Source organism: Aquabacterium sp. (assembly GCF_029946005.1).
In the GTDB taxonomy this organism is placed as follows: domain Bacteria; phylum Pseudomonadota; class Gammaproteobacteria; order Burkholderiales; family Burkholderiaceae_C; genus Aquabacterium.
The window spans coordinates 285,824-397,371 of the sequence record NZ_JAQSDR010000002.1 but is presented as its reverse complement, the minus strand read 5'-3'; the positions used below and the strand labels follow the sequence as shown (position 1 = coordinate 397,371).

General features: G+C 64.5%; 107 protein-coding genes, 1 pseudogene and 1 riboswitch (2 of these 109 running past the window's edge). Of the genes and pseudogenes, 64 read left to right on the top strand and 44 right to left on the bottom strand.

The window, feature by feature from the left end; translation table 11 throughout:
• The 6 genes from PSV38_RS02115 to coq7 form a co-directional block, all read left to right on the top strand.
• Positions 1-218, top strand: partial view of a rod shape-determining protein gene (locus tag PSV38_RS02115; RefSeq protein WP_300544291.1) — the final stretch only. Its footprint begins 826 nt before the window's first position; the window shows 218 of its 1,044 coding nt (coding positions 827-1,044); the start codon falls outside the window, past its left edge; its stop codon occupies positions 216-218.
• Between the two features lie 67 nt (positions 219-285).
• A complete protein-coding gene (gene mreC / locus PSV38_RS02110) occupies positions 286-1,260 on the top strand; it encodes a rod shape-determining protein MreC (RefSeq protein WP_366526632.1) in 975 nt (324 codons plus the stop codon).
• Positions 1,257-1,772: a rod shape-determining protein MreD gene (gene mreD, locus PSV38_RS02105; protein WP_300544286.1), complete on the top strand. Its 516-nt coding sequence runs from the start codon at positions 1,257-1,259 to the stop codon at positions 1,770-1,772. The genes mreC and mreD overlap by 4 nt, the downstream gene beginning before the upstream one ends.
• A gap of 23 nt (positions 1,773-1,795) precedes the next feature.
• Entirely contained in the window at positions 1,796-3,829 is a 2,034-nt protein-coding gene (mrdA, locus tag PSV38_RS02100) for a penicillin-binding protein 2 (protein WP_300544283.1), read from the top strand.
• On the top strand, positions 3,826-4,986 hold the full coding sequence (gene rodA, locus PSV38_RS02095; RefSeq protein ID WP_300544280.1) for a rod shape-determining protein RodA: 1,161 nt from the start codon (positions 3,826-3,828) through the stop codon (positions 4,984-4,986). Before mrdA ends, rodA begins: the two co-directional genes overlap by 4 nt.
• Before the next feature lie 10 nt (positions 4,987-4,996).
• Complete coding sequence (gene coq7, locus PSV38_RS02090; protein ID WP_300544278.1) at positions 4,997-5,674, top strand: 2-polyprenyl-3-methyl-6-methoxy-1,4-benzoquinone monooxygenase; 678 nt, start codon at positions 4,997-4,999, stop codon at positions 5,672-5,674.
• Between the two features lie 12 nt (positions 5,675-5,686).
• Here the strand turns inward: coq7 and PSV38_RS02085 are convergent, their stop codons facing one another.
• Both PSV38_RS02085 and PSV38_RS02080 read right to left on the bottom strand, forming a co-directional pair.
• Entirely contained in the window at positions 5,687-6,109 is a 423-nt protein-coding gene (locus PSV38_RS02085) for an OsmC family protein (RefSeq protein WP_300544276.1), read from the bottom strand.
• Positions 6,110-6,374: 265 nt separating this feature from the next.
• Positions 6,375-8,459, bottom strand: coding sequence for a UvrD-helicase domain-containing protein (locus PSV38_RS02080; protein WP_300544273.1), 2,085 nt, complete (start codon positions 8,457-8,459; stop codon positions 6,375-6,377).
• A gap of 270 nt (positions 8,460-8,729) precedes the next feature.
• Here PSV38_RS02080 and PSV38_RS02075 point away from each other — a divergent pair, with 270 nt between their 5' ends.
• Positions 8,730-9,365 carry a PEP-CTERM sorting domain-containing protein gene (locus tag PSV38_RS02075; protein WP_300544271.1) on the top strand — a complete coding sequence of 212 codons (636 nt, stop codon included), beginning with the start codon at positions 8,730-8,732 and terminating at the stop codon, positions 9,363-9,365.
• Between the two features lie 89 nt (positions 9,366-9,454).
• On the opposite strand, the gene PSV38_RS02070 is transcribed toward PSV38_RS02075, so the two are convergent.
• Positions 9,455-10,714 carry an alpha/beta fold hydrolase gene (locus PSV38_RS02070; RefSeq protein ID WP_300544269.1) on the bottom strand — a complete coding sequence of 420 codons (1,260 nt, stop codon included), beginning with the start codon at positions 10,712-10,714 and terminating at the stop codon, positions 9,455-9,457.
• Between the two features lie 142 nt (positions 10,715-10,856).
• Between PSV38_RS02070 and PSV38_RS02065 the strand changes: the two genes are divergently transcribed.
• Both PSV38_RS02065 and PSV38_RS02060 read left to right on the top strand, forming a co-directional pair.
• The gene (locus tag PSV38_RS02065; protein WP_300544268.1) at positions 10,857-11,834 is read left to right on the top strand and encodes a septal ring lytic transglycosylase RlpA family protein; all 978 of its coding nucleotides are present in this window, start codon (positions 10,857-10,859) and stop codon (positions 11,832-11,834) included.
• Positions 11,834-12,703 carry a DMT family transporter gene (locus PSV38_RS02060; RefSeq protein ID WP_300544267.1) on the top strand — a complete coding sequence of 290 codons (870 nt, stop codon included), beginning with the start codon at positions 11,834-11,836 and terminating at the stop codon, positions 12,701-12,703. The genes PSV38_RS02065 and PSV38_RS02060 overlap by 1 nt, the downstream gene beginning before the upstream one ends.
• 5 nt (positions 12,704-12,708) lie before the next feature.
• Here PSV38_RS02060 and hemE read toward each other — a convergent pair whose 3' ends face one another.
• Entirely contained in the window at positions 12,709-13,815 is a 1,107-nt protein-coding gene (gene hemE / locus PSV38_RS02055) for a uroporphyrinogen decarboxylase (RefSeq protein WP_300544266.1), read from the bottom strand.
• A 119-nt stretch (positions 13,816-13,934) separates the two neighbouring features.
• On the opposite strand from hemE, the gene PSV38_RS02050 reads away from it, so the two are divergent.
• Both PSV38_RS02050 and PSV38_RS02045 read left to right on the top strand, forming a co-directional pair.
• Positions 13,935-15,380 carry a hypothetical protein gene (locus tag PSV38_RS02050; RefSeq protein ID WP_300544265.1) on the top strand — a complete coding sequence of 482 codons (1,446 nt, stop codon included), beginning with the start codon at positions 13,935-13,937 and terminating at the stop codon, positions 15,378-15,380.
• A 68-nt stretch (positions 15,381-15,448) separates the two neighbouring features.
• Positions 15,449-16,810 carry a hypothetical protein gene (locus PSV38_RS02045; protein ID WP_300544263.1) on the top strand — a complete coding sequence of 454 codons (1,362 nt, stop codon included), beginning with the start codon at positions 15,449-15,451 and terminating at the stop codon, positions 16,808-16,810.
• Between the two features lie 22 nt (positions 16,811-16,832).
• Here the strand turns inward: PSV38_RS02045 and PSV38_RS02040 are convergent, their stop codons facing one another.
• From PSV38_RS02040 to PSV38_RS02030, 3 genes are read right to left on the bottom strand one after another with little or no spacing between them, the layout of a single operon-like run.
• Complete coding sequence (locus PSV38_RS02040) at positions 16,833-17,930, bottom strand: hypothetical protein (protein WP_300544261.1); 1,098 nt, start codon at positions 17,928-17,930, stop codon at positions 16,833-16,835.
• Positions 17,931-17,981: 51 nt separating this feature from the next.
• A complete protein-coding gene (locus PSV38_RS02035) occupies positions 17,982-19,616 on the bottom strand; it encodes a GH3 auxin-responsive promoter family protein (protein ID WP_300544259.1) in 1,635 nt (544 codons plus the stop codon).
• 1 nt (position 19,617) lies between these two features.
• Positions 19,618-20,493 (bottom strand): hypothetical protein, encoded by an 876-nt coding sequence (locus PSV38_RS02030; RefSeq protein WP_300544257.1) that lies wholly within the window; start codon positions 20,491-20,493, stop codon positions 19,618-19,620.
• A gap of 208 nt (positions 20,494-20,701) precedes the next feature.
• Here PSV38_RS02030 and PSV38_RS02025 point away from each other — a divergent pair, with 208 nt between their 5' ends.
• From PSV38_RS02025 to PSV38_RS01980, 10 genes are all read left to right on the top strand, one after another.
• Positions 20,702-21,217, top strand: coding sequence for a GNAT family N-acetyltransferase (locus PSV38_RS02025; protein ID WP_300544255.1), 516 nt, complete (start codon positions 20,702-20,704; stop codon positions 21,215-21,217).
• Positions 21,218-21,333: 116 nt separating this feature from the next.
• On the top strand, positions 21,334-21,855 hold the full coding sequence (locus PSV38_RS02020) for an ATP synthase subunit I (RefSeq protein WP_300544253.1): 522 nt from the start codon (positions 21,334-21,336) through the stop codon (positions 21,853-21,855).
• A 12-nt stretch (positions 21,856-21,867) separates the two neighbouring features.
• The gene (gene atpB / locus PSV38_RS02015) at positions 21,868-22,758 is read left to right on the top strand and encodes a F0F1 ATP synthase subunit A (RefSeq protein ID WP_300544251.1); all 891 of its coding nucleotides are present in this window, start codon (positions 21,868-21,870) and stop codon (positions 22,756-22,758) included.
• 67 nt (positions 22,759-22,825) lie between these two features.
• Positions 22,826-23,074: a F0F1 ATP synthase subunit C gene (gene atpE / locus PSV38_RS02010; RefSeq protein WP_290661119.1), complete on the top strand. Its 249-nt coding sequence runs from the start codon at positions 22,826-22,828 to the stop codon at positions 23,072-23,074.
• A 37-nt stretch (positions 23,075-23,111) separates the two neighbouring features.
• Positions 23,112-23,582, top strand: a complete 471-nt coding sequence (locus tag PSV38_RS02005) for a F0F1 ATP synthase subunit B (RefSeq protein WP_300544249.1) — start codon at positions 23,112-23,114, stop codon at positions 23,580-23,582.
• 2 nt (positions 23,583-23,584) lie between these two features.
• Complete coding sequence (locus PSV38_RS02000) at positions 23,585-24,118, top strand: F0F1 ATP synthase subunit delta (protein WP_300544247.1); 534 nt, start codon at positions 23,585-23,587, stop codon at positions 24,116-24,118.
• Positions 24,119-24,226: 108 nt separating this feature from the next.
• Entirely contained in the window at positions 24,227-25,780 is a 1,554-nt protein-coding gene (gene atpA, locus PSV38_RS01995) for a F0F1 ATP synthase subunit alpha (protein WP_300544245.1), read from the top strand.
• A 107-nt stretch (positions 25,781-25,887) separates the two neighbouring features.
• The gene (atpG, locus tag PSV38_RS01990) at positions 25,888-26,754 is read left to right on the top strand and encodes a F0F1 ATP synthase subunit gamma (RefSeq protein WP_300544243.1); all 867 of its coding nucleotides are present in this window, start codon (positions 25,888-25,890) and stop codon (positions 26,752-26,754) included.
• Positions 26,755-26,783: 29 nt separating this feature from the next.
• The gene (atpD, locus tag PSV38_RS01985; RefSeq protein WP_300544241.1) at positions 26,784-28,196 is read left to right on the top strand and encodes a F0F1 ATP synthase subunit beta; all 1,413 of its coding nucleotides are present in this window, start codon (positions 26,784-26,786) and stop codon (positions 28,194-28,196) included.
• A 74-nt stretch (positions 28,197-28,270) separates the two neighbouring features.
• Positions 28,271-28,690 (top strand): F0F1 ATP synthase subunit epsilon, encoded by a 420-nt coding sequence (locus tag PSV38_RS01980; RefSeq protein WP_300544238.1) that lies wholly within the window; start codon positions 28,271-28,273, stop codon positions 28,688-28,690.
• Between the two features lie 53 nt (positions 28,691-28,743).
• Here PSV38_RS01980 and PSV38_RS01975 read toward each other — a convergent pair whose 3' ends face one another.
• The gene (locus PSV38_RS01975; RefSeq protein ID WP_300544236.1) at positions 28,744-29,844 is read right to left on the bottom strand and encodes an AraC family transcriptional regulator; all 1,101 of its coding nucleotides are present in this window, start codon (positions 29,842-29,844) and stop codon (positions 28,744-28,746) included.
• A gap of 127 nt (positions 29,845-29,971) precedes the next feature.
• Here PSV38_RS01975 and PSV38_RS01970 point away from each other — a divergent pair, with 127 nt between their 5' ends.
• Both PSV38_RS01970 and ilvA read left to right on the top strand, forming a co-directional pair.
• Positions 29,972-31,213 carry an oxygenase MpaB family protein gene (locus PSV38_RS01970; protein ID WP_300544233.1) on the top strand — a complete coding sequence of 414 codons (1,242 nt, stop codon included), beginning with the start codon at positions 29,972-29,974 and terminating at the stop codon, positions 31,211-31,213.
• A gap of 23 nt (positions 31,214-31,236) precedes the next feature.
• On the top strand, positions 31,237-32,832 hold the full coding sequence (gene ilvA / locus PSV38_RS01965) for a threonine ammonia-lyase, biosynthetic (protein WP_300544231.1): 1,596 nt from the start codon (positions 31,237-31,239) through the stop codon (positions 32,830-32,832).
• 4 nt (positions 32,833-32,836) lie between these two features.
• Here ilvA and PSV38_RS01960 read toward each other — a convergent pair whose 3' ends face one another.
• The gene (locus PSV38_RS01960; protein WP_300544229.1) at positions 32,837-33,436 is read right to left on the bottom strand and encodes a hypothetical protein; all 600 of its coding nucleotides are present in this window, start codon (positions 33,434-33,436) and stop codon (positions 32,837-32,839) included.
• Between the two features lie 189 nt (positions 33,437-33,625).
• On the opposite strand from PSV38_RS01960, the gene gspG reads away from it, so the two are divergent.
• The 13 genes from gspG to PSV38_RS01895 all read left to right on the top strand — a co-directional run bounded on the left by gspG (position 33,626) and on the right by PSV38_RS01895 (position 46,533).
• Positions 33,626-34,081 carry a type II secretion system major pseudopilin GspG gene (gene gspG, locus PSV38_RS01955; RefSeq protein ID WP_300544337.1) on the top strand — a complete coding sequence of 152 codons (456 nt, stop codon included), beginning with the start codon at positions 33,626-33,628 and terminating at the stop codon, positions 34,079-34,081.
• Complete coding sequence (locus tag PSV38_RS01950; protein ID WP_300544226.1) at positions 34,056-34,592, top strand: prepilin-type N-terminal cleavage/methylation domain-containing protein; 537 nt, start codon at positions 34,056-34,058, stop codon at positions 34,590-34,592. Before gspG ends, PSV38_RS01950 begins: the two co-directional genes overlap by 26 nt.
• 13 nt (positions 34,593-34,605) lie before the next feature.
• Entirely contained in the window at positions 34,606-34,959 is a 354-nt protein-coding gene (gspI, locus tag PSV38_RS01945; protein ID WP_300544224.1) for a type II secretion system minor pseudopilin GspI, read from the top strand.
• Positions 34,956-35,585: a prepilin-type N-terminal cleavage/methylation domain-containing protein gene (locus PSV38_RS01940; RefSeq protein WP_300544222.1), complete on the top strand. Its 630-nt coding sequence runs from the start codon at positions 34,956-34,958 to the stop codon at positions 35,583-35,585. The genes gspI and PSV38_RS01940 overlap by 4 nt, the downstream gene beginning before the upstream one ends.
• A 9-nt stretch (positions 35,586-35,594) precedes the next feature.
• Positions 35,595-36,659 carry a type II secretion system minor pseudopilin GspK gene (gene gspK, locus PSV38_RS01935; RefSeq protein WP_300544220.1) on the top strand — a complete coding sequence of 355 codons (1,065 nt, stop codon included), beginning with the start codon at positions 35,595-35,597 and terminating at the stop codon, positions 36,657-36,659.
• A 106-nt stretch (positions 36,660-36,765) separates the two neighbouring features.
• Complete coding sequence (gene gspL, locus PSV38_RS01930; RefSeq protein WP_300544218.1) at positions 36,766-38,031, top strand: type II secretion system protein GspL; 1,266 nt, start codon at positions 36,766-36,768, stop codon at positions 38,029-38,031.
• A gap of 24 nt (positions 38,032-38,055) precedes the next feature.
• Positions 38,056-38,580, top strand: coding sequence for a type II secretion system protein GspM (gene gspM / locus PSV38_RS01925; RefSeq protein ID WP_300544216.1), 525 nt, complete (start codon positions 38,056-38,058; stop codon positions 38,578-38,580).
• 17 nt (positions 38,581-38,597) lie between these two features.
• Complete coding sequence (gene gspN / locus PSV38_RS01920; protein ID WP_300544214.1) at positions 38,598-39,518, top strand: type II secretion system protein N; 921 nt, start codon at positions 38,598-38,600, stop codon at positions 39,516-39,518.
• A 3-nt stretch (positions 39,519-39,521) separates the two neighbouring features.
• Positions 39,522-41,765 carry a type II secretion system secretin GspD gene (gspD, locus tag PSV38_RS01915; protein ID WP_300544211.1) on the top strand — a complete coding sequence of 748 codons (2,244 nt, stop codon included), beginning with the start codon at positions 39,522-39,524 and terminating at the stop codon, positions 41,763-41,765.
• A 3-nt stretch (positions 41,766-41,768) separates the two neighbouring features.
• Positions 41,769-43,193: a type II secretion system ATPase GspE gene (gspE, locus tag PSV38_RS01910; protein ID WP_300544208.1), complete on the top strand. Its 1,425-nt coding sequence runs from the start codon at positions 41,769-41,771 to the stop codon at positions 43,191-43,193.
• A 13-nt stretch (positions 43,194-43,206) separates the two neighbouring features.
• On the top strand, positions 43,207-44,424 hold the full coding sequence (gene gspF, locus PSV38_RS01905) for a type II secretion system inner membrane protein GspF (protein WP_300544206.1): 1,218 nt from the start codon (positions 43,207-43,209) through the stop codon (positions 44,422-44,424).
• A 97-nt stretch (positions 44,425-44,521) separates the two neighbouring features.
• On the top strand, positions 44,522-45,529 hold the full coding sequence (locus PSV38_RS01900; RefSeq protein WP_300544204.1) for an AAA family ATPase: 1,008 nt from the start codon (positions 44,522-44,524) through the stop codon (positions 45,527-45,529).
• Between the two features lie 71 nt (positions 45,530-45,600).
• Complete coding sequence (locus PSV38_RS01895; protein ID WP_300544202.1) at positions 45,601-46,533, top strand: 5'-nucleotidase; 933 nt, start codon at positions 45,601-45,603, stop codon at positions 46,531-46,533.
• A gap of 24 nt (positions 46,534-46,557) precedes the next feature.
• On the opposite strand, the gene PSV38_RS01890 is transcribed toward PSV38_RS01895, so the two are convergent.
• The 4 genes from PSV38_RS01890 to PSV38_RS01875 are packed head-to-tail and all read right to left on the bottom strand — an operon-like array spanning position 46,558 to position 49,861.
• Complete coding sequence (locus tag PSV38_RS01890) at positions 46,558-47,163, bottom strand: MOSC domain-containing protein (RefSeq protein ID WP_300544200.1); 606 nt, start codon at positions 47,161-47,163, stop codon at positions 46,558-46,560.
• A gap of 52 nt (positions 47,164-47,215) precedes the next feature.
• The gene (locus PSV38_RS01885) at positions 47,216-48,373 is read right to left on the bottom strand and encodes an ATP-binding cassette domain-containing protein (protein ID WP_300544197.1); all 1,158 of its coding nucleotides are present in this window, start codon (positions 48,371-48,373) and stop codon (positions 47,216-47,218) included.
• Positions 48,370-49,077: an ABC transporter permease subunit gene (locus PSV38_RS01880; RefSeq protein WP_300544195.1), complete on the bottom strand. Its 708-nt coding sequence runs from the start codon at positions 49,075-49,077 to the stop codon at positions 48,370-48,372. The genes PSV38_RS01885 and PSV38_RS01880 overlap by 4 nt, the downstream gene beginning before the upstream one ends.
• Before the next feature lie 4 nt (positions 49,078-49,081).
• Positions 49,082-49,861: a substrate-binding domain-containing protein gene (locus tag PSV38_RS01875; protein ID WP_300544193.1), complete on the bottom strand. Its 780-nt coding sequence runs from the start codon at positions 49,859-49,861 to the stop codon at positions 49,082-49,084.
• Between the two features lie 300 nt (positions 49,862-50,161).
• Between PSV38_RS01875 and PSV38_RS01870 the strand changes: the two genes are divergently transcribed.
• Both PSV38_RS01870 and PSV38_RS01865 read left to right on the top strand, forming a co-directional pair.
• Entirely contained in the window at positions 50,162-52,030 is a 1,869-nt protein-coding gene (locus PSV38_RS01870) for a phosphoenolpyruvate carboxykinase (GTP) (RefSeq protein WP_300544191.1), read from the top strand.
• A gap of 225 nt (positions 52,031-52,255) precedes the next feature.
• Entirely contained in the window at positions 52,256-52,735 is a 480-nt protein-coding gene (locus PSV38_RS01865; RefSeq protein WP_300544189.1) for an FxDxF family PEP-CTERM protein, read from the top strand.
• A gap of 95 nt (positions 52,736-52,830) precedes the next feature.
• Here PSV38_RS01865 and PSV38_RS01860 read toward each other — a convergent pair whose 3' ends face one another.
• From PSV38_RS01860 to PSV38_RS01845, 4 genes are all read right to left on the bottom strand, one after another.
• The gene (locus PSV38_RS01860; protein ID WP_300544187.1) at positions 52,831-54,093 is read right to left on the bottom strand and encodes a pectin acetylesterase-family hydrolase; all 1,263 of its coding nucleotides are present in this window, start codon (positions 54,091-54,093) and stop codon (positions 52,831-52,833) included.
• A gap of 186 nt (positions 54,094-54,279) precedes the next feature.
• The gene (locus PSV38_RS01855; RefSeq protein ID WP_300544184.1) at positions 54,280-55,191 is read right to left on the bottom strand and encodes a LysR family transcriptional regulator; all 912 of its coding nucleotides are present in this window, start codon (positions 55,189-55,191) and stop codon (positions 54,280-54,282) included.
• 36 nt (positions 55,192-55,227) lie between these two features.
• The gene (locus PSV38_RS01850; protein WP_300544181.1) at positions 55,228-56,277 is read right to left on the bottom strand and encodes an RNA methyltransferase; all 1,050 of its coding nucleotides are present in this window, start codon (positions 56,275-56,277) and stop codon (positions 55,228-55,230) included.
• Positions 56,267-57,334 (bottom strand): AraC family transcriptional regulator, encoded by a 1,068-nt coding sequence (locus tag PSV38_RS01845; protein WP_300544178.1) that lies wholly within the window; start codon positions 57,332-57,334, stop codon positions 56,267-56,269. Before PSV38_RS01845 ends, PSV38_RS01850 begins: the two co-directional genes overlap by 11 nt.
• A gap of 101 nt (positions 57,335-57,435) precedes the next feature.
• On the opposite strand from PSV38_RS01845, the gene PSV38_RS01840 reads away from it, so the two are divergent.
• The 5 genes from PSV38_RS01840 (at position 57,436) to PSV38_RS01820 (ending at position 63,883) form a co-directional block, all read left to right on the top strand.
• Complete coding sequence (locus PSV38_RS01840) at positions 57,436-58,746, top strand: acyl-CoA dehydrogenase family protein (RefSeq protein WP_300544175.1); 1,311 nt, start codon at positions 57,436-57,438, stop codon at positions 58,744-58,746.
• 113 nt (positions 58,747-58,859) lie between these two features.
• Entirely contained in the window at positions 58,860-60,074 is a 1,215-nt protein-coding gene (locus tag PSV38_RS01835) for an acyl-CoA dehydrogenase family protein (RefSeq protein ID WP_300544172.1), read from the top strand.
• Between the two features lie 341 nt (positions 60,075-60,415).
• A complete protein-coding gene (locus PSV38_RS01830) occupies positions 60,416-62,542 on the top strand; it encodes a hypothetical protein (RefSeq protein WP_300544169.1) in 2,127 nt (708 codons plus the stop codon).
• A 127-nt stretch (positions 62,543-62,669) separates the two neighbouring features.
• Positions 62,670-63,500, top strand: coding sequence for a hypothetical protein (locus tag PSV38_RS01825; protein WP_300544167.1), 831 nt, complete (start codon positions 62,670-62,672; stop codon positions 63,498-63,500).
• A 14-nt stretch (positions 63,501-63,514) separates the two neighbouring features.
• Positions 63,515-63,883 (top strand): hypothetical protein, encoded by a 369-nt coding sequence (locus tag PSV38_RS01820; RefSeq protein WP_300544165.1) that lies wholly within the window; start codon positions 63,515-63,517, stop codon positions 63,881-63,883.
• Between the two features lie 28 nt (positions 63,884-63,911).
• On the opposite strand, the gene PSV38_RS01815 is transcribed toward PSV38_RS01820, so the two are convergent.
• Positions 63,912-64,580, bottom strand: coding sequence for a hypothetical protein (locus PSV38_RS01815; RefSeq protein ID WP_300544163.1), 669 nt, complete (start codon positions 64,578-64,580; stop codon positions 63,912-63,914).
• 215 nt (positions 64,581-64,795) lie between these two features.
• On the opposite strand from PSV38_RS01815, the gene PSV38_RS01810 reads away from it, so the two are divergent.
• The 5 genes from PSV38_RS01810 to PSV38_RS01790 all read left to right on the top strand — a co-directional run bounded on the left by PSV38_RS01810 (position 64,796) and on the right by PSV38_RS01790 (position 72,291).
• Positions 64,796-65,065: a DUF1488 family protein gene (locus PSV38_RS01810; protein ID WP_300544161.1), complete on the top strand. Its 270-nt coding sequence runs from the start codon at positions 64,796-64,798 to the stop codon at positions 65,063-65,065.
• Positions 65,066-65,117: 52 nt separating this feature from the next.
• Positions 65,118-68,432: a carboxyl transferase domain-containing protein gene (locus tag PSV38_RS01805; protein WP_300544157.1), complete on the top strand. Its 3,315-nt coding sequence runs from the start codon at positions 65,118-65,120 to the stop codon at positions 68,430-68,432.
• Positions 68,433-68,538: 106 nt separating this feature from the next.
• On the top strand, positions 68,539-70,344 hold the full coding sequence (locus PSV38_RS01800) for a DUF1800 domain-containing protein (protein WP_300544154.1): 1,806 nt from the start codon (positions 68,539-68,541) through the stop codon (positions 70,342-70,344).
• Positions 70,345-70,355: 11 nt separating this feature from the next.
• The gene (locus tag PSV38_RS01795; RefSeq protein ID WP_300544152.1) at positions 70,356-71,738 is read left to right on the top strand and encodes a DUF1501 domain-containing protein; all 1,383 of its coding nucleotides are present in this window, start codon (positions 70,356-70,358) and stop codon (positions 71,736-71,738) included.
• Positions 71,739-71,790: 52 nt separating this feature from the next.
• Positions 71,791-72,291 carry a DUF4442 domain-containing protein gene (locus tag PSV38_RS01790; RefSeq protein ID WP_300544149.1) on the top strand — a complete coding sequence of 167 codons (501 nt, stop codon included), beginning with the start codon at positions 71,791-71,793 and terminating at the stop codon, positions 72,289-72,291.
• A 598-nt stretch (positions 72,292-72,889) separates the two neighbouring features.
• Here the strand turns inward: PSV38_RS01790 and PSV38_RS01785 are convergent.
• Positions 72,890-75,637: a PAS domain S-box protein gene (locus tag PSV38_RS01785; protein ID WP_300544147.1), complete on the bottom strand. Its 2,748-nt coding sequence runs from the start codon at positions 75,635-75,637 to the stop codon at positions 72,890-72,892.
• Positions 75,638-75,925: 288 nt separating this feature from the next.
• On the bottom strand, positions 75,926-77,017 hold the full coding sequence (gene bioB / locus PSV38_RS01780; RefSeq protein ID WP_366526631.1) for a biotin synthase BioB: 1,092 nt from the start codon (positions 77,015-77,017) through the stop codon (positions 75,926-75,928).
• Positions 77,018-77,210: 193 nt separating this feature from the next.
• Here bioB and PSV38_RS01775 point away from each other — a divergent pair, with 193 nt between their 5' ends.
• Together PSV38_RS01775 and pcaF are read left to right on the top strand one after the other, a co-directional pair.
• Positions 77,211-77,681 (top strand): AtaL-like protein, encoded by a 471-nt coding sequence (locus tag PSV38_RS01775; RefSeq protein ID WP_300544145.1) that lies wholly within the window; start codon positions 77,211-77,213, stop codon positions 77,679-77,681.
• Between the two features lie 11 nt (positions 77,682-77,692).
• A complete protein-coding gene (gene pcaF / locus PSV38_RS01770; protein ID WP_300544142.1) occupies positions 77,693-78,898 on the top strand; it encodes a 3-oxoadipyl-CoA thiolase in 1,206 nt (401 codons plus the stop codon).
• 4 nt (positions 78,899-78,902) lie between these two features.
• Here pcaF and PSV38_RS01765 read toward each other — a convergent pair whose 3' ends face one another.
• From PSV38_RS01765 to PSV38_RS01710, 12 genes are all read right to left on the bottom strand, one after another.
• Complete coding sequence (locus PSV38_RS01765; RefSeq protein ID WP_300544140.1) at positions 78,903-80,555, bottom strand: bifunctional hydroxymethylpyrimidine kinase/phosphomethylpyrimidine kinase; 1,653 nt, start codon at positions 80,553-80,555, stop codon at positions 78,903-78,905.
• Entirely contained in the window at positions 80,555-81,352 is a 798-nt protein-coding gene (locus PSV38_RS01760; protein WP_300544138.1) for a thiazole synthase, read from the bottom strand. The genes PSV38_RS01765 and PSV38_RS01760 overlap by 1 nt, the downstream gene beginning before the upstream one ends.
• A gap of 2 nt (positions 81,353-81,354) precedes the next feature.
• Positions 81,355-81,576, bottom strand: coding sequence for a sulfur carrier protein ThiS (gene thiS, locus PSV38_RS01755; protein WP_300544136.1), 222 nt, complete (start codon positions 81,574-81,576; stop codon positions 81,355-81,357).
• Complete coding sequence (locus PSV38_RS01750; RefSeq protein ID WP_300544134.1) at positions 81,573-82,625, bottom strand: FAD-dependent oxidoreductase; 1,053 nt, start codon at positions 82,623-82,625, stop codon at positions 81,573-81,575. The genes thiS and PSV38_RS01750 overlap by 4 nt, the downstream gene beginning before the upstream one ends.
• A 24-nt stretch (positions 82,626-82,649) precedes the next feature.
• The gene (gene thiC / locus PSV38_RS01745) at positions 82,650-84,551 is read right to left on the bottom strand and encodes a phosphomethylpyrimidine synthase ThiC (RefSeq protein WP_300544132.1); all 1,902 of its coding nucleotides are present in this window, start codon (positions 84,549-84,551) and stop codon (positions 82,650-82,652) included.
• 105 nt (positions 84,552-84,656) lie between these two features.
• A riboswitch (TPP riboswitch) is annotated at positions 84,657-84,782 on the bottom strand.
• Positions 84,783-84,802: 20 nt separating this feature from the next.
• On the bottom strand, positions 84,803-84,997 hold the full coding sequence (locus PSV38_RS01740) for a hypothetical protein (protein WP_300544129.1): 195 nt from the start codon (positions 84,995-84,997) through the stop codon (positions 84,803-84,805).
• A gap of 125 nt (positions 84,998-85,122) precedes the next feature.
• Positions 85,123-85,359 carry a hypothetical protein gene (locus tag PSV38_RS01735; protein ID WP_300544127.1) on the bottom strand — a complete coding sequence of 79 codons (237 nt, stop codon included), beginning with the start codon at positions 85,357-85,359 and terminating at the stop codon, positions 85,123-85,125.
• Positions 85,360-85,361: 2 nt separating this feature from the next.
• Positions 85,362-87,266, bottom strand: a complete 1,905-nt coding sequence (locus tag PSV38_RS01730) for a ferrous iron transporter B (RefSeq protein WP_300544124.1) — start codon at positions 87,264-87,266, stop codon at positions 85,362-85,364.
• A gap of 23 nt (positions 87,267-87,289) precedes the next feature.
• The gene (locus PSV38_RS01725) at positions 87,290-87,565 is read right to left on the bottom strand and encodes a FeoA family protein (RefSeq protein ID WP_300544122.1); all 276 of its coding nucleotides are present in this window, start codon (positions 87,563-87,565) and stop codon (positions 87,290-87,292) included.
• 401 nt (positions 87,566-87,966) lie between these two features.
• Positions 87,967-88,287, bottom strand: a complete 321-nt coding sequence (locus PSV38_RS01720; protein WP_300544119.1) for a BON domain-containing protein — start codon at positions 88,285-88,287, stop codon at positions 87,967-87,969.
• Positions 88,288-88,333: 46 nt separating this feature from the next.
• Complete coding sequence (locus PSV38_RS01715) at positions 88,334-88,510, bottom strand: DUF1328 family protein (protein WP_300544117.1); 177 nt, start codon at positions 88,508-88,510, stop codon at positions 88,334-88,336.
• Positions 88,511-88,677: 167 nt separating this feature from the next.
• On the bottom strand, positions 88,678-90,024 hold the full coding sequence (locus PSV38_RS01710) for a CHASE3 domain-containing protein (RefSeq protein WP_300544114.1): 1,347 nt from the start codon (positions 90,022-90,024) through the stop codon (positions 88,678-88,680).
• Positions 90,025-90,081: 57 nt separating this feature from the next.
• Between PSV38_RS01710 and PSV38_RS01705 the strand changes: the two genes are divergently transcribed.
• Complete coding sequence (locus tag PSV38_RS01705) at positions 90,082-90,714, top strand: response regulator transcription factor (RefSeq protein WP_290663328.1); 633 nt, start codon at positions 90,082-90,084, stop codon at positions 90,712-90,714.
• Here PSV38_RS01705 and PSV38_RS01700 read toward each other — a convergent pair.
• Positions 90,692-91,081 (bottom strand): response regulator, encoded by a 390-nt coding sequence (locus PSV38_RS01700; RefSeq protein WP_300544109.1) that lies wholly within the window; start codon positions 91,079-91,081, stop codon positions 90,692-90,694. The genes PSV38_RS01705 and PSV38_RS01700 overlap by 23 nt on opposite strands.
• Positions 91,082-91,347: 266 nt before the next feature.
• Here PSV38_RS01700 and PSV38_RS01695 point away from each other — a divergent pair, with 266 nt between their 5' ends.
• Positions 91,348-91,899 (top strand): hypothetical protein, encoded by a 552-nt coding sequence (locus PSV38_RS01695; protein WP_300544107.1) that lies wholly within the window; start codon positions 91,348-91,350, stop codon positions 91,897-91,899.
• A 96-nt stretch (positions 91,900-91,995) separates the two neighbouring features.
• Here PSV38_RS01695 and PSV38_RS01690 read toward each other — a convergent pair whose 3' ends face one another.
• From PSV38_RS01690 to PSV38_RS01670, 5 genes are read right to left on the bottom strand one after another with little or no spacing between them, the layout of a single operon-like run.
• On the bottom strand, positions 91,996-92,496 hold the full coding sequence (locus PSV38_RS01690; RefSeq protein ID WP_300544105.1) for a hypothetical protein: 501 nt from the start codon (positions 92,494-92,496) through the stop codon (positions 91,996-91,998).
• The gene (locus tag PSV38_RS01685) at positions 92,493-92,885 is read right to left on the bottom strand and encodes a hypothetical protein (protein ID WP_300544103.1); all 393 of its coding nucleotides are present in this window, start codon (positions 92,883-92,885) and stop codon (positions 92,493-92,495) included. The genes PSV38_RS01690 and PSV38_RS01685 overlap by 4 nt, the downstream gene beginning before the upstream one ends.
• Before the next feature lie 30 nt (positions 92,886-92,915).
• On the bottom strand, positions 92,916-93,299 hold the full coding sequence (locus PSV38_RS01680; RefSeq protein ID WP_300544101.1) for a hypothetical protein: 384 nt from the start codon (positions 93,297-93,299) through the stop codon (positions 92,916-92,918).
• Positions 93,300-93,351: 52 nt separating this feature from the next.
• Positions 93,352-93,516 (bottom strand): DUF1328 family protein, encoded by a 165-nt coding sequence (locus PSV38_RS01675; RefSeq protein ID WP_230180303.1) that lies wholly within the window; start codon positions 93,514-93,516, stop codon positions 93,352-93,354.
• A 47-nt stretch (positions 93,517-93,563) separates the two neighbouring features.
• Positions 93,564-93,983 carry a BON domain-containing protein gene (locus PSV38_RS01670; protein WP_300544098.1) on the bottom strand — a complete coding sequence of 140 codons (420 nt, stop codon included), beginning with the start codon at positions 93,981-93,983 and terminating at the stop codon, positions 93,564-93,566.
• A gap of 203 nt (positions 93,984-94,186) precedes the next feature.
• On the opposite strand from PSV38_RS01670, the pseudogene PSV38_RS01665 reads away from it, so the two are divergent.
• The 3 genes and pseudogenes from PSV38_RS01665 (at position 94,187) to PSV38_RS01655 (ending at position 96,617) form a co-directional block, all read left to right on the top strand.
• Positions 94,187-94,707 (top strand): annotated as a pseudogene (locus PSV38_RS01665) (SDR family NAD(P)-dependent oxidoreductase).
• A 164-nt stretch (positions 94,708-94,871) separates the two neighbouring features.
• Positions 94,872-95,612, top strand: a complete 741-nt coding sequence (locus tag PSV38_RS01660; RefSeq protein ID WP_300544096.1) for an OmpA family protein — start codon at positions 94,872-94,874, stop codon at positions 95,610-95,612.
• Positions 95,613-95,735: 123 nt separating this feature from the next.
• Positions 95,736-96,617, top strand: coding sequence for a pirin family protein (locus tag PSV38_RS01655; RefSeq protein WP_300544094.1), 882 nt, complete (start codon positions 95,736-95,738; stop codon positions 96,615-96,617).
• Positions 96,618-96,630: 13 nt separating this feature from the next.
• Here PSV38_RS01655 and PSV38_RS01650 read toward each other — a convergent pair whose 3' ends face one another.
• Together PSV38_RS01650 and PSV38_RS01645 are read right to left on the bottom strand one after the other, a co-directional pair.
• Complete coding sequence (locus tag PSV38_RS01650) at positions 96,631-97,449, bottom strand: M90 family metallopeptidase (protein WP_300544093.1); 819 nt, start codon at positions 97,447-97,449, stop codon at positions 96,631-96,633.
• Positions 97,450-97,513: 64 nt separating this feature from the next.
• Complete coding sequence (locus tag PSV38_RS01645; protein WP_300544090.1) at positions 97,514-98,455, bottom strand: cation diffusion facilitator family transporter; 942 nt, start codon at positions 98,453-98,455, stop codon at positions 97,514-97,516.
• A gap of 151 nt (positions 98,456-98,606) precedes the next feature.
• Between PSV38_RS01645 and PSV38_RS01640 the strand changes: the two genes are divergently transcribed.
• The 8 genes from PSV38_RS01640 to PSV38_RS01605 all read left to right on the top strand — a co-directional run bounded on the left by PSV38_RS01640 (position 98,607) and on the right by PSV38_RS01605 (position 104,459).
• The gene (locus PSV38_RS01640) at positions 98,607-98,954 is read left to right on the top strand and encodes a DUF1924 domain-containing protein (RefSeq protein ID WP_300544333.1); all 348 of its coding nucleotides are present in this window, start codon (positions 98,607-98,609) and stop codon (positions 98,952-98,954) included.
• A gap of 93 nt (positions 98,955-99,047) precedes the next feature.
• Positions 99,048-99,437 carry a diheme cytochrome c gene (locus tag PSV38_RS01635; RefSeq protein WP_300544331.1) on the top strand — a complete coding sequence of 130 codons (390 nt, stop codon included), beginning with the start codon at positions 99,048-99,050 and terminating at the stop codon, positions 99,435-99,437.
• 7 nt (positions 99,438-99,444) lie between these two features.
• Positions 99,445-100,155: a cytochrome b/b6 domain-containing protein gene (locus PSV38_RS01630; RefSeq protein ID WP_300544087.1), complete on the top strand. Its 711-nt coding sequence runs from the start codon at positions 99,445-99,447 to the stop codon at positions 100,153-100,155.
• Positions 100,156-100,169: 14 nt separating this feature from the next.
• Entirely contained in the window at positions 100,170-100,844 is a 675-nt protein-coding gene (locus tag PSV38_RS01625; RefSeq protein ID WP_300544085.1) for a winged helix-turn-helix domain-containing protein, read from the top strand.
• Positions 100,841-102,199 (top strand): ATP-binding protein, encoded by a 1,359-nt coding sequence (locus tag PSV38_RS01620; protein ID WP_300544083.1) that lies wholly within the window; start codon positions 100,841-100,843, stop codon positions 102,197-102,199. Before PSV38_RS01625 ends, PSV38_RS01620 begins: the two co-directional genes overlap by 4 nt.
• A 33-nt stretch (positions 102,200-102,232) precedes the next feature.
• Positions 102,233-102,802 (top strand): TetR/AcrR family transcriptional regulator, encoded by a 570-nt coding sequence (locus PSV38_RS01615; RefSeq protein WP_300544081.1) that lies wholly within the window; start codon positions 102,233-102,235, stop codon positions 102,800-102,802.
• Positions 102,803-102,858: 56 nt separating this feature from the next.
• Positions 102,859-103,992 carry a thiolase family protein gene (locus tag PSV38_RS01610; protein ID WP_300544079.1) on the top strand — a complete coding sequence of 378 codons (1,134 nt, stop codon included), beginning with the start codon at positions 102,859-102,861 and terminating at the stop codon, positions 103,990-103,992.
• A 17-nt stretch (positions 103,993-104,009) separates the two neighbouring features.
• Positions 104,010-104,459: a MaoC family dehydratase gene (locus PSV38_RS01605; RefSeq protein ID WP_300544077.1), complete on the top strand. Its 450-nt coding sequence runs from the start codon at positions 104,010-104,012 to the stop codon at positions 104,457-104,459.
• Here PSV38_RS01605 and PSV38_RS01600 read toward each other — a convergent pair.
• The 4 genes from PSV38_RS01600 to PSV38_RS01585 form a co-directional block, all read right to left on the bottom strand.
• A complete protein-coding gene (locus PSV38_RS01600) occupies positions 104,428-105,345 on the bottom strand; it encodes an alpha/beta hydrolase (protein ID WP_300544075.1) in 918 nt (305 codons plus the stop codon). The two genes, PSV38_RS01605 and PSV38_RS01600, sit on opposite strands and share 32 nt — an antisense overlap.
• 118 nt (positions 105,346-105,463) lie before the next feature.
• Positions 105,464-106,963 carry a UdgX family uracil-DNA binding protein gene (locus tag PSV38_RS01595; protein ID WP_300544073.1) on the bottom strand — a complete coding sequence of 500 codons (1,500 nt, stop codon included), beginning with the start codon at positions 106,961-106,963 and terminating at the stop codon, positions 105,464-105,466.
• Complete coding sequence (locus tag PSV38_RS01590) at positions 106,957-108,234, bottom strand: putative DNA modification/repair radical SAM protein (RefSeq protein ID WP_300544071.1); 1,278 nt, start codon at positions 108,232-108,234, stop codon at positions 106,957-106,959. Before PSV38_RS01590 ends, PSV38_RS01595 begins: the two co-directional genes overlap by 7 nt.
• Positions 108,235-108,293: 59 nt before the next feature.
• Positions 108,294-110,681 (bottom strand): transglycosylase domain-containing protein, encoded by a 2,388-nt coding sequence (locus PSV38_RS01585; RefSeq protein ID WP_300544069.1) that lies wholly within the window; start codon positions 110,679-110,681, stop codon positions 108,294-108,296.
• Between the two features lie 194 nt (positions 110,682-110,875).
• Between PSV38_RS01585 and PSV38_RS01580 the strand changes: the two genes are divergently transcribed.
• Positions 110,876-111,548, top strand: the beginning of a protein-coding gene (locus PSV38_RS01580) for an ATP-binding protein (RefSeq protein WP_300544067.1). Its footprint extends 1,547 nt past the window's final position; the window shows 673 of its 2,220 coding nt (coding positions 1-673); the start codon lies at positions 110,876-110,878; its stop codon lies beyond the right edge, outside the window.

Here is a 111,548-nt window from a genome sequence, read left to right as displayed (position 1 = left end):
TGGAGCAAACGCCTCCCGAACTGGGCGCCGACATTGCCGAGCGCGGCATGATGCTGACCGGCGGCGGCGCCCTGCTGCGCGACCTGGACCGCCTGCTGGCCGAAGAAACCGGCCTGCCGGTGCTGGTGGCCGAAGACCCGCTGACCTGCGTGGTGCGCGGTTGCGGCATGGCCCTGGAGCGCATGGACCGCCTGGGCAGCATCTTCACCTCGGAATAAGCTGGTGACACGGTGAGCACCGCGGGCTAGCGGTGCCTGCCTTTTTGCGCGGGAACGCTGCATGCCCATGGTCACACTGGATCGTTCGCCACCGCCCTTCTTCAAGCAAGGGCCGTCGGCGTTCACCCGGCTGATGTTTTTCTCTGCCCTGGCCATTTTCCTGATGGTGGCCGACACGCGCTGGAAGGTAACGCAACCTCTGCGCGCCGTGGTGGCCACGATGTTGCAGCCGGTGCAAAGCGTGCTGTTGGCCCCGCAGGCCTGGTGGGCTGATGCCGGGCACTACATGTCGGGCCTGGAAGCCGCCCGGCTTGACCAGCACCAATCCCAGAAGAAAGCCGCCGCCCAGGCTGAGCGCGTCATGCGCGTCGATCAACTTGAGCGTGAGAACGCGCGCCTGCGCGAGTTGCTGGCCTTGCGCCCCCGCGTCAATGTCCAGTCCCAGGCCGCCGAAGTCTTGTACGACGCGCCCGATCCTTTCACCCGCAAGGTCGTCATCGACCAGGGCAGTCGCCATGGTGTGATCCTGGGCTCGCCCGTGATCGACGATGCGGGCGTGCTGGGCCAGGTCACGCGCTTGTATCCCTTGACGTCCGAGGTGACGCTGGTCACCGACAAGGATGCCGCCGTGCCGGTGGTCAACAGCCGCACCCGCCAGCGTGGTGTGGCCTACGGCACGCCTCAAGTGTTGGGCATGGAGTTGCGCTTCATGGCGGGCAATGCCGATGTGCAGGTGGGCGACGAACTGCAAACTTCCGGCCTGGATGGGGTCTACCCGGCGGGCTTGCCAGTGGCCAAAGTGGCGCGCGTGGACCGCCGCGCTGATTCGGCTTTTGCGCGCATCGTGCTGACGCCCAAGTCTCAACCCGACAACTCACGCCACGTGCTCTTGCTGCACCCCTTGGCCGACCAGTTGCCCGATCGTCCCTCCGAGGCAGAAACCATCGCGGCGTCTGCTGCGGCGCCCGCTTCTGCCGCCAGCGTGCACCATGCCAAGGCCGCATCCACCGCTCACCCTGCGGCTTCGGGAGCCAAGCCATGATGCCGCGTGGCAGTCCACTGCTGATGCCGGTCAACCCGGTGTTCATCTGGGTGAGCCTGTTGCTGGCGTTCGCCTTCAACCTAGTCCCCATGGGGCGCTCCGGGGCCGTGCCCGACCTGCTGGCCGTGGCGCTGGTGTTCTGGAACGTGCACCAGCCGCGCCGCGTGGGCGTGGGCGTGGCCTTCGCCTTTGGCGTGTTCATGGATGTGCACCAGGGCGCCTTGCTGGGCCAGCACGCCCTGGCTTACACGCTGCTGAGCTACTCGGCCATCGCGGTGCACCGGCGTCTGCTGTGGTTCACGGTGGGTTCGCAAGCTGTGCAGATCCTGCCCTTGTTCATCGCCGCGCACATGGTGTCGCTGATGGTGCGCTTGATCGCGGGCGCGGGCTTTCCGGGCTGGACCTTGATGGTGGCGCCTTTGCTGGAGTCCGCCTTGTGGCCGGTGGTGACCTTCCTGTTGCTGGCGCCGCAGCGGCGCGCCCCCGACCGCGACAAGAACCGGCCGCTGTGAGCCCGGCCTGACCTGACGCCTCAATGACTGAAATCAAGAACCTCGAACAAGAGCTGGGCCGCTTTCGCGCTCGCTTGTGGGCGGCGGTGGGGTTCGTCTTGTTCTGCTTCGGCCTGCTGGCCTCGCGCCTGGTGGTCTTGCAGGTCAACCGCCACGAAGAGCTGTCCACCCAGGCCGAGAACAACCGCATCGCGGTCGTGCCCATCGTGCCCAACCGCGGCTTGATCGTGGACCGCAATGGCGTGGTGCTGGCCAACAACTACTCGGCCTACACGCTGGAGATCACACCCTCCAAGGTCGAAAACGTCGAGGCTACCATCGAGGCCCTGGCCAGGATTGTCGAGGTGGCCCCTCGCGACCGCCGCCGCTTCAAGCGCCTGCGCGAAGAATCCAAAAGTTTCGAGTCCATCCCCATCCGAACCCGCTTGACCGACACCGAGGTGGCCCGCTTCACCGCGCAGCGATTTCGCTTTCCCGGGGTCGACATCCAGGCGCGCCTGTTCCGCCACTATCCTTACGGCGAGCTGGCCAGCCACGTGCTGGGCTACATCGGCCGCATCAACCAGAAAGAAAAAGAAGCCATCGAGGACTGGCCCGATGAAGAGCAGGCCAACTACCGGGGCACCGACTACATCGGCAAGCTGGGCATCGAGCAGAACTACGAGCGCGAGCTGCATGGCCTGACGGGGGTCGAGGAAGTCGAGACCAGCGCGGGGGGGCGGGCGGTGCGCCGCCTGCGCTCCAAGCCGCCCACACCGGGCAACACGGTGCACATGTCCATCGACATCAAGCTGCAGGCCCTGATCGAGCGCTTGTATGGCAGCCGCCGTGGCGCCCTGGTGGCGATTGATCCGCGCAATGGCGAGGTGCTGGCCTTCGTCAGCAAGCCCACCTTCGACCCCAACCTGTTCGTGGACGGCATCGACAGCGAGAACTGGAAAGAGTTGAACGAATCGCCCGACAAGCCCTTGCTCAATCGTGCTTTGCGCGGCACCTACCCACCCGGCTCCACCTACAAGCCCTTCATGGCCCTGGCCGCACTGAACACCGGCAAGCGCAGCGCCACCATGAGCATGTACGACAGCGGCGTCTTCATGTTTGGCGGCCACAAGTTCCGCAGCCCGGAGAACGAGCAGACCGGCATGGTGGACATGCGCCGAGCCATCGTCAAATCCAGCAATGTCTACTTCTACTCCCTGGCCAATGAGCTGGGCGTGGACGTGATCCACAGCCAGATGAGCCCCCTGGGGTTGGGTCGGCTGACGGGCATTGACCTCAAGGGCGAGGTGACCGGCCTGCTGCCCTCGACCGATTGGAAACGCCGCGCCTACAAAAAACCGGAGCAACGCCGCTGGTACGCGGGCGAGACCATTTCGCTGGGCATCGGCCAGGGCTACAACAGCTTCACCATGCTGCAGATGGCCTCGGCTTTGTCCACCATGGTGTCCGATGGGCGGCGTTACGAGCCGCGCCTGGTGCGCGAGATCGAAGACGTGCTCACGCGCGAAAAGCGCGTGGTCTCCAGCCAAGCCCTGGCGCCGCTGGCCTTCAAGCCCGAGCACACCGCCTTCATCCGCGAAGCCATGCACGGCGTGACGCAGGAGGGTACCTCGACCCGCGTGTTCCTGGGCGCGACCTATGCCAGCGGCGGCAAGACCGGCACGGCCCAGGCCGTGGGCCTGAAGAAGAATGAGAAATACGTGGCCTCGCGCATGGACGAATACCAGCGCGACCACTCCTTGTATGAGGCCTTCGCGCCGGTGGACCAACCCCGCATTGCCTTGACCGTGATCGTGGAGAACGCCGGCTTTGGCGCCGAGGCCGCAGCGCCCATCGCCCGCCGCGTGCTGGATTACTTGCTGTTGGGCCAATACCCCAGCGAAGAAGACATCGAGGCCGTGCGCCAGGGCAAGGGTGGGCCGCCCATTGGCGTGCCGCGCAAGGTGGGCGAAGTGTCCATGCCCCACGGCCAGGATGCCTTTGGCGGCGACGTGCCCCTGCCCACGTCGGCGTCCGCCCCGGCAGCCGCTTCTTCTTCACCTGCGAGCGCGCCATGAACGGATCGTTTGGTCAGCCCTCGCTGTGGCAACGCGCCAAGCCCATCTTCGGGGGCTTTGATCTGCCCTTGTTGCTCGCGATCCTATGCCTGTGTGGCCTGGGCTTGTTCACGATGTACTCGGTGGGCTACGACCATGGCACACGTTTCATCGACCAATCGCGCAACATGGCGCTGGCTTTTGTGGTCATGTTCCTGGCCGCTCAAGTGCCGCCACAGCGCCTGATGGCGCTGGCCGTGCCGCTGTACGTGGCTGGCGTCATCCTCTTGCTCATCACCGCCTTGCCGCACGTGGGCATCACCAAGAAGGGCGCCACGCGCTGGCTCAACGTGGGCATGGTCATCCAGCCCAGCGAGATCCTCAAGATCGCGATGCCGCTGATGCTGGCCTGGTGGTTCCAGCGGCGTGAGGGGCAGCTGCGGGGGCTGGACTTCGCGGTGGCCGGCCTGCTGCTGGCCATTCCCGTGGGCCTGGTCATGAAGCAGCCCGACCTGGGCACCTCCTTGCTGGTGCTGTCCGGGGGGATCTACGTGATCTTCTTCGCGGGGTTGAACTGGAAGCTGATCCTGCCAGTGGTGTTGTTGGCCGCGGCGGGCATCACCACCCTGGTGCTGTCCGAGGACAAGATCTGCCAGCCCGGCGTCGACTGGGTGCTGCTGCATGACTACCAGAAGAACCGCGTCTGCACCTTGCTCGATCCCACGACCGATCCGCTGGGCAAGGGCTTTCACATCATCCAGGGCATGATCGCCATCGGCTCGGGCGGCATCACAGGCAAGGGCTTCATGAAGGGCACCCAGACCCACCTGGAGTTCATCCCCGAGCGCACCACCGACTTCATCTTCGCGGCCTTTGCAGAAGAGCAAGGCCTGGTGGGGTGCCTGCTGTTGATGGCCGCTTTCCTGGCGCTCATTTTCCGGGGTTTGATGATCGCGGCTCAGGCGCCCACGCTGTTCTCGCGTTTGCTGGCGGGGAGCCTATCGCTCAGCTTTTTCACCTACGCGTTTGTCAACATGGGCATGGTCAGCGGCATCCTGCCGGTGGTGGGCGTTCCATTGCCTTTCATCAGCTATGGCGGCACGGCCATGGTCACCTTGGGCCTGGCCTTGGGCATGCTCATGTCCATTGCCAAGAGTCGTGGATTGATGCAGCGCTAACATGACCAACATGAACTCATCTTCAACCTCAGCTTCGTCGGCCACCGTGGGCCGTGACCACTCTCCGGTCGATCGCGTCCTGATCGCGCTTGACTCGGCGTTGCGCACCGTGTTTGCCGACCACAGTGCCTCGCGCCCTTGCCCGCAACCCCAGGTGGTGGACACCACGCCTTTGACCGAGGCCGAGAAGCGGCACGCCGCCGCCCTCATGCGGGTCAACCACGTGGGTGAGGTGTGCGCGCAGGCCCTGTACGCCTCGCAGGCCCTGGGCACCCGAGACCACGCTTTGAAGGCCCAGTTCGACGCCGCCGCGCGTGAGGAAACCGACCACCTGGCCTGGACCGAGCAGCGCCTGCGCGAGCTGGGCGGGCGCACCAGTGTGCTCAACCCCTTGTGGTACGTCGGCTCCTTTGGCTTGGGGCTCCTGGCTGCGCGCGCGGGCGACAAGACCAGCCTGGGTTTTGTGGTTGAGACCGAACGCCAGGTCGAACAACACCTGGATGGTCACTTGACGTCTTTGCCCGCGGGCGATCACCCGTCGCGCGCCATCGTGGCGCAAATGCGTGATGACGAGGCCGAGCATGCCCGGGCCGCGCTCAACGCTGGTGCGGTGGAGTTGCCCGCCCCGGTTCGGGGCCTCATGCGCCTGGCCGCCAAGGTCATGACGACCACGGCGCACTACCTCTGAGCCTGGGCCAGGTCAGGCCGCCACGATCTCGAAACTGGTCGTGATCTCGGCCGTCTTGCCCAGCATGATGCTGGCCGAACAGTATTTCTCGTGCGACATCTGAATCGCACGCTGGACCGTGGCCTCGGTCAGGTTCACCCCCGTCACCACAAAGTGCATGTGGATCTTGGTGAAAACCTTGGGATCGGTGTCGGCCCGTTCGCTGGTGAGCTTGAGCTGGCAGCCGCGCACATCATGGCGCCCGCGCTTGAGGATCAAGACCACGTCATAAGCGGTGCAGCCGCCAGTGCCCGCCAGCACGGTTTCCATGGGGCGCGGCGCCAAATTGCGCCCACCTCCGTCGGGCGCGCCATCCATCGTGAGCACATGGCCGCTGCCAGTTTCTGCCAGAAAAGCCATGCCTGCCGAGGGCTGCCAGTGAATCGTGCATTCCATGTGTTTGCTTCCAGAGGTCTCTAAAGGGTTGAATCTTGCACAAAGAAACAATTTTCCGGGAAACCCCTTGTGTCAGATTTTGGTAAAGAATACAATTTGATGTGTGGGTGTGGAACTTTTTACCGGTTCCCTGGTCAGACACCCAGCTTGTTTCATTTGTCTCCTCCACTCCTCCATTTTTTGGCGGATTTCAAAGCCCGGAATCTTTCGATTTCGGGTTTTTTTTCGTCTGAACACATGGGCGCTCAATCAGCGTGCCTGCCATTCAGGGCTCGATGGGCTTGGCGCTGGCCGATTTGGCCGCCAGTTCTTCCCGCTGACGTCGCAGTTTCTCGCGCGGGTTCTCCACCGGCCCGCCTTCGCCCAGCTTCATCTCGGCGATGAAGCGGCTGGGGATGGCCACGATCAACTCTCGCCCCTTCTTGCGGCGCTTGAGGGTGCTGACCGCCAGGCTCAGCCTGGCTCGGGTGATGCCCACGTACATCAGTCGGCGCTCTTCTTCCAGTCGATCGGGCGTGATCTCGTTTTCTTCGTTGTTGAAGGGCAGCGAGCCTTCGTTCACACCTGCCAGCACCACGTGCGGCCATTCCAGACCCTTTGAGGCGTGCAGGGTCGACAAGGTCACCACATTGGGGTCGCCACCCCGGTCGGCCAGGCTGGTGATCAGGGAAATGGTCTGGGCCACCTCGATCACGTTTTTCTTCTCCGTCTCGACCGTCATGCCGCCATCGTTCTCGATCTCGCCGCCGCAGCGCTTGGCGATCCAGTCAATGAAGTCCAGAACATTGGCCCAGCGGCTGGCAGCGATTTTTTCACTTTCGGCTTCGTCGTACAGGTGCTGCTCGTAGCCGATGTCCTTGAGCCATTCCATCAGCAGCACTTTGGCGTCTTCGCTGCCTGAGGTGGTGCGCGCGCGGTGGTCGAGCTCGTTCACGAAGCGGCCGAACTCGTGCAGCGAGTCGATGGCGCGCGCATTCAAGCTGGCCGACAGCGATTCGGCGAAGAGCGCCTCGTACAGGCTGACCTTCCATTTGCCCGCGAACTCGCCCAGCGAGCCCAGCGTTTGGTGGCCAATGCCGCGCTTGGGCGTGGTCACGGCGCGCAAGAAAGCCGGGTCGTCGTCGTTGTTGACCAAGAGGCGCAGCCAGGCGCACAGATCCTTGATCTCGGCACGGTCGAAAAAGCTCTGTCCGCCCGACACTTTGTAGGGCACGTTGGCCTTGCGCAGCGCCTTCTCAAAGGCCTTGGCCTGGAAGTTGGCGCGGTAGAGGATGGCGAAATCGCTCCAGGGCGCGGCCACGGTCGAGCCCGTCGCCCCGGCGTGCAGCGCCAGGATGCGCCCCACGGCGCGCTCCGCCTCGTGCTCCTCGTTGTCGCACTCGACCACTTTGACCGGCTCGCCTTCGCCCAGGTCGCTCCACAAGGTCTTTTGATAAAGCTTGGGGTTCAGCGCGATGACGTGGTTGGCCGCGCGCAGGATGGCGCTGGTAGAGCGGTAGTTCTGCTCCAGCGGGATCACCTTGAGCTGCGGGAAATCCTGCGGCAGGCGCTTGAGGTTGTCCAGAGTGGCGCCGCGCCAGCCGTAGATGGATTGGTCGTCGTCGCCCACGGCGGTGAAGATGCCGCGCTCGCCCACCAGCAGCTTGAGCAGGTCGTACTGGGTGGCGTTGGTGTCCTGGTATTCGTCGACCAGCACATGGCGCAGGTTGCGTTGCCACTTGGCGCGCACGTGCTCGTGGTCCGCCAGCAGCTTCATCGACAGGCCGATCAGGTCGTCGAAATCGACCGCCTGGTAGGCCATCAGGCGCTCTTCATACAGGCGCATGACGCGGGCGCAGATGCGTTCGTCGTCGTTCTCGGCAGCGCCCTCGGCCTGGGCACTGTTCAGCCCCTGGTTTTTCCAGCTGCTGATGGTCCACTGCCACTGGCGGGCCTGCTTGGGATCGGTGGTGCCGCCCGCGTCGCGGATGATGCCCAGCACGTCGTCGCTGTCCATGATGGAGAACTTGGGTTTCAGGCCCAGGGCCTCGCCATCCTCGCGCAGCAGGCGCACGCCCAGCGAGTGGAAGGTGCAGACCAGCAGCTTGCTGGCGGCCTTGCCCCCGATCAGCGCCTTGGCGCGCTCGCGCATTTCAAGCGCAGCCTTGTTGGTGAAGGTGATGGCCGCGATCTGCGAAGGCGCCAGATCGGCGCCGTGCCCGGGCTGCAGCAACCGGGCGATCTTCTGGGTGATGACGCGGGTTTTGCCCGAACCCGCCCCGGCCAGAACGAGGCAAGGGCCATCAAGGTGCAGCACGGCGGCCATCTGGGCCGGATTGAGGGTGGAGGCAGGGCTGGGAGAGGCGGACACAGAAACACTGATTCTCGGGGGGCACAGGCCACACAGCATAGTGCACAGTTGATTCGGCGATTCAGACCTTGGTTTTCGCCTTCGCTCCCCTTGAACAGGGGGTCGGCAAAACCCTCTTGGTTGTCGGGCGTTGCACAGCTAATATTTACACAGTCGGGGCTATATCACGAATCGATTCCAGTCACCGCTTCCGACATCTTCCGCGAGGAGAGGAGCTTTTTTATGATACAAAATCTGCGAAAAATAGCAGTGGCGACGGGGTTGGCGGCGATGGCAATTGCCTCTTCGGCAAATGCTGCTGTAGCACAAGCGTCCAGCTACACCTACGATTTCAAGACGTTCTATGACACGTCGACGATCTCCAATCCATTCGACACCAAGACGCTGAGCTACTCAGTGGCCTCAATGTCCATCAAGGACATCACGGGCGGCGTTGAAATCTCGTTGAAGCAAAACAGCACGCTGTTCCCTGCCAAGACCACCTCCGGCACATTCCTGGACGGCCTGTGGCTGAACGGCGACTGGGGCACTGTTGCGGCCAAGTCTGGCACGGCTGCATCCGGTGGCGCCACGTTCCTGAGCCTGCCCACCATCTACAAGGATGGCGGCTACGTCTACAACGGAAGCATCGGCTTTGCTGGCAACGGCATCACCGAAGGCAGCACCTCGGTCTTCACGATCAAGGCCAGTGGCGTGTCTGCCTACGACTTTGCCAAGTCGAGCAACGTGCCGATGATCATGCTGACGAACGTTGGTGGCATCTACAACACCTTCCTGTCGGGTGGCAAAGTGAACTTCGTGGGCACCATTGCACCGCAAATTCCTGAGCCAAGCACTTACGCGCTGATGGGACTGGGTTTGGTGGGTGTGGCTTTTGTCAGCCGCCGCGCTCGCCGCGCTGCCTAAACTTGGGTCCGGCGGGGTTCCCCGCTCGGCAAAAGCCCCGCTTCGGCGGGGCTTTTTTCATGGTGCCACCCACGCGTTCAAGCGAGCCTTCAAAGGCTGGCCACAAACTCGCCCACCAAGTCAGAGAATGCCGAAGGGTCTTCGGCCGCGCTGAGGTGCGCGCAACCGCTCAGGGTCACCAATTGCGATCGAGCAATGCCCCGGGCTAGCACCGAGGCCATGTCAAGGGGTGTGCTCTCATCCCTCTCCCCCGCGATGACCAAGGTGGGCACCCGGATCTGATTAAGCCGCGCAGTGGTGTCGATTTCGCAAATGGCGACCGCGCAGGCGATGTAGCCCTCAGGGTCAGTGGCCTCCAGCAGGCGCTGGTGACGCGCCACGGTGGCGGCCTGGGTTTGCCGGAATGACTCGCTGAAAAACCGCGCCATGGTGCTGGTGCTGACCGCCCCCAGACCATGCGATTCAACCGTGGCAATGCGCTGCCCAATCGCTGAGCGCCCGGATTCGGGGTAGGCGCTGGTGGTGTTGGACAGCACCAGGGCTTTGACCTTGTCGGGGTGGCGAATGGCGAGTTCCTGGCCAATCATGCCGCCCATCGACAGGCCGACCCAGATCACCGGTTCATGCGCCACTTCGTCGATCAGGCGGGCGGCGTCGGCGGCCAATTCGGCCAGGCTCAGGGGATCATTCGGGATTTGCGAACGGCCATGCCCGCGGGTGTCCGGGCAAATCACGCGGCAGGTGGCCGCCAGGTCGTTGGCCACGGCGTCCCACATGCTGCTGTCTTGGCCAAGCGCATGGCTGAGGACCACGGTTTGGGCTTCCTCGTCGCCGTTGCGTGCCTCGCGCACAGTGGCGTGCAGCTTGGGGCGGGTGCTGGTGAAAACCGACCTGCCCACGCCCGGGTGCCAAGCCTCGGTGGCGGGGTGGGGCAAGGGCTCGATGCCCAACTCTTTCATGATGCCCAGGGCCCGCGCAAAACCCGTGTTGGCGGCGGGCACGCCGGCGTAAATTGAGATCTGAATCAGGGCCTCGCGCACTTCTTCCACGCTCAGGGTGTGCGAGTTGCCAGGCGTCAGGGCGCCCCGCAGGTGAATTTCGAACTCATCCCAGCGGCCCAGCGCGCTGGTCACGGCCAGCACGATGATGCGGCGGGTTTTCCAGTCCAGGCCTGGGCGGCCCCAGACGCCATGCCAGGCGTAATCGGTGATGAAGTGCTGGAACTCAGCATTGAACGTGTTGGCCTTGGCCACCGACTTGTCCACCCAGGCGTCGCCGAGGGCGGCTCGGCGGTTGCGCATGCCCCTCTCGAAAGGATGGTCGAAGGGGTGTTCGAGGTCGGAGGACATGGCGGCGCATTTCAAAGTTCGGTGCGTGAATTGTGCCGCGCTTGGGGCGGATTTCGCGCCTGATGAAAACCCCTCTGGTGCATTTGCCATGCCAGCGCAGCCTGCCAGCAGGTGGTGCGGCAAGTCGTGTATGGTGCGGGCCATGTCTGTTTTTGCCCTGCGCTCATCCTTTGGTCTTCCGGTCAGCCTCCTGATCGTGTCGATCCTGGCCGGTTGCGCCTCCGGGCCCGCTCCCACGACGGCCCGTTCACCGGGGGGTGGTCGGGATGGCCCGCCGGCCGTGACCCCGGCGGACCTGGCCAGGGTGCCTGATCCCGAACCCCGGGTCGAGCCCATCCGCCAAGGGGGCCCCAACAAGCCTTATTCGGTCATGGGCCAGAGCTACGCGCCGATGGCCACGGATGTGCCCTGGAAGCAGCGCGGGCTGGCCTCCTGGTATGGGCAGAAATTCCATGGGCGGCGCACGGCCAGTGGCGAACTCTTCAGCCTTTATGGCCTGACCGCGGCTCACCGCACTTTGCCCATTCCCAGTTATGTGCGAGTGCGCCACATCGCGTCAGGCAAGGAAGTGATCGTGCGGGTCAATGACCGGGGGCCGTTTCACTCGGCCCGGGTGCTGGACTTGAGCTACGCGGCCGCCCTGAAACTAGGCATTGTGGCCATGGGCAGTGCCGAGGTGGCGTTGGAGCGTCTGACGTTTGACGACATTCGCACAGGGGCATGGCGGCGCGGCGCGCCTGCCACGACCCCTGAGTCGGACCCTGTCGACCCCATCGAGACTTTGGCGCTGGCGCCAAAGTCGCAGGACGCGGTGGCCGCGCCGGACAGTGGCTGGGCTTTGCCACCCGTGGCTGAAGCCTCTGGTCGTGCCTACACCCAGGCCGCCCGTGGTTTTTGGGTGCAATTGGCCGCGCTGGGCAAGCGCGACGGGGTCGACAAACTGCAGGAGCGGGTCACGACTGAGCTGTCTTCCCTGACGCCGCTGATGGCGGTGTTCAAGGAGGCGGCCTTGTTCCGCCTGCAGGTGGGCCCTTATGAAAGCCGCGAGCAGGCGCAAGGCGTGGCGCAGTCCGTGCGCCAGATCCTTGCCTTGAACCCCATGGTGATCGAGCGACGTTGATGCCTTACCTGGCGCTGGTGTGCAACGCGATGATCTGGGGGCTGTCGTGGTGGCCATTGCGGCAGCTGCAGGCCATGGGCTTGCACCCCTTGTGGGCCACCTCGATTTTCTTCGTGCTGGGCACGGGGCTGATCCTGGCTTGGCGGCCGTCGGCCCTGGCCGTGCTGTTTCGCTCGCCCGCGTTGTGGTGCCTGGCCCTGGCGGCGGGCACCACCAACGCTGCCTTCAATTGGGGTGTGAGCGTTGGCGAGGTGGTTCGCGTGGTGCTGCTGTTTTACCTGATGCCGGTGTGGGCGGCGTTGCTGGCCTGGCTGACGCTGGGTGAGCGGCCGACCCCGGCGGCGGCCTTTAGGGTGGCGTTGGCGCTGATGGGCGCCCTGCTGGTGCTCAAACCGGCTGATGCACCTTGGCCGGTGTTCGCGGGGCTGCCCGATGTGCTGGGGCTGTTGGGCGGATTCGGTTTCGCGGCCAACAACGTGATCCTTCGGCAGCAGGTGCACCAACACACGGCCGCGCGCGCCTTGGCGATGTTCATGGGCGGCATCCTTCTGCCGGGTGGCCTGGCGGTGGTTTTGACCAGCCAGGGCTTCATCCCCCCCTTGCCGGCGTTTGACGCACGCTGGTTGTTCGGCGCCTTGGCCTTGGGCCTGGCCATGTTCTGCGGCAACATGGCGCTACAGTACGGCGCCTCTCGCGTGCCGGTCAACATCAGCTCGGTGGTGATGTTGACCGAGATCGTATTCGCGGCCGGCTCCGCCGTGTGGTGGGGCGGCGAGGTGTTCACCCCCATCGTGATGGCGGGCGGCGGCTTGATCCTGCTGGCCGCCGTGCTGGCCGCTCGCGAAGGCACGGCGGCCCACGCTCCTTAAGCTTCTCAGCCGCGCTGGCGGCGCGAGTGCTCGTGCACCGTGTCCACCAGCACTGACACGTGCTCGGGCGGTGTGAACTGGCTGATGCCGTGTCCCAGGTTGAAGATGTGGCCATGGCCTGCGCTCGGCACACCAAAGCTGTCCAGCGTCTTGATGACCTCGGCCTGGATCTGATCCGGCTTGGCGAACAGCACGTTGGGGTCGAGGTTGCCTTGCAAGGCCACGCGGTCGCCGACGCGGGCTCTGGCCTTGGCCAGGTTCACGGTCCAGTCCAGGCCGATGACATCACTGCCAGCATCGGCGATCTCGTCGATCCACAGGCCACCGCCTTTGGTGAACACGATGTGCGGGATGCGGAAACCATCGTGCTCTTTTTTCAGTTGTGACAGCACGCGCTTCGTGTAGGCCAGGCTGAACTCCTGGAAGGCCCCATCGGCCAGCACGCCGCCCCAGGAGTCGAACACCATCACGGCTTGCGCACCGGCTTCGATCTGGGTGTTCAGGTACAGGGCCACGGCGTCGGCGTTGATGGCCAGGATGCGGTGCATCAGGTCGGGGCGCTGGTACATCAGGGTCTTGACCAGGCGGTAGTCGTCCGAGCCGCCGCCTTCGACCATGTAGCAGGCCAGCGTCCAGGGGCTGCCTGAAAAGCCGATCAAGGGCACGCGGCCCACGCCGTTCGAATCAGCCAGGGCCTTGCGGATGGTGCGCACGGCGTCGAACACGTAGCGCAGCTTGTCCATGTCAGGCACGGCCAGTTTGGCCACGGCGGCTTCGTCGCGCACCACGTTGGCGAACTTGGGGCCTTCTCCGGCGGCAAAGGTCAGGCCCAGGCCCATGGCGTCGGGCACGGTCAGGATGTCGCTGAAGAGGATGGCGGCGTCGAGGTCGTAACGCGCCAGGGGTTGCAAGGTCACCTCGCAGGCGGCCTCGGGGTTGGTGGCCAGGCCCATGAAGCTGCCGGCTTTGTCTCTGGTGGCTCGGTATTCGGGCAAATAGCGCCCCGCCTGGCGCATCAGCCACACGGGCGTGGCGTCGGTGGGCAGGCGCAGGCATGCTCGCAGGAAGCGGTCATTGGCCAGGGATGGGAGCTTGGGCGTGGCGGATGTCATCCCGGCATTGTAGGCAGGTGCACCACTCAGAGTGGACATCACGCATGCGCGGTAAATGTGCGTGGACCTCCGCACAAGTCATAAGGTGCGGCGGGCCTGGCTTCTGGCAGGATTCCGACATGGTCCAAGCAGTTGAAGACACCACCCATCCCCTGAACCGCACGGAGCACGGCTATGCCGCCGTTGATGGCGCCGCCGGTACCATGGTTCAGCCCTACATGATCCGCCTGAACGCGCCGGTGGCAGAGGCGCTTGTGCGCCGCAGCATGCGCTCGCTGGTCACGCATCACCCCCGTTTGCGTGGCGTGGTGTCGCCGGGGCTGCATTTTTGCCGATTGCGCATCCTGCCCGACGACGAACTGGTGGATCAGTTGTTCAACGTCGCCTACCGCGTCGAGGCCCACATCGACGCGCAGGACAGCGCCGCGCTGGAGGCCTACCAAACTCAAATGCTCAACGAGGTGATGCCGCTGGAGCGTGGCTTGTCGGTGCACATGCGCTTCATTCCCCACGCCTCGCAGCCCGTGGTGTTTCTGTGTTTGCACCACCTGTTCGGTGATGGGCGCACCTGCATGCAACTGGTGGGCGATCTCCTCAAGCTGCTCAATGGCCAGGCGATTGAGATGCAGCCTGTCGAAACCCCATCGATGATCGGTGCGGTGGCGCCGGCCCATTGGTGGCAATGGCCCCGGCACATCTGGCGCTCACGCCAGCACAAGGTGAACGAAGCCCGGCGACAAGCCGACTTGCACATCCAGCAGTTGCCGATGCGGGCCACCACGCATTTCTCGGTCAATGCCATGCGGCAGCACCGGGTCAGCGTCGGGTCGGCCGAACTGCGGCAGGCCGCCCGCAAGCTGGGCGTTTCGCTCAACACCTTCATGGTGTCGGCCGTGGCGCAAAGCTTCCTGGACATGGCCCCTGACGATCCCCAGGCTGCTGCCGTCATCCGCATCTCGGTGGACCTGCGCCGTCACTATCCTGAGTCCCGCCACTTCGGCCCGCTGTGGGGCAACCACGTGGGGGCCTTCCTGGTCACCGAAGACGATCCGCGCAAGTCCCTGCCGGAGCGCGTCCGGTCGGTGGGCGCACACGTCAAGGAAGGGCTGGACCGTTTTGCCCGCCGCGAGATGTTCTGGACGTATCTGCTGGAAGAGGCCATGCCTTTGATGGGACGCACTCTGCTCGGGCATGTCGTCCACCAGCTCAAGCGCCAGAACAAGCTTCCCAAGATCAGCTGCCATTGCACCAGCCTGGGTGATGTCAGCCACATCAATCCACCAGGTGCCACGATCAAGGCCATTGAGTTCCAACCCATCGTGACCAGCGTGGCGCTGCTGATGGTGATGGTTGAGCTGGACGGCGTGTTCTACCTGCCCACTTCCTGGCAGCGCAGCGACAACACGGTGGAAGAGATCGATGCCTGCCTGGCCCGCCTGGACCTGACCTTCGAGAGGTTGGTACGCGAGGCCGGCGGTGACCGGGGCCTCCACACCGCCAGATGCGTGGCCCCGCAGGTGGTCAAAGAATTGAATGTCGATATCCGTGTTTCGTTGAGCGATTAACCACCTGTTTGAGGGGTTGATGGCCAAAGGGCGGCTGCACCCGCCCGATGTCGGGCAGGATGCAATTCATGGCCGCCATCACCCACGACATTGTTCCCTTCAACCGCACTGAACATGCCTATGCCGCCATTGAAGGTTTGGCGGGCACGATGATCCAGCCCTACCTGTTGAGGCTGAGCGCGCCAGTGGACACTTTGCTGGTCAAGCGCGTGTTGCGCGATTTGGTGACCCTTTACCCCAAGCTACGCGCCGTCATCGAGCCGGGACTGCACCGATACCACTTTCGAATCCTGCCGGATGACCTTGTGGTTGATCAGTTGTTTGAGCTTGCCTTCGAAGTGCAGCCGCACATCAACGTGGATGACCCTGCCGCGTTGCTGGCCTGGCAGCGCCGATGTCTGCACCACGTGGTGCCTCTGGAGAAGGGCATTGGGCTGCGCGTCTGGTACGTGCCCCACGCCCAGCGCCCTGTGCTGATGTTCGCTGTGCCGCACATCTTTGCCGATGGCATGACGATGCTTCACCTGGTCAAACAATGCCTCCAAGGGATCAACGGCATGCCGATGGAGGCCATGCCCATCGAGGCGCCTTCCATGGTCGGGGCCATTGCCCCCGCGAAGTGGTGGCAATGGCCCGGCAAGGTGTGGCGCTCGCGGCAGCACAAGGTGGCTGAGCGCCAGCTGCTGGCCAAGCTCAATGTGCAGCAACTGCCTCGGCAGCCGCACCCCAACTACGGCACTTCCGGCCTGAGCCTGGGCGGTTTGCCTGTGCCTGTGGCGGACCTGCGCAAAGCGGCTCGCCAGTTGGGCGTGACCCTCAACACCTTCCTGACCGCGGCGATTGCCCAGACCTTCTTGGAGCAGGCGCCCGATGACCCCAAGGCCGCGGCCGTGATCCGCACCTCGGTGGACATGCGGCGCTATTACCCCAAGTCTGCGGGGCACGGCCCCTTGTGGGGCAACCACGTGGGGGCCTTCCTGGTGATCGAGCAAGGTCCCGGCAAGTCCCTTCAGGAGCGCGTCAAATCCGTCGATGCCAGCATCAAGGAAGGGCAGTCGCGCTTTGCCCGCCGCGAGATGGCCTGGACGTATTTGTTTGAAGAGCTCATGCCGCTGATGGGCCGCACCCTGATCGGGCATGTGGGCGTGGCATTGCGCCGGGCGGACCGCTTTCCTCAGATCAGCGCCCACGCCACCAGCCTGGGCGACGTCTGCGGCTACTTCAACCCCAAAGGCGCGGCCATCCAGGTCGAGCAGTTTTGGGCAGCGGTCAACACCATCTCGCCGATCATGGGCTTGATGGAGGCCAACAACGAATTGCTCTGCTCCATGATCTGGCAGGAGTCAGAGACGTCGGCGGATGACGTGGCAGCGTTTCGCCAACGCCTGGGTGTCACGCTTCAGCGCATGGTCCAGGAAGCGGGCGGCTGACACCAGCGGCCACCAGAGCCGATCAAAGGCGGCCCAGCTCCACGTACAAGGGGCGGTTGTCGATGCCGGGGCGCGGATCTTCGCCATAGCTCAGCCAGAAGTGACTTGAGAACAGCTTCTGGCGTTTGTAGCCACGAGGCACGTTTTCCAGCGGGTCGCCGTTGGTGATGGCAATCGCCAAGGCGTCGTACTTCTGGCCCTGGTGGGCCATGATCCAGTCGATCAGGCCTTGCAGCACCGCCGGATCGTCTTTGGCGACCAGGATGTTGTACAGCGAGAGGTAGTTCAACGCGCCCCCGATGGCGGGCAGCTTGAAGCCACCAGTCAGGCCCACGTACAGGTTGTACAGCGGGCGCAGCACCTTGACGATGGGCTTGAAGCCCACGATGCGCGTTTGTTTGTAGGCCTTTTGGTTCCAGCCAGCCAGGAAGCCGATGATCTCGCCGTTGCGCGTGGCCAGGGCAAAGTCGCCGATCGACAAACCCGCGTAGTAGGGATCACCGGCTTGCAGCTTGGTGAAGTCGTAGACCGGGTAGCCGTTGCGGCGCGGCGCTTCGCAGTCGAAGAACACTTGCATGGCCGACACGTCGGCGGCGGTGGCTGCGCGGATCTGAACGCCAGCGGGGATGCGCGGCGTGATCTTGCGCGTGAAGATGAAGCTCGTCTCGATCGCGTGGCTGATCCAGTAGCGGAACAGCACGCCATCGGCCGACTTGGCGGCGGCGTCCAGCGGGGCGGTGTTCTCTTTCAACACAATGCCTTGCAGCAGGTCCTCGTTGGAGCGGAACTTCTTCTGCTCCACGAACAGGTTCGAGGCGATGCCGCGTCGGCGGTAGAACGGGTCCACTCGCGTGTCGCCTGAGTAGTACACGCGGCGCTTTTGCCCACTGATGAACAACTCGCGGCCCGAGATCACGGTCAAGCCTGCCAGCACATCGGGGCGTTCATCGTCGTCGGCCACCGTCAGCACGAACTCGTCACCAATCACCTTGGCCCCGACGAAGAAGTCCGGGTCGCGCTGGAAGCACATCTGCGCCACGCCCGGCATCGTGATCTTGGTGATCAGGTCTTGCATCTTGGCGTTGTCGGCGGGTGTGCCCAGTCTTACAGTGATGGCCATGGTCGGTGAAAGTGGTTGTTCGGGTGAAGGCGATTCTGAAGCAAGCGAGGGTCAGGCGGCGACGGCGTCCAGCACATCGCGCAGCACGGCCGGTACTTCCCCACGCCAATGGCGCAAAGGTTCGATCTTGATGTTGCCTTCGATCATGCCGCGCAGGCGGCATTGGTCCAGGTAGATCTCGCGCATTTGGGGCAGGGCGATGCAGGCGGCTGGCTGCAATTGACCCAACTCGCGGGCCAGCTTGTAGTGGAAGTTGCCCAACAAGGCCTTTTCCAGCTGGGCCGACAGTGCCTGCTGCAAAGCCGTGCGGTTCGCCTCGGGGGCGCATTCCACCAGCAACACATAGCCTGGTGATTGATGGGTGCTGTGGTCCAGCGCCAGCAGGGTCACGGGCAGCGCGTTGTCCAGCGGCAGGCTGTCTTGCACCTGCTGTGCGGTGGTCGCGCTGATCTTCTCGCCCACCAGGTCCACGCCGTCATTGCGGCCCAGGAAGGTGAAGCACGGCACCTGGCCCAGGTGGCCATCCACGCGGATCACATCGCTCATCTTGTAGCGAGCAAAGCCGCTGCCGGTGGTCATGATCGGGATCACGTCCTGGCCTTCGCGCAATTGCCATGGGGCCAGCACCCGGCCGTCCTGCGCATCCTGGAACTCGTAGAAGTGGCTCAGGTAGGACAGCGGATAACGGCCTTGAAACGGGAAGGTCACCACGCCTTCGGTGGCCCACAAACCCTTGCCCTGGAAGTTGGCGTGCGGCAGCAGCGACTTGAGCTTCTGCGCCCAGGGTGCGGCGGCAGCCGTGTCCCACGCGCTCAGCACCGCCAACTGCGGCCACAGTTTCGCAAAGAACTCGGCGTTCATCACGCCATTCCAATCGCGCAGCAACTGCGCGGCACGGGGCGATTGAGGGCAGGGCAGGCCCGCCATGCGCGAGGTGCGCTTGCCCCAGTGGCCGCGCGACAAGGCCTCTGCCAACTCTTCGCGCCAACGGCCCATCTGCTCCAGCAAGCCCAGGCCAAAGGTGGGGCTCCACACTGAGATGAAACCCAAGGCCTCATCGGACACCAGGTAAGCCAGGGTGGCGAACAGCGAGTCGTCAGAGGTCTCGGCCAGGGCGATCTCTTGCGGCGCCGCCTGCGTCAAATAGGCCAGCAGACGCTTGCCCCAGGACAACATCTTCATGTCGTCGTTGATGTCACCGGCCGTCTGGCCGCGCATGTCGGTGGGGATCCACGACAGCGACCAATAGTGCGTGCCATTGGCCTGCCCGGGGAACTGGCGGTACAGATCGCCCACCCACGCCGTGATCACCTGGTCCAGCTCGTCCAGGAACATCTTGGTGTACGGGATCCACTTCACCGCCGAGGTCGAGCCGCTGGTGGGCTGGTAGCGCATCACTGGCGAATCGATCAGCAGGTTCTGCTTGCGCTCGCGCTGTTGCAGCAGCAGCTCCGCATAGTCGCTGTAGGTGGTGACGGGTTGCTGGCGGGCGAACTCTTCCCACGACCAATCCGCGCGGATGCCACGGCGTTGTCCTTCGGGTGAGTTTGAGGCAGCAGACAACCAACGCGACAGCCTGGCGCGCTGGATCGATTCCAGTTCGCCAAGATGCCGTTCAAAACGGCGCCGGCCCGGGGCGACCAGCAGTTTGAGAAGGTGGTGTCCTAGGGTATGACTGGCCCCCATGTCAGGAGGCCTTGGTCCGTTCGATCGCCTCGTCGGCGTCCACGTCCAGCCATGCCTGCTTGTGCTTGTCACCGCTCGACGTCGCTTGACGCTTGGCCAGCTCCAGGCCTTCCGGGCGGTGGGTGCCCAGGATGTGCTTCTTGATCCACTTCCAGGGCACGTCCACGATCGAGCGCACCAGGCTCTCGTAGTCGCAGGCGGCCAGGCAAGGCACCTCGGTGCCACGGCGCCAGCTGGGGTTCACCTTCTCGAAGAAGGCGATGTGCGGGTTGGCCGAGACCAGCTCGGGCGTGATGGTGGCCACGTCGCCCTTCAGGCGCACATAGCTTTCGCCGAAGTCCAGCAACATCTTCTCGCGGTCGAACGCATCGGGGAACAACTGCTGGCAATACGCCTCGGTGACGCGGCGGTACTGGTCGTCCTTGCCGTTCACGTTCGGGTAGTAGTTGTAGAAATTGTTGGTCATCAAGAGATACGTCTTGTACCCCTTGGAGATCAGGAACCAATAGAAGGGCACGAAGGGGCGCTTCAGGCGCTCAATGATCAGGCGACGGTAGAAGGTGTTGGCCAAGGCATTGTTGCCCCAGTAAGCCTGCTCAATGATGGTGTCGCCGCTGAAGATGCCGCGCACGCGCTTGCCGTCGACCTTCAAGTCGAAAAACGTCTGGGTCGAGAAGCCCACGATCTGGTCGTCCACGGCGCGCGTCACCAGGATCACGCCCGATTTCTTCGACAAGTCGGTCAGGAAGATGTCCAGCGACGTGTTCTCGTAGTACTTGGCGTACAGGTCATACATCTGCTTGATGTTGGTGACCGTTACTGAGCTGATGGGGCGGAAGAAGGTGCTCACCTTCTCTTTTTTGACAGTTGCAGACATAAAAATACTCCACCGGGGCGCCCAAGGCCTGGACAACAAACCCCGGCAACCTCCGAACGGGGAGCGTTGAATGGGTTGGCTGAAAAACAAAATGTTGCAATTACTTGCCTGTTGATCAGGATGCCGGTCTTGTCCAAAATCCAGCATGGGGCTTGCCCGAGGAGACCCCTCAATCAGGGGGTGTCTCGATATACACTGACCATCAAATATGGACGCCAACATCCCTTCGATTTCTCTGTGCGCGGCGCAGGGGCCGCAAGACTGGGCGCAGGCCATGGCCATCCTGGCCGAGTACGGTGATTCATTGGGGGTGGACCTGTCCTTCCAGTCCTTCGAGCAAGAGCTGGCCGATCCGGCTGGTAGCTATGTCGGGGCCGCAGAGGTTTTTTTGCTGGCCACGGTCGATGATGCGGTCGCCGGGTGTTGTGCCCTGCGTTCGCTGCTGGATGCCAGCGAGGCCAATGCCTGTGAAATGAAGCGCTTGTACGTGCGTCCCGCCTTCCGTGGCTTTGGTCTGGGGCGCATGCTGGTCGAGACCTTGATGCAGCGCGCTCGTGAATCAGGCTTCGGCACCATGTTCGTGGACACCCTGAGCGATATGGAGGCTGCTCGCGAGCTGTACACCAGCCTGGGCTTTGAGCCGACCGAGCCCTACTACTTCAATCCACTGCCCGGTGCGCATTACTTTCGGGCGGATCTGGATGGCGCCATCAGCCGCTACTGAGCCGACGATGTCCCGTGGCGTTGTGACCCGCGCTTGAGGGGTTCTTGTCTTGTGTATGACCTAAGACTGGATTCATGCCCCGTAAGCGCGTATAATCTTTAGGTTTTGTCGACACCATGAAGCCGTCAGCATTGGATGACACCCGGAAAATCGAGCGAGTCCTTGATGACTCCATTGAGAATCCGGAGCCTCCAGTCAGGCAGTGGAGCCGCGACGAAGTCGAAGCCCTGAGGCTTCGGCAGCCGGTGGTGTCCTTGTGGCGTGTGGTGGCCATTCAGGCTCTGGTTGGCATGTTGCTCGCTTTAGGGTCCTGGCTTCTGGCTGGGTACCGCAGCAATGTGATGTGGTCGGCGCTTTATGGTGCAGCCTGCGTGGTGGTGCCTGGTGCGCTGTTCGCCTACGGGATGAGTCGGCAGGTGTCTGCCATCAATGCCGGTGTGGCCGTTTTCGGCTTCATGCTGTGGGAATTTGTGAAGATTGGGGTGGCGGTCATCATGTTGGTGGCTGCTGTCAAAGTGGTGCCGCAATTGAGCTGGCCTGCCTTTCTGGTGGCGCTGATTGTGTGCATCAAGCTGAATTGGCTGACCTTGTTCATGCAAGGTCGGGTGAAGAAAAACGTCGCGAGCGACAAGCGCTAACTGAGATCAACGATGGCAGCTGAAGGACACGAAGAGCAGGCCCTGACCGCCAGTGGTTACATCACGCACCACTTGCAGCACTTGCAGAAGAACTTCGCCTGGGAAAGCACCAAGCAGACGTCGATTGTGGACTTCAGTGTCTTCAACGTCGATTCGCTGTTCTGGTCCTTGATCATTGGTGTGATCGGATCTTTTGTGTTGTGGTCGGTCGCGCGTCGCGCCACATCGGGCGTGCCTGGGCGCATGCAGGCCGCCATCGAGTTGATGTACGAAATGGTCGATAACCAGGCCAAGGGCATCATCAAAAATGCCAACAGCCGCAAGGTGGTGGCACCGTTGGCCCTGACCGTGTTTGTCTGGATCTTCCTGATGAACTTCATGGACATGCTGCCGGTCGATCTGCTGCCGCAAGTCTGGCATCACGCCGGTCCCGCGCTGGGCTACCACGAGTACATGCGTGTCGTGCCCACGGCCGACCTGTCCACCACATTGGGTCTGTCTACCAGCGTGCTGTTGATCTGCCTGTTCTACAACATCAAGATCAAGGGTCTGGGCGGTTGGTCGCACGAACTTGTGGCGGCGCCTTTTGGCGACCACTTCCTGCTCTACCCCATCAATTTCCTGATGCAGCTGATTGAGTTCACCGCCAAAACCGTCTCGCACGGCATGCGGTTGTTCGGCAACATGTTCGCTGGTGAGCTGGTGTTCATGCTGATCGCCTTGATGGGCGGCGTCTGGTCCTGGCAGTTCAACCCCGCTGAAGGTTATTTCTGGTTGGGCATCGGTCACATCGCGGCCGGCACCATCTGGACCTTGTTCCACATCCTCGTGATCACGCTGCAAGCCTTCATCTTCATGATGCTGACGCTGATCTACGTGGGTCAGGCACACGATCACCATTGAGTTGTCGTAAGTTTTCGGTTTTCCTTTTCCCTTTCGTTCTCTTTCATTTTTCTACTTAGGAGTCATCATGGAACATGTTCTCGGTCTCGTGGCACTGGCCTGCGGCATCATCGTTGGTCTGGGCGCTATCGGCGCTTCGATCGGTATCGCTTTGATGGGCGGCAAGTTCCTGGAGGCGTCGGCTCGTCAACCTGAGCTGATCAACGAACTGCAAACCAAGATGTTCATCTTGGCTGGTCTGATCGACGCGGCCTTCCTGATCGGCGTGGCCATTGCCCTGCTGTTTGCTTTCGCCAACCCGTTCGTGCTGGCTTGAGTCACCCCGAACCTTTCACGACTGAAAGGCTCGCGCCGTGAATATCAACGCAACACTGTTCCTCCAGGCTGTCGTTTTCGCCATCCTGGTGTGGTTTACCACGCGCTTCATCTGGCCGCCTTTGACCAAGGCCCTGGACGAACGTGCTCGCAAGATCGCTGACGGTCTGGCTGCGGCTGACAAAGCCAAATCCGAACTGGCAGTGACCAATAAGCGTGTCGAAGAGCAACTCGCTCAGACCCGCGAAGAGAGCACCAAGCGCATTGCTGACGCTGAAAAGCGTGCCCAGGCCATCGTCGAAGACGCCAAGAAGCGTGCTGAAGACGAAGGCGCCAAGATCATCGCTGCTGCCAAGGCTGAGGCCGACCAGCAAGTGATCCGGGCCCGTGAATCTCTGCGTGAGCAAGTGGCCACACTGGCTGTCAAGGGTGCCGAGCAGATCCTGCAAAGAGAAGTCAACGCCGGCGTTCACGCCGAGTTGTTGAACCGTCTCCAAACGGAGCTCTGAGCATGGCTGAGCTGGCAACCATCGCGCGCCCCTATGCCGAAGCCCTCTTCAAGGTCGCCCAACAAGGCGACGTGAAGAGTTGGTCTGGGCAGGTGGAGGCGCTGGCCAACGTCGCGGCTGATCGTCAGCTGCGCGCGTTTGCCGACAACCCCAAGACCCTGCCCGCGCAGGTGTTCGATGTGTTGACGGCCGCTGCCAACCAGCCGCTCGATCCTGGCATGCAGAATTTTCTGCGTGTCGTGATCGACAACGGCCGACTGGCGGCGTTACCTGAAATCATCGGGCAGTTTCACGCCTTGGTGAACGCCAGTTCCGGTGTGTCCGATGCCAAGATCTTCAGCGCTTACCCGCTGGATCAGGCTCAGCTCACTAACGTGGTCAGTGCGCTCGAAAAGCGCTTTGGCCGCAAACTGGTCGCCACCGTGGAAGTCGAGCCCGCCCTGATCGGTGGCATCCGTGTGGTCGTCGGTGACGAAGCCCTGGACACCTCGGTCAAAGCCCGACTGGAACGCATGAAGGCCGCCTTGATCGCCTGATTGCGCTTGATTGACGACTGCACCGCATCGACACAACTGGATCGACCTTATCCGTCGGGTTGTCTCAGGTGTGCACTTGAGACAGATTGACCCAACTGGGAGCTAAGCATGCAATTGAATCCCGCCGAAATTTCTGAACTGATCAAAAGCCGCATCGAGGGCTTGAGCACCTCGACGGACCTCAGCAACCAAGGCACCGTTCTGTCGGTGACCGACGGTATCGTCCGCGTCCATGGCTTGTCCAACGCGATGCAGGGCGAAATGCTGGAGTTTCCCTCCACCGCCAACGGCACCCCGACCTTCGGTCTGGCCCTGAACCTCGAGCGCGACTCTGTCGGCGCCGTGATCCTGGGCGAGTACGAGCACATCTCCGAAGGCGACACCGTGAAGTGCACGGGCCGCATCCTGGAAGTGCCCGTGGGCCCCGAGCTGGTGGGCCGCGTGGTCAATGCCCTCGGTCAGCCGATCGACGGCAAGGGCCCGATCAACGCCAAGATGAGTTCGCCCATCGAGAAGATCGCTCCTGGTGTGATCGCCCGTGAATCGGTGTCGCAGCCTTTGCAAACCGGTTTGAAGTCCATCGACTCGATGGTGCCCGTGGGCCGTGGCCAGCGCGAGCTGATCATTGGTGACCGCCAGACCGGCAAGACGGCCGTCGCGATCGACGCCATCATCAGCCAGAAGGGCCAAGGCGTCACCTGCATCTATGTCGCGATCGGCCAGAAGGCCTCGTCGATCAAGAACGTGGTGCGCTCGCTGGAAAACGCTGGCGCGATGGACTACACCATCGTGGTGGCCGCCTCGGCCTCCGAATCGGCCGCCATGCAGTTCGTGTCACCCTACTCGGGTTGCGCGATGGGCGAATACTTCCGCGACCGTGGCGAAGACGCCCTGATCGTGTACGACGACCTGTCCAAGCAAGCCGTGGCTTACCGCCAAGTTTCGCTGCTGCTGCGCCGTCCTCCTGGCCGCGAAGCCTATCCTGGCGACGTGTTCTACATTCACTCGCGCCTGTTAGAGCGTGCAGCCCGCGTGAACGCCGCCTATGTCGAAGCCTTCACCAACGGTGAAGTCAAGGGCAAGACGGGTTCGCTGACGGCACTGCCCATCATCGAAACGCAAGCCGGTGACGTGTCGGCCTTCGTGCCCACCAACGTGATCTCGATCACCGACGGCCAGATCTTCCTGGAAACCAGCCTGTTCAACGCAGGCATCCGCCCCGCCATCAACGCCGGTATCTCGGTGTCGCGCGTGGGTGGTGCTGCCCAGACCAAGCTGATCAAGAACCTGTCTGGCGGTATCCGCACCGACTTGGCCCAGTACCGCGAGCTGGCTGCGTTCGCGCAGTTCGCCTCGGACCTGGACGACGCCACCCGCAAGCAGCTGGACCGCGGTGCCCGCGTGACCGAACTGCTCAAGCAGGCTCAGTACTCGCCGCTGCCGATCTCGCTGATGGGTGCCACCTTGTTCGCTGTGAACAAGGGCTACATGGACAACGTCGACGTCAAGAAAATCCTGGCTTTTGAATCTGGTCTGCACCAGTTCCTCAAGACCAGCCACGCTGCCCTGTTGGCAAAACTCGAACAGACCAAGGCGCTCGACAAGGACGCTGAAGCCGAGCTTCAGTCGGCCATCGTGGCGTTCAAGAAGTCGTTCGCCTAAGTCATGACGGCCCCCACGCTCACGTCGTTCGCTGCCCCCCGAGGGGGCGCCCGCCCTGCTTGGGGCGGCCCGGCGCTGGCCGTGGACTCGCCAAACAGGAGATATTGATGGCGGCAGGTAAGGAAATACGCGGCAAGATCAAGAGCGTAGAGAACACCAAGAAGATCACCAAGGCCATGGAAATGGTCGCGGCTTCGAAGATGCGCAAGGCGCAGGAACGCATGCGTTCCGCCCGCCCTTACGCTGAAAAGGTGCGCAACATCGCGGCGCACTTGTCCAAGGCCAACCCCGAGTACATCCACCCCTTCCAGATCGCCAATGCGGGCGCCAAGAAGGTTGGATTGATCGTGGTGACCACGGACAAGGGCCTGTGCGGTGGCCTCAACACCAACGTGCTGCGTGGTGTGACGACGACTTTGAAAGAGCTCGACGCGCAAGGCAAGTCTGCCGAAATCGTGGCGATCGGCAACAAGGGCTTCGGCTTTGCCAACCGCATCGGTGCCAAGGTGGTGGCCCACGTGACCCAATTGGGTGACACGCCTCACCTTGAAAAACTGATCGGCCCCGTCAAGGTGCTGCTCGACGCTTACGCGGCGGGTGAGTTGGCCTCGGTGCAGATCTGCTACACCCGCTTCATCAACACGATGAAGCAGGAAGCGCTGGTCGAGCAACTGCTGCCCTTGAAGGCGGCAACGCTGGCTTCCGAGCCTGCCCATCAGTGGGACTACATCTATGAACCCGACGCCAAGTCGGTGATTGATGACCTGCTGGTGCGCTACGTCGAAGCACTGATCTATCAGGCTGTGGCCGAGAACATGGCGTCCGAGCAATCGGCGCGCATGGTGGCCATGAAGTCCGCAACCGACAACGCTGGTTCTGTGATCGCTGAGCTCAAGCTCATCTACAACAAGACCCGCCAAGCGGCGATCACCAAAGAATTGTCCGAAATCGTGGCCGGTGCGGCTGCGGTCTGACCCAGATTTAATTGATTGAAGGAACCAAAATGGCTGACACTCAAGCTGTAGGTAAGGTCGTTCAGTGCATTGGCGCCGTGGTGGACGTGGAATTCCCCCGTGACCAGATGCCCAAGGTGTACGACGCCTTGAAGATGGACGGCTCTGCCCTGACGTTGGAAGTCCAGCAACTGCTGGGCGACGGCATCGTGCGCACCATCGCGCTGGGATCTTCTGACGGCCTGCGTCGCGGCATCATGGTGTACAACACCAAAGCGGCGATCACCGTGCCAGTGGGCCCTGCCACGCTGGGCCGGATCATGGACGTGCTCGGCGCGCCCATCGACGAACGTGGTCCTGTGGATCAAACCCATACCGCCTCCATCCACCGCAAGGCCCCTGCGTACGACGAACTGTCGCCTTCGCAAGAGCTGCTGGAAACCGGCATCAAGGTGATCGACCTGGTCTGCCCGTTCGCCAAGGGCGGCAAGGTGGGTCTGTTCGGTGGCGCCGGCGTCGGCAAGACCGTGAACATGATGGAACTCATCAACAACATCGCCAAGGCCCACAGCGGTCTGTCGGTGTTCGCTGGTGTGGGTGAGCGTACCCGTGAGGGCAACGACTTCTATCACGAAATGGCCGATTCGGGCGTCGTGAACCTGGAGAACCTGGGCGAGTCCAAGGTCGCCATGGTCTACGGTCAGATGAACGAACCCCCGGGCAACCGTCTGCGCGTGGCACTGACCGGCCTGACGATCGCTGAATCGTTCCGTGACGAAGGCAAGGACGTGCTGTTCTTCGTGGACAACATCTACCGCTACACCCTGGCCGGCACCGAAGTGTCCGCACTGCTGGGCCGCATGCCTTCTGCCGTGGGTTACCAACCTACCCTGGCCGAAGAAATGGGCCGCCTGCAAGAGCGCATCACCTCGACCAAGGTCGGTTCGATCACCTCCATCCAGGCCGTTTACGTCCCTGCGGATGACTTGACCGACCCGTCGCCTGCCACGACCTTCGCCCACTTGGACTCCACCGTGGTGCTGTCGCGTGACATCGCTTCGCTGGGCATCTACCCCGCCGTGGACCCGCTGGACTCGACTTCGCGTCAGCTGTCCCCGAACGTGGTGGGTGAAGAGCACTACAACGTGGCCCGCGCCGTGCAAGGCACGCTGCAGCGCTACAAGGAACTGCGCGACATCATCGCCATTCTGGGCATGGACGAGCTGGCCCCTGAAGACAAGCTGATCGTCTCGCGTGCTCGCAAGATCCAGCGCTTCCTGTCGCAGCCTTTCCACGTTGCTGAAGTGTTCACGGGTTCGCCCGGCAAGTACGTGCCCCTGTCTGAAACCATCCGTGGTTTCAAGGGCATCGTGGCTGGCGAATACGACAGCCTGCCGGAACAAGCGTTCTACATGGTTGGCACCATCGACGAAGCCGTTGAAAAGGCCAAGGGCATGCAATAAGTCGGTGAGGGGGCAACCCCTTGTCCGCTTGTTGACGATCCCCGAACCGATTCACCCTTTCGAGAAAGCCCGTTATGTCCAACACCATTCACGTTGACGTTGTTTCGGCAGAAGAGTCCATCTTCTCCGGCGAAGCCACGTTGGTGTCGCTGCCCGGTGAGTCCGGCGAGCTTGGCATCCTGCCCCGTCACACGCCCTTGATCACCCGCATCAAGGCCGGCGCCGTGCGCATCCAGCGCGCCGACAACAACGAAGAAGAATTCGTCTTCGTGGCTGGCGGCATCCTGGAAGTGCAGCCTGGCACCGTGACGGTGCTGGCCGATACCGCCATCCGCGGTAAGGACCTCGACGAATCCAAGGCCAACGAAGCCAAGCGCCTGGCGCAAGAAGCCGTTTCGAATGCCAAGGGCGACCTGGATCTGGCCAAGGCCCAGAGCGAACTGCAGATCATGATTGCCCAGTTGGCCGCCCTGCAGCGCCTGCGCAAGAAGTGATCTGAACTGAGAACAGCGTCCTGCCCAAAAGCCCGCCACTGAGCGGGCTTTTTTCATGGCGGCGTGGTGGTGGTGGGCTTGTCACCCGCTTCGCGCACGGCCATGGGGGTCATGCCCGTCCAGCGGCGAACGGCGCGGTGGAAAGAGCTGGTCTCGGCATAACCGGCTTCGGCCGCGATCTGGGCCAGCGGCAGGTCGGTCAGGCGAAGTTGCATCAAGGCGCGTTCCTGGCGGGCTTGCTCGACCAGGCCCTTGAAGTTCAATCCCTGGGCCGACAGCTGGCGCTGAACGTGCCGAGCAGGGCCTGGGCTCACGCCGATCTCGGTCAATTCGTCGCAGATGCGGCTCAGGGTGGGGGTGTCGCCCCGGTCCAGTGCCTGGCGGATGGCTTGCGCGATCCAGGTCCGCAAGGCGTCCTTGTCATCGATCCGGGTCTGCCATTGGCGCCGCGCCATGGCGCTCATCAGGTCGTGGATGGGCGGATCGGCATTGGGGTTGGTCCAGCTCAACCAGTCGGCGGGCATCAATTCCCGGCATTCGGCCGCGCGAAAGTGCACTGGGCCTTTGATGAAATCCAGGAAGGGTTGAATGTGCTTCGGTGGATCGCAGGGCAGGTCGACGCGTGCGGGCACCAAGTCGCGGCCCGACACCCACCGCGCAAATCCCAGGCGGGAGGCGGTGAAGAATGACCAGAAATGGTAGTCGTCGGGCAGCGGGCCCAAAGCCTCGTGGCGTGCTTCCAAGTGGGGCCCAACCACGCTGAAATGGCCGCGCAGTTCGGTGCACAGCAGGCTTTGCAACTGGTTGAACAAGGCCAGGCCATCGCCACCCACGGTGCAGCTCATCAGGGCATAGCCCAGCGAGCCCAGGTGAGCTGGTCGAACCAGGCTGGCCACGTGCAGGCCGATGTGTTCGTCGTCCATCAACTGAGACGCATGTGCCAAGGCCAGGCTCAAACGGGCAGCGGGCACCCGCAGTCCATCGTCCAGCGTGGGCGAGGCCGACAGGCCCAGCAGGTCGAGGATGGGCTGCGCGTTGCGGTCTTGCGCCTGCACGTAGTCGGCCACCACGCGCACGAAGGAGGCGCTGAAGCCCTGGCTGCTTGAGCTTGAATGACCGGGCGGCGAGAAGAGGGGGGGTGCTGCGGCATTCATGGGTCACCGATGTTAGCGGTGTCGTGCTGGCTTGTGCGGTCACTCGGGTGGTATCTGCCGTCAATGACGCATGGGCTTGGTCGGCGCAGCATCCTGGATCAGTGCCATTGCCTGAAAGACTGCTTCGATGTCCTCTGCCCAAGTGCTCCCCACCTCGTCCGCGTCTTCGCCGCTCGCGCCGCCCCGTCGTCATGGTGCTGACCTGCAGGTCAGTCGGCAAATGGCAGCGCGCTTGAAGCTCTTGATTTCGGGGCCGTGCGAACCTGATCACGCCACGTGGGCGAGGATGGGTTCCGCGCTTTGGCAGGGCGACCCACTGGCCGACGAGGTGGGGCAATGGTTGCACCAGGCGGGGATGAGTGCGGCGCGCGGTCGGTTGCAGCAGGCCATTGAGCATGGGGTGGTCGATGGTGATGACGCGCCGCCTGCCCTGCGCCGCCTGATCGAGCATGTGCAGACCCTGCCGGATTGGGTGAACCCCGAGCTGATGGCCCAAGGTGCGCGCGTCATGCAGAGCACTGGATTGCATGGCATGCGGGTATTGCGCGATGCGGGCCTGATGGCTGGCTACCAGGCTTCGGCGATCAACCAGACCTTGGTGCAAACCGGCGCTTTGAACCGGGGTGCGCAGCGCCGGGTGGCCGAAACCACCTCCTGGTGGTTGGACTGCACGGCCGATGGGGGCATGCTGCCTCACGCCCCAGGCTGGAAAGCCACCCTGCACGTGCGCGTGATGCACGCCCTGGTACGGCAGAGTGTGCGCCAGCGTCCCACCTGGGACGCCGCCACCTTTGGGCTGCCCATCAACCAGATCGACATGCAGGCCACTTACCTGGCCTTCAGCGTCGTGCAATTGCTGGCCTTGCGCACCACGGGTTTCTTGGTGACAGCGTCGGACGCGCGCGCCGTGATGCACCTTTGGCGCTACATCGGCTGGCTGATGGGGGTGGATGAAGCCTGGCTGTGCGATGACGAGATGCAGGGGCGCATCAGCCTCTACCGCAACCTCATCAGCCAAGCGCCACCCGATGAGACGAGCGTGGCTTTGGGGCGGGCGTTGATGGATGAGCCGCTGCACCGCCACTACGCATGGGGCGCGGCTTGGCGTGGCCGATTTGACAAAGCGCGCCACCTGAGTCTGGTCCACTGGTTCGTGGGCCGAAAGGGCATGCGGCACTTGGGCTTGCCTGCGACCCTCCCGTGGTACCCGCTGCTGACTTGGCTGCCTTTGCTGATCGGATCAAGCTTGCCGCGCCTGTTGCCGGGTGCGGTGAGCAGGCGGGCGATTCATGGCCGCACGGTTCAAAACGCTTACTGGCGTCAGGAGATGGGGGGTGGCGAGGTCCGTGGGCATTGCCCTAGACTCTAGGGCTATCCCACGGAGACCCCACGATGTCCACCGCGCGCCCCGCCGCCACCAAGCCCGCCGTCAAGAAGACTGCCCCGAAGAAAGCTGCCGCGCCTTTGAGCGTTCAGGACTACCTGCAAAAAATCCTGACCAGCCGGGTGTACGACGTGGCCATTGAAAGCCCGCTGGACGAGGCGCGTGGCCTTTCTCTGCGCCTGGGGCACCACGTTTTCCTCAAGCGCGAGGACAAGCAACCGGTGTTCAGTTTCAAGCTGCGGGGGGCCTACAACAAGATGGCCAAGCTTGACCCCAAGGCCTTGGCCAAGGGGGTGATCTGTGCCTCGGCCGGGAATCACGCGCAAGGCGTGGCGATGGGCGCGCGGCGCCTCGGTTGCCAAGCCATCATCGTGATGCCGGTGACCACGCCGCAGGTCAAGATCGACGCAGTGGCCCGCTTTGGCGGCGACAACGTCCAGATCGTGTTGCACGGCGAAAGCTACTCCGACGCGGCCCTGCATGCCAAGGCGCTGGAGCAGAAAAAAGGCCTGACCTTTGTTCACCCCTTCGACGACCCCGACGTGATCGCGGGCCAAGGTACCGTGGCCATGGAGATCCTGCGCCAACACTCCGGCCCCATCGACGCGGTGTTCGTGGCCATTGGCGGTGGTGGTTTGATCAGCGGCGTGGCCGCCTACATCAAGGCGGTGCGCCCCGAGATCAAGGTCATTGGCGTGCAGACCAACGACTCCGACGCCATGGCCCGCTCGGTCAAGGCGGGCAAGCGCATCACCTTGGCCGACGTGGGCCTGTTCGCCGATGGCACGGCGGTCAAGCTGGTGGGTGAAGAAACCCTCCGCCTGGCCCGCGAGCTGGTCGATGAATTCGTGGTGGTGACCACCGACGAGGTCTGCGCCGCCATCAAGGACATCTACCAAGACACCCGCTCGATCGTGGAGCCTTCTGGCGCGATGGGGGTGGCGGGCCTCAAGCAATACGCCGCACGCCACGGCGGCCAGGGGCGCACCTATGTGGCCATCAACTGTGGCGCCAACATGAACTTCGACCGCTTGCGCTTTGTCGCTGAGCGCGCCGAAGTGGGCGAGCAACGCGAAGCCTTGCTGGCCGTCACCATCCCTGAAGAGCGCGGTTCGTTCAAACGCTTTTGCGAGCTGATCGGCCCACGCAGCGTCACCGAGTTCAACTACCGCATCTCGGACGAGCGTGAGGCGCACGTCTTTTTGGGCGTCAGCGTCAAAGGCAAGGGCGAATCAAGCCGCCTGGCGCAGGAGTTCGAGTCGCAAGGTTTTGCCGCGGTGGACCTGACCCAAGACGAGCTGGCCAAGACGCACATCCGCCACATGGTGGGCGGGCGCTCAAGTCTGGCCGAAGGCGAGCGCCTGTTCCGCTTCGAGTTTCCGGAGCGGCCGGGTGCCTTGATGAAGTTCCTGACCAGCTTGCCGCCGGGTTGGAACATCAGCCTGTTCCATTACCGCAACCAGGGCGCTGATTTTGGGCGGATCCTGGTGGGTTTGCAGGTGCCCAAGCAGGACACCAAGGCGATCAAGCCTTTGCTGGATGCGTTGGGCTATGTCTACGCGGACGAGACGCGCAACCCGGTCTACCGTTTGTTCCTGCGCTGAGCGATCAGAGCGGGCGGTTGCCGCCCGGACGAACAGGCAGGGGCATGCCTTCGGGTGCGCCGGACATGCCCGAGTTGATGTCAGGCACGGCGCCGGGCATCTGCTGCGGTGGTGGCGGCTCGGCGCTGAATCCCATGGGGGGTGGCAAAGAGCCGGTGGCAGCAGCAGGCAGCAAGGGCAGGTCCAGCCTGACGGTGGCTGGGCCAGCGGCAGGGCCGATCTCCGCACCGCGTTGGTTGACGGTCAGCAAGACCAGGTCGCCATCGACCGAGGCGCCTGCGCGGACGGCGCGGGCGGGTTTGCCGTCAATCGACAGCAAAGCCAGGCCGCCTTTGTCGCCTTCGTGACGCGGGGCCACCACACCCAGCAACTTGATGCGTTCGGCCAACATGGAGGCGGTGGTGGGGTCGGGTTGTCCGGGGGGGGCGGCTGCGGCGGGCCCGGTCAGCAGTTTGCGCATGTCGCCACGGGCCGCGTTGTCGAGGGACACTGCGGTGGCGTTGGCCGGGACGGCCGTGGGCTGTGCCAGCCAGCGAAGGCCCCAATAGGCCAAGCTGGCCGCGACGGCGGCCCAAATGAGGAGGGCGAGGATGCGAGATGCCATATTCCGGCCATTATCATCCCTGTTGATCGCTCAGAAGCGTGAAAACAAGCCGCAAGACCTCGGGTTGATCCCGCATAGGATGAACCTCAAGCTCGGGCATGCTTGCGACCTCGTCCGCGTTGGGGAACCTCTCCGGCGTTCTGGGCTCTTATCTCTCAGTCAAGTCACCACACGGATCTCCGCATGAAGATGTTTGCCCGACCCACTCAGCACCACCTCCGGGGCGCGGCCCGGGCCCTGTCACGGGGCTTCACCCTGATTGAACTGATGGTCGTGCTGGTGATCATTGGCTTGCTGGCCGCCTTGATCGTGCCCAATGTGCTGGAGCGTGCCGACGATGCCCGCGTCACGGCCGCTAAGACCGACGTGAGCAACCTGATGCAGGCCCTCAAGCTGTACCGCCTGGACAACCAGCGCTACCCCACCGGCGAGCAAGGCCTGCAGGCTCTGGTGAGCAGGCCCACCGCCGCGCCCGTTCCGGCCAACTGGAAGCCTTACCTCGAGAAGCTGCCCAATGACCCATGGGGCGCCAATTATCAATATGTCAACCCGGGCGTGAAAGGCACGGTCGATGTTTTCAGTTTTGGCGCCGACGGCCAAAGCGGTGGTGAAGGCAAGGATGCCGACATCGGATCCTGGCAGTAAGTTGCCCTCCCGGCCCCCATCGGCGCGCGGCTTCACGCTGCTCGAACTCATGGTCGTGGTCGCGTTGATCGCGATCACCACGGCCGTCGTCTCTTTCGCCGTCCCCGATCCCTCGTCCACCCGCCTGGAGCGCGAGGCTGCCCGCTTGACCGCCATTCTGGAGTCGGCGCGGGTGCAGGCGCGTGCCGGGGCCATGACCATCCGCTGGGTGCCTGAGCCCAATGGCAAGGGCGACGACTACCAGTTCATCGGTTTGCCCGAGGCCTTCATGCCCCCGCTGAAATGGGAGGCGCGTGAGATCAAGGCCGAAGTGGTGAACGGCGGCATTGGCATTGGCATGAAGAAAAGCATCGTCCTGGGCCCCGAGCCCGTGATTGGCGCTCAAAGCATCATCTTGCGTCTGGAGGATCGGCAGATCATCATTGGCACCGATGGGCTCAATCCTTTTGACGTGATCACCGGGGCGCCAGACGAAGCCGACCAGGATGGGGGTGTTCGTGCGCCAGCTTGATGAGCAAGGGTCCATGGTTGGCATGACGCTGATCGAAGTCCTGGTGGCGCTGGCCATTGTGGCGATCACCTTGTCGGCGGGCATCAAGGCCGCCGGGGGCTTGACCTTGAACGCTCAACGCGTGGCCGACCTGACCGTGGGCCAGTGGTGCATTGAAAACCAGTTGTTCGCATTGAAGGCCGCGGCCACCTTCCCGGATGTGGGCGACAGCGAATTCAAGTGCCAGCAACTGGGCCGTGCATTCACAGGCAAACAGTCGGTGCGGCCCACCGTCAATGCCAACAACTTCAGGCGCATCGAGGTGCAGGTGCTGGACGAGGAGCGGCAGTCGGTGGTCAAAGTGATCACCGTACTGCCCAGGCCATGACGCGCCCGCGTTCGGCCGTGGGTTTCACGCTCATCGAGGTCCTGGTGGCCTTGGTGATCCTGTCCGTCATGGCGGCCACCGCTTTCAAGGGCATGGACAGCATCAGCAAAGCCCGCGAGGTGGCCGAGGGCAATCTCAAGCGCACCCTGCGTTTGCAATCGGTGATGACGCAGTGGGATGCCGACATGGCCTCGGTGATCGACATCCCGACCTTGAAAACCGGTGCCATCCAGGGGCAAAGGTCGTTTTTGTTCAATGGCAGTTACCTGCGTTTTGCCCGGCAGGCGCCGGGGGGCGTGCAGGTGGTGGCCTGGAGCTTGCGCGACGGGCGCTGGGAACGTTGGGCCGGTCCGCCGGTCGCCACGGTAGGTGAGTTGGAAGCCCAGTGGACGCAGGCCGACCAGTTGAAGGGCACCGAGCCGGGCACCTTGACCATGCTCAAAGGCGCCCTGCAATGGCAGGTCTACTACTACATTGGGGTGAGCGGTGGCAGCCTCACCCCCTCCAACCCACAGTCCGTGGGCAACAACCTGCTGCCCGTGGCGGTGCGTTCAGTCCTGACCTTGGGGCCTGCCAGCGGCTTCGAGGGCGTGGCCATGCGCGACACCTTCCTGGCCGCGCACTGAGGCGTTGACATGAGGCGCTCACAACCTTCCAACCCGCCGGCGCGGCAACGCGGCGCGGCCTTGTTGATGGCCATGGTCATCGTGACCGTGGTGGCCACCATTGCATCGTCGATGGTGTGGCAGCAGTGGCGGGCCGTTCAGGTGGAGTCGGCGGAACGCGGTCGCCAGCAATCGGAGTGGCTGCTGGTGGGGGCCCTTGACTTTGCGCGACTGGTGTTGAAAGACGATGGGGGACGCATGACGACGGCGGGGCAGCCCGAACCGACCCACCTGGCGCAGCAGTGGGCGCAGGACCTGAAGGAAATGCGCCTGTCCACCTTCCTGGCCGTGGACAAGGACAACACCGACGACGCGCCAGATGCGTTCCTGTCGGGCAAGGTGCTGGACATCAACGCGCGCTACAACCTGCGCAATCTGCTCGAAATCAGCACCAGCCCCGGGCTGGTCGGCATCGATCAAGCGCAGTTGAGCGTGTTGCGGGCCTTGTTCACCAACATCAACCTGCCGCCTGATTTGGCAACCCAGATTGCCGAAGCCCTGAAAAAGGCCACCTTGGCGGCCATGGACACGACGCAGTCCTTTGCCGCCTTGGGGGGGCCCTCTGGCAGGGCTGCCGCGCCGCTGATGCCCCAGCGGCTGGATCAATTGACTTGGCTGCTGCCCAAGTTGGGCGCGGACACGGTGGAGCGCATGCGCCCCTATGTGGCCTTGTTGCCATATCCCAACGTGCCGCAGGGCGGTATCACACACATCAATGTCAACACCGCGCCCAAGGAAGTCATCGCGGCGGTGTGGGGCATTGACACGGCCACGGCCGAGCGCATTGTGCGGGCTCGGCAAAGCCACTATTTTGAAGATGATGAGGGTGCCAAAAAGCAAGTGCCCGCCACCGTACCTTTTCCTGCGGATGCGATCAAAGTAACCTCGGAGTATTTCGAGGTGACCAGCATCCTGCGGCTTGAAAACCAGATCATGAAAAACCGGCACCTGGTCAAGCGTTCGGGCCAAGGAAGGCAGATTGACGTGATTGTGATGAATCAGGAGCGCTTTTCAGGCGTTGATCCTGGCAACTGACAAGACAGTATCTATCCTTAAACGTGCCTTATTTCGCGCCTCCTACAATGCCAAGGCATCTACCCTTGATGTGTGCTTCCCTTTTCGACCCCTTTGACTGCTGGGCATGAGCATCCTCATCCTTCAACTACCTGCGCGTTCGCGCCTGAATGCCGACTTGGCCGTGGCGGAGCCGACCTCGTCGGCGGCCCAGGCGACCAAGGAGTACGCGTACGTGCTCAGCGCCGATGGGCAGACCGTGACCCGGCAGGGGCGTTGTGCCTTGTCCATGGTGCCGCGCGCCGACACGGTGGTTGCGGTGCTGGCGCCGACCGACATCAGCTGGCACCGCCTGACCGTGCCCAAGGCCCCCGCCGCGCGCCTGCGCGCCGCCCTGGCCAGCATGCTCGAAGACGCCATGCTGACCGACCCGGAAGACATGCACCTGGCCCTGGCCCCTGCGGCCAAAGCCGGTCAGCCCGCCTGGATCGCGGCCTGTGACCTGACCTGGTTGACCGGCCAGTTGATGCTGCTTGAAAAAGCCAAGCTGCGCGTGGACCGCGTGGCCCCGGCGGTGTGGCCCGATGAGCCCGCCACCGGTTATTTCCATGAAGTTCACGAAGCCGGCAGTGGCGCGGCCCCCGACCGGGGCCTGGAAATCGTCCTGACCTGGTCCACCCTGGAGGGCGTGGCCAGTTGGCCCTTGACGGGCGGCTTGTCACGCGCCCTGGTGCCCGAAGCCTTGCCGCCGCAAACGCGCTTTTTTGCCACGCCACAGGTGGCCTCCCCGGCCGAGCGCTGGCTGGGCCAGGCCGTGACGGTGCAAACCCAGTCCGAGCATTTGCTGCAGGCCAACCGTTCGCTGTGGAACCTGTTGCAATTTGACCTCACCCCCAACAGCAAAGGCTTCAACGCGGTATCAGACCGTTGGCGCCAGTTCCTGAGCCCGCAATGGCGCCCAGTTCGAGCGGGTGTGGCGGCCCTCGTGGTGGCTCAAGTCCTCGGTTTGAACCTGTGGACCTGGCAGCAGGAACGTCAGCTCAAGCTCAAAAAGGCTGAGATGACCACGATTCTGAAGCAGGCCCATCCCCAGGTTCAGGTGATCCTGGACCCGGCGGTGCAGATGCAGCGCGAGACCGAAGCCTTGCGCGCGGTCGCGGGTCAGCCCGGAGACAACGACCTGGAAGGGTTGATGTCCCTGGTGGCCAGCGCCTGGCCCAACGAGATGCCTTCCTCCAACCTGCAATACGACGGCACGAGCCTGACCCTGGCGCCGCCACCGGCCTGGGGCCCTTCGGACATCGACCAGTTCCGCAGCAAGCTGTCAGCCACCGGCGCCCAGGTGGAGGTGGCCGAAGGGCGCCTGACCGTGCGCCGCGGCCCCCGCAGCTGAGCCGATCGCCATTGACACTGACCTATGAGCACTGAATCAGAAGCCACCTCCTTCAACGTCCTGCGTCAGCAGTGGCTGGCGCGCTGGACCGCGATGGCCCCGCGTGAGCGCCAGATGGCGCAGGTGGCCGTGGCCGTGGTGCTGTTGGCCGTGCTGGTGTTGGTCTTCATCCGCCCTGCCTTGAAAAGCATGCAGCAAACGCCCGCTCAATTGCGCGAGATGAGCACCCAGGTGGGCCGCATGCGCGCCATGGCCGACGAGGCCCAGGTTCTGCGCCAGCAGCCACCGGTGCCGCCCGTCCAGGCTGAAGCCGCCTTGAAGGCGGCGACGGAACGGCTGGGCCCCGCCGCGAGGATGAGCATCCAGGGTGACCGGGCCACGGTCGAGTTCACCAAAGTGCTGGGTGCATCGTTGGCCGATTGGCTGGCCGAGGTTCGCGTGGCCGCTCGTGCTCGTCCATTGGAAGCCAATCTGGCGCAGTCGGAGCCTGGGCACTATTCGGGCACCGTGGTGCTGGGCCTGGCCCCTGGGCAGGCAGCGCCGCGCTGAGCAGGAACACACCGGGCATGTCGATCCTCTCCAACCTGAAATCCCCCGCCGACTGGTGGTCTGGCGGCATGGCCGCGACCACCCGCTGGATGGAGTCCACGCTGGAGGTGGCGCGCTGGGAGAACATGCGCAAGGCCGGGCGCCGCTGGGGTTGGTGGGGCGCCGTCTTGGGCGCCTTGCTGGGCTTCATTTTGTACGCCCCGGCCAGTTGGCTGGCCCAAGGGGTGGTGGTCATGAGCGACGGCCGCTTGTTGTTGGCCGAATCTCAGGGTACCGTGTGGAATGGTGATGCCGTGGTGGTGCTGACCGGCGGGCCTGGCAGCCGTGACGCACGGGCTTTGCCAGGGCGTTTGAACTGGAAGCTGCGTCCGCGCTGGACCGGTTTGAGCCTGACCTTGCAGCAAGACTGTTGCGTGCCCACGCCAGTGGTGATCCAGGTGCAACCCGGTTTTGGGCGCGCGAGGGTGGCGGTGTTCACCCAGTCCAGTCCTGAGGCGCCTTTGTCGCCCACGGGGCCGATCGGTCATTGGCCAGCGGCCTGGTTGACCGGTTTGGGAACGCCGTGGAACACCTTGCAACTGGGCGGGGTGGTTAGCTTGAACAGCAACGCACTGGTGGTGGAATGGGTTCAGGGCCGCATCCGTTTCGAGGGTCAGGCGCAGTTCGATTTCACGGACGTGTCTTCCAGTGTCACCACCCTGGACCGGCTGGGATCCTACCGGGTTGATTTGCTGGGCGATCCGCAAGGCCGTGTGAATTTGTCGCTCATGACCTTGGATGGGGCTTTGCAGCTGTCTGGTCAGGGGCAAGTGGGTTTGAATGGTTTGCGCTTCCGGGGTGAAGCGCGGGCCAACGAAAGCGAGCGCGGCGCGCTCGACAGTTTTTTGAACATCATCGGTCGTCGCATGGGCGACCGTTCCGTAATTTCGATCGGATAAGTCATGACGACCCATCCTCTGTTGTCTCGTCCCCGCGCGGTTGCGCTGGCCACGGCTTTGGCCTTCACCTTCGGTCCGGCTTGCCTGATGCCTTCCGCCATGGCGGGAGCAGCCCACGCGGCCCCGGTCAAAAAGGGCGGGCCCACCGTCACGCTCAACTTCGTCAATGCCGAGATTGAAGGCGTGGCGCGGGCCATGGCGGCCATCGTGGACCAGCAGATCTTGGTCGATCCGCGCGTCAAGGGCACCATCACTCTTTACAGCGAGCAACCGCTCACGCCGCGTGAGGCTTACCTGAACTTCCTGGCAGCCTTGCGCGGTCAGGGCTTTGCGATGGTGGAAGTGGCCGGCCTGCTCAAGGTGGTGCCAGAAGCCGACGCCAAGCTGCAAACCGGCACGGTGGAAGTGGGCAGCACGGTCAAGCGCTCAGGCGACCAGATCCTGACGCAGATCTTTCGCCTGCAGTATGAAAACGTCAACAGCCTGGTGACGGTGCTGCGGCCGCTGATCAGTCCCAACAACACGATCAATGCCAACCCGGGCACCAACACCCTGGTGATCACGGACTACGCGGACAACCTCAAGCGCATTGGCCAGATGATCGCAGCGATGGACGTGCCGTCTTCGACGGACATGGAGGCCATGCCCTTGCAGTACGCGATCGCGGCTGACCTGGCGCCCATGGTCCAGCGCATGGCCGATGGCGGTGGCGGCACCGCCATCCCGGGCGTGGGCGGCGGTCAATCCACCCTGATCATGGCCGACCCGCGCACCAACACCTTGATGGTCCGTGCACCCAACCCCGCGCGGCTGGCCTTGGTCCGCAACCTGATCCAGCGCCTTGACCGACCCGGCACGGCCGGGCTGGGCGGCAGTGGCATCCACGTCATCTACCTGAAGAACGCCGATGCCGTGAAGCTGGCGCAGGTGCTGCGGGCTTCCTTTCCGGGCGCTGGCGGTTCGTCGGGCGGTGGTTCTTCTTCAGCCAGCAGTGGCAGTTCGGCCAGTGCTTCGCCCATTCCGGCAGCGACCAACAACCAAAGCAGCTCCAGCGGAGCGGCCTCCACCCAGTCCACCACGCCGGTGGGCGGTTCGGCCCAGCCCTCCACGGGGGGATTCATCCAGGCTGATCCCAGCACCAACTCGCTCATCATCACGGCAACGGATGCGTTGTACAAGCAGCTGCGCGCGGTCATCGATCAGTTGGATGGGCGCCGTGCTCAGATTTACATCGAGTCGATGATCGTCAAGGTCGATGCGGAGAAAGCGGCGCAGCTGGGTGTCCAGTGGGCGAGTGCCGGGAACTCGGGGTCGGGTGGCCGCAATTTGGTGGTGGGTGGCGTCAATGCGGCGCAAACCAGCCTGGCCAGCATCATTGAGAGCAAGACACTGCCCACGGGCTTGAGCCTTGGCATTGGCCACAAGCTGGTGGATGGCACGTTCAGCATGGCGGCCCTGGCCACCTTCCTGGAAACCCAAGGCGGCGCCAATGTGCTGTCCACGCCAAACATGGTGGCGCTTGACAATGAAGAGGCCAAGATTGTGATCGGCTCGAACGTGCCGTTCGTGACAGGCTCTTACTCCAACACAGGATCGAGCAGCAGCACGGGCACCGTCAATCCCTTTCAGACCATTGACCGCAAGGACGTGGGCTTGACCCTGCGCGTTCGGCCTCAGGTCGGCGAAGGGGGCACCGTGCGCATGACGGTGTTCCAGGAGAACTCCAACGTCACGTCCACGAACTCCGTCACCGGGCCCACGACCGAGAAAAGCTCCATTGAAACCACGGTGGTGGTAGACGATGGCCAGGTGCTGGTGCTGGGCGGCCTGATCAAGGATGACTACACCGATAACGTGAGCAAGGTGCCCCTGCTGGGCGACATTCCCTACTTGGGCAATCTGTTCAAGGGCCAGTCACGCTCCCGTAAAAAAACCAACCTGATGGTGTTCTTGCGGCCCATCGTCATGCGTACCCAAGAGTCGAGCAATGCCATCACCCTGGACCGCTACGACTACATGCGCAACCTTCAAGAGGGCAGCAGGCCTGAGGCCAGCACAATCATGCGCGTGAATGAGGTGCCGGTGCTCGACCCGCTCAAGCTGTCCAACAACCTGAGCATGCCTTCGGTGAGGCAGCCACTGGACGACCCCAATGCCGCCGTGCCCACGGTGGTGATGCCGGCCGACTCCGGCTTTGCGCCCAAGCTGACACCGGTCAAGCCTGCCGCCAGCAGCGTGGGGAACTGAGCCATGGCCGTTCGCCATCCTTTGCCCTACGCTTTCGCCAAGGCCCACAGCCTGCTGCTGGAAAGCGATGGCGACCGTGCGACCTTGTGGGCCAGCGAGCAGGTGTCGCGCTCGGCCTTGTCCGAGGTGATGCGCCTGTTCGTGATCGACACGCTGGAGCGTGAGCCCGCCGAGTCGTTGGGCCAGCGCATTGCCGCGGCTTACGCGGGTGGCGAGGGCAGTGCTGCCGCCGTGGTGGGCGAGGTGGAAAACGCCGTCGACCTGTCGCGCATGATGCAGGACTTGCCTGCGGTCGAGGACTTGCTGGAAGCCTCGAACGACGCGCCCATCATCCGCATGCTCAACGCGCTGTTGACGCAAGCGGCCAAGGACGGTGCCTCTGACATCCACATCGAACCCTACGAGCGTTCATCGGCCGTGCGCTTCCGCGTGGACGGCACGCTGCGCGAAGTGGTGCAGCCCAACAAGGCCCTGCACGCCGCGCTGATCTCGCGCTTGAAGATCATGGCCGAGCTGGACATCTCTGAGAAGCGCATGCCGCAAGACGGCCGCATCTCGCTGCGCATCGGTGGTCGCGCGGTCGACGTGCGGGTTTCGACGCTGCCTTCGGCCCATGGCGAGCGCGCCGTGCTGCGTCTGCTGGACAAGGGCGATGCCAACAAGTTCACGCTGGAGTCGCTGGGCATGAGCGGCGAGTCGTTGGACCGCTTCAAACGCCTGCTGCGCCAGCCGCACGGCATCGTGCTGGTCACGGGCCCCACCGGCTCCGGTAAAACGACCACGCTGTACGCGGGCTTGAGCACGCTGGACGCCACCACCACCAATGTGTTGACGGTGGAAGACCCGGTTGAATACGAGCTGCATGGCATTGGGCAGACGCAGGTCAATGCCCGGATCGATCTGACCTTTGCGAAGGCCCTGCGCGCCATCTTGCGGCAAGACCCGGACGTCATCATGATCGGTGAAATCCGCGACTTCGAAACCGCTCAGATCGCCGTTCAGGCTTCGCTGACGGGTCACTTGGTGCTGGCCACCTTGCACACCAATGACGCGGCCAGTGCCGTCACGCGTTTGACCGACATGGGCATCGAGCCCTTCCTGCTCAGTTCCAGCTTGTTGGGCGTGATGGCGCAGCGCCTGGTGCGCAAGCTGTGCGTGCACTGCAAGCGCGAAGACGAATACCACCGCTGGCACCCCGTGGGTTGCGCCGCTTGCGGCATGACCGGCTACAAGGGCCGAACCGGTGTGTATGAACTGCTGGTGGCTGACGACAACATCCGCGCCTTGATCCACGCCCAGTCTTCCGAAGCCCAGTTGTTCGAGGCCGCGGCCAAGAACGGCATGAAGGTCATGCGCGAAGACGGCGACCGCCTGGTGGCCGAAGGCGTCACCTCGCTGGAAGAAGTGTTGCGCGTCACGCGCGAATAAAGCTCAAGACACCATGCCCGCCTTTCGTTTTGAAGCCCTGGAGACCAGTGGCAAAACCGTCACCGGTCTGGTCGACTCCGACAATCCCAAGACCGCGCGGGCGCAGTTGCGCTCGCAGCAATTGGTGCCGCTGAAGATCGAGCCGGTGCAGGTCACCGAAGCGCAAGGCCAGTCGCAAAGCATGTTCACGCGGCGGGCTTTCAATTCGACCTCGCTGGCGATCTGGACGCGCCAGCTGTCGGGCCTGGTGTCGGCGGGCTTGCCGCTGGAGCGGGCGCTCACGGCCTTGGCCGACGAGGCCGAAGACCCCCAGCAACGCGAGCTGGTGGCGCATTTGCGTTCCGAGGTCAACGCGGGATCACCGTTCGCACGGGCCTTGTCCGGCTCGCCCAAGGAGTTTGACGAGGTCTACCGTGGTGTGGTGGCGGCGGGCGAGCAAAGTGGCCAGTTGGGCACCGTGCTTGAGAAACTCGCCGATGACCTGGAAGAGCAGGGCGCCCTCAAATCCAAGTTGATCGGTGCCACGCTGTACCCGGCGGTGGTGTCGGTGTTCGCCATCGTGGTGGTGGTGGCCTTGCTGGTCTTCGTGGTGCCCCAGGTGGCCCAGGTGTTCAGCAGCAGCAAGCGGGCTTTGCCCATCCTCACCCGCATCATGCTGGGCCTGAGCGCCTTCATGCGCGAATGGGGCTGGCTGATGATCTTGCTGATGATCGGCGGCTTCACATCCCTGGTGTTCGCCTTGCGCGGCGAGGCATTCCGCCGAAAGTTCGACAGCTTCACCTTGGGTGTGCCGGTGATCGGGCGATTGATCCGGGGCTACAACGCCGCCCGTTTTGCCGGCACCCTGGCCATGCTGGCCGGATCCGGTGTGCCCATTTTGAAAGCCTTGCAGGCGGCAGCCGAAACCTTGTCCAATCGCGCCATGCGGGCCGATGCCATGGAGGCCCTGGTGCAGGTGCGCGAGGGTGCGCCGCTGGCCTCGGCCCTGGCCGCCAAGAAGCGATTCCCTGGCTTGCTGTCGATGTTCGCCCGCCTGGGCGAGCAGACCGGGCAACTGCCGGTGATGCTGCAACGCGCGGCCAAACAACTCAGCACCGAGGTCCAGCGTAAAGCGCTGGCCATTGCCACGGTGCTGGAGCCCTTGCTGATTGTTTTCATGGGCCTGATGGTGATGCTCATCGTCATGTCCGTGATGATGCCGATCATGCAGATGAACACCTGGGTGAAGTAAGCACGATATAGGCGGAGTGAATCCCCTTGATCCGGGGCTCGCGACCGGGTGCGTTTGTTGCATGATGTCTCAGCGTCTTCGTTGTCGGAGGTTGAGCATGAACACTGGTTGTGAACTGGTCACGGTGCAAAAAGAGGGCGCTCGCCCGCGCATCCCCATCGCGCACATGCGGCATGTCTATCGGCTTGAAGAGGTCGAGAAAAAACTCGGCAAGCTGCCGCCCCGCGAACACGAATCCTTGCGCGCCACCTACGAGCGCATGCTGGAGATGGGCCCCGACCGCTTCCAGGTCAAGCCCTCCGGGCTGCCGGCCATGGATTACCTCTACGACGATCTGCCCAATTTCCATGAAGCGCTGGATGATCTGCGGCGCCAGTTGGCCCTGTGCGCCGACAGCCGCGATGCGCTGGAGATCACGCCCATGCTGTTGCTGGGCCCACCGGGGGTGGGCAAGACCCACTTTGCGCGTGAGGTGTCGCAGTTGCTGGGCACCGGCATGGGCTTCGTGTCCATGAGTTCGCTGACCGCCGGTTGGGTGCTGTCGGGTTCGTCCAGCCAGTGGAAGGGCGCGCGGCCTGGCAAGGTGTTTGAAACGCTGGTGGAAGGCCAATACGCCAACCCGGTCATGGTGATCGACGAGATCGACAAGACAGGCGGCGAACACGCCTACGACCCGCTGGGCTCGCTGTACAGCCTGCTGGAGCACGACACCGCGGGCAACTTCACCGACGAGTTCGCCGAGGTGCCCATCGATGCCAGCCAGGTGATCTGGGTGGCGACGGCCAACGAGGCGCGCGGCATCCCCGATCCCATCCTGAACCGCATGAACGTGTTCGAGATCGAGATGCCCAGCGAAGAGGCCGGGCGCAAGATCGCCTCCAAGCTGTACCGCAGCATCCGCGCCGACCACGATTGGGGCCAGCGCTTTGATCCCGACCTGAATGAGTCAGTGCTGGCCAGCCTGAGCCACCTGGCGCCGCGCGACATGCGCCGTGCCTTGATGACCGCGTTTGGCAATGCCAAGCTGGATGGGCGTCACAGCCTGGAGGCGCGTGACCTGCCCGATGCCCAGGGCCGCCGCACGCCGATGGGGTTCACGCAATGATGGTGCACTGACAGCACGCGCCTCGGCGATACTGGCCCCTTCAATTCGATTGATTGCAAGGGTGCATCCAGATGGCCGTCAGTTTGTCAGGGCAGTTGGTGGTGGCGATTTCATCGCGGGCGCTGTTCGACTTCGAGCAAGAGAACCTGCTGTTCGACCAGGCTGCGGGTGACCGCGCCTACATGAAGCACCAGCTCAAGCGCCTGGACGAACCCGCCAAGCCGGGCGTGGCGTTTTCGCTGGTGCGCAAGCTGTTGGCCTTTAACTCGCCCGAGCAACCCCGCGTTGAAGTGGTCATCTTGTCGCGCAACGACCCGGTGTCTGGCATGCGCGTGTTCCGCTCGGCGCGCCACTATGGCTTGCCGATTCAGCGGGGGGTGTTCACACGGGGCGAATCGCCTTACCGGTATTTGCGGCCTTTGCGGGCGCACCTGTTCCTGTCGGCCAACGAAGCCGATGTGCGCTCGGCCCTGCTCGAAGGCGTGCCCGCTGCGCGCGTGCTGCCCCATTCAGCCCATGCCGGCGAAGCCCACCCGCGCGAAGTGCGCATTGCCTTTGACGGTGACGCGGTGCTGTTCTCGGACGAGGCCGAGCAAGTCTTCCAAAGCTCGGGGCTGGATGCCTTTCAACTGCACGAACAGGAGCGCGCTGCCAAGCCTTTGCCGGCCGGGCCCTTCAAGCCACTTTTGCAGGCCTTGCATGATCTGCAGCAACGCGGTCAGGCTTTGGGAGAAGAGGGCGGCATGCGCATCCGCACCGCCCTGGTCACCGCGCGCAGCGCCCCGGCGCACGAACGCGCCATCCGCACGCTGATGGACTGGGACATCGAAGTGGACGAGGCCATGTTTTTGGGCGGCCTGCCCAAAGGCGAGTTCCTGCGCGAGTTTGAGCCTGATTTCTTCTTCGATGACCAGACCGGTCATGTCGATGGCGCGGCGCACCATGTGCCCGCAGGGCACGTGATGAGTGGCGTGTCCAACGCCATCATCGAAACGCTGGGCTGATCAGGTGGGCTGTCAGGCGGGCGATCAGGATTTGCGCCGCATGTCGGACTTGAACAGCTCGGCGATGCTGACCTGGCGCTGGCCGGGGATCAGTTCGTAGCTTTCACCCGCCGCGATGGTGCCGGGCACCCGCACCGCCAGGTAGAAGCCGCAGTAGCCCGATTGCGCCATCATCTTGACCGCCTGCTTGAAGCCCATCACGGCCGCGAACTTGAAGCAGGGATGGCGCGGCTCGCTGATGGCCAACGTGCAGTCCGGGAACTTCAATACATCGCCAATGTAGGCATCGCTCTCCAGCAAACCGGTGATGGTCAGGTTCTCGCCCAGCATGCCGTGCGGCAGGGCCTCGTCCCAGGCCTGCGATTGGGCTTGCGAGCGCACGGTTTGCCAGAAGGGGTAGTGCTCGTGGGGGTAGGCGTAGACCGCCTTGGACAGGCCGCCGTGCACGGTGGGATCGGCCTGTTCGTCCAAATGCAGGCCCATGGGCTTGACCTCGATGCGCGCGGGCGAGGCCAGTGAACTGACCGCTCGCTTGCCGATGGCCGTGAGCACAGGCTTGTGGTCGATCACGAGGGTTTGGGCCAGTGCCGTGTTGACGGACAACACGCGGCGATCAACAACAGCAGACATGGGCACTCCTGAATGGCGGCAAGGTGATGGAAGCCGCTCAAGCATATCAACTTCAACGCCAGGAAGAGACCGCCAAGGACATGGCCTTGAAGCTGGCCACGCAAGGCTGACCAGGCGCCAGGTCCATCTCCTGGATGGCGCGCCGGGTGAGCAGGGCCCAGATCTGCACGCCGGGCTGGATGGAGAAATCACCGGTTTCTCGCACGTGATCTAGCTCGACGCCCACGGCGCCATAAGAGCCGTTCTCGCCCGCCAGCATGATCTGCGTGATGCGGCCGCGCAGCTGGTTGCTGGCGCTGCTGCCCTCCAGCAGATCGCGGTGCAGGCTGATGTCGCGGGCGCGGATTTTCAAGCGCACCTTGCGGCCGACCGCGTGCAGCACGGCGGGGGCGGTCACGCGTTGACCAGCCACGTCGATCTCGCTGAGCAGCCATTGGATGTCGTGGCGCTTGACCTCGCCCTCGATCACGCTGCCCGCGTTCACGCCCTCCAGGAAGGTGGACAAGGACACGTCCGACAGGATCTGGGGGACGGGGCCGCCACTGGTCATGCGCCCCTCGTGCAGCACGATCACGTCATCCGCCATGCGGATCACCTCGTTCATGCGCGGGCTGATCAGCACCACCGGCAATTTGGACCGCGTGGGAACCTGGGCCAGCAAGTCGAGCAGGGGGGGCTGATCGTGCTCGGCCACGCCGCTCAAGGGGTCGTCCAGCAAGATGGCCCTGGGGGCGGACAGCAAGGCGCGGCCCAGGGCCACTTTGAAGCGCTGCGACGGTGTGAGGCGCGCAGGCCGGGCTTTGAACAGCGAGCGCAGGTCCAGCCATTGGGTCACGGCGTCGAAGTTGGGGCCGTTCACGGGTTTGGGCGCGCGTGCCAGGCCATATTCCAGGTTGCCCTGCACACTCAAGTGCGGAAACAGGTGCGCGTGGCCGTCCAGCCAAGCCAGTCGGCGTTGTTGGGGGGGCAGGTTCACGCCCGCCGTCGAGTCATAGATGGCTTGGTTGCCCAGGGCAACGCGCCCACCCAACGAAGGGTGAAGCCCGGCCGTGGCTTTGAGCAGGGCCGACTTGCCCGCACCCGAGCGCCCCACGATGGCGCACACGCGCCCCGGCAGTACGCGGAACTGGGCCTGGATGTCCAACCCGGGTTGCTGCAGTCGCAACTCCACGCTCAAGGCCAATGGCAGGACTTTGGGCAGTTTGTTCATTTGGCGGCCGCCCACCGGCCCTGCCAATGGCGGCGTCCGGCTTCGCTCAGCAAGACCGCCACGAACGCGACGCCGACCGATACCAGTGCCAGGCGAGTCGCGGCCCCCAGGTTGTCGGGCGAGCGCAGGGCCTGCACCAGGGCAAGGGGCACGCTGTGCTCGGGGTGCCCGACGCGGGGGCTGGGCTGCAAGGCCGAGGCGAGCACCAAGGTGGCGCCCGTCTCGCCCCAGGCCGCTGCCAAGCCCAGCGCCATGGCCGACAGCACGGCGGGCGCAGCCAGCGGCAAGGTGATGCTCCACCAGGCGCCCCACGGGGAGGCGCCCAGCGTCTGGGCCAAGGGCGCCATCATCGGGTCGACGGCTTCGAAAGCGGGGCGCAGCACGCGCACCATCAGCGGCAGGGTGACCAGGCTGGCGGCCAGCACCGCGCCGCTGGGAAAGAAGCTCAGCGTCCAGCCCGTCAGGTTGCCAATCCAGTGGCCGAGCTGGCCGTCATCGCTCAGGCCCGCGAGCAAGGCGAAGCCCACCACGGCAGGCGGCAGGGCCATGGGCAGCAGCACCACCGTGTTCAACAGCCAGTGGCCGTGCCAACGTGCTTTGGCCATCACCGAGGCCAGCACCACCGCTGGCGGGGTGCTGATCAGCAGCGTGAGCAATGCAATTTGCCCGCTCAGCCAGATGGCGTCGAGTTCCCAGGTGCTCATGGCCTCAGCCCGGCGCTTTTTGCCACGCCGAACCTGGCGCCGTGACGGCCTGTCTCCCCAGGGGGCCTTGCAACCACTTCACCAGAAGCTTGCCCGCGGGGTGGGGTGTCTTGAACGAGCGGGCCACCTGACAGTTCAGCCACAGGCGGGGATCCTGATCGACCAAGACTTTGCGGGCAAGGCGCTCAGCGCGGGCCATTTTTTGCCAATCGGCCATGGTCAACCATTGATAGGGTGGCAACGAAGCGCCTGCCGACGCACTGCTGGCGGTCCGGGCGGGCAAATGCTGGGCGCCCAGGGTGCTGGTCAATGTGTCGCTCAGGCCCGCCAGTGCCGAATCCTTGGGCGCTGGTAGCCAACGGCACGCGCCTGCGGCCTGGCCGGCCAATATCTGATGCAAGGCTCGGACCACGTCGCGCTCACCGCGCACGCCCGCGGGGTCGGCCGATGGCCCCACCAGCAAGACCTGGGTGCGGGCCAGCGTGTGGCGGTCGTGGATCAGGCCTTGTTGCTCCAGGCGGTCGGCCAGGGGGTGGCTCAGGAACAAGCCGATGGGCAGCTCGCCCGACTCAAGCTGCCGCAAGATGGTGCCCGAGGGTTCGCGCACCCAAGTGGCCGCCAGTCCCAGGTCGCGGCCCATCCCCGCTTTCCAGCGCCCGGCCAGGCCCGTGTCCTGCAACAGGCCATCAACTCCCAGGCGCACGGGGTCCGTGCTTTGTGCCCATGCCCACCCAGGCAGGCTCAGCCAGCCAGTGGTCCATCCGATCCAGTCCCGTCGATTCATCGTTCCACCTTATCAAGGGCACGGGCCATTGTCGCGTAGTGGAATCCAGGGCTTGCCGACAAGTTGGCGCGGTGTTTGCTGTGTGACAGAGTTGGCACCCTGGCGGAAACCCCTCGGAAAGGGGGGGAACTCAAACCGGAAGGGGTGAACTAAACTACGAGGTTTCGCTGTTTGGCATTTTGCCCGGCGATGCCGTTGCCGTTCTCCGCCGGGAATGTCAACCGGCAGGGTGTCGAGAGCGCAGCCCCAAGCTGTTGCCGCGCTGTCGAGACCCTGTTTTTTACTTTTGGAGCCATTGTCATGAACCAAACCGTCTCGCAGGGGGTGCCTTTGAACGCCCCCGCTTACGTCAAGAATGCCAAGCTGATCGCCTGGGTGGCCGACATCGCCGCCCTGACGCAAGCCAAGGACGTCTATTGGTGCGATGGCACTGAAGAAGAATACAACCGCTTCTGCGGCCAACTGGTGGCGGCTGGCAGCTTCAAGAAGCTGAACCCCGAACTGCGCCCCAACAGCTACCTGGCCGTGACCGACCCGTCGGACGTGGCCCGCGTGGAAGACCGCACCTTCATCTGCTCAGACCGCAAGGAAGACGCCGGTCCCACCAACAACTGGTGTGAGCCCGCTGAAATGCGCGCCAAGCTGCAAACCGGCGAAGGTGCCCTGTTCAAGGGCTGCATGAAGGGCCGCACGATGTACGTGGTGCCTTTCAGCATGGGCCCCTTGGGTTCGCCCATTGCCCACATCGGCGTCGAGCTGTCCGACAGTGCCTACGTGGCCGTCAACATGAAGCTCATGACCCGCATGGGCAAGGGTGTGATCGACGTGCTGGGTGCCGATGGCGAGTTCGTGCCTTGCGTGCACACCGTGGGCGCCCCGCTTGAAGCGGGCCAAAAGGACAGCGTCTGGCCTTGCAACCCTACCGTCAAGTATATCGTTCACTACCCTTCCACCCGCGAAATCTGGTCCTACGGCTCCGGCTACGGTGGCAACGCGTTGCTGGGCAAGAAGTGCTTTGCGCTGCGCATCGCCTCCACCATGGGCCGCGACCAAGGCTGGCTGGCCGAGCACATGCTGCTCTTGGGCGTGACCGATCCACAAGGCAAGAAGTCGCACATCGCGGCGGCCTTCCCCAGCGCCTGCGGCAAGACCAATTTCTCGATGCTGATCCCGCCCGAGGGCTACAACGGCTGGAAGGTCACCACCATCGGTGACGACATTGCCTGGATCAAGCCCGGAGCCGATGGCCGCCTTTACGCGATCAACCCCGAAGCCGGGTATTTTGGCGTGGCTCCAGGCACCAACGACCTCACCAACCACAACTGCATGCAGTCGGTGTTGCGCGACACCATCTTCACCAACGTCGCCCTGACTGACGATGGCGACATCTGGTGGGAAGGCATGACCGACACGCCCCCGGCCCACCTGGTCGACTGGCAAGGCAAGGACTGGACGCCCCAGATCGCCAAGGAAACCGGCGCCAAGGCCGCCCACCCCAACGCCCGCTTCACCGTGGCCGCGACCAACAACCCTGCGCTCGACCCTGAGTGGGACAACCCCGCCGGCGTGGCCATTGATGCCTTCATCTTCGGCGGCCGCCGTTCCACCACGGTGCCGCTGGTGACCGAAGCCCGCGACTGGACCGAAGGCGTCTACATGGCCGCGACCATGGGTTCCGAAACCACCGCCGCCGCCTTTGGCGCGCAAGGCGTGGTTCGCCGCGATCCCTTCGCCATGCTGCCTTTCATGGGCTACAACATGAGCGACTACTTCCAGCACTGGCTGGACGTGGGTGCCAAGCTGCAAAAGGCCGGTCACCAGACGCCTCCGGTGTACTGCGTGAACTGGTTCCGCAAGGGCGCCGACGGCAAGTTCGTGTGGCCCGGCTACGGCGAGAACATGCGCGTCCTGGAATGGATCCTGGGACGCATCGCGGGCACCGCCAAGGGCGTGGACAACGCTTTCGGCCTGAGCCCGACCTACGAAGAAATCAACTGGAACGGCCTGAACTTCACCAAGGAGCAGTTCCAATCGGTGATCGGCATCGACACCGCAGCGTGGACGCAAGAACTGAAGTTGCACGACGAGTTGTTCCAGCAACTGTCGTATCACCTGCCGACCGAGATGCCCGCCACCAAAGCCAAGATCGAGCAGCGTTTGGCGGCTTGATGTTGTTCACATGATGGGAAAAGGTCCTTCGGGGCCTTTTTTGCGTTTCCGTGTCATGAAATATGAATCGTTTACCTCATTTGTAACCTCGGCAACTTAGGGTTGTTACCTTTACCCCCTGAAACAGGGGGTATGCCCTGGCGGCGCCTGGACATATAAAAGGGCGGTCGCGGTCCTGAAGCTTTTTGGGTCAGCGATCCGTTGGATAACTATTGGAGGTTACTTATGAAATTGAAAATGTTGGTAGCTGCTGCTTCCCTCGTGGTGGCAGGTTCGGCAATGGCTGGTGCGCCAGCTTTGCCAGGTGGCGATCTGGGTGCTCTGACGCCCACGCCTGCCTTGTTCTTGGGCACTGGTGCATTCGCCACCGGCGGCACGATCGCTGATTCGTACACCTTCTCGGTGGGCGGTAACAGCGATTTGATCGGTTCGATTGGTGGCTACGGCGCCACCTTCAGTTCCGTGCTGATCGATGGTGTGTCCACCTCGTTGACGTCGACCACGACGGGCTACGGGTTCAGCTTCACCGGTTTGACGGCTGGTTCGCACACCCTGAAGGTGGAAGGCGCTTTCCCAAGCATCTACACCTACGTCGGCAGTGTGTATTCCACGCCTTCAGCCGTGCCTGAGCCAGAGTCCCTGGCGCTGATCTTCGCAGGTCTGGGTGTGGTTGGCCTGGTGGCTCGTCGCCGTCAAGCCGTCTGATTTTCATATCAGACTGATGTGAAAAAAGCGGACTGGCAACAGTCCGCTTTTTTCATGGTCTGCCAAGCGCCCCGAGGGGCGCTTTTTCACTGGCGTCAAGGGATCAAAGGCGCCAGCCAGTCGGCGAACATGTCGCTCAGCAAGACGCGCTGCGTGGTCGGCTTGGTTTCATAGGCGCGCATGACCGGGCCCTTGCCGTCCAGCAAGTTGTCCACGAACACGCCCACCGAGTTCAGCTTCTTTTCAACGATGCTGGTGCCGCCGAAGGTGACGATGGTGGTGCAGTGCGAACCATTGATGTCACGCTTGTTGGGGACGTAGTAGCCCACGTTGGTGGGGGTCATTTGGGCAATCCAAGGTTCGATTTCCTGGCGCCACTTCACGTTCAGCAGTTTCAGGCGTTCGGCGTCGGTGGCAGCGTTGGCGATCTCGGGGTAGAACTTCTGGTACGAGAAGGCCGAGAAGTTGGTGTCCTCCTGGAACATCGTGTAGCCAATGCGGTCATTGGGGAAGATCTTGCCCAGGCCAGCGGTGATGGAGCCCATGTTGTTCAAGTCGCCTGCACCCGGGTACTTGGTGATCAGCTGGGTGACCAGGCCGTCAGGACCATCCAGGCCCCAGACTTCGCGGATCTTGTTGTGCAGCAGCACGGACGGTGCTTGCTCGGGGGTGGCAGTGCGGGGCACGTTGAACAGCGGGCCGGAGTCGGCGGCCAGGGCCATCTTCTTGGGCTTGAGCGTGGTGCGGAAGGCCGCGTAGTTGGCCGTGGAGCCCACGCCACCGGCCGAGAAACCGGTCAGCAGCAGGTGGTCGGGCTGGGGCAGGTTCTTGGCCATCCAGTTCGCCACCGCCTGCGCGTTGATGGCGCCACGGTGGAAGTAGGTCATGGGGTTGGCCGGGTCGGTGTTGTTGTACACATTGACCTTGTTGCCGGTGTGCACGTCGCCAGTGCAATAGGTCAGGTAGACGATGTTCCAGCTTTGGGTCTGCACGGCTTGCAGGGGGTGGACGCGGGCAGTGAAGGGGGTCACCAGGCCAAGGTGGGCCTGGCGGTTCCAGTCACTCATGTAGTTCTCGGGGATGCCATCGGGGTTGACGGCGTTGAGCAGCGAGCCGCCCTTGCACGCGGCTTGGTCCCAGCACGCACCGCCACCTTCGAACATGACGACAGCCTTGCTGTTGAAAGGCGTGCGGTTGACGAAGAAGCGATAGGGCGTGCCGTTGCCGCAAGTGGCGCCACTGGAGGCGGGCAACTCAACCATTTCCCACTTGAAGTAGGCGGCGTGGGCGGCCAGGCTGGTCAGCAGGGTGACGCCAACGGCCTTTGCCGTGGCCACCATCAGTGATTTCAAATTCATGTCAACGCTCCGTGGATGAAAGGTGTCTTCCAATGAAACGTAGTTTGAAACACGGTGTTTTTTCCGGGCCCTGGGCATTCCCCGTGGGTGGGTTGGCACCCCCTGAAATCAGGGGGCGCCAACTGTCAGTCGCTTGACGGTTTGCGCGTTTAACGACACGGGTTGACCCTTGAGCACTTCATTCCGTCAGGCCAGCCATTCGATGCCGGGCAGCTTGGCACACTGCTGGCGCATGATCAGGGCCATGTCCTGCATGTAGGGCTGCGTGGCCAGGGCCTTGGGGCAGATGGCGTGCAGCTCGCTCCACAGGCCCTTGGGGCCGATGGGCACGGCCTTGACGTAGTCATGCTCCAGGTAGCTTTGCAGGCCCCAACTGGGCAGGGCGGCGATGCCGCGGCGGCTGGCCACCAGTTGCACGATGGCCACGGTGAGTTCGGCGGTGCGGCGCGCGGGCTCCACCCCGGCGGGCTTGAGGACCTCGCGGATCAGGTCGATGCGCTGCTCGGGCACGGGGTAGGTGATGAGGGTTTCGCCCTCGAAGTCTTGCGCCGTGAGGTGGCGCTTGTGGCGCAGCTTGTGTTCGTTGGCCACCACGGCCAGGATTTCGAAGCGGAACAGCGGTTCGACTGACCAGGGGCGCTGAGCCTTGGGCCTGGAGCCGATGACCAGGTCGGCGCGGCCTTCTTTCAGCAGGGCCAGCGGGTCGGCGTGGAAGCCGGCCACCAGGTCGACCTCGACTTCGGGCCAGCGCTGGCGGAACTCGTGCATCACGGGCATCAGCCAGTCGAAGCAGGTGTGGCACTCGAGCACGATGCGCAGCTCGCCGCCAGCGCCGCCTTTGAGGCGCTGCAGGTCGCGCTCGGCGGCGCCGATGTCGGCCAACACGGTGCGAGCCAGTGCCAGCAGGCGGTCGCCCGCCGGGGTGAAGCGCAGGCCTTGGCGGGTGCGCTCGAACAGGGCCTGGCCATGGTGTTCTTCCAAAGCGCGGATTTGGTGGGACAAGGCGGATTGGCTGAGGTGCACGCGCTCGGCGGCGGTGGCCAGCTTGCCGGTGTCGGCGATGGCGACCAGGGACTTGAGGTGGCGGACTTCGATCATCGTGGCCGGTGTGGTCTGGTGCGGGCTTGCAGGCGCCTATGCGCGGGCGCCCGGCCGCACGATGCGCACGGGCTGGGGCTTGACCACGGGTGCCGCATCGCGGGCGCGCAACTGGCCGCAACCGGCGTCCACGTCCTGGCCGGCCGATTGGCGAAGTTTGGTCAGGATGCCGCGCCGGTGCAGGCTGCGGGCGATCTCGGCGGCGCGCTCCCACGATGGGCGCTTGAAGTCGAGCTCGTCGACGGTGTTGTAGGGGATCATGTTCATCAGCGCGTACTTGCCCTTGAGCAGGCGCACGATGCCGTCCATCTCTTCCTCGTTGTCGTTGACGCCGTCGATCAAGGTCCACTGGTACTGGATGGGGTAGCCGGTGGCGCGGGCGTAGCGCTCGCCCTGCTCGACCAGGTCCGCCGGGTCGATGCGGGGCGCGCGGGGCAGCAATTGCGCGCGCAGTTCGGGCTTGGTGGAATGCAGCGACAGGGCCAAGGCGGGTTTGACGATGCCCAGCGGCAGGCGCTCGAAAGCGCGTGGATCGCCCACGGTCGAGAAGACGAGGTTCTTGTGGCCGATGCCGCCGCAGGTGCCCAGCAGCTCGATGGCTTCGAGCACGTTGTCCAGGTTGTGCGAGGGCTCGCCCATGCCCATGAAGACGACCTTGGTGACGCGGCGGCGGGCCCTGGCCAACGCGACCTGGGCAACGATTTCGGCGCTGCCCACTTGGCGCAGCAGGCCGTCCTTGCCGGTCATGCAGAACACGCAGCCGACGGCGCAACCCACTTGGGATGACACGCACAGGCCATCGCGGGGCAGCAGCACGCTTTCGATGGTCTGGCCATCTTGCAGGCCGATCAGCAGGCGGGCCGAGCCGTCTTCGCCGGGGTGCTCGGAGCGCACGCGGGCCAGGGCGTTCAGATCATGAAGCAAGGCGGGCAGGGCGTTGCGCACCGCCAGCGGCAGGAAGTCTTCCGGGCGGCGCTTGCCACTGTCCAGGGGCAGCGCTTGCGACCACAGCCGCAAAATCTTGTCCTCATGGCAGGCTTTGGCGCCGTGGGCGCGCAAACGCTGGCGGATGTCGTCAATGCGCATGGGGTGGCGGTGTGAGTGCGCCCTGGCGCCAGGTGCTGGGCGAAGTGCCGGTCCAGCGGCGGAAGGCGCGGGTGAAGGCGCTGACCTCGGAGAAGCCCAGTAGGAATGAGATTTCGCCGACCGAATACCGCGCGGCGGCCAAGTGGTCCAACGCGAGCTGATGGCGGGTTTGGTTGAGCACGTCGCGGTAACTGGTGTCCAACTCGGCCAGGCGGCGTTGCAAGGTGCGCAGGGTCATGGCCAGGCGCGGGGCGACGTCGTCCTGGCGAGGCTCGCCGCTGGGCAGCATCTCTTTCAACACGGCGGCCAGTTGCTGGGGCAGGCCCCGGTCAGGCCAGTGCGAGCGGTAGCGGTCCATGGCCTCTTCGCTGGCCTTGACGACCTCCAGGTTGGCGAAGGACAGGGGCTTGTGCAAGGTGGCGTGGTCCACCAGCAAGGCGTTTTCCTTGCAACCGTAGAGGGGCGTGCAGCGGAAAACTTTTTCGAACCTTGCATGGTCCTTGGGGCGCTGGCGTTGCAGGCGCAATTCGAGCGGGACGAAGTCGCGGCCGTAGAGCATGCGCGAGCCGCGCACCAGGGTGAGCATGGCGTAGTCAAAAATGCTCCAGACCGTGGCGGCATCGGCGGTGCCCAGCAGGGCCTGATCACCCGTGATGGTGAGTCGGCCGACGCCCTCGTCCAGGTGAAAGCGCACGTCGGCGGCATCGGTGACGACGTGGGCGTAGCGGGCCAGGCGCAGGTACATCTGGGCCAGGTTTTCGGAGGCCATCAAGGCGTAGCCCAGGGCGGTGAAGTTCAGGGGCAGGAACTGCAGCGCCAAGTCCACGCCGAGCAGCTCTTCGCCGGTGGCCCGCAGGGCCTTTTGCCAGAAGGCCAGACCCAGGTGCGCCGGGTAGCGCGCCATGGGGTCGCTCAGGGTCGACAGGTCCAGGCCCACCTCGCGCAGCAGGGCATCGGCGTCCACACCGCGTTGCTCGACCGCGCGCTTGGCGGCCAGCAGCCAGCTGCGCAGGGCAGAGGCGTCGGACGCGGGCGGGGGAGGCGGCTGGGGGCTCATGCGGGACAGGCGGTTCGGGTCAAGTTGATTGGCGCAAAGGGGCAAGTATCGGCGAGAGCGGGGGCGCAAGATGAGGGGATCCTTCATTTCACGGTTTCCACATGACTTCGCTCACACGAATTGGATTGCGCACCCTCAGCCGCATGGCGGGCTCGACCAAGCTGGATGCGCTGGGCCTGCGCAAGCCGACCGAGCAGGTGCTTTACCACGGCACCAAGGCGGGTTTCAAGGCCGTGACGGCCGCCAACCGGGTGTTTAAGTCAGTGAAGAACCTGGGCTCGCCACAGCGCTTGTCCAAGCGCGGTGCGGGCGACCTGTTCGATCTGGCGCCCAGCGAAGACCAGCAGATGCTGCGCGAAGCGGCGCGAACCTTTGCCATGGAGCAGTTGCGCGAGGCCGCCGGCAAGGCCGACATGGCCTACGCCGCGCCGGTTGAGTTGCTGGCGCAGTGCGCTGAACTGGGCATCACCTCGTTGGGAATCCCTGAATCGTTGGGCGGCATGGGCACCGAGCGTTCGGCCGTGACCAATGTGCTGATCGCCGAAGCCATGGCCGAAGGCGACATGGGCCTGGCCTTTGCGGCGCTGGCGCCCTCGGCCGTGAGCACGGCGCTGGTGCTGTGGGGCAATGCCGAGCAGCAGGCCGACTACCTGGGTGATTTCACGGGCGAAAACGTGCCCGCCGCGGCCCTGGCGATCCAGGAGCCCACGCCTTTGTTCGATCCATTTGAATTGAAGACCCGCGCCGTGGCGCAAAGTGGCGGGGGCCATGTGATCACTGGCCTGAAGTCGATGGTGCCGCTGGCCGCAAGCGCCGAGCTGTTCATCGTGGCCGCCCACATCGAGGGCCAGGGCCCAGCGCTGTTTTTGATCGAGTCGTCCACCAAGGGTCTGTCGATCGAGGAGGACCGCGCCATGGGTCTGCGTGCCGCCGGCACCGCGCGCTTGAGGCTGGAGGCCGTGTCGGTGCCCGCCAAGGCCTTGCTGGCCGAAGGCGCTGCGGAGGTCTACCGCGAATGCATCCAGTTGTCCCGCCTGGCCTGGTGTGCCTTGGCCACGGGTTGCGCGCAAGGCGTGCTCGATTTCATCGTGCCCTATGTGAATGAGCGGCAGGCCTTTGGCGAACCGATCAGCCACCGCCAGTCAGTCGCGTTTGCCGTGTCCAACATGTCGATCGAGCTGAACGCGATGCGCTTGCTGACGTGGCGCGCTGCCAGCCTGGTCGATGCCGATGCGGACTTTTTCGAGGCCGCCGCTTTGGCGCGCCGCCTGTGTGCCGACAAGGGCATGCAGATCGGCAGCGATGGCGTGCAATTGCTGGGCGGCCATGGTTTCGTCACCGAGTACCCGGTGGAGCGTTGGTACCGCGACCTGCGCGCGGTGGGTGTGATGGAGGGTGGCTTGTTGATTTGACCCACCCCCTACGCGCTTCGCGCGCCCCCTCAAGGGGGCAACACCAGTGGCCCGGCAAAGCCGGATCCACGGTGTTCGCTGGATGAGACTGGCTTACTGATGAGATTCACGCAATGATCAACCTCGAAATCCCCCGCAAGTTCAAGCCCCTGGTGCGCCAGGCCCACGAGACCGCCGCCGAAGTGCTGCGCCCCATCTCGCGCAAGTACGACCGCGCCGAGCACAGCCGCCCGGTTGAACTCGACATGATGGCCGCCGTGATCGACGGCATGAACGAAGGCAACAGCGATGTCGGCGGCACGGGCGCCACCGGCGTGCGCCGTGATGCCGCCGATGCCTCGCAGGGCAACCGCAACGGCACCAACATCTCCACCTGCCTGTCCATCATGGAACTGTGCTGGGGCGATGTCGGCATGCTGCTGTCGATGCCGCGCCAGGGTTTGGGCAATGCCGCGATCGCCTCGGTGGCGAACGACGAGCAGCTCAAGCGCTTCAAGGGCCGCTGGGCCGCGATGGCCATCACCGAACCGGGCTGCGGCTCCGACTCGGCCGCCATCAAGACCAGCGCCAAGCTCGATGGCGACCACTATGTGCTCAATGGCGAAAAGATCTACGTGACCGCGGGCGACCGTGCCGACCTGGTGGTGGTGTGGGCCACGCTGGACAAGAGCCTGGGCCGCGCCGCCATCAAATCCTTTGTGGTCGAAAAAGGCACGCCGGGCTTCGAGCTGGTGCGCCTGGAGCACAAGCTGGGCATCCGCGCCTCTGATACCGCGCATTTCATGATCACCAATTGCCGTGTGCCCAAGGAGAACCTGCTGGGCGACCCGGAGGTGAACCCCGAGAAGAGCTTTGCCGGTGTGATGCAGACCTTCGACAACACGCGCCCGCTGGTCGCCTCGATGGCCGTGGGCCTGACGCGCGCCTGCATCGAAGAGATGGGCCAGATCCTGAAGGACTGCGGATTGGCCGTGGACTACAGCCGCCCCCTGCACCGCCAGCCTTCGGCCGTGGCCGACTTCGTGCGCATGCAGGCCGACTACGAGGCCGCGCGCCTGCTGACCTTGCAGGCCGCCTGGATGGCCGACAACGGGCGGCCCAATTCGCTGGAAGCCTCGCTGGCCAAGGCCAAGGCGGGGCGCACCTGCGTGGACGTGGCTTTGAAATGCGTGGAACTGGCGGGCTCGATTGGGTATACCGAGACTTCGTTGCTGGAGAAGTGGTCACGCGATGCCAAGATCCTCGACATCTTCGAAGGCACGCAGCAGATTCAGTTGCTGATCATTGCGCGAAGGTTGTTGGGCAAGAGTTCGGCGGAGTTGAAGTAGCAGGGACTTGACAATTAGGGGGGCGTTCTTTGACTCACCCCTAGTTCCAAGGGTAGATCCTGTTTCACAACTAGTGAACATTCGCTTCTGGGCATCTCAGCTCACAAGTCGCTATTGCAAACCTACCCTTTGGAGTCTCACGCCATGAGCCGACACGATGCTCCTTGCGACAGCCTCGCTTGGTGTGCGCTAGCAAGCCAACGAACAGCATCCCGCAGCCGTGACATTCGCCACCGCTGCCGGGCGAATGAGCATCAGCGCGGAAGCACCCGCCTGGCCGCTAGTCGCGATTGGCGAGTGAACCTTGATTTCTCAATTCCAATTTTCAATGGAGGCCTGTCATGGACCAGACACGTGTGACCAGTGGGTACGACGTCGAGGTGGCGATGGGCGAAAGGTATCTGCAGTATTTACTGCTGACCGCTGTCGAGACGGGGCTGATCCGGATCGGCGAGACATTCACGCCCAGCGGCGGGGGCGATCCGATCCAAGTTCAGGTGCTGATCCCGCCCACCCTCGATCGGGCCTATGCCGTCGATGCCAATGCCCCCCAGCCACTCGAGGTGGCCGTCGACGAGGCGTTTGCTGTCCAGATTCTGCCAACGCACCCCATGGGCGCGGATCTGCAAGTGAGCGTCTGGCTCAACTTGGCGCGCGGTATGCAATCGGTCTTTGCGTTCATTGATTTGTACATCGGCATTAGCCTGAACACCACGCCGGACACCGACGGAATCGGTCTGGGCGCGATGACGCTGAAGCTTGAACTGCTCGAAATTGGCGGGCCGATCGCGACCCTTGCCGCTAGCAACGGCCTGCCGCAGGCGGAGTTGCTAGAGAGGCTCCAGCCGCTGATCAACCAAGACATCTCGATGACCAACCTCGGGTCCGGCGGCCGGATTGGCGAGATCCACATGAAGAAGCTGGCCGGCGATGTGGAGCGCGAAGCGGCACTGGGGCTCTACATCAACCTGGTATTGCGTTCAGGCCCTCAGGAGGACAACGTGCTCGGGCCGCGCGGCGACCTCACACTGGCGCAGAACATCCTCGAGCCCCGCGCCGACATCACCGTCGCGACTAGAGCAAGCATCTACGGCGACTTTGCCGACGATGCCTACCACCGCATGGCACGACGGTCCGGGTCCGGATACCACCACCCGGTCATGAAGAAGGAAGAAAAGCTGTTCGACGTGGTCGAGATCGATGCCCGGTCCGTGCTGCCCGACAACCAGCTCAAAGTCTCAGTGGAGGGCGAGTACGAAATCATTGGCCCGATCGATCCCAACTTCAAGGTGCACATTTACATCTACGAGGCGCTCGACGCCGAAGGGATCATGTCGTGGACTTCGGGCGCGGACGTTCAGGCCAGCATCCTGGCCGACATCATCCTCGGGGTGCTCGCGCTGGCCACCGTGCCGCTCCTGGGCCCCTATTCAGTTTTGGTCTTCGCCGCACTTGAGGCCGGGAGGTACATCACGCAGAAGGCGATCGCCGAGTGGGTCGTCGAGGAGAAGACTGACAAGAAGGTCGACGCCGCCCTGCTGGACGTCGTTCCGAACCGGTTCACCATGGTTCGCCGCCGATGGGATCCGTTCTTCACCACCAGCCACCAGCTAGGCCTCCGGCCGGGCGCCACACTGGTCAGTCCGCAGGGGCTGGCCTTGTGGGGCACAGCAGCGCTCGCGCGCGCCACTGAGCCCGCTAAATCAGTCCTCATCCGGGAGGCGGTGCGCGACACCGCAGGCAACGCGACCCAACTCATTTACCGAGTCGATGGCCTCGAGAATGCCGAGTACCTCGACGCAAGCGCGCCAGGCATGCACCGCAGCCGATTCACGCAGCCCAACGCGGACACCGAGCCGCAGCTGTTCCAGCTCGAAGTAGGCGATGCCATTGCGCGGATCGCCGCCCGCGAGCTGGACGGCGGCGAGACCTACGAGGTGCAGGCCATTGAGTTCAAGGGAGGCAAGGTCGTCAACCTCCTCGTCATCAGCAGCCGTGAGATCGAGGAGCAGCGCAACCGGTTGGTCGGTGAGGTCGCAGCGACGGCTGAAGCGGCAGCGCAAGCGGAGGACTCGATCATCCGGACCGAGGTCCGCGACGAATTCGACGAGCAGGGGATCATCCCGACCGACGAGCAGGTCGAGACGGAGGTCGCGGCGCGGAAGCAGGCGATCGTCGCCACGGCCGTTGCCGCGTACGAGGGGAGCTCGTTGGCCAACGATCTGGCGGCGGCAATCTCCCCGCTGCTGCGGTTCGAGCTCTCACCCGACCAGTTCGGGCGGCTGCAGGCGGCCGGGCTTCTCCGGATTGCGAAGTATGAGCTCGTCGAGATCGGGGCGGCGGAGCGGTATTTCTACCGCGATCGGTACGTCAGAGCGGAGGAGCCGACAGCCGCAGCGCGGCTGGCCGACAATCTGCACAGTCAACCCAGATACCGGAACACGCCGACCGGACGCGTGTTCGTGTGAGCGGGGCATCGTCATTCCGGGAGCGCGCCCCGCGCCCAACCACCCAATCGTCCCAGCGCGCTGATCTCGCTAGACCACCACCACTTAAAATGGCCCCCCCTCGCCCCCCAAACAACACCCCGTCCCCATGAACATCACGGTCAAAGAAGAACTGCGCGCCTACATCGACCCCCTGACCCCTGACGAACACGACGCCCTGGAGCGCAGCATCCTGGCCGAGGGCTGCCGCGATGCGCTCGTGCTGTGGGGTGATGTGCTGGTTGACGGCCACAACCGCCACGGCATCTGCAGCAAGCACAGCATCCCCTTCAACACCGTGCAGAACGCCAGCTTCAAGTCGATGGACGACGTGCACCTGTGGATGATCGACCAGCATCTGGGCCGCCGCAGCGTGTCCGACTTCCAGCGCGGCGTGCTGGCCTTGCGCAAGAAGGACATCATGAGTGCGCGTGTGCAGGCCAGCAAGGCGGCTGCACCAGCGTCGCAGGCATCGGCTGCGGACGCATCAACCAGTGACGCTGCGCCATCCGCCTCGACCCCGCCCTGGGACGTTGACCCCTTGCCCACCCGCGAATCCATCGCCAAGGCCGCGCGCATCAGCAGCACCACGGTCAGCCAGATCGAGAAAATCCAGAAGGAAGCCACGCCTGAACTGGTCGCGGCCGTGAAGGCGGGCGACATCTCCATCAACGCGGCGGCGGCGGTGTCGTCTCTGTCGGTGGACGAACAGGTGGCGGCGGTGGCTGGCGGCAAGAAAGAGCTGCGCCAGGCCGCGCGGCAAGTGCGCGAAGCCAAGGCGCAAGCGCGGGCGGCGAATGCGCCTGCCGAAGCGCTTGCTGACGAGGGTAGCGAGCCGGAGTCGGCCGACGCCGTGATCGCCCGTTTGAAGAAAACTGTGGCCGAACTCAGCACCGAAAACGCCATGCTCAAGGCCCGGATTGCCGAGCTGATGGCCTGAGCGGACCACCGGCCATGGCTCTGGACTATCTGATCTTCGACCACAGCGAAGACACCGAAGGCATCGGCACCTTCGACGCCATGGCCTCGGTCGGGCCGCAGCGGGTGCCCGCCGTTCATGCCGAAATCGTGCAGGTGCTGACTTGGGCTTTCGAGCATTTCCCCGACAACCACGGCCCCTTGAGCGAAGGCTTCGGGTGGGACCACGACCTGCAAGGCCAGCAGGAGCATTCGGCCAGCGAGTCCATCGTGTTCGATGAGCGCCGCCGTCTGCTGGTGGTGATGCCCGATCCGCCGGGCATCCCTCGCCACACCATCACCTTGTCCATCAGTGGCAGGCCTGATTTTTGCCTGGCGTTCAGGCAACGTTTTGAGCTGGGTTGAGCCAGCTCAAAACGTCATCCAGGTTCGGTCAGTAAGTCGCTGCCGGGACCTTGCAGGCGCTTGGGGAGGTTGAGACATTTTTCAGCGGCTGGCCGTTGTCGTACGTGTAACCATTGATGCGCAAGGACGCTCCACGGCCCGTGTAGAAGGTGACCTCGTCGTTCAGAACTTGCCATGGGGCAGTGGCTGTCAGGCGGCCAGCACCGCCTGAGCCAGTCAGGCGGTCAGGGCCATCCATGCCGATGGCGAACTTGTTCAGGCCCAGCACCGACACCCAGTACTTGCCCGCTTTGAGGCTGCCGCCCAGGTTGACCGCGGCGGCATGGAAAGTGTCCGTGGCGTCGCCCGCCGTCAAGGTGCCGGTGGTGCGGGCCAACAGCACTTGCTCGGCGATCAGCTTGTCGGGGCCAGCGCCCGCGTCGCTGTACACGCACAACGTGAAGAGCCGCTTGCTGGCAGAGTTCAAGCCGGTCCATTCGATCTTGCTGAGCAAGGTGGCTTGGTTGACCTGGATGAGCGAGCTCACCTGACCTGCCGTGGAAGGCGTCATGGCCGACTCGGTCCAGAAGCCACTCCAGCCGCCCAGCTCGGGCGGATTGCGAAGGGACAAGGTGTCAATGATCGTGGCGGCCTGGGCGGCGACGCAGACCATTGAAACAGCCGACAACAACAAAGTACGTGCGCAAATATTGAGCATGGTTCCATCCCTGATTGGTGATTGATTGAGTGGTGCCATGACGGCCTCCACGCAACCATGTTATTCAGTCCGCCATCACGCCCGATCTGGGGCAAACCCCCGGCATGGCATTGAACCAAATCTTACAAAGATGGTGGCATTTCGCATTGACACGCGGGCTCATGGTCACAGGTGCCAGTTGGGCGGATACTCGGACTTCACCCTTTGGAGTCCCCATGTCGCAGATCCCTTTTTTCCACGAAGCGACCGGGGCCGTCAGGTTCTGGGTCCAGGTGAGCGATGCCCTGGTGGGGGCCAGCGTCAGCCGCGAAGCCTTGCATTACCGCTTCCGCCCTGATGGCCGCGGTGAAGACCCTCTGGAAACCTACAAAAGCCACGCGGCGGAGATTGACGAGGTGGTGCGGCGCCGGGTTGCGCAAGGCTCCATCGAGCCGGTCATGCTGCGCGAGTTCGACCTGCGGCCGGTGGTGGCGCCCAAGGTGTAGCCGCTAGGATGCTGGACTGGCCGCATCTCCGGCTGCTTCATCCTCCAGCACCATGCCTTCAACCGCCCAGCCGGTCCTCCTGATCGCCAACCGTGGCGAGATTGCCATCCGCATCGCCCGCGCCGCGCATGAACTGGGCTGGCGCACCGTGGGCCTGGTGGCCGAAGACGACCAGTCCGCCCAGCATGCTTTTCATGTGGATGCGCTGCAGGTCTTGCCCGGCAAAGGCGTGCCGGCCTACCTGAACATCGACCATGTGGTCGCGGCCGCGCAAGCCGAAGGCTGCACCCATGTTCATCCTGGCTACGGCCTGCTCAGCGAAAACGCCGACTTTGCCCGTGCCTGCGCGGCGGTCGGTCTGGTCTTCGTGGGCCCCGCGCCCGAGGTGCTCGACCTGCTGGGCGACAAGGCGCAAGCCCGTGCCTTGGCACGACGCTGTGGCGTGCCGGTGACCGAAGGCATCGACCGGGCCGTCACGGTGCACGAGGCCCAAAACTTTTTCGCGCGGCTGGGCCAGGGCGGCGCCATGATGATCAAGGCGCTGGCCGGTGGCGGCGGCCGTGGCATGCGCGTGGTCGAGGCCGCGCCAGACATCGCCACCAGCCACGAGCGTTGCCAGTCCGAAGCCCTCGCCGCCTTTGGCCGTGGCGATGTCTACGTGGAGCAGTTGGTGCGCCGCGCACGCCACATCGAGGTGCAGGTGTTGGGCGATGGCAGCGGCGCCGTCAGCCATGCCTGGGAGCGCGACTGCACCGTGCAGCGCAACCACCAGAAGCTGGTCGAGATCGCCCCCGCGCCTGATCTGGACCCGGCCTTGCGCCAGCAACTGCTGGACGATGCCGTCAAGCTGGCGCAGGCCGTGAAGCTGCGTGGCCTGTGCACCTTCGAGTTCCTGGTGGACCTGGACCGGCCCGGCCGACACTGCTTCATGGAAGCCAACCCGCGTCTGCAGGTCGAGCACACGGTGACCGAGGCCGTGACCGGTCTGGACCTGGTGCAACTGCAACTGCGCTTATCGCAAGGTGCGAGCCTGGCCGAGCTGCAAGCCACGCAGGCTGACATCACTGCGCCACGCGGCACGGCCATCCAGGTGCGCGTGAACGTCGAGCGCATGGGGCCGGATGGCCGCGCCTTGCCCGCAGGCGGCACCGTGCGGGCGTACGAACCACCCAGCGGCCCGGGCCTCCGCGTGGATGGCCATGGCCACCTTGGCATGCAGCCACACCCCGGCTTTGACACGCTACTGGCCAAGGTAATCGTGCACCACCCGGCCGGGTTTCACGCGGCCCTGCGGCGCACGCGGCGTGCCCTGGCCGAGTTCAGGCTGGAGGGGGTCGACAGCAACATCGCCTTCCTGCAAGCCTTGTTGGCCCATCCCGACCTGGCGAGCTACCAGGTCAGCACACGCTGGCTTCAGTGGCACGTGGCCGCTTTGCTGGCGGCCGCGCCCCAGCAACCCAGGCCGCGCGAGCTGGCACATGCCGCTCAGCAGCACGCTCAGCACGCTGCGTCGGCCCTCAAGCTGAGCGGCTTGGCCGAAGGTTGCATCCCCCTGGCCGCCACGGTGCCGGGGTCATTGGTGAGCCTGCACGTTCACCCCGGCGACACCGTGCGCGCGGGTCAGCGCGTGGCCGTGATCGAAGCCATGAAGATGGAGTTCGAGATCACCGCCACGCAAGGTGGTCGGGTCGAGGCCGTGCTGGCCGAGGTGGGCCACGTGGTCAGCGAAGGCCAGGCCCTGATCGCGCTGGATCCCACCGGCGACGATGGCCAGACCCACGCCACCACCGACCAGGCGCACGACCTGGACCACCTCCGCTCCGACCTGGCCGAGGTGATCGAACGCCACGCTGTGACGCTTGATGCGCGACGTCCCGACGCCGTGGCCAAGCGCCATGCCAAGGGTCACCGCACCGCCCGCGAGAACGTGGACGACTTCCTCGATGCCGACAGCTTCCTGGAATACGGCGCCCTGGCGCTGGCCTCGCAGCGCATCCGCTTGAAAGAGCCCGAGCTGATCGCGCGCAGCCCGGCCGATGGCCTGATCGCGGGCCTGGGCACCGTCAACGCCGCGCAGTTCGGCGAGCAGGCCGCGCGTTGCATGGTGCTGGCCTACGACTACACCGTGTTCGCCGGCACGCAAGGCATCATCAACCACAAGAAGACCGACCGCATGCTGCACCTGGCCTTGCAGCGTGAGCTGCCCCTGGTGCTGTGGGCCGAAGGCGGTGGTGGCCGGCCCAACGACGAATACCCCGGCGTCAGCCTGCTGGACAACATGACCTTCCTGGGCTTGGCGCGCCTGAGCGGCCTGGTGCCTTTGGTGGCCATCGTCAACGGCCGCTGCTTCGCGGGCAATGCCTCACTGGCCGGTTGCTGTGACGTCATCATCGCCACCAAGGACACCAGCATCGGCATGGCCGGCCCCGCCATGATCGAAGGCGGCGGCTTGGGCAAGTTCACGCCCGAAGAGGTCGGGCCCGTCAGCATGCAGGCGCCCAATGGTGTCATCGACGTGGTGGTGGACGACGAGGCCCACGCCGTGCGCGTGGCCCAGCAGTATCTGTCGTACTTTCAAGGCACGACCACCGGCTGGCAATGCGCCGACCAGCGCCTGCTGCGCCACGTGGTCCCTGAAAAGCGCACCCGCGTCTACGACATGCGCGCGGCCGTCCACACCTTGTTCGACACCGATTCGGTGCTGGAGCTTCGCCGCGATTTCGCGCCCGGCATGATCACAGCGCTGGTGCGCGTGGAAGGCCGACCGATGGGCGTGATCGCCAACGACCCGCGCCACCTGGGCGGCGCCATCGATGCCAACGGGGCCGACAAGGCCGCGCGCTTCATGCAGTTGTGCGACGCCTTCGACGTGCCGCTGGTCTCGCTGTGTGATACCCCTGGCTTCATGGTCGGCCCCGATGCCGAGCAGACCGCCACGGTACGCCATTTCTCGCGCATGTTCATCACGGCGGCCAGCATCACGGTGCCTTACTTCACCATCGTGCTGCGCAAGGGTTATGGCCTGGGCGCACAGGCCATGACGGCGGGCAGCCTGCTGGCCCCTGACTTCACGATCTCATGGCCGACGGGCGAATTTGGCCCGATGGGCATTGAAGGTGCCGTGCACCTGGGCTTTGGCAAGCAACTTGCGAGCATCGAAGACGCGGGGCAGCGTCAGCAGGCTTTCGATCAATTGGTGGCCGCCGCTTACCAGCGTGGCAAAGGCTTGAACATGGCCAGCCACCTGGAGTTGGACGACGTGATCGATCCGTTTGATACGCGCCGTTGGTTGGTGCGTGGGCTTCTGGCCATGCCCCCGGTACAGCACCGCAGTGGACGAAAGCGCCCATTTGTGGACGCTTGGTGAATTATTTAAAGCCGCAAGTGGTGTCATTGATTGCCAGAGGTAACGCTGGTTGAGTCCTGGGCCCGGCTCCCGATACAGTGACCAGTGCATTTGATCAAAGACAACGATGGCCGATTCAGACAACGACATGGCGTGGGAGGCGACGGCGACAGCCGAGGCCGGCCAGGGCCACCACCCACACCTCAAGCATTCAGTCCTGGGCGGTTTGGTCCTGTCAACGCTCAGTGCTTGCGGCGGCGGAGGTGGCGACACCGAGAAACCCGCGCTTCGTGATCCCGCCGCCCTGCCTGCCGCCTGTTTGAGCGCCGGGGTGGCTGTGGCCCTGTCGGCCTGCGGTGGCGGCGTCCAGCCCTTCGAGCCCATGACCGAAGCGCGCGCGGCCCGACTGCTCAACCAAGGGGGGCTGGGGTCCACGCCAGCGCAAGTGACCGCGCTGGTGCGCGATGGCGCCGATGCCTGGTTCAGCGCTCAAATGGCCATGCCCTTGTCACCCTCGGTGTGGGATTGGGCGCGCGCGCAAGGCTACGACAACCGCCTGTATGCGCGTGGTGATTACGGCCTGGACCCTGCCTTGTGGTGGCGCCTGTGCACGGCTCAGGACGTGTTGCGCCAGCGTGTGGTCCTGGCCGTCAGCGAGCTCTTTGTGGTCTCGCCCTTGAACATGGTGGCCTATTGGAAGCAGTTCGCCTGCCTGGCCTGGTGGGAACTGCTCGAGCAGCATTGCTTTGGCAACTTCCGCGATCTGCTCACGCACATCACCTTGTCGCCCGCCATGGGCGTGTACCTGAGCATGCGCGGCAGCAGCAAGGAAGATGGCAGCGGTCGCCACCCTGACGAGAACTACGCGCGCGAGTTGCTGCAGTTGTTCACCATCGGCCTGAACACTTTGAATCCAGATGGCTCGCCCACCTCCCCGCCGAGAGATACCTACGACGGGCGGGCCGTTTCGCAACTGGCCAAGGTTTTCACCGGCTGGGATGTCGATGGCTTCAATCCCTTGGACCCTGAAGGTCCCTTCGACTACCTGCGCGTGCCCATGGAATTTCACGCCGATCGCCATGCCAACACCGACAAGAGCGTGCTCGGCGTCAACATCCCGGGTCAAACGCCAGGCCCGGAATCGATGCGTCTGGCACTGGATGCCGTTTTCAACCACCCCAATGTGGGCTTCTTCATCGCGCGCCAGCTCATCCAGCGCCTGGTGACCAGCAACCCCAGCAAGGACTACGTGTGGCGCGTGGCCATGGCCTTCAACAGCAATGGCGCACCCGTGCCCGTGCGTGGCGACATGGGAGCGGTGGTGCGGGCCGTGCTGGCCGACCCCGAGGCCCGCCCCGAAATCACCTTGCCACCGGCCAGCCAACCAGCCCCGGCCCAGCCCACCCTGACCGATGGCAAGTTGCGCGAGCCCGTGCTTCGGCTGCTGCAATGGCTGCGCCTGGTGAACGTCAGCTCCACCGATGGGCAATGGCGCTTCCCGGACCTGTCAGGCAGCGACCAGTTGGGCCAGGCGCCCTTGCGCTCGCCGTCGGTCTTCAACTTCTTCAGGCCGGGCTATGTGCCGCCCAACACGGCCATGGCCACCAAGGGCTTGGTCGCGCCGGAGTTCCAGATCACCAACGAGTCCAGCGTGATGGGCTATGCCAATTTTCTACTGAGCATCATGCCCTTCGGGGCCAACGGCATCCTGCCTAACTACGACACCTGGCTGGCCATGGCCGACCAACCCGCGCGCCTGGTGGACCAGCTCAACCTGCACCTGACCGGGCGTGTGCTGTCGCCGATCACGGTGGACACCGTGGTGGTGGGTGTGAACTCGATCCTCGGCACCTCGCCCAACGAACGCCGCAACCGCGTGGTGGCGGCCTTTTTCCTCATCATGTGCTGCCCCGAATACCTCGTGCAGCGCTGAACGGTGTGACCATGACTTCCGATTCCCTCAGCCGCCGCACCTTCCTGCAACGTGGCGCCGCCTTGTCCCTGGCCGGTGCTGCCACGCCTTTCGCCATCAATCTGGCCACCATGGCCGAAGCGGCCGCGCAGTCGTCCGCCAGCACCGACTACAAGGCCCTGGTCTGCGTCTTCCTGCAAGGTGGCAACGACCATGGCAACACGCTGATCCCTTTCGACGAGGGCAGCTACGCAGCCTACGCCGCCGCGCGTGGCGGCATCGCCTTGGGACGCGACAGCCTGGCCGCCACGGCCTTGTCCAACAGCCTGGGTGGGCGACAGGTGGCCATGGCGCCCAGCCTGGCACCGCTCAAGCCTTTGTACGACGCGGGGCGCCTGGCTTGGCTGCTCAACATCGGCCCCCTGGTTCAGCCGACAACGCTGGCCCAGTACCAGGCCCGTTCTGTGCCCTTGCCCGCCAAGCTCTTCTCGCACAACGACCAACAATCGGCCTGGCAGTCTTATGGGCCGGAAGGCACGCTGGCGGGCTGGGGCGGCAGGTCGGCCGATGCGGTGCTGTCCGGCAATGGCCGGGCCTCGCTGACCTGCATCAACACGTCGGGCAACGCGGTCTACCTGTCGGGTCGCACGGCGGTGCCCTACATGGTCAACCCGGCGGGCGTGCCTTCGCTGTACGCGCTCAATGGCGGCCTGTTCGGTTCGGCCACGTGCGAGGCCGCATTCCGGCAATTGGTCACGCAGACCTCGCAAGCCCATGTGCTGGCCAGTGAGCACGCCCGCGTCATGGCTCGCGCCATTGATGTCAATGCCCAACTGCAAACGGCCATGGGGGCCACACCCGCGCTGGCCACGGCTTTTGACGGCGCCAATCCGTTGGCCAACCAGCTGCGGATGGTGGCGCAACTGATCGCGGCGCGCGACCGCCTGGGCATGCGTCGGCAAGTCTTTTTCGTGTCGCTGCCCGGCTTTGACCTGCACGACAACCTGCTCAGCCGCCATGCCGTGCTGCTGGGCCAGCTGGCCTCAGGCCTGGTGAGCTTTCAGGCTGCGCTCGACGAGCTGAACGTGGCCCCCAACGTGACCACCTTCACCGCCAGTGACTTTGGCCGCACGCTGAGCAGCAACGGCGATGGCTCGGACCATGGTTGGGGTGGCCACCACCTGGTGATGGGCGGCGCGGTGCGTGGCGCCAATTTGTATGGCCAGTTGCCCAATGCGGGCCTGGGGGGCGAGAGCGACACCGGCCAGGGGCGCTTGCTGCCCACGATGGGAGTGCAGCAGTTGGCGGGCTCCCTCGGACGCTGGATGGGCGTGCCGTCGGGTGACCTCAGCGCGATCAATCCGGGTTTGGCATCCTTCAACGCTGGCACCTTGTCCAGCCTGCTCACCACGTGATCCGGGCCGCTGGTGCGGCTACCATGCGGCCTCGTGTCCACCTGGAGTCCGCATGAGCAGCAGCACCAAGCCCAATCAACTCAGCCGCACCATCGCCCGTTTTCAGGGCTTGCCATCTGGTTTGAGCCCTTGGCTGACCAGTTTCGTTCTTGGCAATGTGGTGCCCATGGTGGGTTCGGCCAGCCTGCGGTTTGAGGAGATCTCGAACGAGCGCGTGGTGGTCACCATCCGCAATCGGCGCAAGGTGCAGAACCACATCAAGGGGGTGCACGCTGCGGCCATGGCCTTGCTGGCTGAAACGGCCACCGGGTTTTGCGTGGGCATGAACGTGCCGGATGACAAGCTGCCCCTGATCAAGACCATGAAGGTGGATTACCTCAAGCGGGCGCAGGGCGACATGAAGGCGGTGGCCCAGTTGCGGCCTGATCAGATTCACCAGATTCGGACGCAGGAGAAGGGTGAGGTCACTGTGCCGGTCAGCATCACGGACGAATCGGGTGGGGAGCCTGTCCAGTGCGAGATGGTTTGGGCTTGGGTGCCTAAGAAGCGGTGATCGTTTCAGGCGTGCTGAGGGGGCTCTTTTTTTGACAGCGCGGGGTGGGGGTGCGGCGCAGGCGGGCGGGGCTCCTGCGGGGTCGGTCCACCGCGTTGCGGCGGACTGCTCTCGGTGCTCGCCCAGGGCGGGGATCGTCCGAAACTCGCCCTTGCAGGGCTCAGACAGCGGACGATCCTTTTTCCGCCCTGGGCTGCGCGCCTCGACGCCCCCGAAGTCGCCCCGCCCGCCTGCGCCTCATCCCTGATCCACCCCGCTGGTGGCGCAGCACGACTGCAACCGTGGCACGCCACCAGCGGGGCGGCAAAAGGGCTGGGCGGTCTCCGGCAGGGCGCCTGGCTTGGTGCTGAGAAGCGGAGTGCCGAGGTGGGCACGCGGCAGCGTGCATCGTCATCTGACCGGCCGTGGTTGTCTGAACGAAGCGGATGCAATCCGCGCAGTGAGTTCCACGGCCCCACCTCGGCATGAGCATCGCAAGGCAGTCCCGCTTCAGCGGGACCACCAAGCCGAAGCCCTGACGGAGACCGCCCCAGCCCTCGCCCCGCGCTCACCCGAAGAAGCACCCTCACGATGGCCCCGCCGCCGACATCACCAGGGATCAAACCCCCATGCGGTTCACTTTGGCATGGCCGCTCACCGTCCGCACCAGGTCTTCCAGGTTGATGGGCTTGACCACCAGGTCCACCATGCCCGCCGCCAGGCATTTGGTGCGCTCTTCCGCCATCGCGTGCGCTGTCTGGCCGATCACAGGCAGGCTGGGGGCCATCACCTTGATGCGGCGCGTGGTCTCGTAGCCATCCATGCCTGGCATCTGGATGTCCATCAACACCACGTCAAAAGCCTGTGCGCCATTCAGCGTCAGGCAGGCCAAAGCCTCCTGGCCGCTGTCCACCATCGTGACCAGGGCGCCCTCAATCTGCAGCAACTCTTTCAGCACCCACTGGTTCACCTGGTTGTCCTCGGCCGCCAGCACGCGCAAACCCCCCAGGCGTTGACCGGCCTGAGGCGCAGGCGCCTCGCTGTTGACAGGCTCGGCATCGCCCGTCGGCGCCCTGAGCGGCAGCGCGGGCTGAAGCGTGCTGACCAGCGGAAGCACCACCTCAAACCGCGTGCCTTGCCCCAGTTCGCTGTGCGCATGGACCTCGCCACCCAGCATCTCCGCCAAGCGCTTCGTGATCGTGAGGCCCAGGCCGGTGCCGCCATACTGGCGGGTGGTCGAACCATCGGCTTGCTCGAAGGGGCGGAACAACTCGCTCAACTGAGCGGCACTCATGCCGATGCCGGTGTCGGCCACGGTCAGCACCAGTTGCCCATCCCGCGCTGCCGCCGACACGCTCACCTCGCCACGTGCCGTGAACTTGACCGCGTTGGACAGCAAGTTCAACAGGATCTGCTCCAGCCTCAAGGGGTCGCTGTTGCACAGCACCGGCAGCTCGGGGCTCAAGTGCGTGTGCAAGCCAATGCCCTTGGCCTGCGCGCGCTCGCTGAACTGCGCGGTGGCACGGGCCAGCAACTCTTGCAGATTGACCGGCAGCGTCTCGATGTTCAGCTTGCCCGCCTCAATCTTCGAGAAATCGAGGATGTCGTTGATGATGCCCAGCAACAATCGGCCCGAGTCGATGATTTGCGCGAAGATCTGATGCGCGGCCCCCCCATGGTCACGGTGGCCGATCTGCGCCAGGCCCAGCACGCCATTGAGCGGCGTGCGGATCTCGTGGCTCATGTTGGCCAGGAACTCGGTCTTGATCTGGCTCAGGCGCTCGGCCTCCTGGCGGGCGGTGTCCAACTCCACGGTGCGCTGCCGCACGGTTTGCTCCAGCTGTTCCTGGTGGGCCTGCAAGGCCAATCGGGCCTGTTGGATTTCGCTGATGTCCTGGATGGCGCCCTCGATGCGCACCACCTTGCCGTCCTGCCAGATGGGCTCGCCCTGGGTGCGAATCCATTTGCGCACGCCTTGTTCGCTGATCAGCTCCAGCTCCATGGCATAGGACTCGCCCTGGTCAATGGCGCGGCGCAAGGTCTCAGAAATCTTGCTGCGTTCGCTGCCCTGGAAATAGCGCAGGCCATCCGTGATGGACATCGACTCTGGCAAGCTGGGGTCCAGGTCGAGGATGCGCGCCGCACCATCGGTACGGGTACCCCGCATCGTGGCGACGTCGATGCTCCACCCGCCCACCTTGGCGAGCGTGCTCATGCGGTCCAGCAAGGCCTGCTTGTCGCGCAAGGCTTCCTGGACGACCACGTTGGCCGTGATGTCGCGGGCCATGCCAAACATGCCGGCCATCTGGCCCTGCGCGTCAAACACTGGGCCCTTGGTGACCAGGAAAGTCATCCGCCTGCCGTCGCGCAGGGTGAGGTGGTCTTCGGTGGTCACGGTGCGCCCGTTTTGCCTGAGCGCCTCGTCACCGGCCATGATGAGCGCGGCAGACTCGGGTGAGAACAGGTCTTGGTCAATGTGGCCAATGATCTGGTCGAAGGGGCGGCCCAGGAAGTTCGCGGCGGACTGGTTGACCATGATGTAGCGGCCGTGCTGGTCTTTGACGAAGATAGCATCGGTGGTGCCGTCGATCACCGCACGCAACAGTTGCTCGCTGCGCAACAAGGCTGCTTCGGTGCGGTGCCTTTCGCTCACGTCCAGCGCCAGTCCGATGATCACCGTGCCGTTGCTGGTGGACACGCTGCGGCCGTGAACCTCCAGCTGCACCACGCTGCCATCACGGCGGCGCCCGGAAAAGGCATGGCGCATCTCCTGGTCGAGGCCATCCAGGCGCCTTTGCATTTGCTCGATCACGCTGGCCTGATCCTGCGGCATCACCAGATCGCGCCAAGGCACTTTGTGAATCAGTTGTTCGGGGCGGTCGTAGCCCATCATCCGCGCGAACTCCGGGTTGGCATAGCGCAGGTGCTCACCCTGGACGATGTAGATGCCTGCCAGCGATTGTTCAACGAGGGCTTTGAATCGGCTGTTGGCGGCCCGCTGCTCGGTCTGCCGCAACCATTGGATGACCCGGCTCATCAGGATGCCCATGGCGAAAAAAACACCGATGGCCACCACCGAGGTGTTGGCGGCTGACATGAACAGGAACCAGGCCAGCCCTGCAGACAGCATGGTGGCCACGATACCCGCCAGCCCCCCGCCCCACCAGGATGCCGCGAACACGGCTGGGTAGAACAGCAGCAGGGCGATGGGCTGGATGGTGGACCAGAAGGTCCATTGGATGGTGGCGGCTACCAGGGGGATGAGCAGACCCCAGAGCAGGCCCGCGACCGAGGCCTTGGGTGGCGGCTCATCGGACAGACTGCCTTCGGCGTCGTCCGGCACATGCTGAAGGGTGAACCACAGCATGACCGCGGTCACCAGGATGAAGAAAAATACCTTTGAGGGTGGAAAAGTGCGTGATGGCCGTCACGTCGCTGAAGGTGGCCAGCACCCGGTCCGACAGGAATATCCACAATGCCGCGAACACGGCATAACCCAGCGTTGCCCGAAGGCTGTATCGCGTCCGATGGGAAATCGGCATCAATGCGCTCCTGCACCCCCCCGAGGGTTCGGGTGATTATGGTGCGGCGTTCAAGGCCGTGCATGAAACTTCGATGCAGTGTGGCGCCCGGGTCACCCCGGGATTTCCAGCGATCAGACCGCTTCGATGCGCGCCGTGACGGCCTTGCCGCTGCGCAAACCCAGCTTGCTCAGCAGGGCGCGGTCGCGTTCGACCTCTGGGTTGCCCGTGGTCAGCAGCTTGTCGCCATAGAAGATGGAGTTGGCGCCCGCCAGGAAGCACATGGCCTGCACGGCCTCGCTCATCTGCTGGCGCCCGGCCGACAGGCGCACGCGCGCCGTGGGCATGGTGATGCGTGCGACGGCGATGGTGCGCACGAACTCCAGTGGATCCAGCGGTGGGGTGTCGGCCAAGGGCGTGCCGGGCACGCGCACCAGGTCGTTGATGGGCACGGATTCGGGGTGCGTGGGCAGGTTGGCCAATTGGGCGATCAGCCCGGCGCGGCCTTCGCGCGTTTCGCCCATGCCCACGATGCCGCCGCTGCACACTTTGATGCTGGCCGATCGCACGTGCGAGAGCGTGTCCAGGCGGTCTTGCTGGTCGCGCGTGGTGATGATGTCGCCGTACAGCTCGGGCGCGGTGTCCAGGTTGTGGTTGTAGTAATCCAGGCCGGCGTTCTTGAGCGACTGGGCTTGCGGTTCGGTCAGCATGCCCAGGGTGCAGCAGGCCTCTAGGCCTTCTTGCTTGATCACGCCGATCAGCTCGGCCACTTTCTCGATGTCGCGGTCTTTGGGGGCGCGCCAGGCGGCGCCCATGCAGAAGCGGCTGGCGCCAGCTTCTTTGGCGGCCACCACGGCTTCGCGCACTTGCTCGGGCGACATCAGCTTGCTGGCCTTGACGCCGGTGTCGTAGCGGGCCGCTTGCGGGCAATAGCCGCAGTCTTCTTCGCAGCCGCCGGTCTTGACCGACAGCAAGGTGGCGTGTTCGACCTCGTTGGCATCCCAATGCTGGCGGTGAACCTGCTGGGCTTGCCACATCAGGTCATTGAAGGGCAGGTTGAACAGGGCCAGCACCTCGGCGCGGGGCCAGCGGGCGCCGGTGTCGTCTTCCGGCGTGGTGCAGTCGCCGCCGCAACCATGGGCGTTCAGCGCGGCCTTGGGCAGCCATTGAACCGTCTGCGGGGTGGTCTGGGTGGGCGAAGGGCTGGCGAGTAGGCTGGAAGGCATGGGCTGGACTGCGGACAAAGCAGTGCTGAAACGGTCAAAACAGGCCCCAGTGTAGGCCAGACACCGGGGGAGCGCCAAGCGACTCGCCAGAGGGGCCTGCCCTGGAATTCGGCCACGGGCGGGGGTTGACGCGGGTGACCTTTGCGTCAGATCGGCATGCAGCCCAGGATCGCTGTTGCGATAAGCTCAGGCCATGCGTTTTGAACACCTGATCGAGATCAATGCCGCCAGCACGGCCGTCCAGACGGTGGTGCCACCCTTCACGCGCGAGCAACTGTGGCGCGGCCTGATGGCCCGTGTGCACACGCCGCAGCGCTTTCCCCTGGGGCCCGACAGCTGCGACTGGCGCGAGCTTGAGCCCGGCGTGATCCAGCGCACCGTGAATTTCGGTGCCAACGCCATGAAGGACGAGGTGCAGGCCGACGCTTTTCAGAAGCTGGAATTCACGCCCGAGCCGCACGGCGACACCACCCCCATCCGCCTGACGATCACGATCGAAGAGCCCCAGCCCGGCCAGATGTTGCTGCGCTTTGTGTACGAAAGCGTCAGCGAGTTGTCGGCCGAAGAAGCGTATTTCAACGACTACCGCCACAACGCCTGGCTGCACAACGACCGCGACATGGTGCGCACCCTGCGCCAGTGGTTGTCTGACGAAGGCCTGTAGGAGACCGAACCATGCGGAACGACGCTTTCATCTGCGATGGCCTGCGCACGCCTTTCGGCCGCTACGGCGGGGCCTTGTCTTCGGTGCGCACCGACGACCTGGCGGCCGCGCCCTTGCGGGCCTTGCTGGCGCGCCACCCCAGCCTGGACCCGGCCCTGATCGACGACGTGCTCTACGGTTGCGCCAACCAGGCGGGCGAAGACAACCGCAATGTCGCCCGCATGGCGGCCTTGCTGGCCGGTTTGCCCATGGACGTGCCAGGTGCCACCATCAACCGTCTGTGCGGTTCGGGCCTGGACGCCCTGGGCACGGCCGCACGCGCCATCCGCTCGGGTGAGGCCCACCTGATGATCGCCGGAGGTGTGGAGAGCATGAGCCGCGCGCCTTTCGTGACGGCCAAGGCCGACAGCGCTTTCAGCCGCAACGTGACCACGTTTGACACCACCATTGGCTGGCGTTTCGTGAACCCCTTGATGAAGGCCCAGCACGGCATTGATTCGATGCCCGAGACCGCCGAGAACGTGGCCCGCGAATTCGCCGTGGGCCGAGAGGACCAGGATCTGTTCGCACTGGCCTCGCAGCGCAAGGCCGTGGCCGCTCAACTGGCGGGCTTCTTTGACACCGAGATCACGCCCGTGAGCATCGCGCAGAAAAAGGGCGAGGCGGTTTTGGTGTCGAAAGACGAGCACCCGCGCGAGACCACGCTCGAATCGCTGGCCAGGCTCAAGGGCGTGGTCACGCCCGAGGGCACCGTGACGGCGGGCAATGCCTCAGGCATCAACGATGGCGCTTGTGCCTTGCTGGTGGCTTCCGAAGTGGCCGCGCGCGAACACCGGTTGACGCCGCTGGCGCGCATCGTGGGGATGGGCGTGGCGGGTGTGCCACCGCGCATCATGGGCATTGGGCCCGCGCCCGCATCGCTCAAGCTGCTGGCCCGCCTGGGCATGACGATCGATCAGATGGACGTGATCGAGTTGAACGAGGCCTTTGCCGCACAGGGCTTGGCGGTGATGCGCCAGTGGGGCCTGCACGACGCGGATCCGCGCGTGAATCCGAATGGCGGCGCCATTGCCTTGGGGCACCCACTGGGGGCCTCGGGGGCGCGGCTGGCCTTGACGGCGGTGAACCAGTTGCACCGCATTGGCGGGCGCTACGCCCTGGTCACCATGTGCATTGGGGTGGGGCAGGGCATCGCGGTGGTGCTGGAGCGGGTGTGAGCGCCTAAAGCACCGGGTGCGGCAGCGGCACCGGGCCATCCTGCAGCCCGGCGCGCCCGCTGAGCACCGCGTTTTGAAAAGCAGGCAGGGCGGCTTGCGTTTGGGACAAGGTGCTGCCCAGGCCGCGCACCACACAGACAGCGGCGGGGCCGCAATTGGCCGCTTCACGGACATCATCCGGGCTCAGCAGGCCCCCGATGGCGACCACGGGCACGGGGCTGTGGGCCACCCACCAGCGCAGGTTGTCGTGCCCTTGCGCTTGCCATGGCATCTCCTTGGTGGTGGTGGGCAGGACCGGTCCGCACGCGATCAGGCTGGCGCCGCAACCGGCAGCGCGGGCCAGCTCCCACAGGCTGTGCGAGCTGAGGCCCAACTGCAGTCGGGCGCTGTGCTGACGCAGCAGGGCCTGGTCGGGCGGGCTCAAGGACAGCAGGTCTTCCTGACCCAGGTGGATGCCCAGTGGCGCATCGGCACCAGCGTTCAAGGCCAGGGCTTCGCGCCAATGGTCGTTGACGAACAGGCTGGCCTGGGCCGAGGCGCAGGTGTCCAGGCTGGTGGCCAATTGCTTGGCCAGCTCAGCGTCTTTGGTCTTTCGGCGCAACTGCAGCAGTCGCAAGCCGCTGCTCACGCCATCCTTGATGCGTTCGGCGCTGTCGACGATGCCGTACAGGCCTTCGGGCGGGGCGTGGAAGGGGGCGAAGCGCGTGCCTTGCAAGGCCCACGGCAACTGCTCGTCCAGGCCCAGCCAAGGCAGCGGCGCCCCGGCATGGCGCGGGCCTTGGGCGAAGCCCGGGCCTGCCATGACCGGTCCCGCGCCTTGACCGGCGCCATGGCCTTGGCTCAAGGCGTGGTGCGTGAGCATCTTGGCCAGCACGACGGCATCGGCCTCGACATGGCCCAGGGCCAGCGCAGCGGCCACGCCGCTGGCGAAGGTGCAGCCGGTGCCATGCGTGTGGCGCGTGTCGATGCGGGGCGCCGTCAACCAGCCCGCGGCATGTGGGGTCTGCAGCCAGTCGACCGCTTGGGCCATGGGCGCTGCGGCGGCCTTGAGGGTGCTTGGGGCATCCCCCCCGGTGATGACGACGCCGCGCGCCCCGATGGCTTGAAGCTGGCGCGCCATCTCGGGCACCAAGGCTTGGTCGATGTCATGGCTGGCTTGGGGCCAGGCCAGCAAACGCGCCGCTTCCACGCGGTTGGGCGTGATCACCGTGGCGCGGGGGATCAGCAGCTTGCGGTAGGCGCTCAGCACCTGGGGGTCGGCAAAGGCGGCCCCACCGGCCGAGGCGCCCAGCACCGGGTCGATGACCAAAGCCAGTTGCCGATGCGGATCGACGCCTGGCGGTGTGGCGGCGCGCAGGTGATCCACCCAGCGTGCCACCGCTTTGATGGCGGCCACGGTGCCCAGCAGGCCGGTCTTGATGGCGCGGGGCGGCAGGTCCAGCGCCAGCGCGGCAAGCTGGGCTTCCAGGGTGCTGGCGTCCACGGGGAACACGGCCTGCACGCCTTGCGAGTTTTGCGCGGTGATGGCCGCGACGACGGGGCACAGGTGCACCCCCAGGGCGTCGGCGGCGCGCTGGTCGGCGCTCAGCCCGGCGCCGCCGCTGCTGTCATGGCCAGCGATGCTCCAGATGATGGGGGGGGGTGTCGTTGCGGGCATCACAAGAGCAGGAAAGGTTGGCCGCCCACCGGTGTGGTGGCCACGGCCACGTCGCTGGTGGGCATCAAGCCCGCTTCAAAGCCGGTGCGCCCCGCCTGGACCGCGTGGCGAAAGGCCGTGGCCATGCGCACCGGGTCGCCCGATTGCGACACGGCCGAGTTCAGCAGCACGGCGTCTACACCGAGCTCCATGGCCGCGGTGGCGTGCGACGGCGCGCCCAGGCCCGCATCGACGATCAAGGTGGTGTTGGGCAGGCGCGCGCGCAGGGTCCGCAAGGCCCAGGGGTTGAGCAGGCCCAGGCCCGAGCCAATGGGGGCGCCCCAGGGCATCAAGACGCGGCAGCCCGCATCGACCAGGCGCTGGCAGGTCACCAGGTCGTCCGTGCAATAGGGCAGCACCTCGAAACCATCGCTGACCAGTTGGCGCGCGGCATCGACCAGTTCAAAAGGATCGGGCTGCAAGGTCTGTTCGTCACCCACCACTTCGAGCTTGACCCAGTGCGTGCCCAGCAGCTCGCGCGCCATGTGGGCCAGGGTGATGGCCTCGCGGGCGCTGCGGCAACCGGCGGTGTTGGGCAGCAAGTGGGCGCCTTGTTCGCGCGCGGTGGTGCGGATGATGTCGACGAAACCGTTGTCGCCGCCACCAGGCACGGCCAGCGTGCGCTTGAGGCCCAGGGTCAGCACCTGGCTGCCGCTGGCGATGATGGCGTCGCGCAAGACTTGCGGCGACGGGTAACCGGCCGTGCCCAGCAGGAAGCGGCTGGTGAGTGGCGTGTTGCCGATGTGCCAGGGTTCCATCCTTAGCCTCCTGTGATGGCGCTGAAACACAGCACCGCGTCGCCGTCTTGCAAGGTGTGTTGTGCGCGTTCGCTGCGCGGCACGAACTCGCCGTTGACGGCGGTGGCCACGGCGTGGTCGTCCAGGGCTCTGGCCTGATTCAGGCGGTCCAGCAGATCGGCCACGGTGCTGCCTGTGGGCAATTGCTGGGCGCCTTGGTCGGTGTGCACGGTGATGTGGGTCATGTCAGCAATCCAGTTTGGCCCAGGGCCTCGTCCACCAGAGAGGGGCCCAACAACCACCCGTGGCGGTACAGCCCATTGATGCGCACCAAGCCGGGCTCGACATGGCACTCGGGCCGGTGGTCGGGCAGGGCCGGGCGCAGGTTGGTGTCCATGCGAATGATGCGGCTTTCAGCCAGGGCGGGCAGCACGCTGTGGGCAGCGGCCATCAATTCGACTGCGCTGCGCAGTGACATGGGTGAGCGGTCTTCGGTTTCGATCTCGCTGGCACCCACCAGCACCACATCGCCGGGCCGGGGCACGACGTAGACGCGGTGACGCGGGTGCAGCAGGCGCACCGGGCGCTTCAAGCCCAGGCCGGGGGCGTGCAGCCAGACGATCTCGCCGCGCACACCGCGCACTGCACAGCTGGCCTTGGCGCCCACGCCCCGCAGGTCGAACACCCAGTCATACGGGCGGCCGTCCAATTGGCCCGCCTGGATGTGCTGCACAGGCTGCGCCCAGTGCCATTGCACGTCAGGGGCATCGTCGTGCAAGTGCTGCAAGGTACGCACCGTGTCGATGTGGGCCTCGCCCGCCAGCATCCAGGCGTGAAGGCGGCCCATGGTGCTGTGCAACGAGGGCTCAAGCTGGGTGAGGGTTGCGGCGTCCAGAACCTGGGGTTGTGCCGCCGCGCCCGGGTCAACGTCATCCACCAAACGGGCCAGCACGCGGCGTGCGGCGCCCTGGTCGCTGCCATGGGCCACCAGCAAGCTGCCTTGCCGTTCAAACAGCCTGGGCAGGCTTGGCTGGGCCTGGCTGAGCCGATCAGTGATGGCTTGCCAGCGGTCGATGGACTGCCAGCCACGTTGGGCCAGGTCGGCATCGGCGGTCTCGCGCTCGGCCGTGGGGCTGAGCATGCCCGCCGCCGTGAAGCCTGCCGCGCCTTGCCCGTCAAAACGCGGCGCAGGGCCGCTTGACGGATCGAAAACGCTGACACGGTGGCCCGCGTGTGCCAGGCTCCAGGCGACCAGTCGGCCCAGCAGGCCCGCTCCCGCGATGCCGATGTTCATGCTTTGCACGGTGCTGGTGCCTGCTCAGGCCTTGGGCGCTTCCGACCTGATCGGAATGTACAGCTCGCCACCCACCTGCTTGAACTCAGCCGACTTGTCCTGCATGCCTTTGGCGGCGAATTCGCGCACCTCCTGCGTGATCTTCATCGAGCAGAACTTGGGGCCGCACATCGAGCAGAAGTGCGCCACCTTGGAGGCATCCTTGGGCAGCGTCTCGTCGTGGAAGTCGCGCGCGGTTTCCGGGTCCAGGCCCAGGTTGAACTGGTCCTGCCAGCGGAAGTCGAAACGGGCTTGTGACAGCGCATCGTCACGCGCCCGCGAGCCCGGATGGCCCTTGGCCACGTCGGCCGCGTGCGCCGCGATCTTGTAGGCGATCAGGCCCTGCTTGACGTCGTCGCGGTTGGGCAGGCCCAGGTGCTCCTTCGGTGTCACGTAGCAGAGCATGGCCGTGCCCATCCAGCCGATCATGGCCGCGCCAATCGCACTGGCGATGTGGTCGTAGCCCGGCGCGATGTCGATGGTCAATGGGCCCAGGGTGTAGAAGGGCGCTTCATGGCAGGTCTTGAGCTGCTCGTCCATGTTGGCCTGGATCAGGTGCATGGGCACGTGGCCTGGGCCTTCGATCATGGTCTGCACATCGTGCTTCCAGGCGATCTGCGTGAGTTCGCCCAGGGTGCGCAGCTCGGCAAACTGGGCCTCGTCATTGGCATCGCTCAAGGAGCCCGGACGCAGGCCGTCGCCCAGCGAGAAGCTCACGTCGTACGCCTTCATGATCTCGCAGATCTCTTCGAAGTGCGTGTACAAAAAGTTCTCTTTGTGGTGCGAGATGCACCACTTGGCCAGGATCGAGCCGCCGCGCGAGACGATGCCGGTGCGGCGCCCAGCGGTCAGGTGGATGAAGGGCAAGCGCACACCAGCGTGGATGGTGAAGTAGTCCACGCCCTGCTCGGCTTGTTCGATCAGCGTGTCGCGGTAGATGGCCCAGGTGAGGTCTTCGGCCACACCGCCCACCTTCTCCAGCGCTTGATAGATGGGCACGGTGCCAATCGGCACCGGGCTGTTGCGCACGATCCAGTCGCGCGTGGTGTGGATGTGCTTGCCGGTGGACAAATCCATCACGTTGTCGGCGCCCCAGCGGATCGCCCACACGAGCTTTTCAACTTCTTCCTCGATCGACGAGGTGACGGCCGAGTTGCCGATGTTGGCGTTGATCTTGACCAGGAAGTTGCGGCCAATGGCCATCGGCTCCAGCTCGGTGTGGTTGATGTTGGCCGGGATGATGGCGCGGCCTCGGGCCACTTCCGAGCGAACGAATTCGGGTGTGATCTCGCGCGGGATCAGGGCGCCCATGGGGTTGCCACGCAGGCGGGTTTCACGCTCGGCATCCTGGGTGTAGGCGGTGCGCCAATCGCCCACACCATCGGCCATCTCCAGCCTGCGCTGGTTTTCGCGGATGGCCACGTACTCCATCTCGGGCGTGATGATGCCTTGGCGGGCGTAGTGCATCTGCGTCACGTTCTGGCCGGATTTGGCGCGGCGGGGCGTGCGTTGCAAAGCGGCGGCGGCGTGGCGCAGGGCGGTCATGCGCTCGTCGTGGCGCTCGTCGGGCTTGAGGCCATCGTCCACCGCCTGGATGCTGCGGCCTTCGTACGATTCGGTGTCGCCGCGCGCCAGGATGGCCGCCTCGCGCACGGGCGGCAAGCCGCGCGTCACGTCGATCTCCACCGTGGGGTCGGAGTAGGGGCCGGAGCAGTCGTACAAAGTGATTGCTTCGCCATTGGTCAGTGAGACCTCGCGCATGGGCACGCGCACGCTGGGCTGGCTGCCCTCCACGTAGATCTTGCGGGACGCGGGCAAAGGTTCGCGTGTCAGGCGCGCGAGTTCGCTTAGGCTGGCCAGGGCGACAGCAGGATCGGGTGCGTTCATGGGCGGGTCCTCGGGTGGCAGTGGTGAATCACATGCTCCGAGGGGTGCCTGGGCGAGACGGAATGCTTCCATCGGCCGGGACCGTGCCCTTGGCAGGCGGAGGTCCCCATCAGGTACAGCTCTTCTTTCGCCGGTATGAGCCGGATCAAGTTCAGCGGGTTCGGTCTTGGACCATCTCAGCGCAGCACGGTGAACAGTGGTTCATCGCGAGGCACACCCCGGAGCAGTGGCTAGTGTAGTGCCTAGTCGGCTTACGGGGCCAGGGTCGCGGTGGTGGTCAGGTTGTCGGCGGGTTTGACCTGGGCAGGGGTGCCCTCGCGGTCAAACACCAGGTGCCACACCTTCGCGACCAGCGAGGGGCTGGCGGCGGACGAGGCTTCGGTCGTGGTCGGTCCGAGGAGGACGAACGCCAGAGCCAGTGGTGCGATGGCAAACAAAGGACGCATAGGATTGGTAGAAGACCTGATGTTAAGTTGTGGCACCAAGTGTAGGGCCCGCTTTGTCGTGGCGTCACCCCCTTTGCGAGGGGTGCACACCCCTGAGGCAAGGGGTTGTCATGCGCACTCTGTGGCTATTTGCGCGACCGCACGACCGTGATGCGGTGATCTCGATGAGGCGTGGCGCCTGAAGAGCCGCATTGTTGGCAAGCGCCGCTGGCCTGACCGCAGGCCGCTTTGGCGGCCGCAGGCGCGGTTTTCAAGCCCAGCAATGAGGCCAAGGCGGGCCACCAGCGTCGGCCCAGGTAGGCCACCGCCGTGAGCACGATGCTCATCGCCACCAACTCTTGCCAGAGCGGGCTGCCGTTCATGCTCAAGCGCCCCAGGCCAGGGCCAGGCGGTAAACCACCCAGCAAGCGGCATAGGCCAGTGCGAACAGGTAGGCCGTCATGGCCAGGGGCACGGTCCAGCCATTGGTTTCCCGCTTGACCACGATCACGGTGGACAGGCATTGCGGCGCGAACACGAACCAGGTCATCAGGGACAAGGCGGTGGGCAGGGACCAGGCTTGCCCGATCACCGTGGTCAGCGCGCCGGTCAGGGCATCGCCCGTTTGCGACATGGCGTACACCGTGCCCAGGGCGCTGACCGCCACTTCACGCGCGGCCATGCCGGGCACCAGCGCAATGCAGATCTGCCAGTTGAAACCAATCGGCTCAAAAATCACCTGCAGCGCGCGACCGGCCATGCCTGCCAAGCTGTACTCGATGGCAGGGCCGGTGGCGTCCAGCGGCGGGGCCGGGTAGGTCGACAAAAACCACAGGATGACCATCAAGGCCAGGATGATGGTGCCCACGCGGGTGACAAAAATCTGCGCGCGTTCCCACAAACCCAGCGCCAGGTTGCGCAAGTGAGGCCAGTGGTAGTCGGGCAGCTCCATCAGCAAGGGCTGCGCGTGCGACTGGCGCATGAACAGTTTGAGCACCAGCGCCACGAACAGGCCTGCCAGGATGCCTGCCGCGTACAGGGCAAACAGCACCAGGCCTTGCAGGTTGAAGATGCCGCCCACGGTCTGGCTGGGGATGAAGGCGGCGATGAGCAAGGCGTACACCGGCAAGCGGGCCGAGCAGGTCATCAAAGGCGCGATCAGGATGGTCACCAGGCGGTCGCGCGGATTGGCGATGGTGCGCGTGGCCATGATCCCGGGGATGGCGCAGGCAAAACTGGACAGCAGCGGGATGAAGGCGCGGCCCGACAGGCCGACGCTGCCCATCACCCGGTCGAGCAAAAAGGCGGCCCGGGGCAGGTAGCCGGAGTCTTCCAGTGCCAGGATGAAGAAGAACAGGATCAGGATCTGCGGCAGGAACACCAGCACGCCACCGGCGCCGCTGATGATGCCGTCCACCAGCAGCCCGCGCAGCATGCCTTCGCCCATCTGCGTGCCCACCCATTCGCCCAGCGCGCCCATGGACGTGTCGATGAGCTCCATGGGGGCGGCGGCCCAGCTGAACACGGCCTGGAAGACCAGGAACATCAACACGGCCAGGATCACCGGGCCAAGCACGGGATGCAGTGCGTACTGGTCGATCCGGGTGGTCAGGCTGGGGCCGGTGGCGGGCGTCACCACGCACCGCGACAGCAACTCGCTCACGCGCTGGTGGGTGGCCTCAACCGGGATGGCGGCGATGCGCTCCATGGGCCGGACGGCAGGTTGGCCCGGCAGCCTGGTCCAGTCAAGCCGGTCCAATTGCGCCAGCAAGGCTTGCTCGCCCCCGGCCTTCACGGCCACGGCTTCGATCACGGGCACGCCCAACTCGTCTTGCAGTTTGGCCACGTCAATGTGGATGCCGCGCTTGCGGGCCAGGTCCATCATGTTGATGACCAGCACCATGGGCGCGTCCAGCGATTGCAGCTCCAGCACCATGCGCAGGTTCAGGCGCAGGTTGGTGGCATCGACCACGCAGACCAGGCCCACCGGGCTGGCTTCACCGGCGCGGGTGCCGGCGATCACGTCGCGGGTGATGGCTTCGTCAGGGGTGGTGGGCAGCAGGCTGTAGGCGCCGGGCAAATCGAGCACTCGCCAGACCTGGCCTGCGGGCGACACGAACTGGCCCTCCTTGCGCTCCACCGTCACACCCGCGTAGTTGCCGACCTTTTGCCGAGCACCCGTCAGCCGGTTGAACAGCGCAGTCTTGCCACAATTGGGATTGCCCACCAAGGCAATCAGCGGGGCGGGTAAAGCGGAGGCGGGGACAGGCGCGAAGGCCGCATCAGACATGACGGAACTGCCGGTTCGGAAAGTCAGGCGTGGACGACTTCGATCAGGGAGGATTCGAGGGTGCGCATGGCGAAGGTGCTGGTGCCCACGCGCACGGCCAATGGGCCGCGGCCAGCGAACACGCGGCGCAACACTTCCACCCGCTCGCCGGGCACGAAGCCCAATTCCATCAGGCGGCGCTTGAGGGCGGCGCCGTCTTTGGTGGCGGTGCGGATGTTGCGGATGGTGGCCACCACACGCACAGGCAGCGTGTCCAGGGTGATGGACGAAGAAGCGGTGGTGGGGTGAGCATGGGTCATGTGCCCATTCTAAATTCAAATGCGAACGATTCGCAACTTCTTTATGCTGCCAGATTGACGCAAATCAACCCGGGAGTGACGTCAGCAAAGTTTGATCTTCGCGCAGGGCTCCATGGCTGACCGAGTCGGCACAAGCGCGGCGTGGGCGGAGCTCGCCACAGTGGCATCGGTGTGCAAAAGCGGGGATCCTGGCATCATCTTCATCGATTGGCACGGCGCCGCGCCGTTTCAGCGTGCAGGCCTCGTCAAGGTCGTCGGGGCCGGGCGTCCCGCCGAAAAACCACAAATCGACGCCATCCAGGTCATGGGGGTTCGAGTTCATGGGTCCTCCCTGTCATGGCAACGCCACCCAAAATCGTTCAAAAACTTTTTCGGGTGGCGCCACATTTAGCCGAGCTAGATCAAGGGCGAACCGCGATCTCGTTCTTGACCGACTTCACACCCTTGACTTCGCGGGCGATGGCGGCGGCGGAGTCTTTCTCGTTCTGGCTCTTGGCGAAGCCTGACAGCATCACGGTGCCATTCAAGGTTTCCACTTTGATGGAGGCGGCGTCTACCGACTTGGCATCCACGAACTTGGCCTTGATCTTGGTGGTGATGGCCGCGTCATCGATGTACTCGCCCATGGTGGATTGATCACGCGTCACGGCGCAGCCGGGAATGATGATCAGTGCGGAGGCGGTCAGGGCCAGGACAGCGGCGGTGCGTTTGTTGAAAAACATGGAAATTCTCCTTTTTGGAACGGGAAACAAAGTCAGATCGTCTTGGCTATTTTTTGATCGCGCCGATGCCCAGCAAGGCCAGGCCGACCACGACGATGAACAAGACGAGGAAGAGCACGAACAAAAACTTGGCGATGCCCGCAGCACTGGCGGCAATGCCGGTGAATCCGAACAGGCCGGCCACCAAGGCAATCACTGCAAAAAAAAGTGCCCACTTCAGCATGGCCATCTCCAGGAAATTGGTGTCTGTCGATGTAGGAACTTTAGGCGGCGGCACGCCAGGGTTGCATCAGCGTTTCGCGCATTCAGCTGTAGGACGACGCCCCGTCCAACTGTGGTCGAACGGGGGCGCGCGTGGGGCTTACAAGCAGGGCTGGGAAGGCGGCCGGATCAGGTGATCAAAGGCACGGTGGCGCTGATGCGCGTGCCTTGCCCCGCTGATGACTGCAGGACCAGCTCACCCCCTTCGGCCTCGACCCGGTAGCGCATGCCGAGCAGCCCGTGCGCCGAGCTGGGTTGTTGCGACGGATCGAAGCCCATGCCATCGTCCTTGACGGCAATGCAGGCCCGGCCATCCTGCGCGCTCAGGTCCACGGTGACGGTGTTGGCCTTGGCGTATTTGGCGATGTTGGTGAACGCCTCCTGCACCAGGCGGTACACGGTCAGCGACGCCGAGGGGCTGAGGCTGACGGAGTTGAGGTGGCAATCGACCTGCAAACCCGAACGCGTGGCGAATTCGCGCGATTGGATCTCGAGGGCGGCCACCAGGCCCAAGGTGCTCAAGGACGACGGGCACAGGTCTTCGACAATGCGGCGCTTGAGCGCGATCACCTCGTTGAGGTTGTCGTTGAGGTGGGCCATGCGTTCGGCCAGCTCGGGCGTGAGCGTGCCCAGGCGCGACTTGATGCGCGCGGCGTCCAGCTTGGCGGCGGTGAGCAAGGCGCCCAATTCGTCGTGCAACTCGCGCGCAAGCCGGCCGCGCTCGTCTTCGCGGATGGTTTGCAGGTAGCGGGTCAGGTCGGTCAGGTGCATGGTGCGCCGCTTGACCTCGAACTCCAGCTGGTCGCGCTCGGCCTGGATGGCCTGGCTTTGGGCCAGGCGTTGGGCATTGAGCGCGTTGGTCTGCGCCAGGAACATGGTCAGCGCCAGGAAGCTGATGGCGGTCATGGCGGCCACGCCGATGCGGTTGAGCATGAGGGTGTTGTGCACGTCCTCGCGCGCGGTGGTGACCTTGGCGGTTTCGCCCTCCAGCAGCTGCGTGGCCACGGCCCGCACCGACTCCATGTCCTGCTGGCCGATGTTGGACAGCACCATGGCGCGCCAGGCTTCGTCCTTGCCTTCATCGTGCAGGCGGATGGTGATGGCCACCTCGCCCAGCTTGCGCTGCGTCAGGATCTGCAACTCCTGGGCGCTTTTCTGGTTGGCCGCGTCTTTGGCGTAATACGGAATCAGCCATTTGAGGGCGGCGTTGCTGTCGTCGATGGCACCGTTCAAGGGGGTCAAGTACTCTTTGCGGCTGGTCAGCAGGTAGCCGCGCTGGCTGGTTTCGGCATCCACCAGGCGGCGCAGCAGGGTGTTGATCTGCGTGCGTGCCTGGGCCATCATGCCCATGTCGTCCATGGAATCGGTGGCCTGCCAGTACGAGGTCTCGCTGATGAAGAGCATGGCCAGCGCCGCCAATGCCGCCAACGGAAAGGCGTAAGCGCTGCGTTTGATCTGTGTCAGGCTTATCATCATGGACCACGGTTTCCTCAAAACTGATTCATCCTACTTCCAACTGATCGACCGTCGACCATGATTCGAATTGCCATCATTGACGACCACGCCATCGTGCGCGCCGGGCTGCGTCAGTTCTTCTCTGACCAGGTGGACCTCAAGGTCACGGGCGAAGCCTCCAACGGCCGAGAGGCCCTGGAACTGGTGCGGGCGGGTGATGTCGATGTCCTGGTGATGGATTTGTCCATGCCCGACCAGAGCGGTGTCGATGCCCTGGCGGCCATCCGGGCCCGTGCCCCCGACCTGCCGGTGCTGATCCTGAGCGGTTTCCCTGAAGAGCATTACGCCTTGACCTTGCTGCGCCAGGGCGCCAGCGGTTACCTCAACAAAGAGTGCGACCCGGAAGAGATCGTCAAGGCTATCCGCACCGTGTTCCGCGGCCGCAAGTACATCACCGCTGGCGTGGCCGAAATGCTGGCCGATGGCCTGGGTGGCGATCCCGACAAGTCCTTGCACGAGCAATTGTCCGAGCGCGAGTTTCAGGTCTTCCTGAGGCTGGCCAAGGGCGAGACCATTGGACACATGGCCGACAGCATGTCCCTCAGCGTGAAGACCGTGAGCACCTACCGCTCGCGCGTGATGGAAAAAATGAACCTGGCCTCCAACAGCGACCTGACTTACTACGCGCTCAAGAACGGCTTGATTCAGTGACCAGCGCCACGCAGTAGTCAATCAGGCTGTCGATCTCGTTGGACTTGTCAAAAACCTGGTCGGCGCCCAACTCCAGGCAACGTCGGCGCATGTCGGGCGTGGCGTAGTTGCTGAGCACGACGTGCTTGCGCGCCGACGGTGTCGGGTGGGTTTTTTGCAGCACGCCCAGCCCCGATCCTCGTTTGATGAAGATGTCGACGATGACCAAGTCGCAAGCGTTCTTGCCGTCGTTGAGCCAGGCCACGGCGTTGGCTTCGTCTTCCGCCGTGCCAACCACTTGCAAGGACACCATCTCCTCAAGCGTCGCGATGAGGTTCTCGCGAATCACCGGGCTGTCTTCAACAATGAAGGCTTTCAGGGGTGTCATTGACGGCTCGGTCTGTGGGGTGTGTGAAGGTCCTGATCAATTATCACTGCCGCCTGTGGGCCACACCATTGGAAGATCTCCTAGCTGTTTGTAGGAGCTCACCTACAGTGGCTTGATGACTGCCATTGGATCTCGATGGCGTAGGACAAAAACTACGTCAGCTTGCGGCACCGTCCGGTTGGGGAAAGGTCGCGCGTTTTGGACACTGGCGTTCAGCCTGTCGGCAACGATGGGTGTAAAACTCAACTACTCGCAAGGAACTGACCATGTCCAAAACCACCACCATCCAAGCCGCTGTCCTCGCCGCCTGTTTGAGCGCCGTGTCGTATGCCAACGCCGCTTCCGCGATCACCAAGACCGACTACCGTGCCGGCAAGGACGCTGCCACCGCCACTTACAAGGCCGACAAGGAAGCCTGCGACAAGTTGGGCGACAACGCCAAGGATGTCTGCGTCGCCGAAGCCAAGGCTAAGGAAAAGGTCACCAAGGCCGAGCTGGAATACAAGTACACCGGCAAGGCTGGCGACCGCAAGCACCTGGCCGACGTGAAGGCCGAAACCGCCTACGACATCGCCAAGGAAAAGTGCGATGACAAGGCCGGCAACGACAAGGACGTCTGCGTGAAGGAAGCGAAGGCCGTCGAAGTCAAGGCCAAGGCCGATGCCAAGCTGAACAAGGAAGTCGGCGACGCCTCCACAGACGCTGTTGAAGACAAGATGGACGCCGAGTACAAGGTCGCCAAGGAAAAGTGTGACGCCATGTCGGGCGATGCCAAGTCCAGCTGCGTGGACAAGGCCAAGGCTCACTACAAGAAGTAAGCAAGCGGGCCTCTTCGGGGGCCTTGTTTGGCAAGGCAAAGAGCCTGCACCGTTTGAAGGGTGCAGGCTCTTTTGCTTTGACTGGCACGCCGGTCGTCAGGGTTTTGCGCGTGGCGTGGACAGTTGGTGGATCCAGGTGATGACATTGTTGGCCAGCGCGCCGACAAAGGGCTGTTTGGCCAAGCCCAATACCGATTGCGAGACCACACCCTTGAGCAGCAATGCCTTGACGATGCCGCGGCCTGGCCGGAACCAGACCAACGAGCCGCCGATCGCAGCGGCCACCAGCACCAGGCCCAGCGGGTGCTTGTTGGCCAGGGGCTGAAGGGCTTCTCGGACCAGGCCGCCCGCCAAGTGGGTGGCGGGGCGCCAAGGATGGCTTTCCCACCAGCCCTGCAGGGCGTCGAGGGTGGAGGACAGGATGGGGTGTTCGCGCAGCTCACGCATCCAGGCCTGCAATTGCTGGGGCAGCGCGTGGCCGGTCGATTCGTCGTCTTCGGGTGTGTCCTCATCAGGAGGTGTCAGCCAAAGACGGATGCGTTCGCGCGACTGTTGCAAGCGAATTTCGGCGGGCAGGGGGGGGCGTGGGTGGGTCATGGCGTGGTGGCTTCCTTGAGCATGGCCACGTCGGCAGCGATCTGCTGGCGCAGGGCCTTGAAGCCGGGTGTGCGCTCTTCTTGTTTCATGATCACGGCGATGGCGGCGCACAGCGCCGCCATGCCCAAGGGCACCAGCCACAGGGCCCAGGGCACCTGCAGCTGCTGCAGTTGAGCACTGGGCGTGATGAGCCACAGCATGAGACCAACGCCACTGAGGATCAGGGTCACGGTCGCCAGCAAAGCCAGCACCGTGAACATGATCCAGTGGCGTTTGAATTGTCCCTGGAAGCTGTCCACTTCTTCACCCAACAACTCCGCGTACGACTGCAAATGCTCGCTCAGCAGTTCTGGCTCGGTGGCCATCAATCGAAGCAATGGACGCATCATGTGGCAACTCCCTGGGACAAGGCTGGGCGATTACACGCGGTCGCGGTTGCGGCTCACCAACTTGGCGATGGCGAACAGCGCGGCACCGGCAGCAGCTGCGATCAGCACCGACTTGACTGGCTCTTCCTTGATGTAGCTGACGGTGGAGTTGGCCGCGTTGGTGGCTTGCAGGCGCGCGCGCTTGGAGCCTTCGCGCACCGCGTCAACCGTCTTGCGGCTCAAGGCTTCGGCTTGGGCGCTCAGTCGGCCAATCAGCGGGGCGGCTTGGTCGCTCACGCCATGCACCTTGTCGGACAGGTTGTCCAGCGCATTGTTGGCTGCACGTTGGGTGGACTTGATGGCGTCGTCGGCGCTTTGGGTGGCGTCGTCGGCGAATTGCGATGCGGTTTGTTGGACGGACTTGATGGTAGTCATGGAAGTTCCTTTGGGTGAGTGATCAACAGCAATTCAAGGCAACCGACGGAGGTCAGGTTTTCTTGATCAGACTGACGAGAAAACTGGCCACGGCCAGCACGGCAAAAACCACGAACAGCAATTTGGCGATGCCTGCGGCGCTGGCGGCAATGCCACCAAAACCAAACAGGGCCGCGATGATTGCGATCACGAAAAAGACAACGGCGTAGTGCAGCATGAGGTGCTCCTGGTTGTGCAGCGTTGTGGGCTGCTTTCAAAAAGGGATCAGGACTTCTTGTCGATCTTCAATTGGTTGTCCACGGTGATCACGCCACTGACGGCGGAAGCCATGGTGGTGGCGCGGTCGCGGGACTGGTCATCGGGCGCGGTGCCAGTCAGGCGGACGCGGCCATTGCTGGTGTCCACGTCGATCTTGATGGCGCTGAGCGTCGGGTCGGCCGCCAGCTGCGCATTCACCCGTGTGGTGATGGCGGCATCGCTCAAGGCTTCGGACGTGTCCTTCTTGGCCTCGGCGGCATTGACCTTGGCGTCGGCGCTCAACTGCTCTGATTTATTTTCGGTGCTGACGATGACGCTGTCCAGCTTTTGCCCAGCGGTTTCAGTGGTGGGGGTCTTGTTGTCACAGGCGGCCAGGGCCAGCAGGCCGACGGTCAGCGGAGCAATCAGTAAAAGGCGGTGGTTCATGGTGTGTTCCTTCCGTGTTCGATGGGTCTGAGGGCTTGACGACTCAAGGTGTCAAACGGTGAAGTCAGAATAGGTGGGGGGGCTGGGAGCTGGCATCAGTCAACGCCACGGCATGTTGTCAGACAACGCCGACAGGCCGGGTACCCAAACGGGATTAACCTGTTGAGCACTCTCTTGACTTCACCCCATCACAGGCCACCCCCATGTTGCTCAAAGACAAGACTGCCTTCATCACCGGATCGGCCAGCGGCATCGGCAAGGAGATCGCGATTCTGTTTGCCAAGGAATGCGCCAGGATCGTGATCGCCGACGTGAACAAGGCGGCGGCCGATGCCACGGCGGCTGAACTGGTGACCACGGGCGCGCAGGCCATTGGTTTGGCGGTGGACGTGACGCAAGAGGACCAAGTCAATCAGGCTGTCCAGGATACGGTGGATCGCTTTGGCACGGTGGATATCCTGGTCAGCAACGCGGGCGTGCCAACGTGATCTGCCCTGGTTTTGTGCGCACACATTTGGTGGACAAGCAGATCCCCGAGCAGGCCAAGACCCTGGGCATCAGCGAGGACGAAGTCATCAAGAACGTGATGTTGAAAGAAACGGTGGATGGCGAGTTCACCACCACGCAGGACGTGGCCCACGTGGCGCTGATGTTCGCGGCCTTCCCGACCAATGCGCTGACCGGTCAGTCGCTGGTGGTCAGCCATGGCTGGTGCATGCAGTGATGAAGATGCGACGTGAACCCTGGATGCGCAAAGTCGGCGTCCGCTGACACGGATATCGGCGCCGTCCTACAGGGTTCTAAGGCATGCCCGACAGAGCGTGCCTGCCCCCTTCGACACAATCACTCTCAATGTCTCCCGAGTTTTTAGTGTTGAAAGGATTGATCATGAATCGCAAATTGATGGTGGCTGCACTGGTGGTGTGTGCTGCGTTTGGTGCCACGAACGGTGCCCGTGCACAGAGCTTGCCGTCGATCACGGTACCGCCTGCGTCCACCAACACGCCCTACCTGCTCGATTCGCAACGCATGATCGTGCGCAATTCGACGGGCGAGTGCTGGCGCACTGGCTACTGGACGGCGGAATTGGCTCAGAACACCCCGGTGGTGGGCAGTGATTTTCCCGCTGGTTGCATTTGCGACAAGCCCCTGATGCCCCAAGCGGTTTGTGAACCCAAGCCGGTGGCCGTGGTGACGCCGCCACCTGAAGCCATGGTCCCGCCGCCTGCGCCGGTGCCCACTTCGCAAAAGGTGACGATCCCGGCTGACGCCTTGTTCCAGTTCGACAAGTCTGCTTTGTCGGCCTCGGGAAAAGAAAAGCTCACCGACTTTGCCGACAAGGTCAAGACCTTGAACCTGGAAGCCGTGGTGGCCGTGGGTCACACCGACCGCATCGGTTCCGAAGCCTACAACCAGAAGCTGTCCGAGCGCCGTGCGCAGTCCGTCAAGGACTTCCTGGTGGGTCAAGGGCTCCCGGCTGACCGCGTCTACATCGAAGGCCGTGGCGAAAGCCAGGCCGTGACGGGCACTGATTGCCAAGGCAAGGACAACGGCAAGAACAAGAAGCTGGTGGAATGCCTGGCACCGGATCGCCGCGTGATCATCGAAGCGGTGGGTTCGCCCCGCTGAACTGTTCGCACTGATTGAAGTTTGATGTGACCCGGCCGGGGCAACCTGGTCGGGTCATTTTTTTGCCGCAGGCAGTTCACAATGAGCACTGAACTGGTTGCCAAAAATGAGGGAAAGTGCACCATGGGAATCACGTTGACATTGACGGGCCACCAGACCGACCTGGGCGGTGGTTTCGTGGTGCGCCGCATGTTGCCGGCTGCGGTGCGCCAGTCGGTCGGGCCGTTCATCTTCTTTGACCACTTTGGTCCCGTGGTGCAAGCGCCAAGCATGAACACCGATGTGCGGCCCCATCCCCACATCGGGCTGGCCACGGTGACTTATCTGTACGAAGGCGCGATGATGCACCGCGACAACCTGGGCACGGTGCAGCGCATCGAGCCGGGCGCCATCAACTGGATGAGCGCGGGGCGCGGCATCGTCCACTCAGAGCGCACGCCCGATGACCTGAAGCAAGCGGACCGCCACTCGCATGGATTGCAGTTGTGGGTGGCGCTGCCGCAAGCGCATGAGGAGTCGGCGCCCACCTTTGCCCACACGTCGGCGGAGCTCATCCCGGAAGTGACGGAGCAGGGCGCGACCATCCGCGTGCTGGTGGGCTCGGCCTGGGGTGTGACCTCGCCGGTGCAGCCTTTGTCGCCCACCTTGTACCTGGACATCAGATTGGCGGCGGGGCAAAGCCTGACTTTGCCGAAGCTGGCCGAAGAAGCCGCCCTCTACGCGGTGGACCAGGCCTTGACCCTGGATGGCGAGGCCGTGGCGGCGCACACCATGGTGGTGCTGGACGATGGCGGTGTGCTGGCCAATGGCACCGACAGCGAGGCGCGCCTGGTCATCATTGGCGGTGCGCCCTTGGATGGGCACCGCTTCATCTGGTGGAACTTCGTGTCCAGCCAGAAGGAGCGCATCACGCAGGCCGCCCAGGATTGGGAGAACGGCCTGTTCAAGAGCGTGCCGGGGGATGACCAGGAACGCATCGAGTTGCCGGCCAAGCGGCCATATTGAGCGTGCGCGCTCATCACCAGCTCAAGGGGTTGACGCGGTAGAAGTCGCACAGCTCGTGGTACAGCGTGGGGTGATGCTCGGCCAATGCCTGGGGGCGCTCGAAAAAGGTCTCGGAGGCCACCGCGAAAAACTCGGCGGGGTTGGTGGCGCCATAGTGGTCGAACAGTGATGCTTCGCCACGATCGGCCTGCTCCTGCAACTCGTCAAAGGCCTCGTGCATGACCTGGGACCAGCGCCGGTACCGCTCAGGGCCGGGCAGGTTGGGGGCGCCATTGGCCAGGCCGGTTTCCTGATCGAGTTGGTGCGCGAACTCGTGGATGACCACGTTGTTGGCGTCGTCCGGGATCGCTGCCCCCTCCACGGCGTCTTGCCAAGACAGGATCACCTGGCCCTGAGACCAGGATTCACCGGACAGCACCTGGCGCTGGTGATCCTGCAGCACGCCCGTCTCGTCGGTGTGCACTTTGTCGACGATGAAGGCGCCGGGGTACACCAGCACCTGGCGCAGCTCGGGGTAGTAGTCGGTGCGGGGGCGATTCAGGATGAGCAGGCAGGCCTGGGCGGCGATGGTGACGCGGATCTCGTCGGTGATGACCAGTCCACCGCAACCGATGAAGGCTTTTTCGGCCACGAAAACCTGGATGTGTTGCTTGAGCTGAAGCTGCAGGTCTACGGGCAAGGCGCGCAGGTAGGGCACGCGCTTTTTCAGGATGGCGCGCCAGGCGGGCGGGAAGGGTTGGCTGCGCCAACGGCGGCGGCGGCGCTCGGTCAGCCAGGGCTGTCCGATGAACCACGCGACCAGCAAGAGGCCCAGAACGGTGACGATGAGCATGGGCAATGGGGCCTCCTTGGGCCGTGCGGGCCTGGCTCAGCAGGTGGGGCCGTCTGGCGCGGTTTCAAGCACCGGGGTGGTCCAGGTCGGGGCGGTGCCAGGGATCCACATGCGTCATCAGGTTGAGCACCCGGTGGCGTTGCAGCACCCGTTGGCGGGCTTCAACGGCGATGTCGTGGCCGGCTTCCACGGTGATCTGGGCATCGACCTCGATGTGCGCGTCCACGATGATCATGTCGCCCATCTTGCGGGTGCGGACATCGTGGACGTTGCTCACGCCGGGCGTGTCCATCAGGGTCTGGCGGATGGCTTGCACTTCTGCTTCGTCCACCGAGCGGTCCACCAAATCATGCAAGGCGTCCCAGCCGAAACCCCAACCCATGCGCGCGACCATGAAGCCCACGATGAGGGCCGCGACCGGGTCCAGGATGGGGTAGCCGGCCAGGTTGCCCACGATGCCCAGCCCGACGACCAGCGAAGAGGCCGCGTCCGAGCGGGCATGCCAGGCGTTGGCCACCAGCATGCTGGACTTGACGCGTTTGGCCACTGCCAGCATGTAGCGGAACAGCAGCTCCTTGGCGATGAGGGCCGCGCCTGCCGCCCACAGCGCGACCACGTGCACCTTTTGCACGGTCTCGGGTGACTGCAGCTTGAGGGCGGCGGACCACAGCATGCCCACGCCGACGGCCAGCAGCAAGGCACCCAGGATCAGGGAGGCGGCGGTCTCGAAACGCTGGTGGCCATAAGGGTGGTCGTCGTCGGCGTCTTTCTGGCTGTGGTGGTTGGCGAACAGCACGACAAAGTCGGCCACCAGGTCGGACAGGGAGTGGATGCCGTCGGCGATCAGGCCTTGGGACTTGGCCAGGATGCCCACCACGATCTGGCCCACGGTGAGGACCAGGTTGACGCCCACGCTGACCCAGGTGCTGCGCGAGGCTGCGGCGGCGCGCTCTGCGGGGCTGTGTTGGTCGTCTTCGGCATCGTCGGCAAGGTCATTGAAGTTCATGGGCGCATCTTAGCCATGGCTTAAGAAAGCCCTAAGACGCCGCCGGCATCATGAGTTCCAAGGAGAGCCACCCATGAACTTGTCCGCTGTGTCCCAGAAACCCCTGCGTGCCTTGACCGTCTGTGCGGCCGGGGTGGCGGCATGCCTGGTCATGAATTTGGCCCTGGCGGCCATGCCCGCCGATCAATTGGCCGCCTACACCGCCCAGGCGGGAGCCCCGGCGGTGCCCAGTCGCGGGCAGGTGTTCTTCACCGCCCGCCATGGGCGTGAATGGAGTTGCGCTTCGTGCCATGGCGCCATGCCCACCCAGGCGGCCCGGCATGCCTCAACCGGCAAGCTCATCCAGCCACTGGCTCCCGCCTTCAACCCGGAACGCTTCACGGACCCGGCCAAGACCGAGAAGTGGTTTCGCCGCAATTGCAACGATGTGCTGGGCCGCGAGTGCAGCGCCGCTGAAAAAGCAGATGTGCTGGGCTGGTTGACCACGCTCAAGCCTTGACCAGGAGAACTCATGATGACCACTCGACGCTTGGTGGGGTTGCTCACCGCCCTGTGCTGCGGGCCCGGGGCCTTCGCCGACGACGGCGAGCGCATGGCGCGCGTTCCCTTGTTGCCCAAGTACCAGCAGGAATGCGCCGCCTGCCACCTGGCCTATCCACCAGGCATGTTGCCAGCGGCATCCTGGCGGCGTTTGATGAACACCTTGCCCAAGCACTTCGGCACCGATGCCTCGCTCGACCCGGCCTCGGTCAAGCAACTGGCCGACTGGCTCACCGCCAACGCGGGGAGCTACCGCCGCGTGCGCGAGGAGCCTGAGCAAGACCGCATCACGCGTTCAGCCTGGTTCCTGCGCCAGCACGACGAGGTGCCTGCGGCCACCTGGCGCCGCCCTGCCATCAAGAGCCCGGCCAACTGCATGGCCTGCCATGCCGGGGCCGACCGGGGTGATTTTGACGAAGACCGCATCCGCATTCCCAAGTGAGACCATCATGACCGCCTCTTCATTGAGTACTTCCCAGCCCACCACCGTGCCCGCCCGCCGACGGATGGTGGATGCCACCACCCGCGCCTTGCACTGGTTGATGGCGTTGAGCTTCACCGGCGCTTACCTCACCGCCGATGGCGAGCGCTGGCGCCTGGTGCACGTCACCTTGGGCTACACCCTGGGCGGTCTGCTGGTGGCCCGCGTGCTGTGGGGGCTGTTCGGGCCACGCCAGGTGCGCTTGTCGGTGCTGTGGCGCAAGTTGCGCAGCCTGCCCGCTTGGCTGTCCGAGCCCACCAATGCCCGCTTGGGGCAGAACGTGTTGATGGCGCTGGCGGTGGCGCTCATCCTGAGCCTGATCCTGCCTTTGACACTCAGTGGCTACGCCGTGTGGGACGAATGGGGTGGCGAATGGCTGGAAGAGGTGCATGAGTTCTTCGGCAATGCCCTGCTGGCAGTCGTGCTCTTGCACATCGGGCTGATCGTGCTGCTGAGCCTGTGGCGCCGCCAGAACCAGGCCTTGCCCATGCTCACCGGTCGTGGGCCGGGCCCCGGCGCCGACGTGGCCCCGCGCAACCATGGCTGGTTGGCACTCGCCTTGGTCGGCGTGGTTGTGGCATTCTGGCTCTGGCAATGGAACGGGGCACCCGGTGCTTCGTCCGACGCCAACCCGACCCTGTCCCACCTTGAGCGCCAGGCCGACCATGACGACGATTGAAAGCCCCCTGTGCCATGCGCCTCTTGCTTGCCGAAGATGACCCCCTGCTGGGCGATGGCTTGCAGGCCGGCCTGCGGCAACTGGGCTTCCAGGTCGATTGGGTGCGCGATGGCCTGGCTGCCGAGCGCGAGTTGCGCACCCAGGCCTATGCGGTGGCCGTGCTGGACCTGGGCTTGCCCTTGAAGGACGGTCTGGCGGTGCTGGCCGCGGTTCGCCGCGACGGCATCCCGACGCCGGTGCTGGTGCTGACCGCGCGAGACTCGGTGCCCGACCGCATCCAGGGGCTGGACGTGGGGGCCGACGATTACGTGGTCAAGCCGGTGGACCTGCAAGAGCTGGCGGCCCGCCTGCGCGCCCTGGTGCGCCGTGCCCATGGTCAGCCTCAGGAGTGTCTGCAGGCCCAGGATGTGGTGCTGGACCCGGCCGCCCGCACGGTCCGGCTGGCGGGCACCTGGGTCACCTTGTCCACACGCGAGTTCGACTTGCTGCACGCCTTGATGCTCAACGCTGGCCGGGTGCTGTCGCGCGAGCAGATCGAGCAGCACCTCTACAGCTGGGGCCATGAGGTCGACAGCAATGCGGTCGAAGTCCACATCCACCACCTGCGCCGCAAGCTGGGCAGCGGTCTGATCCAGACCGTGCGCGGTGTGGGCTATGTGCTGCAGCGCGAAGCGCCCACTTCGCCATGATCGGCCCACCGCGTTCCATCCAGGGTCGCTTGTTGGCGTGGGTGCTGGGCATGGTCGTGGTCGTTTGGCTGAGCACGGCGGGCATCACCTGGTTTGACGCGCGGCACGAATTGGAGGAGCTGCTCGATGGCCACTTGGCGCAGGCCGCGTCCTTGCTGGTGGTGCAGCAGCAAGGCGAGATCGAGGACGACCGCCATGACCTGGACGCGCCCACCTTGCACCGCTATGCGCCCAAAGTGGCCTTCCAGGTGTTCCACGAGGGGCGCTTGGCGCTGCGTTCGGCCAACGCGCCCGCCGTGCCCATGGCGGCGCCGGGGCAGCCCTTCCGCGTGGGGTTTGACACCGTCCAGATCGATGGTTTGACCTGGCGGGTCTTCGCCGCTCAGGGCGGTGAGCAGGATGTGCGGGTGTATGTGGGCGAGCAGATGAACTCGCGCATGGGGATCCTGTGGGCCGTTTTGCGCAGCACGTTGTGGCCCATGCTGGTGGCCCTGCCGCTGTTGGCCTTGGCGGTGTGGTGGGCGGTGCATCTGGGCGTGTCGCCCATGCGGCGTTTGGGCCAGGTGCTGGCGCAGCGCGAACCGCAGGCGCTGCATCCCGTGGCGGTGGCGGGGGCGACGGTGGAGATGCTGCCCATGATCGAGGCCCTGAACGCCCTGTTCGCGCGCATCGACCAGCTGCTGGCCTCCGAGCGTCGCTTCACCGCGGACGCCGCCCACGAGTTGCGCACCCCCATCGCCGCGATCCGAGCCCAGGCGCAGGTCGCCTTGGCCGAGGCCGACGAGCTGGCTCGGCGTCATGCGCTGCTCAACACCGTGCAGGGCTGTGACCGGGCCACCCGCCTGGTGGACCAATTGCTGACCTTGTCCCGGTTGGAGGCGGCCGATGCCATGGCGCCCCAGGTGGTGGACCTGCGCGCCTTGACCCAAAGCGTGTTGGCCGAACTGGCCCCCAAGGCACTGGGCAAGCACCAGACCTTGGAGTTCGAGGCGCCCGAGCCCTGTTTTTTGCCCGGCCATGAGACGCTGCTGGCGGTGCTGGTGCGCAACCTGGTCGACAACGCGGTGCGGTACAGCCCACCGTCGGCCCGCGTGACCGTGGCCTTGCGTCATGAGGCGGGGCGCGTGGTGCTGAGCGTGGAGGACAGTGGCCCTGGGTTGGCCGAGGCCGATCGCCAACGGTTGGGCGAACGGTTTTTCAGGGTGCCGGGCAGCCTGGAAAGCGGCAGCGGACTGGGCTGGTCCATCGTTCAGCGCATTGCCCAGGTCCACCGCCTGGACGTGCTGGTTGAGCCATCGAGGCAGCTCGGCGGCTTGGCCGTGCGCGTGTCAGGCGCCGCTTCGCCTGCCCCTTGACAGGGTTTTAAAGCTACCTTATGGTAGGTAGCCATGAGCGCCCCCATTCTCACCGTCGACGTCAGCACCCGCGGCCACATTCTGCAAGTGGCGCGCGAACTCATGCAGACGCGTTCTTACCTGGGCTTCAGCTTCCAGGACATCGCCGAGCGCGTGGGCATCCGCAAGGCCAGCCTGTACCACCACTTCCCCTCCAAGGAGTCGCTGGGCGTGGCTGTGCTGGTGGAGGCCACGCAAGGTTTTCGCGATTGGGCCGCCACCCGCGAAGGCAGCCCTGAGCGGCAAGTGCGGTCTTACTTCAAGATGCTGCGCAATGGCCTGGGCGCTGGCACGCGCGTCTGTCCAGCCGGTGCGCTGGTGCCCGGCTGGGATTGCATGAACGAAGAGTTGCGTGATGCGGTGCGCCAGTTGCGCGCCGGGCAGGTGCAGTGGTTGACAGGTGTCCTGCGTCAGATGCCCCAGGTGTCCTCGCCTGAGGACGTCGCGGCTTATGTGTTCGCGCTGGGGCAGGGGGCCTTGATGGCCGCCCGCGCCACCGGCCAGGCGAGTGATTTCGACCAAGCGGTGGCGCCCGCCTTTGCGCTGTTGGGCCTGCCGGATTAGGTCGGCCCTTTTTTTAGCCCAAAAAACTACCTACTGGATGGTAGAAGGAGTTTGTCATGAAAGCCGTCATTGCTGGCTACGCACGTTCACCTTTCCATTTCGCCAACAAGGGCGCACTGGCCAAGGTGCGTCCCGACGACCTGGCCGCCCAGGTGGTCCACGGCCTGTTGCAGCGCACGGACCTGGACCCCTCCCTGCTCGAAGACCTGATCCTGGGTTGCGCCTACCCGGAGTCCTCACAAGGCAACAACTTGGCGCGCGTCGTGGGGCTGCTGGCCGGCTTGCCACACGAGGTGCCGGGCATGACGGTGAACCGCTTCTGCGGCTCCTCCATGCAGGCCATCCACATCGCGGCTGCTCAGATTGAAGCGGGCATGGGTGAGGCCTTCTTGTGCGTGGGCGTCGAGTCCATGACGATGGTGCCCCAGGGCGGTTTCAACTTTTCGCCCAGCCCGCAATTGTTCGAGCATTCGGACGCCTACATCACCATGGGCGAGACGGCCGAGAACGTGGCCGAGCGCTGGAACGTGGCCCGCGCCGACCAGGAGTTGCTGGCGATGCAGTCGCACCAGAAGGCAGCGGCGGCCCGTGAAGGTGGGCGATTGAAGGACGAGGTCATCCCCATCCGCACCGCGGCGGGCGAGTTGATCGAGGCCGATGGCTGCATCCGGCCTAACACCTCGCTGGAAGCCTTGGCAGGCTTGAAGCCCGTGTTCCGCCCCACCGGCGTGGTCACGGCGGGCACCTCGTCGCCGCTGACCGATGGGGCCTCGGTGGTGCTGGTGACCAGCGACGAGTTCGCGGCGCGTCACGGCCTGAAGGCCACGGCCCGCATCAAGTCCTTCGCCTCGGTGGGCGTGGACCCGGCCGTGATGGGCATCGGCCCGATCCCCGCCACGCGCAAGGCCTTGGCCCGGGCTGGCTTGCAGGTGGCCGACCTGGACGTGGTCGAGATCAACGAGGCCTTTGGCTCGCAAGCACTGGCCTGCATCCGCGACCTGGGCCTGAACCCGGCCACCGTGAACCTGGACGGCGGTGGCCTGGCCATCGGGCACCCGCTGGGCGCCACGGGTGCGCGCATCACGGGCAAGGCGGCGGCGCTGATGGCGCGTGAGAACGGGCGCTATGCTTTGGCCACCCAATGCATTGGCGGCGGCCAAGGCATCGCCACCATCCTGGAGCGTGTTTGATGTCAGCAAGGACCACCATGAGCGACAAGCTTTTCCTGGACGACTTTGAAGTGGGCCAGCGCTTCGTGAGCGGCGAGCACCTGGTCGACGAGGCGCAGATCAAGGTCTTCGCGGGGCAGTTCGATCCGCAGCCTTTTCACCTGGACGATGAGGCCGCCAAGCAGACCTTGTTTCGCGGCTTGGCCGCCAGCGGCTGGCACACCGCGGCCATCACCATGCGCTTGATGGTGCAGGGTGGCATGCCGGTTGAGGGCGGACTCATCGGGGCGGGCGGCGACATCAGCTGGCCCAGGCCGACGCGCCCGGGCGATGTGCTGCACGTCGAAAGCGAAGTGGTGGAGGTGACGCCCTCGCGGTCCAAGCCTCAGCAGGGCATGATGACCGTGCGCAGCGAGACACGCAACCAGCAGGGCGACATCGTGCAGGTGCTGGTGGTCAAGATGGTGGTGCCGCGCCGGGTGTCCTGACATGGCGTGGGCTTGGCGCCGCAGGCAGACCCTTGACGAAAGCGCTCACGTCCTTGAGGGCCGGTGACAGCCAGCGCAAGGGTTGCGCGAAAGAGCCCACCAAGGAAATGTGGCCCACGTGGTCATAGCGTTTGAACTCCACCGGCACACCCACCGCTTGCAGCCGCTCGGCCAATTGCGCGCTGTTTCGCTCCGGGTCGACTTCCTTGTCTTCCTTGGCCACACCCAGGAAGGTGCGGGGCGCCTTCCCGCTGATGTAGCGGATGGGCTGGGACTCCGGCGGCACCTGGGGGTGGTGGAAGGTCTTGCGCGTTTGCGGATTGATGATGGGGATGAAGTCGTAGGGACCAGCCAAGCCTACCCAGCCGGCGAGTTCTGACACGCGGTGCCCTTGCTGGTCCAGCCAGCGCGGGTCCAATGCGACCATCGCGGCGTTGTAGGCACCAGCGCTGTGGCCCATCACGACCACGCGGCGCGGGTTGCCGCTGAAGCGCGCCGATTCGCTCAAGGCGTAGGCCACCGCCTTGGCGCAGTCGGGCAAGAAATCGGGGTAGGTGACTTGGGGGTAGAGACGGTAGTCGGCCACCATGGCGACCATGCCGTGCGCGGCCAGGGCTTCACCCATGAAACGGTACTGCACGCGTTCGCCCATGTGCCAGTTGCCGCCGTATAAAAAAACCACCACCGGGAAGCCGCCCTCGGGTGGTTCGCCCTTGGGTTGGTACACGTCCAGCAACTGGCGCGCTTGCGGGCCATAGGCCACACCGGGTGTGAGCCGGTAGGTGTCGCTGGGCACCAGTGCATTGATGGCGCGGGTGGCCGAGCAACCGGCCAGGGCGGCCAGCATGCCCAACAGGACGGCAAGCTTGAACCATTGCTTCAGCATGGCTGAATCCGATCATGACGGCAGGGAGGCCTTCAGTATCGGGTGGCCGGGGCGCGGTCGGCCATCGGTGAAGCGGAAGCGCGGGCGTAGGCAGCGGCCTACAGTGCGCTGTTCTGCATCAAGCGGGCACGTGCTCGGTGGCGTGGCGCAGGTCGGCCAGCCATTGCGCGTAGGCGGCTGAGCGGGCGTCATCTTGCGTGCGCAGCAAGGCCGAAGGGTGGGTGGTGATCAACACGGGCACGCCATCTGACTCGCGCTTCAGCCACTGGCCATGGTTTTGGGTGATGGTCACGGGGCGGCCCAGCAACTGGCGCGCGGCCGTGGCGCCCAGCGCGATGATGGCCTTGGGCTGCACCTGGGTAATCTCGGCCTCCAGCCACGGCAGGCAGGCGTCGGCCTCGGCTTGGGAGGCGGTCTTGTGCATGCGGCGCTTGCCGCGCACCTCGTGCTTGAAATGCTTGACCGCGTTGGTCACGTAGAACTGCTGGCGGTCCCAGCCCAGTTCGGCCACGGCGCGGTTGAACAACTGGCCTGCCGGGCCGACGAAGGGGTGGCCGCGCAGATCTTCCTGGTCGCCGGGTTGCTCGCCGACCACCATCAGGGCCGCGTGCACCGGGCCTTCGCCAAAGACCGCCTGGGTGGCGTGGCCGCCGATCGGGCAGTCGCGGCAATGCTGGCAGGCGGCCCGAAGCTGCGGCAACGTCATCGTGGTGCGTGCGCCTTGCCCTGGCTGACTTCGCCATTGAGCGGGCGCGGAGACCTTCAACGGCAATACTTTGGGCAGGCGCTTGGCCATGTCCTGAGGTCCTTGTTCGATCATGGTGCCGCTGCGCTGGTGGGCGGCGGCCACGAGCGGCGCGATCAACGCGGCCTCCGGCAAATTGTGCCAATAGCGCCGGGGCATCTCGCGCTCCATCATCTTCACCTTGAGCCGGGCGGGATTGAAGATGTGCTCGTAATAGGTCAGCCACAGGCCTTCGCCCGCATCGGCCGGGGGCGCATCGTCGCGGCTGGCCCCGGGCTGGAAAGTCAACTGCGCGCCATCCCACTGAGCGCAGCGTTCGGGCGTGAGGATGGCCCAGCGCATGTTGGTGAAGCGGCGCTGGAAGAAGGGCGCGGTGGTTTCGACGATGTGGTGGTCGGGTTCGAACCAGGCGATGTGCAGTGGGCCGTCGGCATGCTCGTCGGCCACGGTGCGAAAGCGCACGAAGGCGGTCATCTTGTGCATGTCGCGGCGCACGACGCGGGCGAGGTCTTCGAGCGCGCTGCGGTCTGCATCGAGCGTGTCGTGGCGCAGGCCGGGCTGGTGTTGCAGGCGCCACAGCAGGCGGTACATCAAGGCAAAGCGGCGCGGCTCGCGGTGCAGGATGGCGGTCTGGCACAGGGGCAGGAAGAAGGCGGGCACTTTGGGCGGCGGGGCCTCAGGGGCGGAGGCCGATTCGAGGCGCGTCATGGCGGCCTTTGATGGGGCCTCCGCGAAGAGGTCGCCCAGGCCCTGGTAGGACAGCGTCCAGGTCACGTCCTCGGGCGGCACGTGTTCAGCCAGCAATTGCCGCGCGGCTTGGCGAAAGCCCGCCAGGTCGATGGAATTGGCCAACTCGATCGTGCGGCTCAACATGGCGCGGTGTCGAACAAGTTGGTCTGCACTGGGGCTTGCGGCCGCAACTGCTGGGCCAGGTCAAGCGCATCCAGCCGCCGACCCGGGTGGTGGTCGGCCACGATGACGAAGGGCAGCACCTTCTTGAGCGACACGCGCAGCACCGACAGGTCGCTGCAACGCACACGCCGCACGCGCCGGGTCTGCAGCAGGCGCTCGATGGTCTTGACGCCCAGGCCGGGCACGCGCAACAGCGATTCACGCGGCGCGCGGTTCAGGTCGACCGGGAAGCGTTCGCGGTGGGCCAGGGCCCAGGCCAGTTTGGGGTCGAGGTCGAGCGACAGCATGCCGTCGCCCGGCGGCACGATCTCATCGTGCGCGAAGCCGTAAAAGCGCATCAACCAGTCGGCCTGGTAGAGGCGGTGTTCGCGCATCAGGGGCGGCGCTTGCGAGGGCAGGGCGCGTGGCGCATCGGGGATGGGGCTGAAGGCCGAGTAATACACGCGGCGCAACTGGTAAGCGCCGTAAAGTGTGGCGCTGGTGCCCAGGATGGCGCTGTCGCTGGTGGCGTCGGCGCCCACGATCATTTGCGTGCTTTGGCCGCCGGGGGCGAAGCGGGGCGGCAAGGCCACCAGGGGAGCCGAGCGTGGCCGCGAGATGATGGGCGAGGGCGCTGAAGCTTCCTTGGCCTCGTCGATGTGCACGCGCAAACGCGCCATCGATCGGCGGATGGCGGCGCCGTCTTTTTCGGGGGCCAGGCTTTGCAGGCTTTCGGCCGTGGGCAACTCGATGTTGATGCTCAGGCGATCGGCGAAGCGGCCGGCCTGGGCCAGGAGTTCAGGGCTGGCGTCAGGGATGGTCTTGAGGTGGATGTAGCCACGGAAATCGTGCTCTTCGCGCAGCACGCGTGCCACCTCGACCACCTGCTCCATGGTGTAGTCCGGGTTGCGGATGATGCCGGAACTGAGGAACAGCCCTTCGATGCAATTGCGGCGGTAGAAATCCAGCGTCAGCTTCACCACTTCATCGACCGTGAAGCGCGCGCGCGGCACATTGCTGGTCACGCGGTTGACGCAGTAAAGGCAGTCGTACTGGCAGTAGTTGGTCAGCAGGATTTTGAGCAGCGAGATGCAGCGGCCATCGGGGGCGTAGCTGTGGCAAATGCCGGCACCTTCGGTCGAGCCGATGCCCCGGCCCTTGAGTGAATCACGTTGGCTGGTTCCGCTGGACGAGCAGGATGCATCGTACTTGGCGGCGTCCGCGAGGATGGCGAGTTTTTGCTGGATGTGCACTGTATGAATATACAGTCATCAGCCTGCCGCCGCAAGCTTGGAAATTCAGCCAATCACGATCACGGCCGGGTGGGCTCAAGGGTCCGCTCCGGCACCGGAGGTGGGCTGAGGACTGGGCGGTTGTCCGACGAGCGGCCCAGCCGGTTCACCAACTGATCCAGTTCCTCCGATGTCTTGGGCGCACCACCATCCTCGTCATCGTTGTCCATGGCGGGGTTGAGCGGCTGCTCGCCCGCCGGATCGGTGGTGATGGGGTTGCCTTCCGAATCCAGCAGGGGCGCGCTTTCGTCAACCTCGTCACTGGTGGGGTTCCATTCGCCGTTGCCGGTCACCGGGGGGCGCCGTGGGCTGGCGAAGGTCGCTTGCGAATCAACCAATTTCTGCTTGAAGGCGGTGCGCAAGAAATCCCCCACCAGCAGCAGGGCGCTGTGGCCACCTTGGCCCCAATAGCTGCCGCGCATGGTGACGTGCTGGTCGTTGAAGCCCACCCAGGCACCGGTCACCAGCTGCGGGTGCATCACCATGAACCAGCCGTCGGTGTTGTTTTGTGTGGTGCCGGTCTTGCCGGCCAGGTCGCCCTCGGGCACGAAGCGCGTGCGCAGCATGGTGCCGGTGCCGTAGGTGACCACGCCGCGCATCATGTCGATCAGGTTGTTGACCGTCTCTGCCGACAAGGCCCGGTCCACTTTGTTGGGGCCGAAGACGGCCACTTCTTTGCCTTGCTTGTCGGTGATGCGCTCAACGAAGTAGGGCTGCTTGTGCTCGCCGCCGCTGGCGATGGTGGCGTACACGGTGGCCATCTCCAGCAGGGTGACGGGGCTGGTGCCCAGGGCCATGGAGGGCACCGGGTCCAGCTCGCTGTCGGTGATGCCCATGGCTTTGGCCAGCGCGGTGATGCGCGGCAGGCCGGCGTCCTGCATGACCTGGGTGGTGATGGTGTTTTTGGACAAGACCAGGCCTTGCCACATGGTCATGGACTCTCCCGTGCTGCCCGACATGTCGGTGGGCCGCCAGACCTTGCCATTGCCCAGGCGAATTGCGATGGGGGTGTCCACGTAGGTGCGGGTGGTCAGGATGCCGGACTCCAAAGCGGCGGCATACACGATGGGCTTGAAGGTGGAGCCGGGCTGGCGCGCGGCCTGGGCCACGTGGTCGAACTGCTCATCATCGAAGTCACGGCTGCCCACCCAGGCCTTGACGGCGCCATTGCGGGGATCGACGGCCACGAAGCCGGCTTCAAGCCGGGTCTTGCTGGTTCGAACCTTGGCCATCAGTTCGGCATTGCCCTGCACGGAGATCAAGGCGGCGGCCGGGGTGTTGCCAGCTTTGATCAGTTGGCGGTAATCGGGCGTGCGGCGCGCGGCATCGGCCAGCAGCGTGGGGTGCTGGCGCCAGAAGTGGTCAAAGGCCTTGGCCTTGCTGGCCTGCGCGTAGCTGTCCAGCGTGCGCGAGATGACCGGCATCGAGGCGGCGCTCCACTCCACATCGGCCACGTTCTGCAGGGCCTCGGTCTGGCGCTCCACGGCTTTGGTGGCGGCCTCTTGCAGGCGCGAGTCCAGCGTGGTGTGGATGATCAGGCCTTCGCGGGCCAGGTCGCGGTCATGCGTGTCGGCCCAATCGTCCAGCCATTTGCGCACATGGGCGGCGAAGTGCGGGGCCATGTCCAGGTCCACCGACTGGTGGGTCAGGGTGACCTGCAGCTCTTCGGCGCTCGCCAGGTCGTGGTCTTCCTGCGAGAGCACGCCGCGCTTGAGCATTTGTGCCAGCACCAAATTACGACGGGCTTTGGCGCGTTTGGGGTGCAGCACCGGGTTGTAGTAATTGGTGCCTTTGAGCATCGCCACCAGCGTGGCGCTTTCGGCCGCGTCCAGCTCGATGGCGGGCTTGTCGAAATAGGTGTGGGCGGCGGCCTCGATGCCCACGGCGTTGTACAGGAAGGGCACCGTGTTGAGGTAGGCCTCCAGGATCTGATCCTTGGTGTAGATGCGCTCGATGCGCAGGGCCGTGACGATCTCCTTGACCTTGCGGCCCAGGTTGCGCGAGCGGCCAATGTCCTCAGGGAAGAGGTTGCGCACCAGTTGCTGGGTGAGCGTGGAGCCGCCTTCCATGCGGCCGGTGGCGGTGCGCAAAATGGCCTTGATGCTGCGCAGCCAGTCCACGCCATGGTGTTCGCGGAAGCGGTGGTCTTCGGTGGCGATCAGGGCCTGGGTCACGTAGGGCGACACTTGCGTCAGGGTGACTGGCTGCGACCTTTGCTCCTGGAAGCGGCCAATGGTTTTGCCATCGGCCGACAGGATCACGCTGGGCTCGGGCACTTTGGTGGTTTTCAACTCGGTGACGGGGGGGGCTTGGGTGACTTGGTAGCCCACAAACACGGCCGCCGCAACGGCGAGGGCCGCAATGGCCAACATCAGCCAGATCAAGGCCTGGCGCAGTGGTGAATTCATGTCAGCTTTGGTGTCCCATGGGTGAATGCCTTCGTGAGCAATTGGAGTGCCCGTCATGCATTGTGGTTCAGCTTGGGAAATGCGAATTTGACTATCATGCGTGCAACAGTTGTCACACTTTGAAGTCTCCTTCCATGCCCACGCCCGATTCGGCACGTCGCGTTCCCCTCCAGTGACGCCTTTTCCTGCTGGCTTTGGGCGCGATCCTGCCCCTGGCCCTGGCCTCGGGCATCGGTTTGCAGGCCTTGGTGACCCAGCAACGTCTGCAAGCTGAACGCGCCAGCATCGACTTGGCCCGGGCCCTGAGCATTGCGGTGGGGGGCGAGTTGCGGCTGAGCATTTCAGCCCTTGAAACCTTGGCCACGACGCCTGGGCTGCGTCCGGATCTGGATGCCTCGGCTTTCGAGGCGGTGGCCAGCGATGTTTTGAAGACGCGGCCCGAATGGGTGCAAGTCATGCTGGCTCGCCCGGACGGTGCGGTCATGGCCTTGGGCAAACCGCTGCCGATGGGCCAATCCCGGGGCAATTTGCGCACGCTTGAGCCTCACAGCTTTCAATGGTTGATCCAGCATCACCAACCCGTGGTGGGCGTCCTTACAGAGGGCTATGCCGGCAACTGGGGCGTCCCAGTGCGGGTGCCCGTCATCCGGGACGGGCAACTGGCCTTCGTGCTGACGGCCGTGTTGAAGCCCGAGGCCTTGAAGGCCTTGATCGAGCGTCAGCAGGTGCCCAAGAACTGGCTGGTGTCGGTGTGGGACGCCCAGAACAGGCGCGTGGCCCGTTCACGCGCGCACGAGAAATACCTGGGCTCGCCGCCGTCGGCCTCTTTGCTGTTGCTGCTCGCCAAAGGTGGTCAGGAAGGCATTG

Excerpts from the sequence above, each read along its gene's own strand:
- atpG (WP_300544243.1), top strand. The coding sequence starts at position 25,888 with ATGGCGGCAGGTAAGGAAATACGCGGCAAGATCAAGAGCGTAGAGAAC.
- PSV38_RS01890 (WP_300544200.1), bottom strand. The coding sequence starts at position 47,163 with ATGTCTGCTGTTGTTGATCGCCGCGTGTTGTCCGTCAACACGGCACTG.
- PSV38_RS01700 (WP_300544109.1), bottom strand. The coding sequence starts at position 91,081 with ATGACACCCCTGAAAGCCTTCATTGTTGAAGACAGCCCGGTGATTCGC.
- atpD (WP_300544241.1), top strand. The coding sequence starts at position 26,784 with ATGGCTGACACTCAAGCTGTAGGTAAGGTCGTTCAGTGCATTGGCGCC.
- PSV38_RS01790 (WP_300544149.1), top strand. The coding sequence starts at position 71,791 with ATGAGCAGCAGCACCAAGCCCAATCAACTCAGCCGCACCATCGCCCGT.
- PSV38_RS01775 (WP_300544145.1), top strand. The coding sequence starts at position 77,211 with ATGCGTTTTGAACACCTGATCGAGATCAATGCCGCCAGCACGGCCGTC.
- PSV38_RS01895 (WP_300544202.1), top strand. The coding sequence starts at position 45,601 with ATGGCCGTCAGTTTGTCAGGGCAGTTGGTGGTGGCGATTTCATCGCGG.
- PSV38_RS01720 (WP_300544119.1), bottom strand. The coding sequence starts at position 88,287 with ATGTTTTTCAACAAACGCACCGCCGCTGTCCTGGCCCTGACCGCCTCC.
- PSV38_RS02020 (WP_300544253.1), top strand. The coding sequence starts at position 21,334 with ATGAAGCCGTCAGCATTGGATGACACCCGGAAAATCGAGCGAGTCCTT.
- PSV38_RS01860 (WP_300544187.1), bottom strand. The coding sequence starts at position 54,093 with ATGAATTTGAAATCACTGATGGTGGCCACGGCAAAGGCCGTTGGCGTC.
- PSV38_RS01635 (WP_300544331.1), top strand. The coding sequence starts at position 99,048 with ATGGCGCGCGTTCCCTTGTTGCCCAAGTACCAGCAGGAATGCGCCGCC.
- coq7 (WP_300544278.1), top strand. The coding sequence starts at position 4,997 with ATGAACTCATCTTCAACCTCAGCTTCGTCGGCCACCGTGGGCCGTGAC.
- thiS (WP_300544136.1), bottom strand. The coding sequence starts at position 81,576 with ATGACCCACATCACCGTGCACACCGACCAAGGCGCCCAGCAATTGCCC.
- PSV38_RS01900 (WP_300544204.1), top strand. The coding sequence starts at position 44,522 with ATGAACACTGGTTGTGAACTGGTCACGGTGCAAAAAGAGGGCGCTCGC.
- PSV38_RS01610 (WP_300544079.1), top strand. The coding sequence starts at position 102,859 with ATGAAAGCCGTCATTGCTGGCTACGCACGTTCACCTTTCCATTTCGCC.
- PSV38_RS01855 (WP_300544184.1), bottom strand. The coding sequence starts at position 55,191 with ATGATCGAAGTCCGCCACCTCAAGTCCCTGGTCGCCATCGCCGACACC.
- PSV38_RS01710 (WP_300544114.1), bottom strand. The coding sequence starts at position 90,024 with ATGATGATAAGCCTGACACAGATCAAACGCAGCGCTTACGCCTTTCCG.
- PSV38_RS01970 (WP_300544233.1), top strand. The coding sequence starts at position 29,972 with ATGTCCTCTGCCCAAGTGCTCCCCACCTCGTCCGCGTCTTCGCCGCTC.
- PSV38_RS01750 (WP_300544134.1), bottom strand. The coding sequence starts at position 82,625 with ATGAACATCGGCATCGCGGGAGCGGGCCTGCTGGGCCGACTGGTCGCC.
- PSV38_RS01840 (WP_300544175.1), top strand. The coding sequence starts at position 57,436 with ATGACTTCGCTCACACGAATTGGATTGCGCACCCTCAGCCGCATGGCG.
- PSV38_RS01585 (WP_300544069.1), bottom strand. The coding sequence starts at position 110,681 with ATGAATTCACCACTGCGCCAGGCCTTGATCTGGCTGATGTTGGCCATT.
- ilvA (WP_300544231.1), top strand. The coding sequence starts at position 31,237 with ATGTCCACCGCGCGCCCCGCCGCCACCAAGCCCGCCGTCAAGAAGACT.
- gspM (WP_300544216.1), top strand. The coding sequence starts at position 38,056 with ATGAGCACTGAATCAGAAGCCACCTCCTTCAACGTCCTGCGTCAGCAG.
- atpE (WP_290661119.1), top strand. The coding sequence starts at position 22,826 with ATGGAACATGTTCTCGGTCTCGTGGCACTGGCCTGCGGCATCATCGTT.
- PSV38_RS01715 (WP_300544117.1), bottom strand. The coding sequence starts at position 88,510 with ATGCTGAAGTGGGCACTTTTTTTTGCAGTGATTGCCTTGGTGGCCGGC.
- PSV38_RS01620 (WP_300544083.1), top strand. The coding sequence starts at position 100,841 with ATGATCGGCCCACCGCGTTCCATCCAGGGTCGCTTGTTGGCGTGGGTG.
- rodA (WP_300544280.1), top strand. The coding sequence starts at position 3,826 with ATGAACGGATCGTTTGGTCAGCCCTCGCTGTGGCAACGCGCCAAGCCC.
- PSV38_RS02050 (WP_300544265.1), top strand. The coding sequence starts at position 13,935 with ATGGTCCAAGCAGTTGAAGACACCACCCATCCCCTGAACCGCACGGAG.
- PSV38_RS01600 (WP_300544075.1), bottom strand. The coding sequence starts at position 105,345 with ATGCTGAAGCAATGGTTCAAGCTTGCCGTCCTGTTGGGCATGCTGGCC.
- PSV38_RS01615 (WP_300544081.1), top strand. The coding sequence starts at position 102,233 with ATGAGCGCCCCCATTCTCACCGTCGACGTCAGCACCCGCGGCCACATT.
- mrdA (WP_300544283.1), top strand. The coding sequence starts at position 1,796 with ATGACTGAAATCAAGAACCTCGAACAAGAGCTGGGCCGCTTTCGCGCT.
- PSV38_RS01605 (WP_300544077.1), top strand. The coding sequence starts at position 104,010 with ATGAGCGACAAGCTTTTCCTGGACGACTTTGAAGTGGGCCAGCGCTTC.
- PSV38_RS01645 (WP_300544090.1), bottom strand. The coding sequence starts at position 98,455 with ATGAACTTCAATGACCTTGCCGACGATGCCGAAGACGACCAACACAGC.
- PSV38_RS01850 (WP_300544181.1), bottom strand. The coding sequence starts at position 56,277 with ATGCGCATTGACGACATCCGCCAGCGTTTGCGCGCCCACGGCGCCAAA.
- PSV38_RS01810 (WP_300544161.1), top strand. The coding sequence starts at position 64,796 with ATGTCGCAGATCCCTTTTTTCCACGAAGCGACCGGGGCCGTCAGGTTC.
- gspE (WP_300544208.1), top strand. The coding sequence starts at position 41,769 with ATGGCCGTTCGCCATCCTTTGCCCTACGCTTTCGCCAAGGCCCACAGC.
- PSV38_RS02060 (WP_300544267.1), top strand. The coding sequence starts at position 11,834 with ATGCCTTACCTGGCGCTGGTGTGCAACGCGATGATCTGGGGGCTGTCG.
- PSV38_RS01630 (WP_300544087.1), top strand. The coding sequence starts at position 99,445 with ATGACCGCCTCTTCATTGAGTACTTCCCAGCCCACCACCGTGCCCGCC.
- PSV38_RS01690 (WP_300544105.1), bottom strand. The coding sequence starts at position 92,496 with ATGACCCACCCACGCCCCCCCCTGCCCGCCGAAATTCGCTTGCAACAG.
- PSV38_RS01865 (WP_300544189.1), top strand. The coding sequence starts at position 52,256 with ATGAAATTGAAAATGTTGGTAGCTGCTGCTTCCCTCGTGGTGGCAGGT.
- PSV38_RS01980 (WP_300544238.1), top strand. The coding sequence starts at position 28,271 with ATGTCCAACACCATTCACGTTGACGTTGTTTCGGCAGAAGAGTCCATC.
- PSV38_RS01640 (WP_300544333.1), top strand. The coding sequence starts at position 98,607 with ATGAATTTGGCCCTGGCGGCCATGCCCGCCGATCAATTGGCCGCCTAC.
- PSV38_RS01595 (WP_300544073.1), bottom strand. The coding sequence starts at position 106,963 with ATGTTGAGCCGCACGATCGAGTTGGCCAATTCCATCGACCTGGCGGGC.
- PSV38_RS02030 (WP_300544257.1), bottom strand. The coding sequence starts at position 20,493 with ATGTCTGCAACTGTCAAAAAAGAGAAGGTGAGCACCTTCTTCCGCCCC.
- PSV38_RS01825 (WP_300544167.1), top strand. The coding sequence starts at position 62,670 with ATGAACATCACGGTCAAAGAAGAACTGCGCGCCTACATCGACCCCCTG.
- gspD (WP_300544211.1), top strand. The coding sequence starts at position 39,522 with ATGACGACCCATCCTCTGTTGTCTCGTCCCCGCGCGGTTGCGCTGGCC.
- PSV38_RS02025 (WP_300544255.1), top strand. The coding sequence starts at position 20,702 with ATGGACGCCAACATCCCTTCGATTTCTCTGTGCGCGGCGCAGGGGCCG.
- PSV38_RS01785 (WP_300544147.1), bottom strand. The coding sequence starts at position 75,637 with ATGCTGTGGTTCACCCTTCAGCATGTGCCGGACGACGCCGAAGGCAGT.
- PSV38_RS01695 (WP_300544107.1), top strand. The coding sequence starts at position 91,348 with ATGTCCAAAACCACCACCATCCAAGCCGCTGTCCTCGCCGCCTGTTTG.
- PSV38_RS01975 (WP_300544236.1), bottom strand. The coding sequence starts at position 29,844 with ATGAATGCCGCAGCACCCCCCCTCTTCTCGCCGCCCGGTCATTCAAGC.
- PSV38_RS01870 (WP_300544191.1), top strand. The coding sequence starts at position 50,162 with ATGAACCAAACCGTCTCGCAGGGGGTGCCTTTGAACGCCCCCGCTTAC.
- gspN (WP_300544214.1), top strand. The coding sequence starts at position 38,598 with ATGTCGATCCTCTCCAACCTGAAATCCCCCGCCGACTGGTGGTCTGGC.
- PSV38_RS01725 (WP_300544122.1), bottom strand. The coding sequence starts at position 87,565 with ATGACCCATGCTCACCCCACCACCGCTTCTTCGTCCATCACCCTGGAC.
- gspI (WP_300544224.1), top strand. The coding sequence starts at position 34,606 with ATGGTTGGCATGACGCTGATCGAAGTCCTGGTGGCGCTGGCCATTGTG.
- mreD (WP_300544286.1), top strand. The coding sequence starts at position 1,257 with ATGATGCCGCGTGGCAGTCCACTGCTGATGCCGGTCAACCCGGTGTTC.
- PSV38_RS01815 (WP_300544163.1), bottom strand. The coding sequence starts at position 64,580 with ATGCTCAATATTTGCGCACGTACTTTGTTGTTGTCGGCTGTTTCAATG.
- gspG (WP_300544337.1), top strand. The coding sequence starts at position 33,626 with ATGTTTGCCCGACCCACTCAGCACCACCTCCGGGGCGCGGCCCGGGCC.
- PSV38_RS01795 (WP_300544152.1), top strand. The coding sequence starts at position 70,356 with ATGACTTCCGATTCCCTCAGCCGCCGCACCTTCCTGCAACGTGGCGCC.
- PSV38_RS01670 (WP_300544098.1), bottom strand. The coding sequence starts at position 93,983 with ATGAACCACCGCCTTTTACTGATTGCTCCGCTGACCGTCGGCCTGCTG.
- PSV38_RS01625 (WP_300544085.1), top strand. The coding sequence starts at position 100,170 with ATGCGCCTCTTGCTTGCCGAAGATGACCCCCTGCTGGGCGATGGCTTG.
- PSV38_RS02040 (WP_300544261.1), bottom strand. The coding sequence starts at position 17,930 with ATGGCCATCACTGTAAGACTGGGCACACCCGCCGACAACGCCAAGATG.
- PSV38_RS01655 (WP_300544094.1), top strand. The coding sequence starts at position 95,736 with ATGGGAATCACGTTGACATTGACGGGCCACCAGACCGACCTGGGCGGT.
- hemE (WP_300544266.1), bottom strand. The coding sequence starts at position 13,815 with ATGACATCCGCCACGCCCAAGCTCCCATCCCTGGCCAATGACCGCTTC.
- PSV38_RS02065 (WP_300544268.1), top strand. The coding sequence starts at position 10,857 with ATGTCTGTTTTTGCCCTGCGCTCATCCTTTGGTCTTCCGGTCAGCCTC.
- PSV38_RS02000 (WP_300544247.1), top strand. The coding sequence starts at position 23,585 with ATGGCTGAGCTGGCAACCATCGCGCGCCCCTATGCCGAAGCCCTCTTC.
- PSV38_RS01960 (WP_300544229.1), bottom strand. The coding sequence starts at position 33,436 with ATGGCATCTCGCATCCTCGCCCTCCTCATTTGGGCCGCCGTCGCGGCC.
- PSV38_RS01835 (WP_300544172.1), top strand. The coding sequence starts at position 58,860 with ATGATCAACCTCGAAATCCCCCGCAAGTTCAAGCCCCTGGTGCGCCAG.
- PSV38_RS01830 (WP_300544169.1), top strand. The coding sequence starts at position 60,416 with ATGGACCAGACACGTGTGACCAGTGGGTACGACGTCGAGGTGGCGATG.
- PSV38_RS01685 (WP_300544103.1), bottom strand. The coding sequence starts at position 92,885 with ATGATGCGTCCATTGCTTCGATTGATGGCCACCGAGCCAGAACTGCTG.
- PSV38_RS01765 (WP_300544140.1), bottom strand. The coding sequence starts at position 80,555 with ATGCCCGCAACGACACCCCCCCCCATCATCTGGAGCATCGCTGGCCAT.
- PSV38_RS01740 (WP_300544129.1), bottom strand. The coding sequence starts at position 84,997 with ATGCGTCCTTTGTTTGCCATCGCACCACTGGCTCTGGCGTTCGTCCTC.
- PSV38_RS02085 (WP_300544276.1), bottom strand. The coding sequence starts at position 6,109 with ATGGAATGCACGATTCACTGGCAGCCCTCGGCAGGCATGGCTTTTCTG.
- PSV38_RS02075 (WP_300544271.1), top strand. The coding sequence starts at position 8,730 with ATGGCAATTGCCTCTTCGGCAAATGCTGCTGTAGCACAAGCGTCCAGC.
- mreC (WP_366526632.1), top strand. The coding sequence starts at position 286 with ATGGTCACACTGGATCGTTCGCCACCGCCCTTCTTCAAGCAAGGGCCG.
- atpA (WP_300544245.1), top strand. The coding sequence starts at position 24,227 with ATGCAATTGAATCCCGCCGAAATTTCTGAACTGATCAAAAGCCGCATC.
- PSV38_RS02045 (WP_300544263.1), top strand. The coding sequence starts at position 15,449 with ATGGCCGCCATCACCCACGACATTGTTCCCTTCAACCGCACTGAACAT.
- PSV38_RS01940 (WP_300544222.1), top strand. The coding sequence starts at position 34,956 with ATGACGCGCCCGCGTTCGGCCGTGGGTTTCACGCTCATCGAGGTCCTG.
- PSV38_RS01675 (WP_230180303.1), bottom strand. The coding sequence starts at position 93,516 with ATGCTGCACTACGCCGTTGTCTTTTTCGTGATCGCAATCATCGCGGCC.
- thiC (WP_300544132.1), bottom strand. The coding sequence starts at position 84,551 with ATGAACGCACCCGATCCTGCTGTCGCCCTGGCCAGCCTAAGCGAACTC.
- pcaF (WP_300544142.1), top strand. The coding sequence starts at position 77,693 with ATGCGGAACGACGCTTTCATCTGCGATGGCCTGCGCACGCCTTTCGGC.
- atpB (WP_300544251.1), top strand. The coding sequence starts at position 21,868 with ATGGCAGCTGAAGGACACGAAGAGCAGGCCCTGACCGCCAGTGGTTAC.
- PSV38_RS01800 (WP_300544154.1), top strand. The coding sequence starts at position 68,539 with ATGGCCGATTCAGACAACGACATGGCGTGGGAGGCGACGGCGACAGCC.
- PSV38_RS02035 (WP_300544259.1), bottom strand. The coding sequence starts at position 19,616 with ATGGGGGCCAGTCATACCCTAGGACACCACCTTCTCAAACTGCTGGTC.
- PSV38_RS01650 (WP_300544093.1), bottom strand. The coding sequence starts at position 97,449 with ATGCTCATCGTCACCGTTCTGGGCCTCTTGCTGGTCGCGTGGTTCATC.
- bioB (WP_366526631.1), bottom strand. The coding sequence starts at position 77,017 with ATGCCTTCCAGCCTACTCGCCAGCCCTTCGCCCACCCAGACCACCCCG.
- PSV38_RS01950 (WP_300544226.1), top strand. The coding sequence starts at position 34,056 with ATGCCGACATCGGATCCTGGCAGTAAGTTGCCCTCCCGGCCCCCATCG.
- PSV38_RS01875 (WP_300544193.1), bottom strand. The coding sequence starts at position 49,861 with ATGAATCGACGGGACTGGATCGGATGGACCACTGGCTGGCTGAGCCTG.
- PSV38_RS01705 (WP_290663328.1), top strand. The coding sequence starts at position 90,082 with ATGATTCGAATTGCCATCATTGACGACCACGCCATCGTGCGCGCCGGG.
- PSV38_RS01660 (WP_300544096.1), top strand. The coding sequence starts at position 94,872 with ATGAATCGCAAATTGATGGTGGCTGCACTGGTGGTGTGTGCTGCGTTT.
- PSV38_RS01880 (WP_300544195.1), bottom strand. The coding sequence starts at position 49,077 with ATGAGCACCTGGGAACTCGACGCCATCTGGCTGAGCGGGCAAATTGCA.
- PSV38_RS01680 (WP_300544101.1), bottom strand. The coding sequence starts at position 93,299 with ATGACTACCATCAAGTCCGTCCAACAAACCGCATCGCAATTCGCCGAC.
- PSV38_RS01760 (WP_300544138.1), bottom strand. The coding sequence starts at position 81,352 with ATGGAACCCTGGCACATCGGCAACACGCCACTCACCAGCCGCTTCCTG.
- PSV38_RS01885 (WP_300544197.1), bottom strand. The coding sequence starts at position 48,373 with ATGAACAAACTGCCCAAAGTCCTGCCATTGGCCTTGAGCGTGGAGTTG.
- gspF (WP_300544206.1), top strand. The coding sequence starts at position 43,207 with ATGCCCGCCTTTCGTTTTGAAGCCCTGGAGACCAGTGGCAAAACCGTC.
- PSV38_RS01805 (WP_300544157.1), top strand. The coding sequence starts at position 65,118 with ATGCCTTCAACCGCCCAGCCGGTCCTCCTGATCGCCAACCGTGGCGAG.
- PSV38_RS01820 (WP_300544165.1), top strand. The coding sequence starts at position 63,515 with ATGGCTCTGGACTATCTGATCTTCGACCACAGCGAAGACACCGAAGGC.
- PSV38_RS02070 (WP_300544269.1), bottom strand. The coding sequence starts at position 10,714 with ATGTCCTCCGACCTCGAACACCCCTTCGACCATCCTTTCGAGAGGGGC.
- PSV38_RS01845 (WP_300544178.1), bottom strand. The coding sequence starts at position 57,334 with ATGAGCCCCCAGCCGCCTCCCCCGCCCGCGTCCGACGCCTCTGCCCTG.
- PSV38_RS01735 (WP_300544127.1), bottom strand. The coding sequence starts at position 85,359 with ATGAACGGCAGCCCGCTCTGGCAAGAGTTGGTGGCGATGAGCATCGTG.
- gspK (WP_300544220.1), top strand. The coding sequence starts at position 35,595 with ATGAGGCGCTCACAACCTTCCAACCCGCCGGCGCGGCAACGCGGCGCG.
- gspL (WP_300544218.1), top strand. The coding sequence starts at position 36,766 with ATGAGCATCCTCATCCTTCAACTACCTGCGCGTTCGCGCCTGAATGCC.
- PSV38_RS01730 (WP_300544124.1), bottom strand. The coding sequence starts at position 87,266 with ATGTCTGATGCGGCCTTCGCGCCTGTCCCCGCCTCCGCTTTACCCGCC.